The sequence below is a fragment of the Crenobacter caeni genome (assembly GCF_010435965.1).
GTDB classification, from domain to species: Bacteria; Pseudomonadota; Gammaproteobacteria; order Burkholderiales; family Chromobacteriaceae; genus Craterilacuibacter; species Craterilacuibacter caeni.
In genome coordinates this window covers 1-110,812 of record NZ_JAAGAA010000001.1, presented here as the reverse complement: position 1 = coordinate 110,812, position 110,812 = coordinate 1, and the positions used below count along the sequence as shown (strand labels likewise).

The 110,812-nt window shown below is 67.8% G+C and carries 107 protein-coding genes (1 of these 107 cut by a window edge); 46 read left to right on the top strand and 61 right to left on the bottom strand.

Going from position 1 to position 110,812, the window contains the following annotated elements:
• Together GZH52_RS00530 and GZH52_RS00525 are read left to right on the top strand one after the other, a co-directional pair.
• Positions 1-1,148, top strand: the 3' portion of a protein-coding gene (locus tag GZH52_RS00530; protein ID WP_163314603.1) for a sodium-dependent transporter. Its footprint begins 166 nt before the window's first position; 1,148 of the gene's 1,314 nt are visible here — the last part of the coding sequence; its start codon lies off the left edge, out of view; it ends in the stop codon at positions 1,146-1,148.
• A gap of 22 nt (positions 1,149-1,170) precedes the next feature.
• The gene (locus GZH52_RS00525; protein WP_163314602.1) at positions 1,171-1,581 is read left to right on the top strand and encodes a VOC family protein; all 411 of its coding nucleotides are present in this window, start codon (positions 1,171-1,173) and stop codon (positions 1,579-1,581) included.
• On the opposite strand, the gene GZH52_RS00520 is transcribed toward GZH52_RS00525, so the two are convergent.
• Genes GZH52_RS00520 through GZH52_RS00510 form a run of 3 tightly spaced genes read right to left on the bottom strand, consistent with a single transcriptional unit; the run spans position 1,569 to position 3,276 of the window.
• Complete coding sequence (locus tag GZH52_RS00520; RefSeq protein ID WP_163314601.1) at positions 1,569-1,883, bottom strand: AzlD domain-containing protein; 315 nt, start codon at positions 1,881-1,883, stop codon at positions 1,569-1,571. The genes GZH52_RS00525 and GZH52_RS00520 overlap by 13 nt on opposite strands.
• On the bottom strand, positions 1,880-2,575 hold the full coding sequence (locus GZH52_RS00515; protein WP_163314600.1) for an AzlC family ABC transporter permease: 696 nt from the start codon (positions 2,573-2,575) through the stop codon (positions 1,880-1,882). The genes GZH52_RS00520 and GZH52_RS00515 overlap by 4 nt, the downstream gene beginning before the upstream one ends.
• A 56-nt stretch (positions 2,576-2,631) precedes the next feature.
• Entirely contained in the window at positions 2,632-3,276 is a 645-nt protein-coding gene (locus GZH52_RS00510) for a MarC family NAAT transporter (protein ID WP_163314599.1), read from the bottom strand.
• Positions 3,277-3,458: 182 nt separating this feature from the next.
• Between GZH52_RS00510 and GZH52_RS00505 the strand changes: the two genes are divergently transcribed.
• Entirely contained in the window at positions 3,459-3,938 is a 480-nt protein-coding gene (locus tag GZH52_RS00505) for a copper chaperone PCu(A)C (protein WP_163314598.1), read from the top strand.
• Between the two features lie 13 nt (positions 3,939-3,951).
• On the opposite strand, the gene GZH52_RS00500 is transcribed toward GZH52_RS00505, so the two are convergent.
• On the bottom strand, positions 3,952-5,112 hold the full coding sequence (locus GZH52_RS00500; protein ID WP_163314597.1) for a glycerophosphodiester phosphodiesterase family protein: 1,161 nt from the start codon (positions 5,110-5,112) through the stop codon (positions 3,952-3,954).
• A gap of 364 nt (positions 5,113-5,476) precedes the next feature.
• On the opposite strand from GZH52_RS00500, the gene GZH52_RS00495 reads away from it, so the two are divergent.
• A complete protein-coding gene (locus tag GZH52_RS00495; protein WP_163314596.1) occupies positions 5,477-5,770 on the top strand; it encodes an Rdx family protein in 294 nt (97 codons plus the stop codon).
• 2 nt (positions 5,771-5,772) lie between these two features.
• The gene (gene dinB, locus GZH52_RS00490) at positions 5,773-6,834 is read left to right on the top strand and encodes a DNA polymerase IV (protein WP_349290618.1); all 1,062 of its coding nucleotides are present in this window, start codon (positions 5,773-5,775) and stop codon (positions 6,832-6,834) included.
• 12 nt (positions 6,835-6,846) lie between these two features.
• Here the strand turns inward: dinB and GZH52_RS00485 are convergent, their stop codons facing one another.
• From GZH52_RS00485 to bioH, 4 genes are all read right to left on the bottom strand, one after another.
• Positions 6,847-7,503 (bottom strand): glutathione S-transferase family protein, encoded by a 657-nt coding sequence (locus tag GZH52_RS00485; protein ID WP_163314594.1) that lies wholly within the window; start codon positions 7,501-7,503, stop codon positions 6,847-6,849.
• A 112-nt stretch (positions 7,504-7,615) separates the two neighbouring features.
• The gene (locus GZH52_RS00480) at positions 7,616-8,584 is read right to left on the bottom strand and encodes a patatin-like phospholipase family protein (protein WP_163314593.1); all 969 of its coding nucleotides are present in this window, start codon (positions 8,582-8,584) and stop codon (positions 7,616-7,618) included.
• Between the two features lie 51 nt (positions 8,585-8,635).
• Positions 8,636-9,538, bottom strand: coding sequence for a malonyl-ACP O-methyltransferase BioC (gene bioC, locus GZH52_RS00475; protein ID WP_163314592.1), 903 nt, complete (start codon positions 9,536-9,538; stop codon positions 8,636-8,638).
• Positions 9,535-10,299, bottom strand: coding sequence for a pimeloyl-ACP methyl ester esterase BioH (gene bioH / locus GZH52_RS00470; protein WP_163314591.1), 765 nt, complete (start codon positions 10,297-10,299; stop codon positions 9,535-9,537). The genes bioC and bioH overlap by 4 nt, the downstream gene beginning before the upstream one ends.
• A gap of 272 nt (positions 10,300-10,571) precedes the next feature.
• Between bioH and GZH52_RS00465 the strand changes: the two genes are divergently transcribed.
• The gene (locus GZH52_RS00465) at positions 10,572-12,098 is read left to right on the top strand and encodes a CHASE4 domain-containing protein (RefSeq protein WP_163314590.1); all 1,527 of its coding nucleotides are present in this window, start codon (positions 10,572-10,574) and stop codon (positions 12,096-12,098) included.
• A gap of 64 nt (positions 12,099-12,162) precedes the next feature.
• Here the strand turns inward: GZH52_RS00465 and GZH52_RS00460 are convergent, their stop codons facing one another.
• From GZH52_RS00460 to bioB, 3 genes are all read right to left on the bottom strand, one after another.
• Positions 12,163-14,856: an EAL domain-containing protein gene (locus GZH52_RS00460; RefSeq protein WP_163314589.1), complete on the bottom strand. Its 2,694-nt coding sequence runs from the start codon at positions 14,854-14,856 to the stop codon at positions 12,163-12,165.
• Positions 14,857-14,914: 58 nt separating this feature from the next.
• Positions 14,915-16,087: an 8-amino-7-oxononanoate synthase gene (gene bioF / locus GZH52_RS00455; RefSeq protein ID WP_163314588.1), complete on the bottom strand. Its 1,173-nt coding sequence runs from the start codon at positions 16,085-16,087 to the stop codon at positions 14,915-14,917.
• Between the two features lie 96 nt (positions 16,088-16,183).
• A complete protein-coding gene (bioB, locus tag GZH52_RS00450) occupies positions 16,184-17,167 on the bottom strand; it encodes a biotin synthase BioB (protein ID WP_163314587.1) in 984 nt (327 codons plus the stop codon).
• A 71-nt stretch (positions 17,168-17,238) separates the two neighbouring features.
• Between bioB and GZH52_RS00445 the strand changes: the two genes are divergently transcribed.
• Genes GZH52_RS00445 through GZH52_RS00435 form a run of 3 tightly spaced genes read left to right on the top strand, consistent with a single transcriptional unit; the run spans position 17,239 to position 19,329 of the window.
• Positions 17,239-17,934, top strand: coding sequence for a ComFC family protein (locus GZH52_RS00445; protein ID WP_432417422.1), 696 nt, complete (start codon positions 17,239-17,241; stop codon positions 17,932-17,934).
• Positions 17,935-17,973: 39 nt separating this feature from the next.
• Positions 17,974-18,438 (top strand): tRNA (cytidine(34)-2'-O)-methyltransferase, encoded by a 465-nt coding sequence (locus tag GZH52_RS00440; protein ID WP_163314585.1) that lies wholly within the window; start codon positions 17,974-17,976, stop codon positions 18,436-18,438.
• Positions 18,439-18,474: 36 nt separating this feature from the next.
• The gene (locus tag GZH52_RS00435) at positions 18,475-19,329 is read left to right on the top strand and encodes a septal ring lytic transglycosylase RlpA family protein (protein ID WP_163314584.1); all 855 of its coding nucleotides are present in this window, start codon (positions 18,475-18,477) and stop codon (positions 19,327-19,329) included.
• A 65-nt stretch (positions 19,330-19,394) separates the two neighbouring features.
• Here the strand turns inward: GZH52_RS00435 and GZH52_RS00430 are convergent, their stop codons facing one another.
• The 4 genes from GZH52_RS00430 to GZH52_RS00415 all read right to left on the bottom strand — a co-directional run bounded on the left by GZH52_RS00430 (position 19,395) and on the right by GZH52_RS00415 (position 23,661).
• Entirely contained in the window at positions 19,395-20,105 is a 711-nt protein-coding gene (locus tag GZH52_RS00430) for a pseudouridine synthase (protein ID WP_163314583.1), read from the bottom strand.
• A gap of 27 nt (positions 20,106-20,132) precedes the next feature.
• Entirely contained in the window at positions 20,133-21,248 is a 1,116-nt protein-coding gene (locus tag GZH52_RS00425) for a GGDEF domain-containing protein (RefSeq protein WP_163314582.1), read from the bottom strand.
• A 96-nt stretch (positions 21,249-21,344) separates the two neighbouring features.
• Entirely contained in the window at positions 21,345-22,721 is a 1,377-nt protein-coding gene (locus tag GZH52_RS00420) for a DEAD/DEAH box helicase (RefSeq protein ID WP_163314581.1), read from the bottom strand.
• Positions 22,722-22,863: 142 nt separating this feature from the next.
• Positions 22,864-23,661 carry a mechanosensitive ion channel family protein gene (locus GZH52_RS00415; RefSeq protein WP_163314580.1) on the bottom strand — a complete coding sequence of 266 codons (798 nt, stop codon included), beginning with the start codon at positions 23,659-23,661 and terminating at the stop codon, positions 22,864-22,866.
• A 162-nt stretch (positions 23,662-23,823) separates the two neighbouring features.
• On the opposite strand from GZH52_RS00415, the gene GZH52_RS00410 reads away from it, so the two are divergent.
• From GZH52_RS00410 to GZH52_RS00400, 3 genes are all read left to right on the top strand, one after another.
• Positions 23,824-25,704 carry a ribonuclease catalytic domain-containing protein gene (locus tag GZH52_RS00410; RefSeq protein ID WP_163314579.1) on the top strand — a complete coding sequence of 627 codons (1,881 nt, stop codon included), beginning with the start codon at positions 23,824-23,826 and terminating at the stop codon, positions 25,702-25,704.
• Between the two features lie 292 nt (positions 25,705-25,996).
• Complete coding sequence (ddaH, locus tag GZH52_RS00405) at positions 25,997-26,758, top strand: dimethylargininase (RefSeq protein ID WP_163314578.1); 762 nt, start codon at positions 25,997-25,999, stop codon at positions 26,756-26,758.
• Positions 26,759-26,850: 92 nt separating this feature from the next.
• The gene (locus GZH52_RS00400; protein WP_163314577.1) at positions 26,851-28,272 is read left to right on the top strand and encodes a basic amino acid/polyamine antiporter; all 1,422 of its coding nucleotides are present in this window, start codon (positions 26,851-26,853) and stop codon (positions 28,270-28,272) included.
• Between the two features lie 134 nt (positions 28,273-28,406).
• Here GZH52_RS00400 and GZH52_RS00395 read toward each other — a convergent pair whose 3' ends face one another.
• The 3 genes from GZH52_RS00395 to lptM are packed head-to-tail and all read right to left on the bottom strand — an operon-like array spanning position 28,407 to position 30,249.
• On the bottom strand, positions 28,407-28,886 hold the full coding sequence (locus GZH52_RS00395; protein ID WP_349290617.1) for a GNAT family N-acetyltransferase: 480 nt from the start codon (positions 28,884-28,886) through the stop codon (positions 28,407-28,409).
• Positions 28,883-30,103: a diaminopimelate decarboxylase gene (gene lysA, locus GZH52_RS00390; RefSeq protein WP_203525570.1), complete on the bottom strand. Its 1,221-nt coding sequence runs from the start codon at positions 30,101-30,103 to the stop codon at positions 28,883-28,885. The genes GZH52_RS00395 and lysA overlap by 4 nt, the downstream gene beginning before the upstream one ends.
• Positions 30,104-30,129: 26 nt before the next feature.
• Complete coding sequence (gene lptM, locus GZH52_RS00385) at positions 30,130-30,249, bottom strand: LPS translocon maturation chaperone LptM (protein ID WP_136551371.1); 120 nt, start codon at positions 30,247-30,249, stop codon at positions 30,130-30,132.
• A gap of 99 nt (positions 30,250-30,348) precedes the next feature.
• On the opposite strand from lptM, the gene cyaY reads away from it, so the two are divergent.
• From cyaY to GZH52_RS00340, 9 genes are all read left to right on the top strand, one after another.
• Entirely contained in the window at positions 30,349-30,666 is a 318-nt protein-coding gene (cyaY, locus tag GZH52_RS00380; RefSeq protein WP_163314575.1) for an iron donor protein CyaY, read from the top strand.
• 4 nt (positions 30,667-30,670) lie between these two features.
• The gene (locus GZH52_RS00375; RefSeq protein WP_163314574.1) at positions 30,671-31,087 is read left to right on the top strand and encodes a DedA family protein; all 417 of its coding nucleotides are present in this window, start codon (positions 30,671-30,673) and stop codon (positions 31,085-31,087) included.
• 115 nt (positions 31,088-31,202) lie between these two features.
• Positions 31,203-31,973: a 16S rRNA (adenine(1518)-N(6)/adenine(1519)-N(6))-dimethyltransferase RsmA gene (gene rsmA / locus GZH52_RS00370; protein ID WP_163314573.1), complete on the top strand. Its 771-nt coding sequence runs from the start codon at positions 31,203-31,205 to the stop codon at positions 31,971-31,973.
• Between the two features lie 182 nt (positions 31,974-32,155).
• Positions 32,156-32,884 carry an amino acid ABC transporter ATP-binding protein gene (locus tag GZH52_RS00365; protein WP_163314572.1) on the top strand — a complete coding sequence of 243 codons (729 nt, stop codon included), beginning with the start codon at positions 32,156-32,158 and terminating at the stop codon, positions 32,882-32,884.
• An 86-nt stretch (positions 32,885-32,970) separates the two neighbouring features.
• Positions 32,971-33,876 carry a glutamate/aspartate ABC transporter substrate-binding protein gene (locus tag GZH52_RS00360; RefSeq protein ID WP_163314571.1) on the top strand — a complete coding sequence of 302 codons (906 nt, stop codon included), beginning with the start codon at positions 32,971-32,973 and terminating at the stop codon, positions 33,874-33,876.
• Positions 33,877-34,137: 261 nt separating this feature from the next.
• Positions 34,138-35,040, top strand: coding sequence for a glutamate/aspartate ABC transporter substrate-binding protein (locus GZH52_RS00355; RefSeq protein WP_163314570.1), 903 nt, complete (start codon positions 34,138-34,140; stop codon positions 35,038-35,040).
• Positions 35,041-35,098: 58 nt separating this feature from the next.
• Positions 35,099-35,845 (top strand): amino acid ABC transporter permease, encoded by a 747-nt coding sequence (locus GZH52_RS00350; RefSeq protein WP_163314569.1) that lies wholly within the window; start codon positions 35,099-35,101, stop codon positions 35,843-35,845.
• The gene (locus GZH52_RS00345; RefSeq protein WP_203525531.1) at positions 35,845-36,510 is read left to right on the top strand and encodes an amino acid ABC transporter permease; all 666 of its coding nucleotides are present in this window, start codon (positions 35,845-35,847) and stop codon (positions 36,508-36,510) included. Before GZH52_RS00350 ends, GZH52_RS00345 begins: the two co-directional genes overlap by 1 nt.
• Before the next feature lie 5 nt (positions 36,511-36,515).
• A complete protein-coding gene (locus GZH52_RS00340; protein WP_163314830.1) occupies positions 36,516-37,244 on the top strand; it encodes an amino acid ABC transporter ATP-binding protein in 729 nt (242 codons plus the stop codon).
• 46 nt (positions 37,245-37,290) lie between these two features.
• Here the strand turns inward: GZH52_RS00340 and pgi are convergent, their stop codons facing one another.
• Both pgi and zwf read right to left on the bottom strand, forming a co-directional pair.
• A complete protein-coding gene (pgi, locus tag GZH52_RS00335; protein ID WP_163314567.1) occupies positions 37,291-38,946 on the bottom strand; it encodes a glucose-6-phosphate isomerase in 1,656 nt (551 codons plus the stop codon).
• A gap of 1 nt (position 38,947) precedes the next feature.
• A complete protein-coding gene (gene zwf, locus GZH52_RS00330; RefSeq protein ID WP_163314829.1) occupies positions 38,948-40,405 on the bottom strand; it encodes a glucose-6-phosphate dehydrogenase in 1,458 nt (485 codons plus the stop codon).
• Between the two features lie 136 nt (positions 40,406-40,541).
• Between zwf and edd the strand changes: the two genes are divergently transcribed.
• The 4 genes from edd (at position 40,542) to GZH52_RS00310 (ending at position 46,525) form a co-directional block, all read left to right on the top strand.
• On the top strand, positions 40,542-42,371 hold the full coding sequence (edd, locus tag GZH52_RS00325; protein WP_163314566.1) for a phosphogluconate dehydratase: 1,830 nt from the start codon (positions 40,542-40,544) through the stop codon (positions 42,369-42,371).
• A gap of 19 nt (positions 42,372-42,390) precedes the next feature.
• On the top strand, positions 42,391-43,020 hold the full coding sequence (gene eda, locus GZH52_RS00320) for a bifunctional 4-hydroxy-2-oxoglutarate aldolase/2-dehydro-3-deoxy-phosphogluconate aldolase (RefSeq protein ID WP_163314565.1): 630 nt from the start codon (positions 42,391-42,393) through the stop codon (positions 43,018-43,020).
• Positions 43,021-43,149: 129 nt separating this feature from the next.
• Positions 43,150-44,811 carry an AMP-binding protein gene (locus tag GZH52_RS00315; RefSeq protein ID WP_163314564.1) on the top strand — a complete coding sequence of 554 codons (1,662 nt, stop codon included), beginning with the start codon at positions 43,150-43,152 and terminating at the stop codon, positions 44,809-44,811.
• 28 nt (positions 44,812-44,839) lie between these two features.
• Positions 44,840-46,525, top strand: coding sequence for an AMP-binding protein (locus tag GZH52_RS00310; RefSeq protein ID WP_163314563.1), 1,686 nt, complete (start codon positions 44,840-44,842; stop codon positions 46,523-46,525).
• A gap of 5 nt (positions 46,526-46,530) precedes the next feature.
• Here GZH52_RS00310 and GZH52_RS00305 read toward each other — a convergent pair whose 3' ends face one another.
• Positions 46,531-47,121: a LysE family translocator gene (locus GZH52_RS00305; protein WP_163314562.1), complete on the bottom strand. Its 591-nt coding sequence runs from the start codon at positions 47,119-47,121 to the stop codon at positions 46,531-46,533.
• 150 nt (positions 47,122-47,271) lie between these two features.
• Between GZH52_RS00305 and GZH52_RS00300 the strand changes: the two genes are divergently transcribed.
• Complete coding sequence (locus tag GZH52_RS00300; protein WP_163314561.1) at positions 47,272-48,702, top strand: aminotransferase-like domain-containing protein; 1,431 nt, start codon at positions 47,272-47,274, stop codon at positions 48,700-48,702.
• On the opposite strand, the gene thpR is transcribed toward GZH52_RS00300, so the two are convergent.
• Genes thpR through GZH52_RS00285 form a run of 3 tightly spaced genes read right to left on the bottom strand, consistent with a single transcriptional unit; the run spans position 48,662 to position 51,418 of the window.
• Positions 48,662-49,219 (bottom strand): RNA 2',3'-cyclic phosphodiesterase, encoded by a 558-nt coding sequence (thpR, locus tag GZH52_RS00295; RefSeq protein WP_163314560.1) that lies wholly within the window; start codon positions 49,217-49,219, stop codon positions 48,662-48,664. The genes GZH52_RS00300 and thpR overlap by 41 nt on opposite strands.
• 8 nt (positions 49,220-49,227) lie before the next feature.
• Entirely contained in the window at positions 49,228-50,364 is a 1,137-nt protein-coding gene (locus GZH52_RS00290) for a PilT/PilU family type 4a pilus ATPase (RefSeq protein WP_163314559.1), read from the bottom strand.
• Between the two features lie 16 nt (positions 50,365-50,380).
• Positions 50,381-51,418: a type IV pilus twitching motility protein PilT gene (locus tag GZH52_RS00285; RefSeq protein ID WP_163314558.1), complete on the bottom strand. Its 1,038-nt coding sequence runs from the start codon at positions 51,416-51,418 to the stop codon at positions 50,381-50,383.
• Positions 51,419-51,571: 153 nt separating this feature from the next.
• On the opposite strand from GZH52_RS00285, the gene GZH52_RS00280 reads away from it, so the two are divergent.
• The 6 genes from GZH52_RS00280 to aroG all read left to right on the top strand — a co-directional run bounded on the left by GZH52_RS00280 (position 51,572) and on the right by aroG (position 55,926).
• Positions 51,572-52,297, top strand: coding sequence for a YggS family pyridoxal phosphate-dependent enzyme (locus GZH52_RS00280; RefSeq protein ID WP_163314557.1), 726 nt, complete (start codon positions 51,572-51,574; stop codon positions 52,295-52,297).
• On the top strand, positions 52,294-53,100 hold the full coding sequence (proC, locus tag GZH52_RS00275; protein ID WP_163314556.1) for a pyrroline-5-carboxylate reductase: 807 nt from the start codon (positions 52,294-52,296) through the stop codon (positions 53,098-53,100). The genes GZH52_RS00280 and proC overlap by 4 nt, the downstream gene beginning before the upstream one ends.
• 1 nt (position 53,101) lies before the next feature.
• Positions 53,102-53,683, top strand: coding sequence for a YggT family protein (locus tag GZH52_RS00270; RefSeq protein WP_163314555.1), 582 nt, complete (start codon positions 53,102-53,104; stop codon positions 53,681-53,683).
• 53 nt (positions 53,684-53,736) lie between these two features.
• Positions 53,737-54,042, top strand: a complete 306-nt coding sequence (locus tag GZH52_RS00265) for a c-type cytochrome (protein ID WP_163314554.1) — start codon at positions 53,737-53,739, stop codon at positions 54,040-54,042.
• A 158-nt stretch (positions 54,043-54,200) separates the two neighbouring features.
• Positions 54,201-54,611 (top strand): RNA polymerase-binding protein DksA, encoded by a 411-nt coding sequence (dksA, locus tag GZH52_RS00260; protein WP_163314553.1) that lies wholly within the window; start codon positions 54,201-54,203, stop codon positions 54,609-54,611.
• A 244-nt stretch (positions 54,612-54,855) separates the two neighbouring features.
• Positions 54,856-55,926 (top strand): 3-deoxy-7-phosphoheptulonate synthase AroG, encoded by a 1,071-nt coding sequence (aroG, locus tag GZH52_RS00255; protein WP_163314552.1) that lies wholly within the window; start codon positions 54,856-54,858, stop codon positions 55,924-55,926.
• A 61-nt stretch (positions 55,927-55,987) separates the two neighbouring features.
• On the opposite strand, the gene GZH52_RS00250 is transcribed toward aroG, so the two are convergent.
• The gene (locus GZH52_RS00250; protein WP_163314551.1) at positions 55,988-57,190 is read right to left on the bottom strand and encodes a heme biosynthesis HemY N-terminal domain-containing protein; all 1,203 of its coding nucleotides are present in this window, start codon (positions 57,188-57,190) and stop codon (positions 55,988-55,990) included.
• The gene (locus tag GZH52_RS00245; RefSeq protein WP_239057956.1) at positions 57,187-58,254 is read right to left on the bottom strand and encodes a uroporphyrinogen-III C-methyltransferase; all 1,068 of its coding nucleotides are present in this window, start codon (positions 58,252-58,254) and stop codon (positions 57,187-57,189) included. The genes GZH52_RS00250 and GZH52_RS00245 overlap by 4 nt, the downstream gene beginning before the upstream one ends.
• Before the next feature lie 11 nt (positions 58,255-58,265).
• On the opposite strand from GZH52_RS00245, the gene GZH52_RS00240 reads away from it, so the two are divergent.
• Entirely contained in the window at positions 58,266-58,475 is a 210-nt protein-coding gene (locus tag GZH52_RS00240; protein ID WP_163314550.1) for a hypothetical protein, read from the top strand.
• A gap of 88 nt (positions 58,476-58,563) precedes the next feature.
• Here the strand turns inward: GZH52_RS00240 and GZH52_RS00235 are convergent, their stop codons facing one another.
• On the bottom strand, positions 58,564-59,286 hold the full coding sequence (locus GZH52_RS00235; protein ID WP_163314549.1) for an SDR family oxidoreductase: 723 nt from the start codon (positions 59,284-59,286) through the stop codon (positions 58,564-58,566).
• A gap of 112 nt (positions 59,287-59,398) precedes the next feature.
• Here GZH52_RS00235 and GZH52_RS00230 point away from each other — a divergent pair, with 112 nt between their 5' ends.
• Positions 59,399-60,214, top strand: coding sequence for a LysR family transcriptional regulator (locus GZH52_RS00230; protein ID WP_163314548.1), 816 nt, complete (start codon positions 59,399-59,401; stop codon positions 60,212-60,214).
• Between the two features lie 57 nt (positions 60,215-60,271).
• On the opposite strand, the gene GZH52_RS00225 is transcribed toward GZH52_RS00230, so the two are convergent.
• Genes GZH52_RS00225 through GZH52_RS00215 form a run of 3 tightly spaced genes read right to left on the bottom strand, consistent with a single transcriptional unit; the run spans position 60,272 to position 62,820 of the window.
• On the bottom strand, positions 60,272-61,000 hold the full coding sequence (locus tag GZH52_RS00225) for a uroporphyrinogen-III synthase (protein WP_163314547.1): 729 nt from the start codon (positions 60,998-61,000) through the stop codon (positions 60,272-60,274).
• Complete coding sequence (gene hemC / locus GZH52_RS00220) at positions 60,997-61,923, bottom strand: hydroxymethylbilane synthase (protein ID WP_163314546.1); 927 nt, start codon at positions 61,921-61,923, stop codon at positions 60,997-60,999. The genes GZH52_RS00225 and hemC overlap by 4 nt, the downstream gene beginning before the upstream one ends.
• Positions 61,924-61,983: 60 nt before the next feature.
• On the bottom strand, positions 61,984-62,820 hold the full coding sequence (locus GZH52_RS00215) for an AEC family transporter (RefSeq protein ID WP_163314545.1): 837 nt from the start codon (positions 62,818-62,820) through the stop codon (positions 61,984-61,986).
• Between the two features lie 108 nt (positions 62,821-62,928).
• Here GZH52_RS00215 and ppc point away from each other — a divergent pair, with 108 nt between their 5' ends.
• Positions 62,929-65,634: a phosphoenolpyruvate carboxylase gene (gene ppc, locus GZH52_RS00210; protein WP_163314544.1), complete on the top strand. Its 2,706-nt coding sequence runs from the start codon at positions 62,929-62,931 to the stop codon at positions 65,632-65,634.
• A 19-nt stretch (positions 65,635-65,653) separates the two neighbouring features.
• On the opposite strand, the gene GZH52_RS00205 is transcribed toward ppc, so the two are convergent.
• On the bottom strand, positions 65,654-67,009 hold the full coding sequence (locus tag GZH52_RS00205; protein ID WP_163314543.1) for a sigma-54 dependent transcriptional regulator: 1,356 nt from the start codon (positions 67,007-67,009) through the stop codon (positions 65,654-65,656).
• 138 nt (positions 67,010-67,147) lie between these two features.
• On the opposite strand from GZH52_RS00205, the gene GZH52_RS00200 reads away from it, so the two are divergent.
• A complete protein-coding gene (locus tag GZH52_RS00200; protein WP_163314542.1) occupies positions 67,148-68,473 on the top strand; it encodes an acetate kinase in 1,326 nt (441 codons plus the stop codon).
• Between the two features lie 63 nt (positions 68,474-68,536).
• Here GZH52_RS00200 and GZH52_RS00195 read toward each other — a convergent pair whose 3' ends face one another.
• From GZH52_RS00195 to GZH52_RS00180, 4 genes are all read right to left on the bottom strand, one after another.
• Positions 68,537-69,022: a hypothetical protein gene (locus tag GZH52_RS00195; RefSeq protein ID WP_163314541.1), complete on the bottom strand. Its 486-nt coding sequence runs from the start codon at positions 69,020-69,022 to the stop codon at positions 68,537-68,539.
• A 96-nt stretch (positions 69,023-69,118) separates the two neighbouring features.
• A complete protein-coding gene (locus GZH52_RS00190; RefSeq protein WP_349290616.1) occupies positions 69,119-69,673 on the bottom strand; it encodes a C39 family peptidase in 555 nt (184 codons plus the stop codon).
• A gap of 138 nt (positions 69,674-69,811) precedes the next feature.
• Positions 69,812-70,162 (bottom strand): hypothetical protein, encoded by a 351-nt coding sequence (locus GZH52_RS00185; RefSeq protein WP_163314539.1) that lies wholly within the window; start codon positions 70,160-70,162, stop codon positions 69,812-69,814.
• Positions 70,163-70,224: 62 nt separating this feature from the next.
• A complete protein-coding gene (locus tag GZH52_RS00180; protein WP_163314538.1) occupies positions 70,225-71,238 on the bottom strand; it encodes a hypothetical protein in 1,014 nt (337 codons plus the stop codon).
• A gap of 330 nt (positions 71,239-71,568) precedes the next feature.
• On the opposite strand from GZH52_RS00180, the gene GZH52_RS00175 reads away from it, so the two are divergent.
• Positions 71,569-72,120, top strand: a complete 552-nt coding sequence (locus tag GZH52_RS00175; RefSeq protein ID WP_163314537.1) for a YaeQ family protein — start codon at positions 71,569-71,571, stop codon at positions 72,118-72,120.
• A 62-nt stretch (positions 72,121-72,182) separates the two neighbouring features.
• Here the strand turns inward: GZH52_RS00175 and GZH52_RS00170 are convergent, their stop codons facing one another.
• From GZH52_RS00170 to GZH52_RS00135, 9 genes are all read right to left on the bottom strand, one after another.
• Positions 72,183-73,421, bottom strand: a complete 1,239-nt coding sequence (locus GZH52_RS00170) for an L-lactate MFS transporter (protein WP_163314536.1) — start codon at positions 73,419-73,421, stop codon at positions 72,183-72,185.
• Between the two features lie 238 nt (positions 73,422-73,659).
• Positions 73,660-74,043, bottom strand: coding sequence for a DUF2061 domain-containing protein (locus tag GZH52_RS17090; protein WP_163314535.1), 384 nt, complete (start codon positions 74,041-74,043; stop codon positions 73,660-73,662).
• A 67-nt stretch (positions 74,044-74,110) separates the two neighbouring features.
• Entirely contained in the window at positions 74,111-74,896 is a 786-nt protein-coding gene (locus GZH52_RS00160; RefSeq protein WP_163314534.1) for a DUF3658 domain-containing protein, read from the bottom strand.
• Complete coding sequence (gene cysE, locus GZH52_RS00155) at positions 74,896-75,690, bottom strand: serine O-acetyltransferase (RefSeq protein ID WP_349290627.1); 795 nt, start codon at positions 75,688-75,690, stop codon at positions 74,896-74,898. Before cysE ends, GZH52_RS00160 begins: the two co-directional genes overlap by 1 nt.
• 71 nt (positions 75,691-75,761) lie before the next feature.
• Positions 75,762-77,258, bottom strand: coding sequence for a ribonuclease G (gene rng, locus GZH52_RS00150; RefSeq protein ID WP_163314532.1), 1,497 nt, complete (start codon positions 77,256-77,258; stop codon positions 75,762-75,764).
• 8 nt (positions 77,259-77,266) lie between these two features.
• A complete protein-coding gene (locus GZH52_RS00145) occupies positions 77,267-77,863 on the bottom strand; it encodes a Maf family protein (RefSeq protein WP_163314531.1) in 597 nt (198 codons plus the stop codon).
• A gap of 126 nt (positions 77,864-77,989) precedes the next feature.
• On the bottom strand, positions 77,990-80,698 hold the full coding sequence (secA, locus tag GZH52_RS00140; RefSeq protein ID WP_163314530.1) for a preprotein translocase subunit SecA: 2,709 nt from the start codon (positions 80,696-80,698) through the stop codon (positions 77,990-77,992).
• A 162-nt stretch (positions 80,699-80,860) separates the two neighbouring features.
• Positions 80,861-80,998: a hypothetical protein gene (locus GZH52_RS16625; RefSeq protein ID WP_203525587.1), complete on the bottom strand. Its 138-nt coding sequence runs from the start codon at positions 80,996-80,998 to the stop codon at positions 80,861-80,863.
• A gap of 85 nt (positions 80,999-81,083) precedes the next feature.
• Entirely contained in the window at positions 81,084-82,649 is a 1,566-nt protein-coding gene (locus tag GZH52_RS00135; RefSeq protein WP_163314529.1) for a 2Fe-2S iron-sulfur cluster-binding protein, read from the bottom strand.
• Positions 82,650-82,793: 144 nt separating this feature from the next.
• On the opposite strand from GZH52_RS00135, the gene GZH52_RS00130 reads away from it, so the two are divergent.
• Positions 82,794-83,201 (top strand): DUF1924 domain-containing protein, encoded by a 408-nt coding sequence (locus GZH52_RS00130; RefSeq protein ID WP_203525529.1) that lies wholly within the window; start codon positions 82,794-82,796, stop codon positions 83,199-83,201.
• An 11-nt stretch (positions 83,202-83,212) separates the two neighbouring features.
• Positions 83,213-83,722, top strand: coding sequence for a diheme cytochrome c (locus tag GZH52_RS00125; RefSeq protein ID WP_163314528.1), 510 nt, complete (start codon positions 83,213-83,215; stop codon positions 83,720-83,722).
• A 55-nt stretch (positions 83,723-83,777) separates the two neighbouring features.
• On the opposite strand, the gene fba is transcribed toward GZH52_RS00125, so the two are convergent.
• The 6 genes from fba to tkt all read right to left on the bottom strand — a co-directional run bounded on the left by fba (position 83,778) and on the right by tkt (position 91,122).
• Entirely contained in the window at positions 83,778-84,842 is a 1,065-nt protein-coding gene (gene fba, locus GZH52_RS00120) for a class II fructose-bisphosphate aldolase (protein WP_163314527.1), read from the bottom strand.
• A gap of 61 nt (positions 84,843-84,903) precedes the next feature.
• The gene (locus GZH52_RS00115) at positions 84,904-85,530 is read right to left on the bottom strand and encodes a LysE family translocator (protein WP_163314526.1); all 627 of its coding nucleotides are present in this window, start codon (positions 85,528-85,530) and stop codon (positions 84,904-84,906) included.
• A 204-nt stretch (positions 85,531-85,734) separates the two neighbouring features.
• Positions 85,735-86,907 carry a phosphoglycerate kinase gene (locus GZH52_RS00110; protein ID WP_163314525.1) on the bottom strand — a complete coding sequence of 391 codons (1,173 nt, stop codon included), beginning with the start codon at positions 86,905-86,907 and terminating at the stop codon, positions 85,735-85,737.
• Between the two features lie 459 nt (positions 86,908-87,366).
• Positions 87,367-87,897, bottom strand: coding sequence for an REP-associated tyrosine transposase (locus GZH52_RS00105; RefSeq protein WP_163314524.1), 531 nt, complete (start codon positions 87,895-87,897; stop codon positions 87,367-87,369).
• 135 nt (positions 87,898-88,032) lie between these two features.
• Positions 88,033-89,043: a type I glyceraldehyde-3-phosphate dehydrogenase gene (gene gap, locus GZH52_RS00100; protein ID WP_163314523.1), complete on the bottom strand. Its 1,011-nt coding sequence runs from the start codon at positions 89,041-89,043 to the stop codon at positions 88,033-88,035.
• Positions 89,044-89,133: 90 nt separating this feature from the next.
• On the bottom strand, positions 89,134-91,122 hold the full coding sequence (gene tkt, locus GZH52_RS00095) for a transketolase (protein WP_163314522.1): 1,989 nt from the start codon (positions 91,120-91,122) through the stop codon (positions 89,134-89,136).
• Between the two features lie 185 nt (positions 91,123-91,307).
• Here tkt and GZH52_RS00090 point away from each other — a divergent pair, with 185 nt between their 5' ends.
• A complete protein-coding gene (locus tag GZH52_RS00090) occupies positions 91,308-92,033 on the top strand; it encodes a BPSS1780 family membrane protein (RefSeq protein WP_163314521.1) in 726 nt (241 codons plus the stop codon).
• Positions 92,034-92,172: 139 nt separating this feature from the next.
• Here GZH52_RS00090 and GZH52_RS00085 read toward each other — a convergent pair whose 3' ends face one another.
• Both GZH52_RS00085 and GZH52_RS00080 read right to left on the bottom strand, forming a co-directional pair.
• Positions 92,173-93,771 (bottom strand): mechanosensitive ion channel family protein, encoded by a 1,599-nt coding sequence (locus GZH52_RS00085; RefSeq protein ID WP_203525527.1) that lies wholly within the window; start codon positions 93,769-93,771, stop codon positions 92,173-92,175.
• 62 nt (positions 93,772-93,833) lie between these two features.
• Positions 93,834-95,138, bottom strand: a complete 1,305-nt coding sequence (locus GZH52_RS00080) for a DUF3422 family protein (RefSeq protein ID WP_239057955.1) — start codon at positions 95,136-95,138, stop codon at positions 93,834-93,836.
• A 174-nt stretch (positions 95,139-95,312) separates the two neighbouring features.
• On the opposite strand from GZH52_RS00080, the gene GZH52_RS00075 reads away from it, so the two are divergent.
• From GZH52_RS00075 to GZH52_RS00060, 4 genes are read left to right on the top strand one after another with little or no spacing between them, the layout of a single operon-like run.
• A complete protein-coding gene (locus tag GZH52_RS00075) occupies positions 95,313-96,317 on the top strand; it encodes a sulfate ABC transporter substrate-binding protein (protein ID WP_163314519.1) in 1,005 nt (334 codons plus the stop codon).
• A 45-nt stretch (positions 96,318-96,362) separates the two neighbouring features.
• Positions 96,363-97,199, top strand: a complete 837-nt coding sequence (gene cysT, locus GZH52_RS00070; protein ID WP_203525520.1) for a sulfate ABC transporter permease subunit CysT — start codon at positions 96,363-96,365, stop codon at positions 97,197-97,199.
• A gap of 10 nt (positions 97,200-97,209) precedes the next feature.
• Positions 97,210-98,070, top strand: a complete 861-nt coding sequence (gene cysW, locus GZH52_RS00065; protein WP_163314517.1) for a sulfate ABC transporter permease subunit CysW — start codon at positions 97,210-97,212, stop codon at positions 98,068-98,070.
• Between the two features lie 17 nt (positions 98,071-98,087).
• Complete coding sequence (locus GZH52_RS00060) at positions 98,088-99,152, top strand: sulfate/molybdate ABC transporter ATP-binding protein (protein ID WP_163314516.1); 1,065 nt, start codon at positions 98,088-98,090, stop codon at positions 99,150-99,152.
• Between the two features lie 63 nt (positions 99,153-99,215).
• Here the strand turns inward: GZH52_RS00060 and GZH52_RS00055 are convergent, their stop codons facing one another.
• The 4 genes from GZH52_RS00055 to GZH52_RS00040 form a co-directional block, all read right to left on the bottom strand.
• On the bottom strand, positions 99,216-100,850 hold the full coding sequence (locus GZH52_RS00055; protein ID WP_163314515.1) for a methyl-accepting chemotaxis protein: 1,635 nt from the start codon (positions 100,848-100,850) through the stop codon (positions 99,216-99,218).
• Between the two features lie 98 nt (positions 100,851-100,948).
• Positions 100,949-101,371: a DciA family protein gene (locus tag GZH52_RS00050; protein ID WP_163314514.1), complete on the bottom strand. Its 423-nt coding sequence runs from the start codon at positions 101,369-101,371 to the stop codon at positions 100,949-100,951.
• A 103-nt stretch (positions 101,372-101,474) separates the two neighbouring features.
• Positions 101,475-101,690: an HP1242/YdcH family protein gene (locus GZH52_RS00045; RefSeq protein WP_163314513.1), complete on the bottom strand. Its 216-nt coding sequence runs from the start codon at positions 101,688-101,690 to the stop codon at positions 101,475-101,477.
• A 111-nt stretch (positions 101,691-101,801) separates the two neighbouring features.
• Positions 101,802-102,467 (bottom strand): HdeD family acid-resistance protein, encoded by a 666-nt coding sequence (locus tag GZH52_RS00040; RefSeq protein ID WP_163314512.1) that lies wholly within the window; start codon positions 102,465-102,467, stop codon positions 101,802-101,804.
• Between the two features lie 157 nt (positions 102,468-102,624).
• Between GZH52_RS00040 and GZH52_RS00035 the strand changes: the two genes are divergently transcribed.
• Positions 102,625-103,251: an exopolysaccharide biosynthesis protein gene (locus GZH52_RS00035; protein WP_163314511.1), complete on the top strand. Its 627-nt coding sequence runs from the start codon at positions 102,625-102,627 to the stop codon at positions 103,249-103,251.
• A gap of 4 nt (positions 103,252-103,255) precedes the next feature.
• Here the strand turns inward: GZH52_RS00035 and GZH52_RS00030 are convergent, their stop codons facing one another.
• From GZH52_RS00030 to metH, 3 genes are all read right to left on the bottom strand, one after another.
• Positions 103,256-103,882, bottom strand: a complete 627-nt coding sequence (locus GZH52_RS00030) for a LysE family translocator (RefSeq protein ID WP_163314510.1) — start codon at positions 103,880-103,882, stop codon at positions 103,256-103,258.
• A 124-nt stretch (positions 103,883-104,006) separates the two neighbouring features.
• Complete coding sequence (locus GZH52_RS00025; protein ID WP_163314509.1) at positions 104,007-104,879, bottom strand: DUF2971 domain-containing protein; 873 nt, start codon at positions 104,877-104,879, stop codon at positions 104,007-104,009.
• 29 nt (positions 104,880-104,908) lie between these two features.
• A complete protein-coding gene (gene metH / locus GZH52_RS00020) occupies positions 104,909-108,634 on the bottom strand; it encodes a methionine synthase (protein WP_163314508.1) in 3,726 nt (1,241 codons plus the stop codon).
• A 116-nt stretch (positions 108,635-108,750) separates the two neighbouring features.
• On the opposite strand from metH, the gene GZH52_RS00015 reads away from it, so the two are divergent.
• Positions 108,751-109,326 carry a YqiA/YcfP family alpha/beta fold hydrolase gene (locus tag GZH52_RS00015; RefSeq protein ID WP_163314507.1) on the top strand — a complete coding sequence of 192 codons (576 nt, stop codon included), beginning with the start codon at positions 108,751-108,753 and terminating at the stop codon, positions 109,324-109,326.
• A gap of 399 nt (positions 109,327-109,725) precedes the next feature.
• Here the strand turns inward: GZH52_RS00015 and GZH52_RS00010 are convergent, their stop codons facing one another.
• Together GZH52_RS00010 and GZH52_RS00005 are read right to left on the bottom strand one after the other, a co-directional pair.
• Positions 109,726-110,367 (bottom strand): META and DUF4377 domain-containing protein, encoded by a 642-nt coding sequence (locus tag GZH52_RS00010; RefSeq protein WP_163314506.1) that lies wholly within the window; start codon positions 110,365-110,367, stop codon positions 109,726-109,728.
• Between the two features lie 190 nt (positions 110,368-110,557).
• Positions 110,558-110,812 (bottom strand): NAD(P)(+) transhydrogenase (Re/Si-specific) subunit beta (locus GZH52_RS00005; protein WP_163314505.1); only part of this gene is annotated, 255 nt, incomplete at its 5' end.

The following is a 110,812-nucleotide window of genomic DNA, read 5'->3' as shown; positions in this document are numbered from 1 at the left end:
TGCTGCTCGCCGAGTTCGCGATCGGCCGCGCGGCGCGCGCCGGCGCGGTCAGCGCGTTCAAGCGGCTGGGCGGCGGCGCGTGGCCGCTGACCGGCTACGCCGGCGTGCTGGCGGGCTTTCTGGTGCTGAGCTTTTACAGCGTGGTCGGCGGCTGGACGCTGGGCTACCTCATGCGCGCCGCCGACGGCCGGGTGATGAGCGACGATCCGGCCGCCCTTGCCGCGCTGTTCGGCCAGTATGTCGGCAGCCCCATCGAGCCGCTGCTCACCCACGCGGTGTTCATGGCGCTGACGCTCGCGGTGGTGATCGCCGGGGTGAAGAACGGCATCGAGCGCGCCGGCAAGCTGCTGATGCCCGCCCTCTTCGTGCTGATGCTGGTGCTGATCGTGCGCTCGCTGACGCTGCCCGGCGCGGCCACCGGCGTCGCCGAGTTCCTCGCGCCGGACTTCTCCAAGGTGACGCCGGCGATGCTGGTCGACGCGCTGGGGCTGGCGTTTTTCTCACTGTCGGTCGGCGCCGGCTGCATGCTCGCCTACGGCTCCTACCTGGGCAGCGAGGTGAAGCTGGCCGGCTCGGCGCTGTGGGTCGCGTCGTTGACCACGCTGACGTCGGTGCTGGCCGGGCTGATGATCTTCCCGGCGGTGGCCGCCTTCGGCCTCGACCCGGCCGCCGGCCCCGGCCTCACCTATATGACGATGCCGGTGGTGTTCAACCACCTGCCGTTCGGGCAGCTGTTTGCGCTGGCCTTCTTCGCGCTATTGCTGTTCGCCGCGCTGACTTCGTCGGTGTCGCTGCTCGAACTGATCGTGGTGCTGCCGATCGACGAATGGGGCGTCAGCCGCCGCAAGGCGACGCTGGTCGCCGCGGCCCTGGTGTTCGCCGCCGGTGTCCCCGCTTCGCTGTCGTTCGGCCTGTTGGCCGACTACAAGCTGTTCGGCCGCAACGCCTTCGAGCTGATGGACTACACCGCAAGCAATATCCTGCTGCCCGTCGGCGGCATCGGCACCGCGCTGTTCGCCGGCTACAAGGCGTGGCCTGCCATCAGCGCCGAGCTGATGCTGCGCGCGCGCGCCGCCGCCGCGATGCGCGTGATGTGCCGCTACGTGGCGCCGGCGCTGACCGCGCTGATCCTGTTCTGGAACCTGTGAAGTCCGTTTGGAGATTTGAAAAATGAAACAACGTATCGCCCACTTCTCGCTGCTCGTCGACGAGTACGACCGCGCGCTCGCCTTCTACCGCGACACGCTGGGCTTTACGCTGCTGGAAGACACCGACCTGGGCGGCGGCAAGCGCTGGGTGCGGGTCGCGCCCCCCGGCGGCGAGACCGCGCTGCTCATCGCGCGTGCGGCCGACGAGGCGCAGCGCACCGCGATCGGCCGGCAAGGCGGCGGCCGGGTCTGGCTGTTCCTCTACACCAACGACTTCTGGCGCGACTACGCGCGCTACCGTTCGCTTGGCGTCGAATTCGAGGAGGCGCCGCGCGAGGAGGCCTACGGCACGGTCGCGGTGTTCCGCGACCCGTACGGCAACCGCTGGGACCTGCTCGAGCCGGGCTGCCCGCGCCAGACTCAGGCGAAATAACGCAGCGCGGCAAAGAGTACGAAACTCGCCAACAGCGCCGGCAGGGTACGTCCGCTATACCAGGCCAGCGCCCCCGCGCACACGGAACCGACCAGATAGGGGTTCTGCCACGACAGCGCGATGCTCCCGCCGGGCGCCAGCGCCATCGGCACCACCAGCGCCGACAGCACCGCAACCGGCACATAGTGCAAGGCACGCGCCAGCCACGACGGAAACACCCAGCGCCGGCCCAGCACCAGGAAGCTGGCTCGAATGGCCAGCGTCAGCAGCGCCATGCCGATGATGGCCAGCCACACGTTCATGCGGCCTCCTTGCGCTTGCCGTCCAGCAGCATGCCCGTGGCGATGCCCGCACACGAAGCCAGCATCAGGCCGCCCTGATACGGCAAGGCGCGCAGCCAAAGTGCCACCGCGCCAGCGACCAATGCAGCGGCCAGCGCAGGACGGGTCTTGAGCTGCGGCGCGACGATGGCGGTGAAGGTCGCCAGCATCGCGAAGTCCAGCCCCCAGCCGGCGATGCCGGGTATCCCCTGCCCGACCATGATGCCCAGCAGCGTCCACAGCAGCCAGTTGCCGTACATCGCCAGTGACGAGCCAAGCCAGTACGCCGCGCCGCCGGCGACCATGCCCGAACGCAGGCGGTGTTCCACGACGGCAAACGTCTCGTCGGTCAGCCAGAACGCCAGCGGCAATCGCCAGCGCAACGGCCAATCACGCGCGTACGGCAGCAAGGTGGCGCTATACAGCGCATGGCGCAGGTTGACCACCAGCGTGGTCAGCCATAGCACCGGCAGCGCGGTGCCGGCGGCAAACAGGCCGACCGCGATGAATTGCGACGAGCCGGCAAACACCAGCAGCGACATCGCCAGCGTCTGGGCAGGGGTCAAATGGGAAGAGGTGGCCAACGCGCCGAAGATCAGCCCGAACGGCGCGGCACCGACCAGCATCGGCACGGTATCACGCGCCCCGGCCAACCCCGGGGAAATAGACGACATGGCAAACCCTAAAGACAGCAACGCCCAACAATGCCATCAGGGTATCGCGTGGTCAATCAGGAGCCCGCCATGAAGGTGCGGATGCCCGAGCCGACGAACTGCACGCCAACGCAGATCAGCAAAAAGCCCATCAGCCGGCCGAGCACCTCGCGGCCGGCGCGGCCCAGCCGCTCGGCGATCACGTCGCTCGACTTGAGGGTCAGCCATACGCCGACGCTGACCAGCGCGATGGCGACAAAAGTCATGAAAAAGGCGGCGGCCTTGGCCGGCAGCGTGTCGAGCTCGGCGATCTCGGTGGAGAGGCCGATCACCACCGCGATGGTGCCGGGGCCGCTGATGCCGGGCATCGCCAGCGGGAAGAACGAGCAGTCCTCGCAGTTCGGGCGGTGGGTGGTCGAGTGGGGGTCCTGCGACAGGAACAGCATGCGGTAGCCGATGACGGCGACGACGAAGCCGCCGGCAATGCGCAAGGCGCCGTACGAGATGCCGAAGAACTCGAGCACCAGGTTGCCGGCGAGCAGCGACACCAGCATGATCGCCGCCGCGTACACGCAGGACATGCGCGCCTGCTCGGCACGCTTGGCGTCGTCCATGCCGTGGGTCAGGCTGATGAACAGCGGGATCTTGGAGAGCGGGTTGGTGATCACGATCAGGCTCACCAGCGCGCCGAACAGGTATTGCAGGTAGAAGTGTTCCAGCATGGCAGCGGGGACGTCGGGTCAGGCGGCCATTCTTCATGACAGCGGGGCGGCTGCACAGGGGCGGGTCGGAAACAGGCAAACCGCCGTCGCGCCTTGGCAAATCGGCTGCGACATTCGGTCGCACCCGATGCCGGATGGATTGTGGTAGCTTGCTGCGGTGATATGAACCGGACTTGCACGCCATGAAAAAACTGCTTCTTGCCGCCCTCGTCGCCACCCTGCCGCTGGCGGCTGCCGCCCACGAAACCCGGGCCGGCGCGCTGACCGTCCACCATGCGTGGAGCCGCCTGCTGCCGCCCTCCGCGCCCAACGGCGCCGCCTACTTCGAACTCGCCAACCGCGGGCAGGACGCCGACCGCCTGCTTGGCGCGGCCACGCCGCGCGCGGGCAAGGCCGAGCTGCACACCCACGTCAACGACAACGGCGTGATGCGCATGCGCGAGGTCGAAGGCGGCGTCGCGGTGCCCGCCGGGCAGACCGTGCGCTTCGCGCCGGGCGGCCTGCACGTGATGCTGATGGGGCTGAACGCGCCACTCGCCAAAGGCGAGCGTTTCCCGCTGACGCTGCGCTTCGAGAAGGCCGGCGAGGTGAAGGTCGAGGTGGTGGTCGAGGACGGCATGGCCGCCCCCGCCACCGCGCATTCGATGCCGGCGCACCACTGACGCCGGTACCGGCTCAGCGCCTGGCCATCGCCTGGCGTGCCGCGACGGCGGTGTCGGCGAAGTCGCTGAACACGCCGTCGACGCCGAGCCCGAAGTAGGTCTTGTACTCCTCGGCCGGGTCGCCCATGAAGTTGGCCGCCAGATGCTTGGGTTCGTTGCGGAAGGTGTACGCGTGGACGAACAGGCCGGCCTTATGTGCGTCGCGCACCAGGGTCGACGGCTCGATCAGCGTTCGGTCCTGCATGTCGACCGTCTTGTCGCCGTTCACGTCGGCAGCGGCGCCGGTCTTCTTGTCGGCCATCCCCTCGCTCGCGATCAGGTACGGCTTCCACGGGCCGATACCGTCGGCAAAGCGGCGAATCTCGCGCAGCGCGCCAGGCTTGGTCAGGTCGGCGTAGCTGCGCGCATCGCCGGCGACGACGAAGTCGTACGGCTGGCCGGTCACCAGCTTGCCGTCGACGGCCACGTCGTCGGCGTCCAGCAGGAACACCAGCTTCACCGGCGTCAGCTTGCGCAGCGCCTTCAGGTTGGCGGTCTCGAACGACTGCACGAACACCGGCGCGTCCTTGCGGTTGAGCCCCGCCTTTTTGAGGCTTGCGACCAGCGTGCGCTCCAGCGGCAGTTGCTGCGCCTGGTGCCAGGTCGGATGCTTGGTTTCCGGGTAGACGCCGATCTTGCGGCCGCTCTCCCTGGCCAGACGCGCACGCAGCGCGAGGACCTCGTCGAAGGTCGGGATAGCGAACTGGCCGTTGTACTGCTGCGGACGGTCGGCACGCGGCTGCACCGCGCGCAGCGTCTTGATCTCGGCCAGCGTGAAGTCGGACGCGAACCAGCCCTCCTCCTCCTTGCCGTCGACCTTCACCTTCTTCTTGCGGTCGGCAAACTCGGCCCGGCTGGCAACGTCGGTAGTGTCCTTCAGGTTCGGTTCGTGGCGCGCGATCAGCACCCCGTCCCTGGTCGACACCAGGTCCGGCTCGATATAGTCGGCGCCCAGTTCGACGGCGCGCGCGTACGCCTCCAGCGTGTGCTCGGGCAGGTAGCCGGACGCGCCGCGGTGCGCGATCACCAGCGGCGCCTTGCCGTCCAGGGTCGGCCAACCGGCAGCCTTCGCTGCGTAGGCATTCGGCAAGGCAAGGGCCGCCAGCGCGGCAGCACAAATCAGGGTTCGCTTCACGGGAATACTCCGCTGATGGATGACCCGCAGATTATTCCTTGCGCATATTTCTGCCGCGTGAAGTTTCGGTGACGGCACGATGACAGCCGCTGTTCGCGTCGCAGGTCCGCGATAGCGGATCTTTTTTGTCTGACAACATCCCGATTTGCTTTACACGAACCGCTTAGATATGCACAATGACTGAACTGGAGCGTTGGCCGCCTCCAGTGTGACGCCGTCCGGCCGCATCCCCTCGCCAGGCAACACCTGAAGAATAATGAGATGGAGGAGGGCTGCCCTCACGGGCAGACATGCAGTACCGGGGAGCCCGGACGGCGTCGGATAGGCTACCATCGGGTCTGCTGCCAACCCACGGACCACCACGATGGACCACGCCCCCCTTCCCCGCCTGGAAATCCGCTACTGCACCGGCTGCCGCTGGCTGCTGCGCGCCACCTGGCTCGCGCAGGAATTGCTGACCACCTTCGAGCAGGAACTAGGCGGTGTCACGCTCGCACCGGGCTCGGGCGGCGTGTTCACCGTCCACTGCGGCGACACCCTGCTATGGGACCGCAAGCGCGACGGCGGCTTCCCGGAGCTGCGCGAGATCAAGCAGCGCGTGCGCGACCTCGTCGCGCCGGACAAGCCGCTCGGCCACAGCGACGCTCGCCCCGCCTGAGCGTGCAGCGCAAGATCATCCACGTCGACTGCGACGCGTTCTACGCGTCGGTCGAGATGCGCGACCACCCCGAGTGGCGCGACATCCCGCTCGCCGTCGGCGGCAGCCCGCACACCCGCGGCGTGATCGCCACCTGCAACTACGTCGCGCGCCGCTACGGCATCCACTCGGCGATGGCGTCGGCGACCGCGCTTAGGCGCTGCCCGCAACTGCTGATCGTGCCGGGCGACATGGCGCGCTACCGCGAGGCGAGCCGCCAGGTGCACGCGATCTACCGCGCGTTCACCGAACGCATCGAACCCTTGTCGCTCGACGAGGCCTACCTCGACGTCAGCGGGGTGACGCTGTGCCGCGGCAGCGCGACGCTGATGGCCAAGGAGATCCGCCGCCGCATCCGCGAGGAAGTCGGCATCACCGCGTCGGCCGGCGTCGCCCCCAACAAGTTTCTCGCCAAGGTCGCGTCCGACTGGAACAAGCCGGACGGCCAGTACGTGGTACGCCCAGAGGACGCGGCGGCATTCGCCGCAGCGCTGCCGCTCGCGCGCTTCTGGGGGGTCGGCCGCGTCACCGCCGGCCGCCTCGAGGCGCTGGGCCTTCATACCGGCGCCGACCTGCTGACCGTCGATGCCGCACTCCTCGAGCGCGAGTTCGGCCGCTTCGGCGCGCGGCTGGTCGAACTGGCGCACGGCACCGACACCCGCGAAGTCGAGACCGAGCGGGTACGCAAGTCGGTCAGCGTCGAGGAGACCTACGCGCGTGACCTGCCCACGCTCGCCGCCTGCCGCGCCGAGACGCCCGAACTGTTCGCCCGCCTGAAGGCGAGGCTCAGCCGCGCCGGCGACCCGGCGATCCGCGCACTGGTGGTCAAGGTCAAGTTCGCCGACTTCAGCCAGACCACGGTCGAGCACACGGCGAGCCAGTTGTCGCTACCCGGCTTCGGGCGGCTGCTCGACACCGCGTACGCGCGCGGCGGCGGCCGCGCGGTGCGCCTGCTCGGCCTAGGTTGCCGGCTCGCCGGCGACGACGCCGGCCGCCAGCTCGAGTTCGAATGGGAAGAGGAATGAAGGGGAACCGCGTCAGGACGCGCCTCTCCTCGCCATGAAGGCGGAAAGCGCGGCGTCACGGTCGGCCCAGGTGCGCGCGACGCTCGGCCGCTGCCCCAGCCGCGCGAGGTAGTCGTCCAGTGCCGGCAGCGCGGCGAGCAGGTTTTCGCCCAGCACCTCTGCGGTCACCTGCGAGAGCTGCGGGAAGAAGCTTGCCGCGACGATGTCGGCGTAGCTGAAGTCCTCGCCGGCGAGCCAGGGGTTCGTGCGAACAATCCGGCTGACCGCGCCGACGCCCCGCCGGATCGCCTCGTCCGCCTGCGCGCGCTGCGCGTCGGCAAGCGGTGCGCCGAACACCCGGTGCGCAGTCAGCGGCTGCGCCGGCTGGGCAAGGTAGAGTTCGATCAGCTGCATCAGCTCGCGGGAACGCGCGCGCGCGTTCGGCGACGGCGGCAACAGCGCCGCGGTCGGGTAAGCGTCTTCCAGCCACTCGAGGATCGCGGTCGACTCGGCCAGCGCGTAGCCGTTGATCTCGACGTAGGGGATCTTGCCCATCGGGCTCTTGGCGAGGAAGGTCTCCTCGCGCGACGGCGGGGTGAACACTTCCTCGAAGTTCACGCCCTTTTCGATCAGGGCGATCTTGACCTTGTTGTAGTAGGGGGACAGCGCAACGCCGTGGAGGACGATCATCGGAGACAACTCCTGAGCAGGAACTAGCAACAGCATAGCCACTGCGTCGGCCGTGTCGGCAATCCATCCGCCTCTGCGTCGCGGCGCAGCGCGATCACCCCGAATTATGCCATTACTTTTGTAGCGCCTGCTCCTTTAGTTTTATGGCATGCCTGATTGCCGGCAGTCCCATCCGCGCGACCTTCTCGCCCTCGAGGATCGCGCGGTGGCGGCCGTCGAAGCCGGTCGCGCCGATCGCACCGACCTGCGGGCGCAGGGTGACGTCGGCGTCCTTCAGCTCGGCCCTGAGCGCGCTCTGGCTCATGATGTTCAGGCTCTGGTCGAGCAGGGACAAGAAGCCCGAGCTGCCGCCGGACGGCCGCGCCGAGATGTCGACCGCGATCACGATGTCGGCGCCCATCTCGCGCGCCGCGCTGACCGGTACCGGGCTGACCAGCCCGCCGTCCACGTAGCGCTTGCCGTGCATCTGCACCGGCAGGAACACGTTGGGGATGCTGGCCGACGCGCGCACCGCACTGCCGGTGTTGCCGGTGCGGAACACCACGCGGCGGCCGGTGTCGAGCTCGGTGGCGACTGCGCCGAAGGGCTTGGCAAGCTTCTCCAGCGGCCGACCCTTCACCTGGCGGTTCACGTATTCGGCGAGCTTCTCGCCCTTGATCACGCCGGACGTAGACAGCGTGTAGTCGGTCAGCGCGCTCTCGTCGAGCTTCATCGCACGCAACTGCAACTGGTACGGGGTCAGCCCCGACGCGTACAGCGCGCCGACCACCGCACCCGCGCTGGTGCCGGTGACGATGTCGGGCTTGATGCCGTTCGCCTCGAGCACCTTGATCACGCCGATATGCGCGAAGCCCTTGGCGGCGCCGCCGCCCAGCGCGAGAGCGACCTTGGGTTTGCGCGCCTTGTGCGCGGGGGCGGCGTGCGCCGGGGCAGACGGCTTGTCCGGCGCCTGCGCCTGCGACGGCTGCGCGGTACTGGCCGCCGGCGGGGTCGGGGTGGACGGGAGCTGTTCGGGACGGGTGCTCGCGCAACCGGCGAGCGTGGCGGCCAGCAAGGCGCCGGCCAGGGTATGCAACTTCATGGTTCCTCTACCTGCAAAATCGGCCGCGCCCGGCAGCCGGGCGCGGTAGGGTCAGGACGCCGCGCGGGCGGGCCTGACAAATTCGATCACCTGGCGGCCGTCGGCGAGGCGGCCGGCCGGCGGCGCGCCGCGCCAGGCGTGGCCGTAGACGACCTCGTAGGTCGCCGGCAGCACGCCGTCCTTGCGCTGCGCGTCGTAGGCGGCCTCGACCCGCCGCCAGAAATGCTTGCCGGTCAGCCCGGCGCTGCGCCCGGCGGTCGAGTTGTGCGCGCCGATCGCCTTGAGGTCGCGCAGCACGTCGCGCATCTGCGCGTAGGTGAGCACGATCTTTTCCATGTCCATCACCGGCTGCGCGAAACCGGCGCGCGACAGCGCGTCGCCCAGGTCGTGCATGTCGAGGAAGCGGTTGACGTGGGTGGCGGCGTCCTGCCCGGCAAACGCCGCGCGCAGTTCAAACAGCGTGTCCGGCCCCAGCGTCGAGAACATCAACAGTCCGTCCGGCTTCAGCACGCGGCGGAACTCGGCGAACACCTTGTCCGGCTCGTTCAGCCACTGGATCGCCAGGTTGGACCACACCATGTCGACGCTGGCGTCGGCCAGCGGCAGGGCCTCGACGTCGGCGCACACCTGCCACGGCCGCGCGCGCGAGAACAGCCGCCCGAGCATGCCGCGCGCAGCCGCCTGCTTGCCGCGCGACGCGGCAAGCATCGCGTGCGCGATGTCCAGCTCGATCACGCGCGCGTCCGGGTAGCGCGCGCGCAAGGCGGCTGCGCCATAACCGGTGCCGGAGCCGGCGTCGAGCACGGTCAAGGGGATCTGGCGGATCACGCCGAGGCGCTCGTCCATGCGGTCGGAGACCTCGCGCTGCAGCACGGCGGCGCCGTCGTAGCTGGCCGCGGCCTTCTCGAAGGACGCGCGTACCCGCGCCTTGTCGGTGTAAAACGCTTCGCTCATGCGTGGTGGTCCAGGTGTTGCCGCAGGCACTCTTCGAAGGCCGCGGCGTGGGAGACGAAAGGAAGGTGGGACGCCTGCGCGAACATTTCCAGTGTCGCGTGCGGCAGCTGGTGCGCCAGCCAGCGGCTGGCGCCGGGCGGCGTGATGCGGTCACGCTCGCCCCCCAACACCAGCGTCGGCGCGACGATGTCGCGGGCGAGCGGGCGCGCGTCGTCGGTGAGCAGGCAATCGAGCGCCGGCAGCAGCCCCTGCGGTCGGCCGTGCGCGAACAGCGATGCCGACAGCGCGCGCGCAAGCTCGCGCCCGTGCGGCGCGCCCAGTGTCTGCAAGGCGAGGAAGTTCTCCAGCGTGCGTTCGAACTGCCCGCCAAGCGCGTCGGCCACCGCGTGCAAGGCGGCGGCGTCCTGCGCGTGCGGCCAGTCGGGCCCGTTGACGAAGCGCGGGCTGGTCGACACCAGTGTCAGGCTCCGCACCCGGGCTGGGTGACGTGCCGCCCAGTGCTGGGCGATGAGGCCGCCGAGCGACCAGCCGAGCACATGCACCGGCAGCGGGAACTGCGCGGCGAGCAGGTCGGCAACCGCCGCCGCGTCGAACACGTCGACCGCGCCGGAGGCGCCGTGGCCGGGCAGGTCGACCGCGTGCACGCAGTAGTGATCGGCCAGACAGTCGGCCAGCGCGTCGAACACGCCGCCGTGCAAGCCCCAGCCGTGCAAGAGCACGAGGTCGGGGCCGCGGCCCCGCGTTTCGGCGTAACACTCCATCACTGGCACTGGCACTGGCACTGGCATCGCAGCTGGCAATCGCAAAGCGGGCATTCTCGCAAGAGTCTGCCGGAAAGGAAAGGCGGGCCGGCCGTTGGCGGCGCGCGACAGTCGGCGGCCGCAGCGGGCAGATCCTGCATGGCCACCCTAGACATGAAACCCCATCGTCATTATAAACTCAGGCTGGGGCATCCCTGCGGCATTGCCGCGCACACATAAAATCCGCACACCGGCCACCCAAAGAAAGGCCGGGGCACGAGGAGGAGATTACCTTGTCTTGGCTATCCACCCTGATGCCGGCCAGACTGGCACACCGCATCGCGCTGACGCTGGGGCTGCTGTCGCTGACGCTCGCCGCGGCGATCTGGCTGTACGGCCAGTACGCGCTGCGCCCGGCCATCGCGCAGAGCGAACAGCAGGCCGCCCGCGCGCAGGCCGAACACACCCGCGACCTGTTTGTCGAAGCCGCCGCCGCGCTTGAGCGCCAGGCCGACAGCCTGGCCAACTGGGACGACGCCTACCTGTACGCGACCGGCGCCGACCCGCAGCGGCTGAACGCCTTCCTCGACTCGCGCACGCACAACGCGCTCGGGCTCGACTTCCTCGCCGTCTTCGACCCGCGCGGCGACCTGATGACCACCGCCGAGTGGGGCGGCAAGGGCGTGTTCCGCGACGAGCTGATGCTCACCCGCGAGCTCGACCCGGCCACTTCGTTCGGCCGCATCTTCACGCAGGCGGTACGCCAGGGCAAGAAGGTCAGCGGCGGCGTCGTCCGCCTTGCGCGCGGCCCCTACTACGTGTCGATCGCGCAGATCCGCCCGGCCAGCCGCCAAGGTGGCCCGGCCGGCTACCTGGTGACCGGGGTGGCGGCCGACAAGCTGCTGCTGCAGACCAAGGGCGCGTACAGCGCGACGCTCGCGCGCGTGGTACCGATCACCGCCCGCGACCTGCCCGACCAGGTGCTGCACTGGGTCGGCAAGCGCGAACCGGCCAGCGACGAGCTGCTGATCTTCCGCGACGACGCCACCACCCAGACCTGGAACGCGATCCCCAGCCTGGACGGCAAGCCCGCGCTGCTGTTGGGCAGCAGCCAGCCGCGCGACATGTCGCGCCTCGCATCGGAAAAACTCGCGCAGATCGCGCTGATCGCCGTCGGCGGCACCCTGCTGCTCGGCCTCGTCGCCTGGGGGGTCGTCCACGCGCTGATCAGCCGCCGCCTGGGCGCGCTGCTGCAGTCGGTACACGGCCTGACCCGTCCCGGCCAGACCGCGCTGCTCGCGACCCACGGCAACGACGAGGTCGCCTTCCTGACCCGCGCGGTCAACCAGCTCGCGCACAGCAAGAACACCTCGATCGAGGCGCTGCGCCAGGTCGAACACCAGCTCGACCTGGTCTTCGCGCAATCGCCGTCGGCGATGTTGCTGGTCCGCGACGGACAACTCTCCGACGCCAACGTCGCGGCGACCGCGCTTTTGAAGGCACAACACTCGGCGACCCTGGTCGGCAAGCACCTGTCCGACATCGTCGAAAGTTCGGATGCGACCGCACGCCGCCTGCTGCTGCTGACCCAGTCCCGGCAGCTGGACGGTGAAATCCCGCCGCTGCTGTGCCGCGTGCATGCACTGGACGGCAGCCTGATCTCCTGCGACATCAAGGCGCTGCGCCTGCCGCTGCCGGGCAAGCCGACGCTCTACCTGTTCATCAGCCCGCTCGCCGGCGAACAGGCCGCCGCAGGCGGTGCCGAGCAAGGCGGCCGCCTGATCTCGATCAGCGACCGCCTCGCCCCGCGCCACGCCTGAACGGCAGGCGCCCAAACGGAATGGCCCGCGCTCAGCGGGCCGTTTTCTTTGCCGGGGCAGCCGTTCAGCCGGCCAGGACGCTCGCCTGCGCCCCCCAGTACACCTCGCCTGCCGGGCGCGGCGGCGAAAAGTAGTAGCCCTGCAGGCGCGGGCAGCCGAGCGCGCGCAGCGCGTCGACCTGCTCTGCGGTCTCCACCCCCTCGGCGACCACTTCCAGCTGCAGGGCCTGCGCCAGCGCGAGGATCGCGCGCACGATCGCGGTCGACTCGGCGTTCACGCCGACCTCGCGCACGAAGGCCTGGTCAATCTTCAGCAGGTCGAAACGGTAACGGTGCAGGTAGGACAGCGCAGAGTAGCCGGTGCCGAAGTCGTCGAGCGCGAGGCGCACGCCGACGTCGTGCAAGGCCTGCATCACCCGCTGCGCCTGTTCGGGCACGTCGATCAGCGCACTCTCGGTCACCTCGAGGTAGATGAGGTGCGGCGGCAGGCTGCAGCGTTGCAGCACGCCGGCAATCCAGACGGCGAGGTCGTCGTCGCGCAGGTTCTCCGACGACAGGTTGATGTGCAGCGCGCACAGCGCGTCCGCCCGCCCCTCGGCGCGCCAGCGCGCCAGTTGCTCGCACGCGCGCACGATCATGTAGCGGTCGAGGCGGCGGATCAACCCGGACTCCTGCGCCATCGGCAGGAACAGCGCCGGCGGGATCAGGCCGCGCTCGGGGTGGCGCCAGCGTACCAGCGTCTCGAAACCGGTCACCGCGCCGCTTGCGCTGTCGACGAAGGGCTGGAAGTACGGCACCAGCTCGTGTTCGCCCTCCAGCGCGTGGCGCAGCTCGGCCTCCAGCGCCAGCTGGTCGGCCTTGCCCTGGCGCAGCGCATGGTTGTAGACGGTGTAGCCGTCGCGGCCCTGCTGCTTGCTGTGGTACATCGCGAGGTCGGCGTCGCGCAGCATGTCCTGGCAGCCGGCGTGGTACTGGCCGTCGGACAGCACGACGCCGAGGCTCAGCGTGGTGAACAGCTCGCGCCCGTCGACGACCACCGGCGAGCGGAACGCGTCGACGATGCGGCGGGCGACCCGGCCGCAGCTCTTGTAGTTGACCGGCCCGGGCAGCAGCAGCGCGAACTCGTCGCCGCCCAGGCGGGCCAGGAAATCGTCCGGACGCAGGCAGCCGCGGATACGCTCGCCGACTTCGACCAGCAGGGCGTCGCCGGCGGCGTGACCCAGCGTGTCGTTGACCAGCTTGAAGCGGTCCATGTCGATCAGCATCAGCGCGAACGGGCAGCTCTCGTCGAGCGCATACTGCTGCCACAACTGCAGGATGCGCTGGCCGAAGTACGCGCGGTTGGGCAGCGCGGTCAGCGTGTCGTGCAGGCTCTCGTACTTGAGGCGCGCGTTGGCCTCGTCCAGCGCACGCGTGCGCTGCTGCACGCGCACCTCGAGCTGGCTGTTGACCTGGTACAGGGCCTGCGTCGCCTGCAGGCGGGCGACCGCCCCGCCCACATGGCCGGCGACGAACTCGACCGTTTCCTGCTCGCGCAGGCCAAAGCGCCGGCTCTCGGCGTGCGAGCCGATCGCGATCACGCCGAGCAGCCGCAGCTGGTCAAACAGGGGCACCCCCAGCCAGCTGCGCAGCGTCGCCCCGTCTTCCCCTGACAGTGCCGGACGGCCGCTCAGCAGCGGGCGGCCACTGTGCAGCACCTGCTCGAGCAGCGCGCGCTCGGCGGCAGCGGGCTGTTGCGCGGCACCCTCGCTGCAGTAGGGAAAGGCCAGCGTCCCGTCGTCGCCCGTGTAGAGCGCGACGGTCAGCGTATCGAATTCGACCAGCCTGCCCAGGGTACGGCGCACGCCGGCGAGCACCGCCGGCAACGGCAGCAGGCTGTTGGCGAGCGTATTGACCTCGCCCAGCGCTTGCACCAGTTGCTCGTTGCGCCGCCGTTCGGCCAGCTCGGCATTCAGCCGCGCAGCGTAGCCGTCGAGTTCGACGCGCACCCTGCGCAATTGGCCCAGCAATTGCAGGCGCCGCCCCAGCTGCCCAAGCTGGCTGCACAGGTGGCGGGCAAGCTGGCTGAGCCTGCGCCGCTCTACGCGGGCGTCGCCCGGATGGAGCGCGTCGACGCGTGCGCTGGCGATGGCGAGCAGCCGGCCACCCTCGTCCAGCAGGGGTACGGCGACCCACAGCAAGGGCAATTGTCCGGCAGGCACGCCCTGGCACAAGGCGGACAGGCGCCGCCGGCCGAGCACCCACAGGCGCTGGCGGCGGCCGGCCGCTGCCAGCAGGGCCGGCTCGGCGTGCACGAACGCATCCGCACCGGCCGGCCAGGCGTTGACGGGAAAACGCAGGCAACCGCCCTCGTCGTCGGTCAGGCCCAGCGTCAGCGCGCCGTCGGGCAGCAGGGGGGACAACACCGCGTACAGGCGGGAGAGGAAAGCCTCGAGCGAAGGGACCTCGTCGGCCAGTTGGCCGACCGTGACCATGATGTCGCGCAGCTGTCCGGCGAAGCGCTGCTCTTCGCGCAGCCACTCGGCCTCGACACGCGCGGCGAGCAGGCCGGAGAGCGCTGCCGACAGCGCGTCGCCGTCGTGCACCACCCGCAACAGCCGGATGGCGCCCGCGTAGGCGTCGCAGGACACCGCTTCGGCCGAGGCCGGCAAGGCCGGCACCGCCCCGCAGCAGCCCAGCGCGCGCCAACCGTCGGCGGTGGCCTGCCACACGGACAGCCCGCCGCCTTGCCTGGCCGCCTGCGCCAGGGCTTCGTCCACCGTCGCCTGCAGACAGGCGTCCCACCCTTGTACCGCAACTGTCATCGTCCGCCTCGGGCTATGCGCCTCTCTCATTCGGGTCCGCGCACGAGGCAAGCTGCCCCAGCGCCGCCAGCAGCCGCGCCACGTCCCCGACCTCATGCGCGGCGGACAAGGAAATGCGCAGCCTCGCCTGCCCGGCCGGAACCGTCGGCGGGCGGATCGGCGGCACCCAGATGCCCTGCTCGCGCAACGCCTGCGAAACGGCCAGCGTTTCGGCGTCGCCTCCAATGATAACGGGATGAATCGCCAGCCGCACCTGCGGCAGACGCCATGCAAGCCTTGCCGCCTGCACGGCACGCGCGTGCGCAAACACGCGCTCGCGCCGCCACGGCTCGTCGGCCATCACGGCCAGCGCGGCCACCGTCGCCGCAGCCAGCGCGGGCGGCAACGCGGTCGTGTAGATATAGCTGCGGCCGCGGTTGAGCAGCCATTCGATGAGCGTCTCGCTGCCGGCGACAAAGGCGCCGGCGACACCGGCCGCCTTGCCCAGCGTGCCCATATAAATGATGCGCTCGTCGGCGAGCGCGTATTCGGCGAGCGCGCCGCGCCCGCCACCGGTCAGGCCGAAGCCGTGCGCGTCGTCGACATACAGCCAGGCATCGTGGCGCCTGGCCAGGGCCAGCAGTGCGGGGAGCGGTGCCTCGTCGCCGTCCATGCTGTAAACGGCGTCGACGACGATCATCTTGCTGCGCGCGCGCGACGCACAGAGCTGCGCCTCGAGGCGGACGAGGTCGTTATGGGGAAAACGGGTGAAGCGGGCGCGGGAGAGCAGGCAGCCGTCGTTGAGCGAAGCGTGCACCAGCCGGTCGGCGAACACCTCGTCGTCGCGGCCAAGCAAGCTGGTGATCACCGCGAGGTTGGCCGCGTAGCCCGAACCGAACAGCAGCGCGCGCTCACAGCCCACCCACGCGGCGAGGCGCTGTTCGGCCTCCTCGTGCAGGGTGCTGTGCCCGCACACCAGGTGCGACGCGCCGGCGCCGACCCCGAAACGGTGGATCGCCGCCTGGGCAGCGTCGGCTAGCCGCGGATGGGCGGCGAGGCCCAGGTAGTCGTTGCTGGCGAAGGCCAGCAGGGGCTGCCCGTCAACGACGACACGAGCGCCCTGCGCGGATTCAAGGCAGGGACGCCGCCGACGCCGGTGTTCCGCTGTCAGCGCGCAGAGCGCCGGCGCCAGTTCGTCTGCCCGCATGCATGTCACCTGAAATTGCCGATAAATAATTATTAGGCAATTTATAAGTAAAAAGCATTCCCATTGCAAGCACTGCCGCGCCGCCGTCGGTACCGCTCAAAGCGCCTGCAAGTCGAGCTTCTCCATCAGCGCCCGGTCTGCGGCCACGTCGGGGTTGCCGGTGGTCAGCAGCTTGTCGCCGTAGAACACCGAGTTGGCGCCGGCGAGGAAGCACAGCGCCTGCATCGCCTCCGGCATCGCGCGGCGGCCAGCGGACAGGCGGATGTAGCTTTTCGGCATGGTCAGCCTGGCCACCGCGATCGCCCGCACGAACTCGGTCCAGTCGATCTCCTCGGCGTCGGCGAGCGGCGTGCCGTCGACCTTGACCAGGTTGTTGATCGGCACCGACTCCGGCTGCGGGTCGAGGTTCGCCAACTGGCAGATCAGCGCGGCGCGGTCGGGCCGCGTCTCGTCGAGGCCGACGATGCCGCCGCAACAGACGTTGAGGCCGGCCGCCCTCACCTTGCCCAGCGTGTCGAGGCGGTCCTCGTAGGCGCGGGTGCTGATGATGTCGCCGTACTTGTCCGGCGCGGTATCGAGGTTGTGGTTGTAGTAGTCGAGCCCGGCCGCTTTCAGGCGCTCGGCCTGCCCGTCGGCGAGCAGACCGAAGGTCGCGCAGGTCTCCAGCCCCAGGGCCTTGACGTCGGCGATCATGGCGAGCGTGCGCTCGAGGTCGGCGTCCTTCGGCCCGCGCCACGCGGCGCCCATGCAGAAGCGGCTGGCGCCGGCGGCCTTCGCCTCGCGCGCCCGGGCGACCACCTCGTCGCAGGACAGCATCGGCTCGTCGGCCACCGGCGTGTCATGGTGGACCGACTGCGGGCAGTAGCCGCAATCCTCGGAGCAACCGCCGGTCTTGATCGACAGCAAGGTGGAGAGCTGCACCTTGTTCGGGTCGAAGAACTGGCGGTGCACCTCGGCGGCACGGAACACCAGTTCCATGAACGGCAAGGCGAACAGCGCCTCGACGTCGGAGGCCTGCCACAGCCCGGTTTCGGGGTGCGGGGTCGGCGGGCGGGTGAAGTGTAGCTTCGTGGTCGTCATCGGCTTGGCTGAGAAACTATGGTAACAGGATGGAGAATCATCGATCCCGGCTCGCCGCCCTGTCAAACCAGGTGAGGCACTTGCTTGACAACTGTGCATTATTTGCACAGCCGTGTCTGCTGTGCGCCGGCGACGGTGGCCCGGACGGCATCTGCGCCGCGTGCCGCGCCGACCTCGCCACGCTGCCGGCCGCACACTGCCCCATCTGCGCCGACGCGGGCCCCACCGGCCTGCCCTGCCCGCACTGCCGGCGCCGCCGCCCCGCCTTCGACACGCTCAACGCGCCGTTCGTCTACGCGTGGCCGCTCAGCGCGCTGATCCACGCGTTCAAGTACGGGCATCGCCTCGACATGGCGCACGCGCTCCGTGCGCTGTTCGCCCGCCACGCGCCGGAAGGCCCCGCGCGGCCCGACCTGGTGGTGCCGGTGCCGCTGTTTGCGGCCCGCCTCGCCGAACGCGGCTTCAACCAGAGCCTGGAGCTCGCCCGCGCGTTCGCTGTTAGAATGGCGGCCCCGCTCGACGACACGCTGTGCGTGCGGGTTCGCAACACCCCGCCGCAGGCCCGCCTCGAACGCGCCGCAAGGACCCGCAACGTCGCCGATGTTTTTGTCGTAGAGCGAGCGGTGACGGGGCTTTCGGTTGCCATCGTCGACGACGTCGCCACCAGCGGCGCGACCCTCGACGCGCTCGCCGCAGCGCTCAAGAAACAGGGTGCACGCAGGGTCGACGCGTGGGTGCTGGCGAGGGTTTTTTACTCGAAAACTTGACCAAAGCATTGATTCCTTGGAACAATCCGAACCGCAACTATGTTGACAGTTGTACTTTTCCAGCCGGAAATACCGCCAAATACTGGCAACGTGATCCGTTTATGTGCCAATACCGGCTGTGAACTGCATCTGGTCAAACCGCTTGGCTTCCCCCTCGAGGACGCAAAACTCAGGCGCGCAGGGCTCGACTACCACGAGTACGCGCGCATGATCGTTCACGAGGATTGGGCAGCGTGCCAGGCGGCCTTGGCAGGTCGGCGTATCTTCGCCGCGACCACCAAGGGTGCCACGAGGCACGACCGGGTGAGCTTCCAGACAGACGATGTGCTGCTGTTCGGCCCCGAGTCGCGCGGGCTGCCGGAAGACCTGCTTGCAGGTTTTCCCGCCGAGCGACGGGTGCGATTGCCGATGCGGCCCGAATCCCGCAGCATGAATCTGTCCAACGCCGTCGCCGTCCTGGTTTTCGAGGCCTGGCGTCAGCTCGACTTCGTCGGGGGAAGCTGAGGTTCGCAGTCTGGCACTCCGCATAAAGGAGCTCCGATGCAACCTGTACTTCGACGGTTATGGCTAGCGGCTACCAGCCTGCTATTCATGGTCTTCTCCCTTCAACCCCTCCTGGCCCACGCACAAACCCAGTCCAGGAACGCCGCCAAGGGCGGCTACTTCCAGAACGACGGCCCGGCCCGTGTCACGCCGGCCAACCTCGACCTGGTCCCGCATGCGGTTCCGCAAGACGAACCGCTGATCCGCTCGGCCAACCGCCCGTACAAGGCGCTGGGCATGCGCTTCAGCCCCGACACCAGCTACGCGTCCTTCCAGGCGCGCGGCAAGGCGTCGTGGTACGGCAAGCAGTTCCACGGTCGCAAGACCAGTTCGGGCGAACGCTACGACATGTTCGCGATGACCGGCGCGCACCCGACGCTGCCGATCCCGTCCTACGCCAAGGTCACCAACCTGAAGAACGGCAAGATGGTGATCGTGCGCATCAACGACCGCGGGCCTTTCCACAAGGGCCGCATCATGGACCTGTCGTATGCCGCGGCGCACCAGCTGGGCTTCGTGAAGTCCGGCAGCGCCGACGTGCTGGTCGAGCGGGTGTTCCCGGTCGACGGCGGCGAGCAGATCGCGACCCGCCCGGAGAAGCTGCTCGTCAAGTCGGAAAAGCCGATCTACCTGCAACTGGGCTCGTACTCGTCGCTGTCCGGCGCGCAGGCGCGCGTGCGCAAGCTCAGCCGCAAGCTGCCCGACCACCACGACGACAAGCTCGACATCGTCAACCAGCTGGGCGCGTACCGCGTGCGCATGGGCCCGTTCCGCGACGCGACCGCCGCGCAAAACGCCGCGCGCGAGGCGGCCGAGCACCTGCCGTCGACGCCCAGCATCGTGATGAGCTGAGCCCTGCCGCCAGCCGTCAAAAAGCCGACCCGCGGGTCGGCTTTTTTGCGTCTGCAAGGAACGCGTCAGCAAAGGACGCCGAGTGCGGCGAGCTCTTCGCCCGTGAGGTGGCGCCACTGCCCCTCGGGCAGGTCGTCCAGTCGCAGCGCGCCCAGCGACACCCGGTGCAGGGCGGTCACCCGGTTGCCGGCGGCGGCGACCATGCGCTTGACCTGATGGTACTTGCCCTGGCTGATGGTCAGCCTGAGCGTGTGCGCGTCGTCCGCCACCGCTTCGTCGGCCACCACCCGCTCGTCGTCGTCCTTCAGGTAGACGCCCGCGCGCAAGGCATTCAGCTGCGCGTCGGTGAGCGGGTGCTTGACGGTGGCCAGGTAGCACTTGGGCACATGCCGTTTGGGGGAGGTCAGCGCGTGGACGAACTGGCCGTCCGAGGAGAACAGCAAGAGGCCGGTGGTGTCGACGTCGAGACGGCCGACCGCGCTGACGCCTCGGTTGACGAACTGCCACGGCAGCAGGCCGTACACGGTCGGGTTGTGCATCGGCTTGTGCGAGGTCTCGTAGCCGGCGGGCTTGTTGAGCAGCAGGTAGAGCGGGCCGGTCAGCGGCGTCCACGGCTCGCCGTCGACGACCAGGCCGGATAGCGCGGCAGGGTCGACGTCGAGGCGCCAGTCGTCACAAGCTGAGCCGGAGAGCTCGACCAGCCCGTACTCGACCAGCTGGCGGCATTCCTTGCGGCTGCCGAAGCCCTGTTGGTGCAAGAAGCGGTAGAGTTCCATGGCGCCGATGTTAGCACGCCGCCGGGCTTACGCCGGCAGCGCGGCGATGCACACGCGGTCGCGGCCGTCGGCCTTCGCGCGGTACAGCGCGGCGTCGGCGGCGTTCAGCAGCGCCTGGGCGTTCGTGCCGTGCAGCGGAAAGGCGGCGACGCCGACCGAGACGGTGAAGCGCAGCGGCCGCCCGTCTTCGGCCGCAAGCGCCTGTGCGGCAAGCTGGCGGCGCAGCCGCCCCGCGCGAAGCTCGGCGCTGGGCGCATCCGCGTCGTGCAGCACGACGACGAACTCCTCGCCGCCGTAACGGCAGACCACGTCCGAGTCGCGGAACATGGACGCCAGTTCGGCGCCGATCGCCTTGAGCACCCGGTCGCCGCTGGCGTGGCCGTAACCGTCGTTGATCTTCTTGAAGTGGTCGGCGTCGATCAGCAGTACGCTGAGCGCGCCGCCTTCGCGCTTGGCCAGCGCCAGCGCCCCGGGCAGGAAACCGTCGAGGTAGCGCCGGTTGAACACGCCGGTCAGCCCGTCGCGCACCGCCTGCTCGGAGAGCTGCACGCGCAGCCGCTCGACCTCGGCCAGTTCGCGGCGCAACGCCGTCTGCCCGGCCAGTACCCGCTCCTCCAGCCGCTTGCGGTCGCCGATGTCGAACAGGCCGGTCAGCACCCGCGGACCATGCGCGTCGCGCAACAGGCTGGTCGACACCAGCGCCGGGAAGCAGCGCCCCCCGGCGCCCACCAGCTCGCGTTCGCCGTCCTTGCCGGGCGAGGTCAGGCTGCCGACGCGCGCGCGCGTCCCCCTATCGACGAGCAGCGCGTGCAGCGGCTGGCCGTCGACGTCGCCGAGCAGCTGGCGCGCACGGGCATTGGCGTAGCGGATGGTGCCGTCGTCCAGCTGGCTGACCAGCAGCGGCAAGGGCGCGGCGTCGACCACCGCGCGCGTCCAGTCCTGCCCGGCCTGCCGGCGCTCCCGCTGCACGCTGGCGTGGTGTAACGCGCGCGCGAACGCACAGGCAGCGGCGGCACTGCCGGCCAGCAGCAACAGCAAGACGGGGTAAGGCAGCCGCCAGGTAGCGACAAACGCGCCGGGCAAGGCCGGCAGGACCGGCAGCCAACACAACAGCAGCGTGCGCCATAGGCGGGAAGGAGGCATGGCAGGGCTCCGGCAGGACGCCGCGGGGCGGAACGCCCGCGCGGCGATGCTTTACCCATTCATACTAGAAGCGGGGTTAATTAATTCCAGACAGGATTAGCGGCGGCCGTCCCGGCGCGTGTTGCCGCTGCCGCCGCTCCCTGCGTTGCCGCCGTTGCCACCACGCCCCTGCCCGCCGCGCGGCGCGCCCTGCGGCTTGCTCTGGTGCGCGTGTGCGGCACGCGGCTGCTTGCCGGCGTTGCCACCCTTGGGCGCATGTGCGCTGCGCGGCTGGCCGCCCTGCGGCGGGCGCTGGCCGCGCTGCTTCATGATCGGCTCGGGCTTCACCGACAGGTCGGCCTCGAAGCCGGGGATCACGAAACGCTCGATGTCCTTCTTGATCAGCTTCTCGATGTCCTTGAGCAGCTTGAATTCGTCGACGCACACCAGCGACACCGCTTCGCCGGAGCTGCCGGCGCGGCCGGTGCGGCCGATGCGATGCACGTAGTCTTCCGGCACGTTGGGCAGCTCGAAGTTGACCACCTGCGGCAGCTGGTCGATGTCGAGGCCGCGCGCGGCGATGTCGGTGGCGACCAGCGCCTGCAATTCGCCCGACTTGAAGCCGGCCAGCGCGGCGGTGCGCGCGTTCTGGCTCTTGTTGCCGTGGATCGCCGCGGCGCGGATGCCGGCCTTGTCCAGCTTCTCGGCCAGCCGGTTGGCGCCGTGCTTGGTGCGGGTGAACACCAGCACCTGCTGCCAGTTGCCATCCTTGGCCAGACGGATCAGCAGGTCGGTCTTCTTGTCGCGGTCGACCAGGTGCACGCGCTGGCCGACCAGCTCGCTGGCGGTGTTGCGGCGCGCCACTTCGACCATCTGCGGCTTGTCGAGCAGGCCGTCGGCCAGCGCCTTGATCTCGTCGGAGAAGGTCGCCGAGTAGAGCAGGTTCTGCCGCTTGGCCGGCAGCAGCGCGAGCACCTTGCGGATGTCGCGGATGAAGCCCATGTCGAGCATGCGGTCGGCCTCGTCGAGCACCAGGATCTCGACGCCGGACAAATCGACCGTCTTCTGCTGCGCGTGGTCGAGCAGGCGGCCCGGCGTCGCCACCAGGATGTCGAGGCGCTGGCCGAGCTGGCGGATCTGCGGGTTGATGTTGACGCCGCCGAACATCACCATCGACTTGAGCGGCAGGTACTTGCCGTAGGTGTCGACCGACTCGCCGACCTGCGCGGCCAGCTCGCGGGTCGGTGTCAGCACCAGCGCGCGCGGGCGGCCCGGCCGCGCGCTTGCCGGCGGCGTGGTGGCCAAGCGCTGCAGCAGCGGCAGCGTGAAGCCGGCGGTCTTGCCGGTGCCGGTCTGCGCGGCGGCCATCAGGTCGCCGCCCTTCAACACCTGCGGGATCGCCTGCAGCTGGATGGGGGTCGGGGTGGAATAACCGGCGTCGGCGACGGCGCGGGTCAGGGGTTCGATCAGGCCGAGTTCGGCGAAGGTGGTCATGCGGTTTCCTTGCGGCGGCGAGCCGCGAGGCGGCATCCATCCCGCGCCGACGTCAAAGCGGTGAATCGGAGAGGCGCGCCGGCGGATGGCAGCCGGCGCGAGCGGGCGAGTATACGCGAAAGCGCAGGGCGCGGTGCCGCGGCTAGCGCTGGTGGACGGCCATCGCCTGGTCCGGCCGCGGAAAACCGGCCAGCGCCTCGACGATCGCGCGGTTGCAGTCGAAGTAGACCTGCCAGTAGTGGTCGTTGTGGCAGTACGGACGCACCGCGAGCACCGGCCCCATCGGCGTGAACTCGAGGATCTCGACGTCCGGCGCCGGGTCGGGCAGCACGTTGTGGATTTCCTTCAGGCGTTCGGTGAGCAGGCGGCGCGCGGCGGGAACGTCGGCGCTGGCGGCCAGTTGCGCCTTCAGTTCGACCCGGCGGTACGGGTTGGCGCTGAAGTTCTGGATGTTGTCGGAGAAGATCTTGTTGTTGCCAACCTGGGTCAGCACGTTGTCCGGCGTGTCGATCGCGGTGACGAACAGGCCGATATGGCGCACCGTGCCGGTGACGCCGCCCGCGCAGATGAAGTCGCCGACCTTGAACGGCCTGAGCACCACCAGGAAGGCGCCGGCGGCAAAGTTGGACAACAGGCCGCTCCACGCCATGCCGATGGCGACGCCGGCGGCGGCGATCGCCGCGGCGAAGGTCGTCGTCTCGACGCCGAAATAGCCAAGGATGGCGACCACCAGCACGACGGTCAGCGAACCTGACAGGAAGGAATTGACGTAGCGCACGATGGTCGGGTCGACCTTGCGCCGGCTGAGCTGGTCGTCGACCAGCCGGCAGGCGAGGCGGATCAGCCAGCGCCCGACGAACCACAGGATGACGGCGGCGAGCAGGTTCAGGCCGATCGCGACGGCGATCTCGGTCCAGTTGCTCCAGTTGATTTGCGGCATGGGCACGCTCCCTTTAAAAGTTGGCAGGCAGGCCGGCGGCCGCCGGCTAAGCCAGCATAGGACGGGCGCGGGCAAAGCGCGGGCGCGAGCCTGCGAGGTGGGCTCTGCTATAATCGCGCCCTTGCCAACAGACCGGACGGGCGCGGGCCGCCTGCTTCAGCCATGAATGTTTTTTACGAAGAAAGCGGCAGCTTCAAGGTCGGCGCCGTCGTTTCCAAGAACGACGCCTCGCTGCAGGTCGACACCCAGCACGGCAAGCGCGCCAAGATCAAGCTCGCCAACGTCTTCCTCGAGTTTTCCTCGCCGCTCGCAACCTTCCTCGACGACGCTCAGGCGCTCGCCGCCGAGCTCGACCTCGACTTCCTGTGGGAAGTTGCCGGCAGCGACGAATTCGACTACGACGCGCTCGCCCGCGAATACTGGGGCGACAAGCCCACCGCGGCGCAGCTCGCCGCGACACTGATCCGTCTGGCCGGCGCGCCGATGTACTTCTACAAGAAGGGCAAGGGCCGCTTCAAGGCGGCGCCGGAGGACGCGCTGAAGGCCGCGCTCGCCGGCATCGAGAAGAAGAAGCGCGAGCAGGCGCAGGTCGACGCGTGGGCCGAAGAGCTGAAGGCGCACCGCCTGCCGGACGAGATCCGCGCGCAGCTGATGCAGCTTCTGTGGCGTCCTGACAAGAACACGCTCGAGTACAAGGCGCTCGACGCCGCGTGCCGCGCGCTGTCGACCTCGCCCCTGAAGCTTTTGCGCGACGCCGGCGGCCTGCCGTCGGTGCCCGACTACCTGATGGCCGGCTTCAGGCTCGAACACTTCCCGAACGGCACCGGCTTCGGCAAGTACGCGCCGGCCGAGGCGCACCCCGAGCTGCCGCTGGCCGAAGTGGCCGCCTTCTCCATTGACGACGCGGCGACCACCGAGATCGACGACGCGCTGTCGGTGACGGAGCTCGCTAACGGCAACCGCCGCGTCGGCATCCATATCGCCGCTCCGACGCTCGGCGTGCCGGTCGGCTCCGACATCGAGAAGCTGGTCTACCGCCGGCTGTCGACCGTCTACTTCCCCGGCGACAAGATCACCATGCTGCCGGATGACGTGGTGCAGATGTTCACGCTGGACGAGGGCAAGCCCTGCCCGTCGGTCAGCCTGTACGCCGAGGTAACGCCGGAATTCGAGATCGTCGGTTTCGAGAACCGCATCGAGAACGTCACCATCGCCGCCAACCTGCGCCACCACACGCTGGAGCCGCTGTTCAACGAGGCGACCATCGCCAATGACCCCGGCGTCGACTACCCGTTCAAGCGGGAACTGCTGTGGCTGCACGACTTCGCGATCGCCCGCGAGAAGGCGCGCGGCAAGTACGACCCGACCCGGCCGCAGGGCACCGACTTCAACTTCGCGATCGAGGACGGCCGCGTCATCATCAGCGAGCGCAAGCGCGGCTCGCCGATCGACAAGCTGGTCTCCGAGATGATGATCCTCGCCAACTGCGAGTGGGGCCGCCAGCTGGGTGAGGCCGGCATCCCCGCGCTCTACCGTGCGCAGAGCATGGGCAAGGTCAGGATGACCACCCGCCCCGAGCCGCACGTCGGCCTGGGCGTGCCGCAGTACGCGTGGGCGACCTCGCCGCTGCGCCGCGCGGCGGACTTCATCAACCAGCGCCAGCTCACCGCGCTGATCCGTGGCGACAAGCCCGAGTTCGCGCAGGGTGACGCCACGCTGTTCGCGCTGATGCGCGACTTCGACACCACCTACTCGGCCTATCTGGGCTTCCAGGACCGCATGGAATTCTTCTGGTGCCTGCGCTGGTTCAGCCAGGAAGGCGTCAGCGAGGTGACCGCGACCTATATCAAGGAAGACCTGGTCCGCCTCGACGCGCTGCCGGTGCGCACCCGCATCCCGGGCCTGCCGGAACTCGCCCGCGGCGACCGCGTGCGCCTGCAGGTGATCCGCATCGACGAGCTGCTGCTGGAAATCGAGTTCCGCTGCGTCGGCCAGATCGGCCACGTCGAGCTGGAGGGCAACGGCGAGGAAGAAGAAGGCTGAGCCCGGCCGCAGTCCAGCAAAGCCCGCCGCGTGCGGGCTTTTTTGCGCCCGTCTTCACGGCCGTATCGTCGAAAAACCGACAGCACGCGGCCGTACCCTGCCCCTGCCCCGACGAAAAACCGACACCCGTCGAAAAACCGACGATTCATGGCAAAAAACAGGCGGGCATCCGCAAAAAACCGCCACAAAACACCCGAAAAACGTCCGTAACGGACAAAACTGGCCAAAAAAGCTGGCACGCTTCTCGCTGTAGACAGGCTGTCACCGTATCCACCATGGAAAGGATCCAGCCATGTTCAAGCACATCATCGCCCGCACCCCCTGCCGCGCCCTGGTCGACGGCCTGTCCGCCTCCAACCTCGGCAAACCGATCTACGAGAAGGCGCTCGAGCAGCACAACACCTATATCCGCGCGCTGCAGACCTGCGGCGTCGACATCACCATCCTGCCGCCGGCCGAGGAGTTCCCGGACTCGGTGTTCGTCGAGGACCCGGCACTATGCACCCCGCATTGCGCGATCGTCACCCGCCCGGGTGCCGACAGCCGCCGCGGCGAGGCCGCGCTGATGGAACCGGTGCTGCACCGCTTCTACGAGCACGTCGAGCGCATCGAGGCCCCGGGCACGCTGGACGCCGGCGACGTGATGATGGTCGGCGACCACTACTACATCGGCCAGTCGGCGCGCACCAACGCCGAGGGCGCCCGCCAGCTGATCGCCATCCTCGAGAAGTACGGCATGACAGGCTCGGTGGTCGAGATGAAGGAAGTACTGCACCTGAAGACCGGCCTCGCCTACCTGGAGAACAACAACCTGATGTGCGCCGGCGAGTTCCTGACCAAGCCGGAATTCCAGAAGTACAACATTATCGAGTTGCCGGAAGACGAGATCTACGCGGCCAACTGCATCTGGGTCAACGGTAAGGTGATCATGCCCTCCGGCTACCCGAAGACCCGCGCCAAGATCGCCGCGCTCGGCTACGAGGTGATCGAGGTCGACACCTCCGAGTACCGCAAGGTCGACGGCGGGGTCAGCTGCATGTCGCTGCGCTTCTGATCCGGCGCCTTCTCCATCATCCGTGATTGACCGGGCGGCTCCCGGCCCCGAGGGGTCTGGGCCGCCCGCTTTTTGTCCAAGGGGGACCTGGCATGAGTACGACTCAGGAGAAAAAATTGGGCACGGTGGCGATGACCGCGCTGGTGGTCGGCGCGATTGTCGGCAGCGGCATCTTCAGCCTGCCGCAGAACATGGCGGAGGGCGCCGGCGCCGGCGCCATCCTGATCGCGTGGGCGGTCACCTTCGTCGGCATGCTGGCGCTGACCCGCATCTTCCAGTGGTTGTCGGTGAACCGGCCGGACATCGGCGACGGCGTGTACGGCTACGCGCGCTCGGGCTTCGGCGACTACATGGGCTTCAACGCCGCGTGGGGTTACTGGATGTCGGTGTGGATCGGCAACGTCGGCTACCTGGTGGTGATGTTCAGCGCCTTGGGCTCTTTCCAGGCGCTGGACTTCTTCGGCGAGGGCAGCACGCTACCCGCGCTCGCGTGCGGGCTGGCCGTGCTGGCGGTGCTGCACGGCTTCGTGCTGCGCGGCGTGCAGTCGGCGGCCTTCCTCAACCTGGTGGTCACCGTCGCCAAGATCGTCCCGCTCGGCCTCTTTATCCTGTGCGTGCTGCTGGCGTTCAAGGTCGAGACCTTCGAGATCGACTTCTGGGGCAGCGCCGAGCTGGGCAGCGTCGCCGACCAGGTGAAGAACACCATGCTGTACACGGTGTGGGTATTCCTCGGCATCGAGTGCGCGACGGTGTACGCCAGCCGCGCGCGCGACATGGCCACCGTCAGCCGCGCGACCATCCTGGGCTTTTTGATCACCGTGCTGCTGCTGATCTGCGTGTCGGTGCTGTCGCTGGGCGTGGTGCCGCAGGCGGAACTCGCGCAGATGAAGAATCCGTCGATGGCGGCGGTGATGGCGCGCGCGGTCGGCCCGTGGGGCGGCGTGCTGATCAATATCGGGCTGATCCTGTCTGTCGGCGGCGCGCTGTTGGCGTGGACGCTGATCTCCAGCGAGATGCTGTACCTGGCTGCCCGCGGCGAACACAACACCGCGCCGCGCTGCTTCGGCCGCCTCAACGCGCACGGCACGCCGGCCAACGCGCTGTGGCTGACCAACGGCCTAATCGCGCTGGTGCTGGTGATCAACCATTTCAACGAAGCCGGCTACAACATCCTGATCCAGCTGGCGTCATCGATGGCGCTGATCCCCTACCTGCTGTGCGCGGCGTTCGGACTCAAGCTCGCGCTCGCGGCGCGGGTGCGCTCGGGCACACTGGTCGGCCTGACCGCACTGGGCACCGTGTACGGGCTGTGGCTGATCTACGCGGGCGGGCTGTCCTACCTGCTGCTGTCGATGATCCTCTACGCGCCGGGCATCGCGTTCTACGCGAAGGCGCGGCACGAGCGCGGCCTGCCGGTATTCAGCAGCCACGGCGAGCGCGTGTGCGCGGCGCTGGTGGTCGGCCTCGCGCTGGCCGCGCTGTACCTGGTCGCAAGCGGCAGCTTCAGTCTGTAAGAGGCCATTCTCAGCCTGCTGCACGTAGGTGACACGGCGTAAAAAAACGGCTTCGAAACGCGCATGTACACCCTGTACATGCCGCTTTCCCAGCCGTTTTTTCTTGTCTTGCCTTGCGAGAGCGTGGGTGCGCGCTACAGGGACTTTTCCATCATCAGGTAGGCCTGGCCGCCGAGCGCGGCCGGCTCGAAACCGGCCGACGCGTACAGCGCGCGGCCGGTCGCGTTGTCGGGCCGCACTTCTAGCGTCACCCGGCACAGCCCGCGCCGGCTGGCCTCGGCCTCGACCGCAGCGAGCAGCCTGCGGCCGACGCCCTGCCCGCGCGCGCGCGGCACGACCGACAGATCGTGCAGGTTGCAGGTGCCGGCCGCCTTGAAGCTGGAGAAGCCCTCCACGCACAGCGCGTGGCCGATGGCCTGCCCGTCCTCCTCGGCGATCAGCGCGAACAGCCGGTTCTCGTGCTTGAACAGCGCGTCGGCGAGCCGCGCGCGGATGTCCGCGGGCAGCGGCACGCCGCCGCCCATGGGGTCGCGCGCGTACACGTCAGTCAGCCCGACCAGCAATTCGCGCTCGGCGGCCGAAGCGAGGTCGGCCAGGCGGACGGCCGCGCTCACGCCAGCAACTCCCGCTCGTTGGCGAGCAGCTCGTCCAGCGTCTCGCGGCGGCGGATCAGGCGGGCGTCGGCGCCGTCGACCAGCACCTCGGCCGCGCGCGGACGCGTGTTGTAGTTGCTCGACATCGTCGAGCCGTACGCGCCGCTGGAGAACACGGCGAGCAGGCCGCCCTCGGCAACCGCGAGTTCGCGGTCCTTGCCGAGGAAGTCGCTCGACTCGCAGATCGGTCCGACCACGTCGCAGGTGAGCGCGGGCAGCCCCGCCACGCGCGTCACCGGCATGATCGCGTGGTAGGCGGAGTACAGCGACGGGCGCAGCAGGTCGTTCATCGCCGCGTCGACCACCGCGAAGTTCTTGTCCTCGCCCAGCTTCATGTACTCGACGCGGGTCAACAGCACGCCGGCGTTGCCGACCAGCGAGCGGCCCGGCTCCATCACCAGGCGCAGGCCGCGCCCGGCGAGCCGCTCGGCGACCGCGCGCGCGTAGGCGGGCAGGTCGGGCGGCGTCTCGTCGTGATAGCGGATGCCGAGGCCGCCGCCGATGTCGACATGCTCGAGCGCGATGCCGGCCGCCTGCAGGCGGTCGATCAGCAAGAGCAGGCGGTCAAGCGCCTCGATCAGCGGCGCCGCGTCGGTCAGTTGCGAGCCGATGTGGCAGTCGATGCCGGTCACCTTGAGGTTGGGCAGCGCCGCCGCCTCGCGGTAGACGTCGTAGGCGATGTCGTAGGCGATGCCGAACTTGTTGCCCTTGAGGCCGGTCGAGATATACGGATGGGTCTGCGCGTCGACGTCCGGGTTCACGCGCAGGCTGACCGGCGCGCGCTTGCCCAGCCGGCCGGCGACCGCGTTCAGGCGGACGAGCTCGTTGACCGACTCGACGTTGAAGCAGTGGATGCCCGCCTGCAGCGCCATCTCCATCTCGGCCTCGGACTTGCCGACGCCGGAGAACACCACCTTGCCCGCGTCGGCGCCCGCGGCGAGCACGCGCGCGAGTTCGCCGCCGGAGACGATGTCGAAACCGGCGCCAAGCTTGGCGAACAGTTGCAGGATGGACAGGTTGGCGTTGGCCTTGACCGCGTAGCAGATCAGCGGGTTCAGGGCGGCAAAGGCGTCGCGGTAGGCGGCGAACGCCTCGCTCAGCGCCGTGCGCGAATACACATAGCAGGGCGTGCCGAAGCGCTCGGCGACCTCGGTCAGCGGCAGGTCTTCCACCTGCAGCTGGTCGTTACGGAAGGGAAAATGGTTCACGGCTGGCGGCTTTCCTGGCTGGGCGCGGCACCGTCCTTCGGCAGGTAGAGGCCGCCCTTATAGCCGCAGGCGCTGACGGACAGCGCGAGCACCATCAGGCAGATCACGGTTCGCATATCGTTGGGTCCGGATGTGGCAAAATCGTCATACTAGCAAACCCGTCCGCGCGCGCCCATCGCGCCCGGCTGGGGATAACTCTTTGTGGAAAAAACGACATGAACGAGAGCGAATTCCTGGCGCTGACCGACGCGCTGTTCGAACGGATCGAAGCGGCCATCGACGCGGCCGGCGTCGACGCCGACACCCTGCGCGCGGGCAACGTGCTGGAGATCGAATTCGATAGCGGCGACAAGATCGTCGTCAACCGCCACGCCGCCAACCAGGAGGTGTGGATCGCCGCGCGCAGCGGCGGCTACCACTTCGCGCGCAAGGGCCAGCAGTGGATCGCCGCGCGCGATGGCGCCGAGTTCGGCGCGACGCTGACCGCGGCGGTGCGCGCTGCCGGTGGCGACGGTTTCGCCTTCGACGCCTGAAACCGTGGACGAGGCCGCCGCGCTCGCGGCGCTCGCGCTGTCGGCCTTCCTGTCGGCGACCGTGCTGCCGGGCAACTCCGAGCTCGCACTGGGCGCTCTACTGTTGAAATGGCCGGCGCTCGCGCTGCCCGCCTGGCTGACCGCCAGCCTCGCCAACAGCGCGGGCAGTGCGACCAGCCTGTGGCTGGGCCGGCGCGCGCCGCGCAAGGAGCTGCCCGCGCGCGCCGCACGCTGGTTCGCTCGCTTCGGGCCGGCCGCGCTGGTGCTCGCGTGGGTGCCCTTGGTCGGCGATGCGCTGCCGCTGGCGGCCGGCTGGCTGCGCCTGCCTTGGCTAAAATGCCTGGCATGGATCGTGCTCGGCAAGTCGCTGCGTTACGCGCTATTGGTCGGGGGGCTGGCGCTGGCGGGCGGAACCGGGTAAAAATGCGCGCGGCATCGGGGATCGCAGCAATTTTTGCCTATTTTTCGGCAGCAAGGGTTGGCATCCTGCTTGTCGGGCAGTTTACAATCGACAATCGTAAGCACCGTACGACAACATGAGCCAACACATCCCACGCAAGCGCTTCGGTCAGAACTTCCTGCAGGACACGAAGGTGATCGAAGACATCGTCGACGCGATCCGGCCGCTGCCGGGCGAGACCATCGTCGAAATCGGCCCGGGCCTGGGCGCCTTGACGCGCCCGCTGCTCGAGCGCGCAGGCCACTTGCACGTGGTCGAGATCGACCGCGACATCATCGCGCGGCTGAAGTCGACGTTCGCGCCGGGGCAGTTGACGATCCACGAGGGCGATGCGCTAGCGTACGACTTCTCGGAACTGGGCAAGCGCTTCAAGGTGGCCGGCAACCTGCCGTACAACATCTCGACGCCGCTGCTGTTCCACCTGGCGACGTACGCCGAGCGGGTGGTCGACATGCACTTCATGCTGCAGAAGGAAGTGGTCGAACGGATGGTCGCCGAACCGGGCACAGCCGACTACGGCCGCCTGAGCGTGATGCTGCAGTACCGCTTCGAGATGGAGCAGGTGCTCGCAGTACCGCCCGGCGCGTTCTGGCCGCCGCCCAAGGTCGACTCGGCCGTGGTGCGCATGATCCCGGCGCCGGGCCGTTGCGGCATCGCCCGTGACGAGGTGCTGTTCGCGGACGTGGTGCTCAAGGCGTTCGCGCAAAGGCGCAAGACCCTGCGCAACAACCTCAAGGGCGTGCTGGACGACGCGGCCTTCGCCGCGCTCGGCATCGACCCCGGCCTTCGGGCCGAAAACCTGACGGTGGCCCAGTACGTCGCCGTCGCCAACCACCTGGCTAGCTGACGCCAGGGCGCCGAGGCGCCAAAGGCCCGCACAAATCAAGACCGCGACCACGCGGCGGATAACGAGAGAACGAACAAAGAGCGGCCCGCGGCGTGCGGGCAGGGGAGTGTGGCCGTGCGTCGGCTGCGCGCCGCTGCCTGCCGGGGGCTGGAGAAACAACTGCCTAGCAGGGGAAGCGCGGCATGATCAGGCTCACCAACGTCCACAAGTGGTTCAAGGACCTGCACGTCCTCAACGGGGTCAACCTCAACGTCCACCAGGGCGAAGTCGTCGTCGTGTGCGGCCCGTCCGGGTCGGGCAAGTCGACGCTGATCCGCACGATCAACCAGCTGGAAACCATCAGCGAAGGCGAAATCTGGGTCGACGGTAAGAACGTCACCGACCCCAAGACCGACCTCAACGCGCTGCGCGCCGAAGTCGGCTTCGTGTTCCAGCACTTCAACCTCTACCCCCACCTTTCGGTCCTCGACAACATCACGCTGTCGCCGATCCGCGTCAAGAAAATGGGCAAGGCCGCCGCCGAACAGCTGGCGGTCGAACTGCTCGACCGCGTCGGGCTCGCCCACAAGAAGGACGCGTTCCCGGCACAACTGTCCGGCGGCCAGCAGCAGCGCGTCGCCATCGCCCGCGGGCTCGCCATGCAGCCCAAGGTGATGCTGTTCGACGAGCCGACCTCGGCGCTCGACCCGGAAATGATCGGCGAAGTGCTGCAGGTGATGCGCGACCTTGCCAAGTCCGGCATGACCATGATGTGCGTGACGCACGAGATGGGCTTCGCGCGCGAAGTCGCCGACTACGTGGTCTTCGTCGACCAGGGCCAGGTCGTCGAGCAGGCGAAACCGGAAGAATTCTTCAGCAACCCGCAGCACGAACGCGCCAAGCAGTTCCTGCGCCAGCTGCGCTCGCACTAAATACAACAAAACCCAGACCGGACGCGTAGCGAGCGGGGGCTCGGCGTGCGTCCACCTTGCAAACCCGAAGACAGGAGAAACACTCCATGCGCCTTGCTGTACGTGCTCTGAACCTGGCCGTTGCCGCGTCGTTCGTCGCTGCACCCGCCGTCGCCGCCGAACTGACCGGTACCCTGAAGAAGATCAAGGACTCGGGCGTGGTCGTGCTCGGCCACCGCGACAACTCCATCCCCTTCTCCTACCTCGCCGGCGGCGCCACGCCGATGGGCTACTCGCACGACCTGCAGATGAAGGTCGTCGAGAAGCTGAAGAAGGACCTGAACATGCCGAACCTGCAGGTGCGCTACAACCTGGTGACCTCGCAGACCCGTATCCCGCTGGTGCAGAACGGCACCGTCGACCTCGAGTGCGGCTCGACCACCAACAACCCGGAACGCCAGCGCCAGGTCGACTTCTCGGTCGGCATCTTCGAGATCGGCACCCGCCTGTTGACCGCTAAGACCTCGGGCGTGAAGGACTTCGCCGACCTCAAGGGCAAGAACGTGGTGACCACCGCCGGCACGACCTCCGAGCGCCTGCTCAAGGCGATGAACGCGTCCAAGAGCCTGGGCATGAACATCATCTCCGCCAAGGACCACGGCGAATCGTTCCTGATGCTCGAGTCCGGCCGCGCTGCCGCGTTCATGATGGACGACGCGCTGTTGTTCGGCGAAATGGCCAAGGCCAAGAACCCGGGCAACTGGGTGGTGGTCGGTACCCCGCAATCGTACGAGGTGTACGGCTGCATGGTGCGCAAGGGGGATACCGCGTTCAAGAAGACCGTCGACGACGCGATCAAGGCCACCTACGCCTCCGGCGAGATCAACAAGATCTACGACAAGTGGTTCATGAAGCCGGTCCCGCCGAAGAACCTGAACCTGGGCTTCCCGATGTCCGGCGCGGTCAAGGGCCTGATCAAGCGCCCGACCGACAAGGCCGCCGAGCAACTGTAAGCCTCCCGGAAACGGGGATCACGGACCGCGCCGGCGCGCGGTCCGTTCAGGGAATTTGAGCCAGATCAAAGGCCATGTGCCCGGATTTGTCGGAAACTAGGCGAACGTGATGACGCTTTAGTATTTGCTAATATTTTAGCCGGATGCACTGCGCATCGCCGTAGACAAAGCCCTGCCGGCAGGCACCGCACAGAACGGTACCGCCACGCAGGCAGGCCATACCGGCCGTTTCCATCCATCCAGATCTGGAGAAATAGAGTCATGACCCGCTTCACACGCCTGCTGCCCGCAGCCATCGCTTGCGCCCTCGTCGCCGGCCATGCCGTCGCCGCCGAACCGACCGGAACCCTGAAGAAGATCAAGGATTCCGGCGTGATCGTGCTCGGCCACCGCGACTCTGCGATCCCGTTTGCCTACCTGGCAGGCGGCCGCGAGCCGGTCGGCTACTCGATCGACCTCGCGCAGAACATCGTCGCCGCGGTCAAGAAAGAGCTGAACATGCCGAACCTGCAGGTGCGCTACAACATGGTCACCGGCCAGACGCGCATCCCGCTGCTGCAGAACGGCACGATCGACATCGAGTGCGGCGCGACGACCAACAACGTCGAGCGCCAGCGCCAGGTCGACTTCTCGGTCGGCATCTTCGAGATCGGCACCCGCCTGATGGTGAAGAAGGACTCCGGCATCAAGGACTTCGCCGACCTCAAGGGCAAGAACGTGGTCGTGTCCGCCGGCACCACCGGCGAACGCCTGATGCGCGCAATGAACGCCCGCGACAAGCTGGGCATGAACATCGTCGCCGCCAAGGACAACGGCGAGTCGTTCCTGATGCTCGAGTCCGGCCGCGCCGCCGCGTTCATGACCGACGACGCCATGCTGTACGGCGAACGCGCCAAGGCGCGCAAGCCGGCAGACTGGGTGGTAGTCGGCAAGCCGCAGTCGGCCGAGGTGTACGGGTGCATGGTGCGCAAGGGTGACGCGCCGTTCAAGCAGGTGGTCGACCAGGCGATCGTCGCGACCTACAAGTCGGGCCAGATCAACAAGATCTACGACAAGTGGTTCATGAAGCCGGTGCCGCCGAAGAACCTCAACCTCAATTTCCCGATGTCGCCGGAGGTGAAGGCCTTGATCGCCAAGCCTACCGACAAGCCGGCGGCAAGCTGACCCCCATCGCCAGGCTAACGAAGGGGGCATCTCGCCCCCTTTCTTTGATGGAGCAAACATGAATTACAACTGGGACTGGAATATTTTCTTCAAGTCCACCGGGATCGGCGACGAGATCTACCTCGACTGGTTCATCAGCGGTCTGGGCTGGACCATCGCGCTGGCGCTGGCGGCGTGGGCGATCGCCCTCGTCATCGGCGGCCTGCTCGGCGTGATGCGCACGCTTCCCAATAAGTGGCTGTCGGGCCTCGCGACCGCGTACGTCGAACTGTTCCGCAACGTGCCGCTGCTCGTCCAGCTGTTCATCTGGTACTTCGTGGTGCCGGACTACCTGCCGGAACAGACCCAGGTCTGGTTCAAGCAGGAGCTGAACCCGATGGTGTCCGCGTATATCTCGGTCACCCTGTGCCTGGGCCTCTTCACCGCCGCGCGCGTGTGCGAACAGGTGCGTACCGGCATCCAGGCGCTGCCCAAGGGACAGGCCAACGCCGCGATGGCGGTCGGCTTCACGCTGCCCCAGGTGTACCGCCACGTGCTGCTGCCGCAGGCGTTCCGCGTGGTGATCCCGCCGCTCACCTCCGAGTTCCTCAACGTGTTCAAGAACTCGTCGGTCGCCTCGCTGATCGGCCTGATGGAACTGCTGGCGCAGGCCAAGCAGACCGCGGAATTCTCGGCGAACATATTCGAGGCATTCACGCTGGCGACGCTGATCTATTTCACGCTCAACATGAGCATCATGAAGTTCATGGGCTGGGTCGAGAAGCGCGTGCGCATCCCCGGCCTGATGGTCGAGGGAGGTAAGTGATGGACTTTTCGCAGATCGTTCCTGCCCTGCCCGACCTGTGGGAGGGCATGAAGCTCACCCTCGAGCTGCTGGTGATGGCCGTGGTCGGCGGCATCGCGCTGGGTACCGTGCTCGCGCTGCTTCGCCTGTCGAGCAACCCGCTCCTGTCCGGCTTCGCCAAGGGCTACGTCAACATCTTCCGCTCGGTCCCGCTGCTGCTCGTCATCATCTGGTTCTACCTGGCGGTGCCGATGCTGCTGAACTGGATCACCGGCGACTTCGTGCCGGTCGGCGCGTTCGCCTCTTGCCTGGTCGCCTTCATGATGTTCGAGGCCGCGTACTACTGCGAAATCGTGCGCGCCGGCATCCAGTCGATCTCGCGCGGCCAGGTCAACGCCGCGTACGCGCTGGGGATGACCTACGGCCAGGCGATGCGCCTGGTGATCCTGCCGCAGGCATTCCGCAAGATGATGCCGCTGCTGTTGCAGCAGTCGATCATCCTGTTCCAGGATACCTCGCTGGTCTACGCGGTCGGCCTGATGGACTTCCTGAGCAGCGCCCGTTCGCGCGGCGACATCCTCGGCCTGCCGCACGAGTTCCTGCTGTTCGCGGGCGCGGTCTATTTCATGGTGAGTTTCTTCGCTTCGCAGATGGTGAAGCGTTTGCAGAAAAGGTTGGCAGTATGAGCGAGATGATTTCCATCCAGAACGTCAGCAAGTGGTACGGCGAGTTCCAGGTGCTGACCGATTGCACCACCAGCGTCGCCAAGGGTGAGGTGGTGGTGGTGTGCGGCCCGTCCGGTTCGGGCAAGTCGACGCTGATCAAGTGCGTGAACGCGCTCGAGCCGTTCCAGAAGGGCGAGATCATCGTCAACGGCACCTCGGTCGGCAACCCGAAGACCAACCTGCCCAAGCTGCGCAGCCAGGTCGGCATGGTGTTCCAGCACTTCGAGCTGTTCCCGCACCTGACCATCACCGAGAACCTGGCGATCGCGCAGATCAAGGTGCTCGGCCGCGGCCGCGACGAAGCCGAAGCCAAGGGCCTCGCGCTGCTCGAGCGCGTCGGCCTGAAGGCGCACGCGCACAAGCACCCGGGCCAGCTCTCCGGCGGCCAGCAGCAGCGCGTCGCCATCGCCCGCGCGCTGGCGATGGACCCGATCTGCATGCTGTTCGACGAGCCGACCTCGGCGCTCGACCCGGAGATGATCAACGAAGTGCTCGACGTGATGACCGAGCTCGCTCAGGAAGGCATGACCATGATGTGCGTGACCCACGAGATGGGCTTCGCCCGCCGCGTGGCCGACCGCGTGATCTTTATGGATCGCGGCCACATCGTCGAGGACTGCCACAAGGATGCGTTCTTCGGCAGCCCGCGCTCCGAGCGTGCGCAGCAGTTCCTCTCCAAGATCCTGCAGCACTGAGCGGCGGGTACCGGCAAAACCAAGCGGGGCGAAAGCCCCGCTTTTTTCATGTGCCGGCGCCGCCCCGCACCCGGCGGATCAGCCGGATCAGACGCGCGGTCGAGCTGTCGTGCGTCCCCGGCGGGGCCTCGCCGCGCAACTCGGCGAGGATGCCGCGCGCCAGTTGCTTGCCCAGTTCGACCCCCCACTGGTCGAAGCTGTTCACCCCCCACACCACGCCCTGCACGAAGATCTTGTGCTCGTAGAGCGCGACGAGGCTGCCCAGGTTGTGCGGCGTCAGCGCGTCGAGCAGCAACAGGTTGGACGGCCGGTTGCCGCCGAACACCTTGTGCGGCAGCAACGCCGCCACCCGCGCCTCGTCCAGCCCCTGCGCCACCAGTTCGGCGCGCGCCTCGGCCTCGGTCTTGCCGCGCATGAAGGCCTCGGCCTGCGCGAGCAGGTTGGCCAGCAGGATGTCGTGGTGGCCGGCAAGGCCGGAGCGGGTGCGCAGCGACGCGATCAGGTCGATCGGCGAGATGTGCGTGCCCTGGTGCAACAGCTGGAAAAACGCGTGCTGGCCGTTGATGCCGGTCTCGCCCCAGATGATGGGCGCGGTCTCGACGCCGACCGGCGCGCCGTCGGCGGTCACGCTCTTGCCGTTGCTCTCCATGTCGAGCTGCTGGATGAACGCCGGGAAGCGCTCGAGCAGCTGGTCGTAGGGCGCGATCACGTGGCTGCCGCCGCCGTAGCAGTTGATGTACCAGACCCCGAGCATGGCGAGGATCACCGGCATGTTCGCCTCAAGCGGCGCGTGGCGGAAATGCTCGTCCATGCGGTGCGCGCCTTCGAGCAGCGCGAGAAAGTGCGCCTCGCCCAGGTACAGCATGATGGGCAGGCCGATCGCCGACCACAGCGAGAAGCGGCCGCCGACCCAGTCCCAGAACTCGAACATGTTATCCGGGTCAATGCCGAATTCGGCGACCGCCTGCCGGTTGGTCGACACCGCGACGAAGTGGCGGGCGACGGCGGCGGGCTCGCCGCTGCGCTCGACGAACCACGCGCGCGCGGTCAGCGCGTTGGTCAGCGTCTCCTGCGTGGTGAAGGTCTTCGACTCGACGACGAACAGCGTGCTTTGCGGGTGCACGCGGTCCAGCGCCTGCCGAAGCTGCTCGCCGTCGACGTTGGAGACGAAGTGCATGCGCAGGCGCGGGTGGCCGAACGGTGCCAGCGCCTTGCACACCATCTGTGGGCCGAGGTCCGAGCCGCCGATGCCGATATTGACGATGTCGGTGATCGGCTGCCCGGTGTAGCCCAGCCAGTCGCCGTAGCGCACCGCGTGCGAGAAGCGCGCCATCCGCCCAAGCACCGCGTTGACGGCCGGCATCACGTCGACGCCATCCAGCAGCACCGGCGTGTTCGCGCGGTTCCTCAGCGCGACGTGCAGCGCGGCACGGCCCTCGGTACGGTTGATGCGCTCGCCCGCGAACATCGCGGCGATGCGCGCCGGCACGCCGGCTTCATCCGCCAACGCGAACAGGCGGCGCAACGTCTCGTCGTCGACGCGGTTCTTCGAGTAGTCGAGCAACAGCCCGCCGACCGACAGCGAGTAACGTTCGGCGCGCGACGGGTCCTGTTCGAACAGCTCGCGCATCTGCCGGTCGCGCACCGCGTCAAAGTGCGCGTGCAGCGCGTGCCAGGCGGGCAGGGTCGTCAGGTGCGCCATCTCAGCATTCCTCCGGCCAGCTCAGGCCATCGCGCGCGATGAGCGTGCTCGCCGCCGCCGGCCCCCAGCTGCCGGCCATATACGGGCGCGGGCCGGCCGTATCGGCCGCCCAAGCCGCAAGCAGCGGCTCGACCCAGCGCCAGGCGGCGGCCTGCTCGTCGCGCCGCATGAAGAGCGCGAGACGGCCGCGGATCACGTCGAGCAGCAGGCGCTCGTACGCGTCGACCCGGCGCACGCGGAAGGTCTCGTGAAAGTCGAGGTTGAGGGAGACCGGCTGCAGGTCCATGCCGTCGCCCGGCGTCTTCGCGCGGAACCACAGGCGGATGCTCTCCTCCGGTTGCAGCTCGATCACCAGCCGGTTGGCGTTGCGGCACATCGGCGGCACGTCGAACAGCTTGTGCGGCACGTCGCGGAAGGTGATCACGATCTCGGCCTGGCGCCGAGCGAGCCGCTTGCCGGTGCGCAGATAGAACGGCACGCCGGCCCAGCGCCAGTTGCCGATCGACGTCTTCAGCGCGACGTAGGTCTCGGTGCGGCTGTCCGCGGCGACGCCCTCCTCCGCGCGGTAGCCTTCGACCGCGACCCCGCCGCTGGCGCCCGCCTGGTACTGGCCGCGCACCGTGTCGCGCGCCACCGACGCCGCGTCGAACGGCGCGAGCGCCTTCAAAACCTTGAGCTTCTCGTCGCGCACCGCGTCGGCGTCGAGCGAGGCCGGCGGCTCCATCGCGACGATGCACAACAGCTGCAGCAGATGGTTCTGCACCATGTCCCTGAGCGCGCCAGTGCGCTCGTAGAATTCGCCGCGGCCGGCGACGCCGATCTCCTCGGCCAGCGTGATCTGCACGCTCTCGACCCACTCGCGCCGCCACAGCGGCTCGAACAGGGTGTTGCCGAAGCGCAGCGCCAGCAGGTTCTGCACCGACTCCTTGCCGAGGTAATGGTCGATCCGGTACAGCTGGTCCTCGGCAAAGTGCCGCGACACCGCGTCGTTGATGGCGTCGGCCGACGCGAGGTCGTGCCCCAGCGGCTTCTCCAGCACCAGCCGGGTGCGCGCGTCGGCAAGGCCAGCCGCTGCCAGGTGTTCGCAGATCGGCACGAACAGGCCGGGCGCAGTGGCCAGGTAGACCACGCGCACGCGGCCGTCGTCGCCGGACAGCCGCTCGGCCAGTGCGGCAAAGTCGGCCGCGCGCGTCGCGTCGACCTGCAGGTAGTCGATGCGCGCGCAAAACGCCGCCCAGCGCGCATCGTCGGCGCCGTCGCAGTGCGCGCGCGCGTCGCGCGAGGCAAGCGCCAGGTAGTCGTCGCGCGACAAGGGCTGGCGGCCGAGCGCGTAGATGCGCCCTAGCGGGTGCAGCAGGCCTGCCGCGTGCGCGCCGAACAGCGCCGGCAACAGTTTGCGCATCACCAGGTCGCCGGTGCCGCCGAACAGCAGCATGTCGAAAGCGGGGGTCGGGTTCATCATTCGGACTCCGTAAGACTCGCGCTTCATCTTAACACCGGCATCGCACCGCCGCCGGATACGCGAGCGGACACTACCCTTGCTGGAAAGCGCCGCCGCATCTAGCATGACCGGGTATCCCGCACGTCTACCGACCATGCCCCTGCACCCTGTCGTCAGCGCCGTCACCGCGCGCATCACCGAACGCAGCGCACCGACGCGCGCGCGCTACCTCGAACAGGTCCGCGCGGCGGCCGCCCGCGGCCGCGTCGCGCGCGCCGAACTCGCCTGCACCAACCTCGCGCACGGCTTTGCCGCCAGCGAGCCATCGTCCAAGCTGCGCCTGAAGCTGTTGGAAGCGCCCAACCTCGCGATCGTCTCGGCGTACAACGACATGCTGTCCGCCCACCAGCCGCTCGCCGGCTACCCGCGCTGGATCAAGGAAGCCGCGCAGGCCGCAGGCGCCAGCGCGCAGTTCGCCGGCGGCGTGCCGGCGATGTGCGACGGCGTGACCCAGGGCCGGCCCGGCATGGAGCTGTCGCTGTTCTCGCGCGACGTGATCGCGCAGGCGAGCGCCGTCGCGCTGTCGCACGCGATGTTCGACGCCGCGCTCTACCTGGGCGTGTGCGACAAGATCGTGCCGGGCCTGTTGATGGGCGCGCTCGCCTTCGGCCACCTGCCCGCGGTGTTCGTGCCGGCCGGGCCGATGCCGTCGGGCCTCTCCAACGACGAGAAGGCCGAGGTGCGCAAGCTCTACGCACAGGGCCTGGTCGGCCGCGACGTGCTGCTCGAATCCGAGGCGCAGAGCTACCACGCGCCGGGCACCTGTACCTTCTACGGCACCGCCAACTCCAACCAGCTGATGATGGAGGCGATGGGCCTGCACCTGCCCGGCGCCGCCTTCGTGCCGCCGGGCACGCCGCTGCGCGAGGCGCTAACCCGCGAGGCGGCGCGCGTGGCGGTCGAGATCTCGGCGCAGGGGCCGCGCTTCACGCCGGTCGGCGAACTCGTCGACGAGCGCGCGATCGTCAACGCGGTGGTCGTGCTGCTCGCCAGCGGCGGCTCGACCAACCACACGCTGCACCTGCCGGCGATCGCCCGCATGGCCGGCATCGCGCTGGACTGGGACGACTTCGCCGAGCTGTCGGCCGTCGTCCCCTCGCTGATGCGCGTCTACCCGAACGGCAAGGCCGACGTGAACCACTTCCACGCCGCCGGCGGCTGCGGCTTCCTGCTGCGTGAACTGATGGACGCCGGCCTGCTCCACCCCGACGTCGCGACCGTGTTCGGCCATGGCCTCGCGCGCCAGTGCCGCTCGCCCGCGCTCGACGCCGACGGCCGCCTTGCCTGGCACGACGCGATCGCCGACAGTGCCGACAGCGCGGTGTTGCGCGGTTCGGCTGCGCCGTTCACCCCCGACGGCGGCCTCAGGGTCGTCACCGGCAAGCTCGGCCGCGCGGTGGTCAAGGTGTCGGCGGTGCCGCCCGAGCGGCGCCGCGTTACCGCGCCGGCGCGGGTGTTCGACTCGCAGGACGCGCTGCTCGCGGCGTTCAGGGACGGCACGCTGGATGGCAACATGGTCGCCGTGGTGCGCGGACAGGGGCCACGCGCCAACGGCATGCCCGAGCTGCACCAGCTGACGCCGACCCTGTCGGTGCTGCAGGACCGGGGCCACGCGGTCGCGCTGGTCAGCGACGGACGGATGTCGGGCGCGTCGGGCAAGGTACTCGCCGCCATCCACGTCTGCCCTGAGGCCGCCGACGGCGGCGCGCTCTCGCGGGTACGCGACGGCGACCTGATTACCGTCGACGCCGACGCCGGCGTGCTCGACGTCGACGTCGCGCCCGACGAATGGGCGGCGCGTGCGCCGGCGCCGGTTGCACCGAGCGACTTTGGCTGCGGCCGCGAGCTGTTCGCCGGCGCAAGACAGAACGCCGGGCGCGCCGATACGGGCGCGCTGTCCTTCCCGCACCCGCTTTGGAATTAAGACTGTTGGAGCTTTGCTAATGGACGAACTGACCCTGCTCAGACAAGGCCCGGTAGTGCCGGTGATCGAACTGGACGACGCCGCGCTGGCGGTTGACCTTGCGCACGCGCTGATGGCCGGCGGCGTGCGCGTGCTCGAGGTGACGCTGCGCACCAAGGCCGCGCTGGCGGCGATCCGCCTGATCCGCGAACAGGTCGCCGGCGTGATCGTCGGCGCGGGCACGCTGCGCAACCGCGCGCAGGTCGAGGCGGCCGCCGACGCCGGCGCGATGTTCGGCGTCAGCCCCGGGCTGACCTCCGAGATCGCCGCCGCCGTGCGCGCCACCGAACTGCCGTTCATCCCCGGCATCGCCACGCCGTCGGAGGCGATGCACGCGCAGGACGAAGGCTTCCTGATCCAGAAGCTGTTCCCGGCCGAGGCGGTCGGCGGCACCCGCCTGTTGCGCGCGCTGGCGGGCCCCTTGCCGGCGCTGCGCTTCTGCCCGACCGGCGGCATCAACGCCGGCAACGCGCCGGACTACCTCTCGCTGCCCAACGTGCTGGCGGTCGGCGGTTCATGGCTGACCCCGCGCGACGCGATCGCCGCGCGCGACTGGGACCGCATCACGCAACTGGCCAACGCGACACGGGCACTGGCGATCTTCAAATAGCGGCAAGGTGTTGTAGCCCCGTCACACGGAAGCTAATACGGCTAATAGTGCTTTACTTGTTATTTGTTGTGCATAGAATCTTCGGCAGAGCCCTGCAGGGCCGGAAAAAAACACGAGGAGCACAACAAGATGACGAGCAGTGCGCACGAGACGGCCCCCGCGGCCGAGATCGACCGTTTCCCTTCGCTCGGCGCGATGTTCGCCGACAGCGTCCGCCTCTACCCGCAGCGCGACGCCTTCTGCAATATGGGCACCGCGCTCAGCTACCGCGAACTCGACCGCCTGTCCGCGGCGTTTGCCGCCTACCTGACCGGCACCTTGCAACTCAGCCGCGGCGACCGCGTCGCGCTGATGATGCCCAACCTGCTGCAGTACCCGGTCGCACTGTACGGCGTGCTGCGCGCGGGTCTCGTCGTCGTCAACGTCAACCCGCTGTATACCGCGCGCGAACTTGAGCACCAGCTGAAGGACTCGGGTGCGCGCGCCATCGTCATCGTCGAGAATTTCGCGGCGACGCTCGACGAGGTGCGTGCGCGCACCCCGCTCGAGCATGTGGTCGTCACCGCGGTCGGCGACCTGCTGGGCACGCTCAAGGGTGCGCTGGTCAACCTGGTGCTGCGCCACGTGAAAAAGATGGTGCCGCCGTGGTCGCTACCCGGCGCCGTGCGCTTCAACGACGCGCTCGCCAAGGGTTTTGCCAGGCGCTGGCAGGACCCGGCGGTGCGCCCTGGCGAGATCGCCTTCCTGCAATACACCGGCGGCACCACCGGCCTGTCCAAGGGTGCGGTACTCACTCACGGCAACGTGCTCGCCAATATCGAACAGACCCTCGCGCTGGTGCGACCGGTATTCGGCGAAAACGACCAGGTGGTGATGGCGACGCCCTTGCCGCTCTACCATATCCTCGCGCTGACCATCAATTGCCTGCTGGTCAACCGCGCCGGCGGCACCTCGGTGCTGATGAGCAACCCGCGCGACCTGCCGGCGGTGATCAAGGACCTCGGCCGCTACCCGATCACTTGCATGACCGGCGTCAACACGCTGTTCAACGCACTGGCCGACCACCCCGACTTCATCCGCCTCGACTTCTCGCGCTGGCGGCTGACCGTCGGCGGCGGCGCGGCGATCCAGCAGGCGGTCGCCGAGAAGTGGCGCAAGGTCACCGGCTTGCCGCTGATCGAAGGCTACGGGCTGACTGAAACTTCGCCGCTGGTCAGCGCGAGCCCGGTCACGCTGGATTGCTACACCGGCACCATCGGCCTGCCGGTCGCCGCGACCGAGATCTCGCTGCGCGACGACGCCGGCCGCATCGTCGCCGACGGCGAGCCGGGCGAATTGTGCGTGCGTGGCCCGCAGGTGATGCAGGGCTACTGGCAGCGCCCTGACGAGACGGCCAAGGTGTTCCACGCCGACGGTTTCCTCGCCACCGGCGACATCGCGCTGCGCACAGCGGAGGGCTTCTACAAGCTGGTCGACCGCAAGAAGGACATGATCATCGTCTCCGGCTTCAACGTGTACCCGAACGAGATCGAGGACGTGATCGCGCTGCACCCCGGCGTGGTCGAATCCGCCTGCGTCGGCGTGCCCGACGCGCGCACCGGCGAAGCGGTCAAGGTGTTCGTCGTGCGCCGCGACCCGAAACTCGACGAGGCCGCGCTGCTCGCGCACTGCCGCGACCGCCTGACCGCGTACAAGGTGCCGCGCCAGGTCGAGTTCCGCGACGCGCTGCCCAAGTCCAACGTCGGCAAGATCCTGCGCCGAGACCTCAGAAACGAAGCGCGCGCGGCCTGATCCGCCTAGCCGCCAGGGAGAACAGATCATGCAAGAGACCCAGCACAACAGCCGCGCCCGCGCCCTGCGCCCGCTCGAACACGCCTCGCTCGGCGCGATGATGACCGACGCCGCCCGCCGCCATCCCGAGCGCGCCGCCTTCGTCAACATGGGCGTCAAGCTCAGCTACCGCGAGCTCGACCGCCAGTCCGCAGCGTTCGCCGCCTACCTGACCGGCGCGCTGCGCATGAAGAAGGGCGACCGCATCGCGCTGATGATGCCCAACCTGCTGCAATACCCGGTCGCACTGTACGGCGCGCTGCGCGCGGGGCTGATCGTCGTCAACATCAACCCGCTCTACACGCCGCGCGAGCTCGAACACCAGTTGCAGGACTCCGGCGCGTCGACCATCGTCATCCTCGAGAACTTCGTCGGCGTGCTGCAGGAAGTGCTCGGCAACGTCCCGGTGCAGAACGTGCTGGTCACCTCGGTCGGCGACCTGTTGGGGCTGGTCAAGGGCACGCTGGTCAACGCGGTGCTGCGCCACTTCAAGAAGCTGGTGCCGCCGTGGTGGCTGCCCGGCTCGATCACGCTGAAGGCCGCGCTGAAGGAAGGCGGCGCGCTGCCGTGGCGCGACCCGGCGCTGCGCCTGGAAGACATCGCGCTGCTGCAGTACACCGGCGGCACCACCGGCCTGTCCAAGGGCGCGGTGCTCACCCACGGCAACGTGCTGTCCAACCTCGAGCAGACCCATATGACCATCGAGCCGGTGCTCGAGGACATCGACCCGGTGGTGATGGCCTCGCCGCTGCCGCTCTACCACATCCTCGCGCTGACGATGAGCTGCCTGCTGATCACCCGCATGGGCGGCACCGCGCTCTTGATCACCAACCCGCGCGACCTGCCCACGCTGATCAAGGACCTCGCGCGCACCCCGGTCAACTGCATGATCGGCGTCAACACGCTGTTCAACGCGCTGGCCAACAACCCCGACTTCGCCAAACTCGACTTCTCGCGCTGGCGGCTGACCGTCGGCGGCGGCACCGCGATCCTGCAGGCGGTCGCCGAAAAGTGGCTGCAGGTGACCGGGCTGCCGCTGATCGAAGGCTACGGGCTGACCGAGACCTCGCCGCTGGTCTGCGTGAACCCGATCGACAGCCGCGCGTATACCGGCACCATCGGCCTGCCGGTGCCGGGCACCGAAGTCGAACTGCGCGGGGCGGACGGCCTGCCTGTCGCCGACGGCGAGCCGGGCGAACTGTGCGTGCGCGGCCCGCAGGTGATGAAGTGCTACTGGAAACGCCCGCAGGAGACGGCCCGCGTCGTGCAGGCCGACGGTTTCCTCGCCACCGGCGACATCGCGTACCGCACGCCGGAGGGCTACTTCAAGCTGGTCGACCGCAAGAAGGACATGATCATCGTCTCCGGCTTCAACGTGTTCCCCAGCGAGATCGAGGACGTGGTCGCACTGCACCCGGACGTGATCGAGGTCGCCTGCGTCGGCGTCCCCGACCCGCGCACCGGCGAAGCGGTCAAGCTGTTCGTGGTCCGCCGCGACGGCGCGCTCGACGCCGACGCGCTGCTCGCTTACTGCCGCGGGAGACTCACCGCGTACAAGGTGCCGCGCGAGATCGAGTTCCGCGAGGACCTGCCGCGCTCGAACGTCGGCAAGATCCTGCGCCGCGAGCTGCGCGGCGAAACCCAGGTCCAGGAAGACGACGCGGTCGCCGCCTGAGCCGTTCAGCCGGCCGCATCGGCGAGCAACCACAACGCGGTGAGGGCGAGCAGCAACGCCATCGCCGCGTTGAATAAACGCAACCAGCGCGCGTCCTGCAGGGCCGTGCGCAAGCGGTCGCCGAACAGCGCCCACACCGCGATGCACGGCAGGTTGACCGCAGCGGCCAGCAGCGCCATCGCCAGCGTCCCCGCCCCGTCGCCCGGCGCGAACACCAGCGCCGCGTTGACCGTCATCAGCCAGGCCTTCGGGTTCACCCACTGGAACAGCACGGCGCCGACAAAACCCAGCGGCCGACCGGCCTCGCGCGCGCCCGGCGCCGCCGAACGCCACAACTGCCACGACAGCCACATCAGATAAGCGCAGCCGGCGAAGGCCAGCGGCAACCGCCACTGCTCAAGCCCGCGCGTCAGCCACGCCCAGCCGGCGACGGTCAGCACCAGCTGCAGCGCGCAGCCCGCGCTGATGCCGAGCATGTGCGGCAGCGTGCGCCGGAAACCGTGGTTCACACCCGAGGTCGCCAGCATCAGGTTGTTGGGGCCGGGGGTGACCGACATCACCCCCATATAGGTGGCAAAGGCCAGCGCGTCGAACATGCACGTCTCCTGATCGATGAAAGTCAGGCCTCCATGCTAGGACGGACACCAGGACAGTGACAGATGCAGGAATATTGATTTGCACGGGTGACAGATGCGATATTCTGCCAACTGTCACCCTCCATCCGCCCCGCGACTGCACCCCTTGCCATGACCTCCCTGCCCCGCTACCAGCAACTGGCCGCCCAGCTGGCCGCCGCCATCGAAGGTGGCGCCCTCGGCGCCGGCAGCCGCCTGCCGTCGGTGCGCGCCTGTGCCAGCCGCCACGCGCTGAGCCTCAATACGGTGACCGCCGCCTACCGCCTGCTCGAGGACCAGGGGCTGGTCGAAGCGCGGCCGCAATCCGGCTATTACGTGAGAAGCGCGCTGGCTGCCCCGCCCGGGCCGCTGAACACCCGCCCCGTCGAGCGGGACGTGCCGCCGGCCTCGCAGCAGACGCTGGTCGACGGCGTCCTCGCCGCGCAAGGACGAGACGACCACCTCGACCTCGCGCTGGCCTGCCCGCACGGCGCGCCGTTCTACCCAGTCGAGCGGCTGGCGCGGCTGACCGGTACGCTGCTGCGCAAAACGCCCGGCCTGATCGGCCGCTACGCGCTGCCGCCGGGCTCGCCGCGGCTGCGCGCGCAGATCGCCCGCCGCGCGCTTGACCTGGGCATGCGGCTGTCGCCGGACGACATCGTACTCACCCACGGCACCATGGAAGCGCTGCAGCTCGCGCTCAGGGCAGTCACCCGGCCGGGCGACACCGTCGGCGTCGAGTCGCCGACCTACTTCAACCTCTACCCGCTGCTGGAGAGCCTGGGGCTGAAGGTGCTCGAGCTGCCGACCGACCCGCAGCAGGGGCTGTCGCTCGACGCGCTGGAGATGCTGCTCTCGGAGGGGCGCCTCGCGGCGCTGGTGGCGATGCCGACCGTGCACAACCCGCTGGGCTGCACCATGCCGCTGATGGCCAAGCAGCGGCTGGCGCGGCTGGTCAACCAGTACCGGGTGCCGCTGATCGAGGACGCGCTGTACGCCGAGCTACAGTTCGCCGACGTGCCCTCGCCGGCGGTCAAGGCCTTCGACGAGGCAGGCTGGGTAATGGTGTGCGCGAGCTACAGCAAGACGCTGGCGCCGGACTACCGGATCGGCTACCTAGAGGCGGGGCGCTTCGGCGACGCGGTGCGCCAGCTGAAATTCGCCAGCAGCATCGCCGAGCCGATGTTGCTGGGCGAGGTGGTCGGGGAGTTTCTGGAGAATGGCGGCTACGACCGCCACCTGCGCGCGCTGCGCAGGCTGTACGCGCAACAGCTGGACACCGTGCGCGGGCTGGTTGCCCGCCACTTCCCGGCGGGCACCACGGCGACGCGGCCGACCGGCGGCTTCCTGCTCTGGCTGCAGCTGCCGCCTTCGGTCGACACCGCGCGGCTCGCCGAAGCCGCGCTCGCCGAGCGCATCGTGGTGATGCCGGGCACGCTCTATTCGGCCGGCAGCCGCTACCGGCACTGCCTCAGGCTGTCCTGCTGCCGCGTGCTCGACGAGCGCTTTGTCGCTTCGCTGGTCAGGCTGGGGGCGTTGGCGCAGGCAGCGGCCAGCGCCTGAGTTCCTGGTAGATCGGCCCAGAACGGGTCAGCCGCGACACCACCAGCGACAGGTGGTCGACGGCGAACAGCGCTGGCGCGTCCGGATGCGGCACGCCGGCCTCGCCCGCTTGCGCCTTGCGCAGCAGGGTCAGGTGGGGCTTGAACGCGCGCGCCTCGTGCGGCAGGCCGGCGTCGGCGAGCGCGCCGTTGAGCGCGCGCGCCAGACGCGCGAGCCGGCCCGGCACCCGTGCCGGCAGCGCGCAGCCGATGCCGTTCGGCCAGACCGCGAGCCGGGCGAGCCTGAGCCGGCAAGCCTCGGCCTCGGCCGCGACCCGCTCGCCGACCGCGTACACGTCGCAGAGGCGCGCCGGGTCGACCTCGCCGACGAAGGCCAGCGTCAGGTGCAGCTGGCGCGGCGGCACCTGCCGGCCGTGGCAGGCGTCGTGCAGGCGCTCGACCTGCTGGTCGAGCCAGTGCCGGCAGGCGTCGTCGGGCCACGCGGCGAAGAACAGGCGGTAGGGGGGAACGGCTGACATGCGCCGGATTATACGATATCGAGGTGGTCGATCCCCGACAGCGGGTCGTGCTGCTTGCCGCCCTCGCCGTACAGCTTGATCTTCAGCCTGAGGTCGTTGACTGAGTCGGCGTTCTTCAGCGCCTCCTCGTAGCTGATCTTGCCGGCCTCGTACAGGTCGAACAGCGCCTGGTCGAAGGTCTGCATGCCCTGCTCGCGCGAGCGCGCCATCACCTCCTTGATACCCGCCACCTCGCCCTTGAACACCATGTCCGAGATCAGCGGCGTGTTGAGCAGGATCTCGACCGCCGCGACGCGGCCCTGGCCGGACGCGTGCGGGATCAGCCGCTGCGAGACGATGGCCTTCATGTTCAGCGACAAGTCCATCAGCACCTGCTGGTGGCGCTCCTCGGGGAAGAAGTTGAGGATGCGGTCGAGCGCCTGGTTGGCGTTGTTGGCGTGCAGGGTGGCCAGACACAGGTGGCCGGTCTCGGCGAACTGCAGGCCGTAGCCCATGGTGTCGCGGTCGCGGATCTCGCCCATCAGGATCACGTCCGGCGCCTGGCGCAGGGTGTTCTTCAGCGCGACGTCCCAGCTCTCGGTGTCGGTGCCGACCTCGCGCTGGGTGACGATGGACTTCTTGTGCGGGTGCACGTACTCGACCGGGTCCTCGATGGTGATGATGTGGTCGGCCGCGTGCGTGTTGCGCCAGTCGACCAGCGCCGCCAGCGAGGTCGACTTGCCCGAGCCGGTCCCGCCGACGAAGATCACCAGCCCGCGCTTGATCATCGAGATGTCGGCGAGCACCGGCGGCAGGTCGAGCTTCTGGAACGACGGGATCTCGGTGTTGATCTTGCGCAGCACCATGCCGGCCTGGCCTTGCTGGATGAAGGCGCTGACGCGGAAGCGGCCGACGCCCGGCGGGCTGATCGCGAAGTTGGCCTCGTTGCTAGACTCGAACTCCTCGGTCTGCCGGTCGTTCATCACCGCGCGCACCAGCTCGCGGGTGTGCTGCGCGGTCAGCGGCTGCGGCGACACCGGCGTGATCTTGCCGTCGACCTTCATCGCCGGCGGGAAGTCGGCGCTGATGAAGATGTCCGACGCGTTGCGCGCGATCGCGTGCGCGAGCAGTTCGTTGATGAACTTGGACGCCTGGTCTTTTTGCATCGTCAGTCTCCCGGTCTCAGAACAGGTCTTTCTGCGCCGCCTTGGCGCGCGCCTCGGCGCTGGTCACCAGCCCGCGGCGCACCAGCTCCTGCAGGCACTGGTCCAGCGTCTGCATGCCGTGCTGCTGGCCGGTCTGGATCATCGAATTGATCTGCGCGATCTTGTTCTCGCGGATCAGGTTGCGGATCGCCGGCGTGCCCAGCATGATCTCGTGCGCGGCGACGCGGCCGTTGCCCTCGCGCGTCTTCAGCAGCGTCTGCGAGATCACCGCGCGGACCGACTCGGACAGCATCGAGCGCACCATTTCCTTCTCGCCGGCCGGGAACACGTCGACGATACGGTCGATGGTCTTGGCCGCCGAGCTGGTATGCAGCGTGCCGAACACCAGGTGGCCGGTCTCCGCCGCGGTCAGCGCGAGGCGGATCGTCTCCAGGTCGCGCATCTCGCCGACCAGCACCACGTCCGGGTCCTCGCGCAGCGCGCTCTTGAGCGCGTTGGCGAAGCTGTGCGTCTGCAGGCCGAGTTCGCGCTGGTTGACCAGGCTCTTCTTGCTCTCGTGGACGAATTCGATCGGGTCCTCGACGGTGAGGATGTGCGAGTAGTGGTTGTCGTTGACGTAGTCGACCATCGCCGCCAGCGTGGTCGACTTGCCCGAGCCGGTCGGCCCGGTCACCAGCACCAGGCCCCGCGGGAACTCGGCGATGTCGCGGAAGATCTTCGGCGCGTTCAATTCCTCGAGCGTCAGCACCTTGGACGGGATCACCCGGAACACCGCGGCGATGCCGCGGTGCTGCAGGAAGGCGTTGACACGGAAACGCGCGACGCCCGGCAGCTCGAACGAGAAGTCGCACTCGTAGTTCTCCTCGAACGCCTTGCGCTGGTAATCGTTCATGATGTCGTACACCATGTCGTGCACGTCGGCGTGCGCCATCGGCGGCAGGTTGATCCTACGCACGTCGCCGTGCACGCGGATCATCGGCGACAGGCCGGCGGACAGGTGAAGGTCGGACGCCTTGTTCTTCACCGTGAATGCCAGAAGCTCGGATATTTGCATTTATAATCCCCTAAGTTTTGCCGCCCGCATGGCGCCCCCGCGCCGGACTCGGAACGATTGTAAGGGTTGCCACCGGCGTTGGATACGCCGGCGCCCCGCACCGACGCCCGCGTGCGACCAAAGATGCCACGCCCCAACCCGAGGACCCGCCACATGCCACAGACCATCGCCGACGCCATCGCCCAGGTTCGCGCACGGATCGACAGCGCCTGCCGCGAGGCCGGCCGGCCGGAAGGTGCGGTCATGCTGCTCGCGGTCAGCAAGACCCAGCCGGCGGATGCCGTCGCCGCGGCCACCGACGCCGGATTGCGCGCGTTCGGCGAGAACTACGTGCAGGAGATGGCCGACAAGGCGCGCGCGCTCGCTGGCCGCGGCCTCGAATGGCACTTCATCGGCCCGCTGCAATCGAACAAGACGCGGCCGGTCGCCGAGAACGCCGACTGGGTGCACTCGGTCGAACGGCTGAAGATCGCCGAGCGCCTGTCGGCGCAGCGGCCGGCCGGACGGCCGCCGCTCAACGTGCTGGTGCAGGTCAACGTCTCGGGCGAGGCAAGCAAGAGCGGCTGCGCGCCGCAAGACGCGCTCGAACTCGCGCGTGCGGTCGCCCGCCTGCCCGGCCTGTGCCTGCGCGGGCTGATGTGCATCCCCGAGCCGAGCGACGACGCGGCGGTGCTCGCCGCGCGCTTCGGCACGCTCACGCGCCTGCAGGCCGCCTTGCAGGCGGAAGGATACGCCGTCGACACGCTGTCGATGGGCATGTCGGCCGACCTCGAAGCCGCGGTCGCCGCCGGCAGTACCATGGTAAGGATAGGTACCGCCGTCTTCGGCGCGCGCGCCTACCCGCAAACTGAAGCCCCCCAGGAAGGAAGCACCCCATGAACATCACCTTTATCGGCGGCGGCAATATGGCCGCGGCCATCGTCGCCGGCCTCGCCCGCGAGGGCGGCCACCGCATCCTCGTCGTCGAGCCGGACGCCGCCAAGGGCGCGCAACTGGCCGCCGATTACGGCGTGACCGCGCTGGAAAGCGCCCCGGCAGCGTTCGGCCGGGACGAAGTGGTCGTGCTGGCGGTCAAGCCGCAGGTGCTGCGCGAGGTCTGCACCCATCTGGCAGGCAAGCTGGACGGCGCGCTGGTGGTGTCGATCGCCGCCGGCATCCGTGCCGACGCGCTATCGCGCTGGCTGTCCGGCCACGCCCGCATCGTGCGCGTGATGCCGAACACGCCGGCGATGGTCGGCAAGGGCATGTCCGGCCTGTTCGCCGCGCCGGGCGTCGACGAGGCGGACCGCGCTGCGGCCGAGACGGTGATGCGCGCGGTCGGCGAGACGCTGTGGCTCGATGACGAAACCGGCATCGACGACATCACCTGCATCAGCGGCAGCGGCCCGGCCTACGTGTTCTACTTCATGGAGAGCATGATGGAAGCGGCCACCGACGCCGGTTTCGACGAGGCCGAGGCGCGCCGCCTGGTGCTCGCCACCTTCGACGGCGCGGTCGAACTGGCCCGCAACAGCCTGCTGCCGGTGGCCACGCTGCGCCAGAACGTGATGTCCAAGGGCGGCACCACCGAGCGTGCGATCGCGCGCTTCGACGCCGAGGGCGTGAAGGCTGCGATCAAGGCCGGCGCCGAGGACTGCCGGCTGCGCTCGATCGAGATGGGCAACGAACTGGGGCAGGACTGACATGCTGGTGCAGACGCTACAGTTCCTGATCCGCACCATTTCCGACCTGTTCGTGCTGGTGCTGCTGCTGCGCTTTTACCTGCAGGTGGCGCGCATCCCGTTCCGCCACCCGCTCGCGCAGTTCGTGATGGCCTGTACCAACTGGCTGGTGCTGCCGGCCCGCCGCGTGTTGCCCAGCGTGCGCGGCTACGACAGCGCGACGCTGGCTTGCGCATGGCTGACCAGCCTGCTGGCCATCGTCGCCATCCTGCTGCTGGGGCCGATGCCGTACAGCTTCGCGTCGCCGCACAACTGGCTGATGCTGACGCTGCTCGCCGTGCTCGCGCTGTTCTCGCAGTCGCTCTATCTATTGATGGGTGCGGTGCTGGTGCAAGCGATCATGAGCTGGGTCAACCCGTACAACGGGCTCGCGCCCATCCTGTCGGCGCTCACCCGCCCCTTCCTCGCGCCGTTCGCCCGCGCGCGCGTCGGCGGCGTCGACCTGTCGCCGCTGGTGCTGCTGCTCATCGTGCAGGTGATCCTGATGCTGCCGGTGCGCCTGCTGGAGGGCACCTTCCTCTCCCAGCTGCAACTGGCGCTGTGAGCGGGAACATTGCACAATCGGCCGACCGGCCCAAATCAGGACAAAGGCATTAAATGAAAAACCCCCTGTTGCTCAGCCTGCTGCTGGCCACGGCCAGCAGTCCGGCCTTGGCGAGCGTCGCGCTCGCGCAGAAATACACCTGCACCGCCTGCCACGCGACCGACCGCAAGGTGGTCGGCCCGTCCTACCAGGACGTCGCCCGCCGCTACGCGGCCGACAAGGGCGCCGAGGCCAAGCTGGCCGCCCGCATCAAGTCCGGCGGTGCCGGCAACTGGGGCCCGGTACCGATGCCGCCGAATCCGGCGATCCCGGACGCCGACCTCAAGGCGCTCGCCAAGTGGATTCTCGGGCAGAAATAAGCGGCGCGGCGGAATCTTGCCCGCTTCCGCCTTGCTGGCTATAACTTCGGGCAGGATTTGCACCGGCGGCAGGCAGGCTCGCCAAAGAGTTGCCTTTTGACCATGCCGTCGGTAATCTTCCACGCCTATCGCCCACACTCAGCTGGAAGAACCCCAATATGGCCAAACTGACCGAACAGGATATCCTCAACTGGAACGGCGACGACTACATGAACGCCGACCAGCTCGAGTTCTTCAAGGAGTTGCTGCTGCAAATGCAGCAGGAGTTGGTCAACAACGCCAACGCGACCGCCAGCCACCTGCAGGAGCAGGAGTCGACGCCGGACCCGGCCGACCGCGCGACGCTGGAAGAAGAGTACGCGCTGGAGCTGCGCACCCGCGACCGCGAGCGCAAGCTGCTGCAGAAGATCCAGGCTTCGCTGCGCCAGATCGACGACGGTTCCTACGGCTACTGCGAGGATACCGGCGAGCCGATCGGCCTCAAGCGCCTGATGGCGCGGCCGACCGCGACGCTGTCGGTCGAAGCGCAGGAGCGCCGCGAACGCATGAAGCGCCAGTACGCAGACTGAGCCGCGCTTGCGCATCCGGCAAAGGGCACCCCGCGGGGTGCCCTTTGCTTTGGCGGTGCGCCGCGACACGCAGCCACCGATCAATACGTACGCCGCGCAACTTAATGCCAATTTGAAATCTTAATGCCCAGCATGCGGCATTTATATTGCGCAACATCTTCATGACGTTGGCGAACGGGGCTTGGCGCACGGCGTCATAGCGGGTATTGTCTGTGCAAAGGAACGCAAACCAGAGAGCCCGCCCATGCAAAGACAGACCGACGACGTCCGGATCCGCCAGATCAAGGAACTGCTGCCCCCGATCGCCCATATGTACGAGCTGCCGTTGAACGAGCCGGCGTCGGAGGTGGTGTACAACACCCGCCGCGACATCGCCGCCGCGCTGCACGGCGAGGACGACCGCCTGCTGGTGGTGGTCGGCCCCTGCTCGATCCACGACATCGGCGCGGCCAAGGAATACGCCAGCCGCCTGATGAAGCTGCGCGAACAGTACGCCGATTCGCTGATCGTCGTGATGCGCGTCTACTTCGAGAAGCCGCGCACCACGGTCGGCTGGAAGGGCCTGATCAACGACCCGCACCTCGACGAGTCGTACGACATCAACGCCGGCCTGCGCATCGCGCGCCGCCTGCTGCTCGACCTCAACAACATGGGGATGCCGGCGGCGACCGAATTCCTCGACATGATCACCCCCCAGTACGTCGCCGACCTGATCAGCTGGGGCGCGATCGGCGCGCGCACCACCGAGAGCCAGGTACACCGCGAGCTCGCGTCCGGCCTGTCCTGCCCGGTCGGCTTCAAGAACGGCACCGACGGCAACCTGAAGATCGCGATCGACGCGATCCGCTCCGCCAGCGTGCCGCACCACTTCCTGTCGGTGACCAAGGCCGGCCACTCGGCGATCGTCGAGACCGGCGGCAATCCTGACTGCCACGTGATCCTGCGCGGCGGCAAGGAACCGAACTACGACGCAGCGCACGTGCGTGCCGCCGCCGCCGAACTCGCCACGGTCGGCCTCGCGCCGCGTCTGATGGTCGACTTCAGCCACGCCAACAGCCGCAAGGACTACCGCCGCCAGATGGAAGTCGGCCAGGATGTCTGCACCCAGCTCGCCGGCGGCGAAGAGCATGTCTACGGCGTGATGGTCGAAAGCCACCTGGTCGAAGGCCGCCAGGACCTGAAGCCCGGCTGCACGCTTGCCTACGGCCAGAGCATCACCGACGCCTGCATCGGCTGGAACGACACCGAGCAGCTGCTCGCGATGCTCTCCGAAGCGGTGCTCGCCCGCCGCGCGCGCCGAAAGCAGGCTAACTGAGCGCACCGCGCACGAAAAAGCCCACCCGGACGTCGGGTGGGCTTTTTTACGCCGGGACGGCTCAGGATTCGGCGGCCAGCGCCATTTGCAGCGCCTGCTGACGGTAGCGCTCGGCGGCCTCCGGCTTGTCGAGCGACTCGAGCAGCGCGGCCAGCGCGGCTGTCGCCTGCAACGACGGCTCCACCGACAGGCTCGCCTCGTAGTAGCTCTGCGCCTTGCCCCACAACTGCTGGGTCTGCGCGAGGCTGCCCAGCGCGAACAGCAGGGCCGCGTCGCGCGGGCGCCCGCGCAGCCAGGCTTCGGCGTCGCGCAACAGGCCTTTGCGCCGCTCGTCGGAGAGCACGGGCGCGAGTCTCGCCAGCGCCTGCACCAGCGTAGCGTCTTCGCAGTCGGGGATCCGTTCGGCGAGCAGGCTGGCGGCGCGGTCGGCCTCGCCCAGCGCGGACAGCCGCTCGGCGACTTCGAGCAGGAGCTCGTCGTTGCCGCGCTCGACCTGCGGCACCTTGCCCCACCAGCGCAGCAGCGATTCGCCGTCGGCCAGCGCGGCCAGTTGCTGGCGGTATGCGGCGACCCGGTAGCGGCGCGCCTGCGCCGCGTCCAGCGCGTCGGCCTTGAGCAGCTTCTCGGTCAGTTGCAGCACCGCCTCCGGCTGGCCCAGCTGCAGACGGATCTTCAGTTCGAGGCGCAAGGCGGAGGTCAGGTTGGGCGACAGCGAACGCGCGCGCTCGACGGCAGACAGCGCGGCAAGGGTGTCGCGGTCTTCGTAGCGCAGCTCGGCTTCCAGCATGTGGCGCGCCAGTTGCAGGCGTTCCGGCAACTCGCCGAGGCGCTCGAGGCAGGCGTCACGCCGGGCCTTGTCCTGCGTCTGCGCGGCGGAACGCGCCGAGATCAACAGCGCGAGCGCACGGTTCTCGACGGCGAATTCGTCCTCCATCGCGCGCGCGGCTTCACGCTCGGCCTTCTGGTAGCGCCCCTCGAAGAAGGCCAGCGCCGCCTCGCGCAGCGCGTGGCGCGACGCCTTCAGCTTCTTCTGGCGCTGGAACTGGCGCACTTCCTCGGGCAGGCGAACCGCCAAAGACAGCAGGCGCAACAGCGCGTGCGCGACGACGATCAGCACGATCACCGAGATGATCATCAGGTTGAACGACACCTCCAGCCGGTAGGGCGGGAAGAACAGGATGGCGTAGCCGTTGTTGACGGTCGCGGCGAGGCCGAGCAGCACGGCCAGCGCGAACAGGCCGACGATCCACAGGACGAATTTCACGGTTTCACCTCCGTCGGCCCCTGCAGGTCATGCACGGCCTTCAGGCTGCCGGTCAGCTCGGGCAGTTCGACGTCGAGCGGCACGTCCTTGAGGGTGGCGAGCGTGGCCAGCCACTGGCGGGTTGCCGGCGCGTCGCGGTCGAAGTAACGCGCGACATAGCTCTCGGCGGCGGCGATGTCGGTGGAGAAGGTCGAGCCCTGGCGCGCCATCAGCGCGATGCGCGCGTCTAGGAGGCGCATCTTCAGGTTCTCGCGCAGGAAGAACGCCTGCTCGGGCGACAGCAGCAGCGCCTCGGGCTTGTCCATACGGCGGATGTTGACCAGCTCGCCGATGCTGTGCGTGAAGTCGGACAGCGCCCGCTCCCACCACGGCGCAGTATTCGGCAGCGCGGCGCGCTGCGCGACCTTGGCCGGACCCAGCTTGTGGTGGTCGACCGCCAGCGGCAGCGCGTCGACGGCCAGCATCAACTGGTCGAGCTTGAGGGTGACGCCGACGCTGTCGACGTAGGGCAGCGCCTTGAGCGTGGCGAGGTCCTTGCTGACCGCGCGCTTGAGTGCAATCAGCTGCGGGTTGTCGAAGCGGGCCAGCCGTGCCTCGACCATTTCCAGCGCCGACACCGCGGCGCCGACGTTGCCGGCCAGCAACAGCTGTTGGCTGGCAATGGTCAGCGAATGCTCGACCTCGGCCTGCAACCAGTCGCTGCGGTTATTGGTCAGCGACTGGTACATGCCCTCGAGCGTCGCGTACTGGCCGGCGGACTCGTTGACGCGCGCCTCGATCTGGACGAGGCGGGTCTCGGTGTCGCGCAGTGCCTTGGCAGTCGCCTCGGCCTGCACCTTGAGCGCGCGCTCGCCGACGCCGCTACTGGCGAGCGCGCGGGCGAGTTCGAGCCGGGTCTCGGCCAGCTGGGTCTGGGTCTGGTAGAACTGCCAGCCGGAAACCCCCAGCGCGGCCAGCGCGAGCAGCAGCGCGATGTTGAGCGGGCTATGGCGCTGCGCGGCAGGTGCCGGCGGGGCACTCTGGCCGGCGGAAGGGGTGGGGTCGGTCATCGGAGTGTCGCTCATGCTACGGGCCCATGCTGAAGTTCGACATCGCGGCGCAGGCGTCCGCGCGGTTATGTCATTGTAACTTCAAGGCCGCGCCAGCGGCCAGCACGGGCACGACCGCCGGGCGCTCAGCCTTGCGCGCGCAACACCTTGACCAGTGCCGAGACCTCCTGTGCGCCGTCACCGGCGGCGACCCCATGGCCCCGAGGCCGATGACCGAAACTTCATTCATTGCCTGACTCCTGCGCCCTTGGGCGCTGCAAAAAAAACGGGCGGAACGCTCCGCCCGGGTAGCAAGGGGCAGCTTGCCTGCCCACATGCCCTGCCTTACGGTTCCTGCCGCGTCGCCGCCAGCACGATCTCGCGGATGCACAGGTGCTGCGGCTGCTCGTACGCGTAGCGCACCGCCTCGGCGATGTCGCCCGCCGAGATCACGCCGCCCATCTGTTCCTTCCACGCGTCGTAGCCCTGCTTGATCGACTCGTCGGTGGTGTGGCTCAACAGTTCGGTCTCGGCGGCGCCCGGCGCGATGGTGATCACGCGCACGTCCTGCATCGCCACCTCCTCGCGCAGGTTCTCCGAGATCGCGTGCACGGCGAACTTGGTCCCGCAGTACGCGGCGTGGTTGGGGAAGGTCTTGCGCCCGGCGATCGAGCTGATGTTGACGATGGTGCCGTGGCGGCGCGCGAGCATGCCCGGCAGCACCGTGTGGATGCCGTTGAGCACGCCCAGCACGTTGACGTCGAGCATGCGCTCCCACTCGGACGGATCCTGCCCGGCGAGCTTGCCCAGCAGCATCTGCCCGGCGTTGTTGACCAGCAGGTCGGCCGGGCCGAACAGCGCCTCGGCCTCAAGCAGCGCGCCGGCGAGTGCGGCGCGGTCGGTCACGTCGACACGGCGGCACAGCGTATTGGGCAGGCCGAGCGCCTCGAGGCGTTCGAGACGGCGCGCCAGCAGCAGCAGCGGGTAGCCGCGCGACGAGAACAGGCGGGCACAGGCCTCGCCGAAACCGGAGCTGGCACCGGTGATCACGACCAGAGGTTTATCCATCATTGTCTCCTGAAATAGAAATCCGGGATGGCAAGCGCCACGCGCTGCACTATAGTCAGCGCTTGCCTCGGCGAAAAATCGTTTGTTTCGCTGTCTGCCATCGGATTTTTCTATGGATATTCGCGCCCTGCGCGCCTTCGTCGCCGTGTTCGACGCGCGCAACATCACCCAGGCCGCGCAGCTGCTGCACCTGACGCAGCCGACGCTGTCGGCGTCGCTGCGCGCGCTGGAGGAAGAGCTGGGGGTCAGCCTGTTCGTCCGCCAGCCGCGCGGCGTCGCGCCGACCGACGCCGCCGGCCGCCTCTACCCGCAGGCCAAACGGCTGATCGCCGACGCCGACGCACTCGCCCGCCGCTTCCGCGAGGACGACGCTTGCCTCGCGCTGACGCTCGGCGTCGAGGCCGACCTCGACCCGCGCCGGGTCGGTGCGCTCGCCCGCGTCGCGGCGGCCGACCCCGCGTTGCTGCTGACGCTGGCCGACGGCTGCATCGGCGACGCGCGCGTCGGCTGCGAGAACCTGCGCTGCGAGGACGAGCTGTTCGAAGTGCTGTGGGAAGAGGAATTCGTGCTGGCGCTGCCGCCGGGCCACCGGCTGTCCGGCCGCGTGCTCACGGCCGCTGCGCTTGCCGGTGAGGAGTGGGTGATGTGCCCGTCACACGCGTCGCAGCAGAAGCTGCTCGCGCACCTGGGTGCCTACGCGCCGGCGCACCCGCAGCGCGCGGGCTCGCTTGCGCTCGCCGCCGCGATGGCCGGCGCCGGCGTCGGCGTCGCATGGCTGCCCGAGGGGCTGTTGCCGGCCGGCTGCGGCAGCGCGCTCTTTGACGCGCCGCCGCTGACGCGCCGCGTTGGCCTGTGTTTCGCGCCGGACGCGCTGGCACAGCCGGCGCTCGCCGCGCTGCTGGCGAGGCTGTCGGCCCTGCGCGCCTGAAGCACGCCTGGCGTGCGGGGCAACCCGTATCGCCGGCGCGTGGCGCTTGCCGCACAATCAAACGCGGGACAAGGCGTCGACCAGCGCCGCGTCGTCGGCACGGGTCGCGACACTCACCCTGTGTGCGCCGAGCGCGTAGAGGCACTCGGCGACACGCGGGTGCAGCGCGACGAAACGCTGGCGGGTAAGCCAGTCACGGCGCGCCGGCGGCGCCGACGCGAACAGCGCGGTCGCGATCTCGCTGGCGGTCACCACCAGCGCAGAAACGGCCTGGTCGGGGCCGAGCGCCGCCCAGCCCGGGTCGACCGGCACGCGCCGGTACAGCGCGGCAAACGCCACTTGGGCGCCGCGCGCGGCCAGCGTGTCGGCCATCAGCGCGCGGCCGGTGTCGCCGCGCACGATCAGCACGCGCTCTCCAGCCAGCGCCTGCAACTCGGGTAGCGCGAGCAGCGCCTCGCTGTCGCTGCCGGTAGCCGGGTGCAGCACTGGCCGGCCGGCAAGCGTTGCCAGCCGCGCGGCGCTGCCGCGGCCGACGCAGGCGAGCCTGAGTGTCGCGGGCAGTGTCAGGTCGGGGACGGAAAACAGGATGTCGACGGCACCCGGGCTGACCGGGATCAGCCAGTCGGCATCGGCAAGCTGCCCGGGCAGGCGCGCGAGCGCCGCCGGGTCGGGGGCCAGTGCCAGCGGCGCGAACGGCCGCGGCGTGTAGCCGGCGGCCGCCACCCGAGCCGCCAGCGCCGCGCACTGCGCGGCCGGACGGGTCAACAGGACGAGCGGGCCGCTCATGCCCCGGCGAGGACGGCGTCGACCAGTTGCTGCGCGCCGTCGTCGACCAGCCGCTTGGCGACTGCGCGGCCGAGTGCGTCGGCGTAGTCGCGCGGCGCGCTGGCGGTCGCGGTCAGCATCACCGAGCCGTCGGGGTGGGCGACGAAGCCGCCGAGTGTAAGCACACCGTCGCTGAGCGTCGCGAAGCCGCCCAGCGGCACCTGGCAGCTGCCGCCCAGTTGGCGGGACAGCGCGCGCTCGGCGGTCACGCAGTCGCGGGTGTCGGGGTGGTTGAGCGGTGCAAGCAGTTCGGCGAGGTCGGCGCGGTCGGCACGGATCTCGATGCCCAGCGCGCCCTGCCCCGGCGAGGGCAGGCTCTCCGACGGCGCAAGCTCGGTGCGGATGCGCTCGGCGAGCCCCAGCCGCTTGAGGCCGGAGGCGGCGAGGATGATCGCGTCGAATTCGCCGGCGTCAAGCTTGCCCAAACGGGTCTGCACGTTGCCGCGCAGCGGCTTCACGACCAAGTGCGGGTAGCGCGCGCGGATCTGCGATTCGCGCCTGAGGCTGGCGGTGCCGACCACGGCGCCGACGGGCAGCTCGGCGAGGCTTGCGTAGCGGTTGGAGACGAAGGCGTCGCGCGGGTCTTCGCGTTCGCAGATGGCGGCGAGCGCGAAGCCTTCGGGCAGCTGCATCGGCACGTCCTTCATCGAATGGACGGCCAGGTCGGCGCGGCCCTCGAGCATCGCCACCTCGAGTTCCTTGACGAACAGGCCCTTGCCGCCGATCTTCGACAGCGTGACGTCGAGGATCTGGTCGCCGCGGGTGGTCATGCCGAGGATCTCGACCACAAGCTCCGGGTGAAGCGCCTCTAGCCTGGCCTTGATATGCTCGGCCTGCCACATGGCCAGCCGGCTCTCGCGGCTGGCGATCACGATCTTTTTCATCGCCGTTCCTGAAGGTATGGATTCGGCGATGATTCTAGCATGGCAGGGGCCGGCCCCTGCCTACAGCAGGGTCGCGATCACCAGCGGCAGGGTCAGCATCGCCGACAGCGTGGAGACGGTGACCAACAGCGCGGCGAGCGGGCCGTCGCCGCCCATGCGCACGGCGAGGATGTAGGTCGACGTCGCGGTCGGCAGCGCGGCCATCACGATCAGCGCGCTACGGTAGACGCCGCCGATGCCAAACCACGCGGCCAGCGCGTACGCCAGCAGCGGCAGCAAGGCGAGCTTGACCGCCGTCCAGTAGACGACCGGCGCCAGATGGCGGCGCGCGCCGGCAAAGCGCAAGCCGGCGCCGATCGCGATCAGCCCCAGCGGCAGCGCGGCGTCGGCGAGCAGGCGCGCCGCGTCGAATAGCGGGTCGGGCACGGCGACGCCCGCCAGGTTGACCGCGAGCCCGGCCGCGATGCCCCAGATCAGCGGGTTACGCGCCAGTTCCGCCAGCAGCCGGCCCTCGCCTGCGCGGGCGAGCTGCCAGACCGCCATCAGGTTGACCAGCGGGATCAGCGCGCCGAACAACAGCGCGATGGTCGCGATGCCGGCGTCGCCGGCGAGCGTGCTGATCACCGCGAAGCCGACGTAGGAATTGAAGCGGTACGCCGCCTGCTGGCCGGCGGCAAACGCCGGCGGCGGCAGGGCAAACAGCCGGCCAGCCGGCATCGCCAGCACGAAGCCGGCGACGGTGAACAGCACGCCGGCGGCCAGCATCGGCACGCTGGAGGCGACGTCGAGCTCGGCGCGCGCGAGCGCGCAGAACAGCAGCGGCGGAAACAGCACGAAGTAAACGAATTTTTCCAGTTCGGGCCAGAAAGCACCGCCGACCACTTGGGCGCGGCGCAACAGGAACCCGGACACAATCAGGGCAAAATCGGGTAACAGGACATGGGCAGCATTCATCCATATATCATGTCCCGACCCCGCAAGCCGACTCAAGGGTGGAAAACGCCAATGACACAAGAACTGGACAAGGATTTACCGCTGCGCGAAGACCTCGCGCGGCTCGACCGACTGCTGGGCGAGGTGTTGCGCGAGCAGGCCGGCGACGACACTTACCACGAGGTGCGCGCGATCCCGCTCGAGGTGCACGCCAATACCGGCGCGCTGCCCATGCTCGAGCGCCTGTCGCCGGCAGCGACCACCGCGCTGGTGCGCGCGTGCAGCCTGTACGCGCAGCTCTACAACATCGCCGAAGACCTGCACCATACCCGCCGCCGCCGCGCGCACCGCCAAGCCGGCTCCGCCCCGCAGCAGGGCAGCTTGAGCCGCGCGCTCTCGGCGCTGCACGGCGCGGGCCTGCCGCTTGCGCGGCTGACCGCGATGCTGGCAGACGCCAACGTCACCGCCGTCCTCACCGCGCACCCGACCGAGGTGCAGCGCCAGAGCGTGCTCGACGCACACCGCGCGGTACGCCGCTTCCTCTCCCGGCTGCACTACCCGGACGTGACGCCGGACGACGAGGCCGACCTCGAGCTGCGCCTGAAGCGCGCCATCCTCGCACTGTGGCAGACCTCCGAGATCCGCCACTTCCGGATGTCGGTCGCAGACGAAATCGAGAACGGCGTCGCCTACCACCCGCTGTCGTTCTTCACCGCGCTGCCGCGCATCTACGACGCGCTCGGCCGCGGCATCGCCGAGCGCTGGGGCGAGCGCCCGCGCCTGCCATCCTTCCTGCGCGTCGGCAGCTGGATCGGCGGCGACCGCGACGGCAACCCCAACGTCGACGCGTCGGTGCTGCGCCTGGCGAGCGACCGCCAGGCCGAGACCGCGTTCGCCCACTATTTCTACGAACTCTCCGGCCTCTACCGCGAATTGTCGCTATCCAGCCGCATGGTCAGCGTGTCGGCCTCGGTCGACGCACTGTCGGCGGTGTCGCCCGACGACGCCGAGAGCCGCCGCGAAGAGCCGTACCGCCGCGCGCTGGCGACCATCGAAGGGCGCCTGAGCTCGACCGCGCGGGCGTTGCACCTGCCGGTGGGCGGGCGCTGGTGCGCGGGCGAACCCTACGCCGACGCGCAGGCGGTGATCGCCGACCTCGCGCTGATCGCCGACTCGCTGGAGGCGCACGGCAGCGCCATCCTCGCCGGCGGCCGCCTGCTCAGGCTGCGCCGCGCGCTCGACGTGTTCGGCTTCTACCTGATGCCGCTCGACCTCAGGCAGCACGCCGACATCCACGCGTCGACCGTCGCCGAACTGTTCGCGCAGGCCGGGCTCGAGGAGTACCTCGCACTCGACGAAGCGGCGCGCGTGCGCGTATTGAGGCGCGAGCTGGCGACGCCGCGCCTGCTGTACTCGCCCTTCCTCGACTACAGCGCGCCGGTGCAGAAAGAGCTGGCGATCTTCCGCGAGGCCGCACGCATCAAGGCCCAACTGGGTGACGGCGCGATCACGCAGAGCATCATCTCCAACTGCGCGGCGGTCAGCGACCTGTTGGCGCTGGCGCTGCTGATGAAGGAAACCGGCCTGTTGCGCATCGTCGACGGCAGCCCGGTCGGCAGCGTCAACATCGTGCCGCTGTTCGAGACCATCGGCGACTTGCGCGCCGGCGCCGCCATCATGCGCGAGCTGTTCGCGCTGCCGTGGTACCGCCAGCTGCTGCAAAGCCGCGGCATGCTGCAGGAAGTGATGCTCGGCTACTCGGACAGCAACAAGGACGGCGGCTACCTGACCAGCCAGTGGGAGCTCTACCGCGCCGAGCAGCAACTGGTCGAAGTGTTCGCCGACGCCGGCGTGCGCCTGCAGCTCTTTCACGGCCGCGGCGGCTCGGTCGGCCGCGGCGGTGGCCCGAGCTACGAGGCGATCATCGCGCAGCCGGCCGGCTCGGTCGCCGGGCGCATCCGCATCACCGAACAGGGCGAGGTGATCACCGCCAAGTTCTCCGACCCGGACATCGCGGCGCGCAACCTGGAGGCGCTGGTCGCAGCGACCCTGGAGGCGACGCTCGCCGCAGACCGCCACGACCGCACCGACACCGCGCTGTTGTCCGAACTGTCGGCCGACGCGTACGCCGCGTACCGCGCGCTGGTCGAGATGCCGGGCTTCATGCAGTACTTCCTCGAGGCGACGCCGGTGACGGCGATTGCCAAGCTGAACATCGGCAGCCGTCCCGCCTCGCGCAAGAGCCTGACCTCGATCCGCGACCTGCGCGCCATCCCCTGGGTGTTCTCGTGGTCACAATCGCGGCTGATGCTGCCGGGCTGGTACGGCGTCGGCTCGGCGGTCGAGGCCTACCTTGCGCGCCACGGCGACGCCGGGGTCGACGCGCTGCGCGGGCTGTACCGCGACTCGCCATTCTTCCGCGTGGTGCTCTCCAACATGGAACAGGTGCTGGCCAAGGCCGACCTCGACCTCGCCCGCCGCTACGCGTCGCTGGTCGCCGACCAGGCGCTGTCGGATGCGGTGTTCTCGACCATCGAAGCCGAATGGCAGCGCACGCTGGCCGCGTTCTTCACGATCACCGGGCAAAGCCGCCTGCTCGAGCACAACCCGACGCTGGCGCGCAGCCTGGACACCCGGCTGCCCTACCTCGACGCGATGGGCGTGCTGCAGGTTGAACTCCTGCGCCGGCTGCGCGAGGACAGCGACGACGCCGAGGCGCTGTACGCAATCCACCTGACCATCAACGGCGTCGCCGCCGGGCTGCGCAACAGCGGCTGAAGCGCCGGCCTGCGGTGGCTCAGGACAGGTCCTTGCGGAACTGCCGCGGGGAAATTCCGTGCTTGGCCAGCAGCCGGTAAAACGTCGCCCGCGAGACGCCAATCTCGTGGGCGGCCAGCGCGCAGTCGCCTCCGTTGATGGACAGGGACTGCTGCAGGCTTGTCTTTTCGCCTGCTCCCCGTTGCACCCGCAGCAGGTCAGGACTCTCTGCCGGCCCTTCAAAACCCATGTCCGCCGGAGTCAGCACCCTGCCCCTGGCCATGATCAGCCCCTGGCAAATCCTGTTTTCCAGCTCGCGAACATTGCCCGGCCACGGGTAGGCCTGCATCAGGGCGAGCGCCTCGCCGGACAAGTGGCGCTCGGGCAGGCCGAACTTGTCCGCGTATTTGCGGATGAAATGCGCGGACAGCAACGGCAGGTCGCTCAGCCGCTCGCGCAACGGCGGGATGCTGATCTGGCAGACCCGCAGGCGGTGGTAGAGGTCCTCGCGGAAAGTCCGCTCCCTGATTGACTGTACAAGGTCGACGTGGGTCGCCGCGACGATTCTGGCGTCGACCTTCAGGTGTTTGCTGCCGCCAAGCCGGATGATCGTTCCCTCCTGCAGGAACCTGAGCATCGACACCTGGGCCTCGGCCGGCATGTCGCCGATCTCGTCGAGAAACAGCGTTCCGCCATCGGTCGCTTCGATATAACCGACCCGCCTCTCGTGCGCACCGGTAAACGCGCCCTTCTCGTTGCCAAACAGTTCGGACTGAACCAGGTTAGGTGCGAGGCTCCCGCAATTGACCGAAAAGAACGGACTTTTCGCCCTAGCCGAGCAATCGTGGATAAAGCGAGCGGCGAGTTCCTTGCCTGTCCCGGTCTCCCCGTGCAGCAACACGGTCACGTCCATCGCGCCGACCCTCGACAGGTCCTCCAGAAATCCAAGGAAAGCCGGATGCTCGCCGACGAAGCCGGCAACAGGTAGAGGCCGCAGTACCGGTACCCGCAAACCTGCCATGCCATAAGCGTGTCCGGCGATCGACAACAAGCGCAACAACGGTACCGGCACGGTGCAGAAATCGAAACAGAAATCGTCGACCAAGGCACGAACCCGTAAATCCTCACGCTCTTCGGGGTCGAGCAGGGCAATCCAGCGAATATGCGACGTCGAACCTTGCATCAACAGCCGTCTGCACTCGCCGACCGTAAGCCGCGTAATCCGCAGCAGCCCGACGGAAGCTTGCTGCCAGGGTGCGAATGCAATCACATCGCAGCTTGTCTGCAGCACATGCCAGCCAGCCTGCTCCAAACCTTCAGCCAGACCGAGTATGGGCACCCCGACGATCACCATACATCTGGCAGCACCAACCCGGCTGCATTCCTGTCTCGACATTTTCATGTCCTGTCCTGTCAACCCTCGCAGCATAGACGCTACCCATCCGGAGTCGAGTTATCCCATTTGATTTCCCATTAGGCGTCACGCATACCTAAAGGGTTGAGCAATTGATTAACGCAAGATGGGGAACTGCCCATGCATGAGCAAACGGGTACCTTGGCACTGCTCGCCGGCAGCATGCTGGGGCTGGCAGCCGGCCACTCACACGCCGCGCCGACACTGGCCGAGCAGGTCAGACTAATGCGGGAACAGATGCAGGCATGGGACAAGGAACGAGCCGCCAACAACGCCCAATTGAAAGCCCAGCAACAACGGATCCAGCAACTCGAGCAGCAGTTGGGCATCCGGCAGACGCCGGCAGCAGGTCAGACCACACCCGCAGCATCCCTGCAAGCGCGAACGGCCCCCGCCACGGCAGAAGAAGGCGCTCCCCATCAGGGCAATACCCCTGCAGTCAGCCAGACACCACGTGACAGCAACCCGGCGTCGCAGGCGAGGGTCGAGCAGATCGCGCAAACCTTCGACGTGCCAGGCGTGCTGACGCCCAAAGGCCAATGGACCCTGGAGCCCGCACTGCAATACAGCTACAGCTCATCGAACCGGGTTGCCCTGCTCGGCTACACCATCATCCCGGCGATCACCGTCGGACTGATCGACGTGCGGCGGGTCAACCGCGACAGCTGGATTGCCAGCGTCACCGGCCGCTACGGACTGAGCAACCGGCTCGAACTGGAAGGCCGCCTGCCCTATGTCTACCAGTCAGAAGATTCGATTCAACGCCCTCTGGGGACTGGCAGCTCACGGGATGAGGTATTCAATACGCGCGGCCACGGCATCGGCGACGCTGAGCTCGGCCTGCGCTACCAGTTCAACCAGCCGGTCGACGGTGGCCCCTATTTCATCGGCAGCCTGCGCGTGAAATCCGATACCGGCAAGGGGCCATTCGACGTCGACTACGTCTCCGATATTGACCGCGGCATCGACTACCTGAAGGAACAGCCGACCGGTAGCGGCTTCTGGGGCTACCAACTGGGCGTCTCGGCCATCCTGCCGTCCGATCCGGCGGTGCTGTTCGGCTCGCTGAACTACACATGGAACCAGAAATACGATGTCAACCAGACGCGCTGCGCACGCGGCGGCACTCAGGGGGATACCTGCAAGCCCGTTGTAATCGGGGAGGTCGACCCGGGCGACGTAATGGGATTCAGTGTCGGCGCAGGCATCGCGATCAACGAAAAATCGTCGATCAGCTTTTCCTACGAGCACAACGTGGTCGGCAAGACCAAGTTCAACGGCCAGACGCCGCCTGACGCCTACCGCGCACAGGTCGGCATGTTCCAGATCGGCTACGCGTACCGGCTGAACGAGCTCAGCACACTGAACCTGAACATCGGCATCGGTGCCACCGAAGACTCTCCGGACGCCCAGATCGCGTTGCGCATGCCTTACAACATCCTGTGAAACAGGAAGCAAGACGGCACAGACCTAAGGCCTGCGCCGCCTTGCTTTCGGCCTCACTGGTCATCAGTGCTGCAGGGTCTGGAGGACAGCCTTATTGACCTGCTCGAACATCAGCGAGCCTTGCATGGCATTCAGCAAGGGTGCAGCCACGTCTATCTGGGTGGACACCTGGATCACGCGTGCGTCGGCCGAGTTCTGCACGATCTGCTGCGGCAGCACCGTGTTCAGCAACACGCGCGTCGCACCGGGCCCCATACCGGCTACGACGGCCGGCAACTGCCCGCCGCTTCCGAGCAGCACGCCGGCAGGCAGACCGCCCCCCCCGGCCTGTTGGGTCGTCACCGTAACCTCGCCGCCACGCTTGCCCGCCATAGCGGCATCCATCAGCTTCCCGATATCGGGAATGTCCATCCGCTGCAAGGCCACCATCGCACCATCGATGGCGACCATACGCTGGATGCCGAAAGAAAAGACATTGCCGTTCGGCGAGTCGTAACGTCCGAACTGCTGCGCCAGCGCCTCGCCGGACTCTGCCCGCAACGACGACATGTCAAGCCGGTCGTCTCCCGCGGCGGCCCCGGCGCTGGCAGCACACAAGCACAACGCGGGCAAAAGGAATCTGCAATTCATTGCCGGAATTCCCGCTCAGAAGTCGCCGCTGCGCGGCAGCAGTACATAGAGGTCGGCTATCGGTGACGAACGCGCCACCGCCAGGGGCGCCGGCTCGCGCAAATGCCACTCGGCAGGCTGGTTAAAGCTCGCCTGCCCCTGCTGCTTGCGGTTGAGGATCACGAACAACACGCCGCTCCACATCTTTTCGAACTCCTTGCGCGGCAAGGCGCGTGTTCCCAACGCAGGGTCACCGACCAGCACCCGGTCGGTACTCATGCCCTTCACGACGACAAAGTGCCGGTAGCCTTGGTGGTTGAGCAGGACGATGGCCGGCACGCCCAATTCGGCCAGCTTGTAGAAAGGTACACGGTAACCGTTTGCCTCAAACCCCCGGCTCGACAGATAGCGCTTCATGTCGGCCATCGAGAAGCCGACCTGCATGATCCGCTCCTGGTCCCCGTCGGCGAACATCGCCTTGAATGTCTGTTCTTCCGTGGTCGGCTCGGCGTAATGGTAGGTGAGCAAGGTAGCCAGCGCAGCGGAGCCGCAACTGAAGTCGTAGCGCTGGCGCACAGTGTTCCTGAACACACGCTCCTTGATGCTCTGGACACCCACCCCCACCGCGCCGACTCCCGGCAGAGTCGCGACCAACGATCCGGACCACGCAGGCACAGCGCAGCACATCGAACACAGCAATAGGCTGCCTTGCAAAATGGCGCGCATGGCTCAGTACAGGCTGACGTTTAGGATGGTTGAGTTCTGGATCACGACCTGATTACCGCTGTTTTGCACCACGGTGCCGATCCCACTCATCCCCGAGAATGCATTACTCGAAATGGTGTTGGCACCCGTCACTACCGACGAGAAACTGCCGTCCCCGACCTCGGCCTCCAGGTTGGCCCGGTTCGAGATGAAGCGCAGCCTTTCCACCCGCTCACCGGCGGACTGCCCGTACTCCTGCCCCAAGTCGGTTGCCACCGGTAACTGGCTGACGTCAAGGCGCTCAATAGCAGGCTCGCCAGCGATGGCCGGCACACTGGTCAGGCAAGCGAACAACAAAGCACAGACTTGTCTCATCACGACTCCTCCAGCCCATTCCCGTCCCGGCCTACGGCCGGGACGGGTCAGGGAAAAGCCGGTTATTTGACGCTTAGATTGGACTGAACGTTGACAGACTGCTGGACCATACCGCTCAGACCGGTGTTTTGCGACACCTGGGTGATGCCGGCCGAGTTGGCCAGCGAACCACCGTCGACCGTGTTGTTACCGGTCTGCACCAGTGGCTGGGCGCTACCGCCCCAGTACGCACCCAGTCCACCCAAGGAAACCGACGCGACGCTGCCCTGCAGGTCGGCGCTGATCCAGGTGTTGATCGTCGAGGTCGTGTCGTTGTTCTGCGAATTGTCGGTCAACGTAGTCGTCGTGGTATTGAAGGAGTTGGACGCCTGCTGCGAGTTATCAGTCCGGTTCTTGGTAGTGGTCGTCGTCGTATTGTCGTTGTCCTGGTTGAAGGAGTTGGATGCCTGCTGCGAGTTGTCGGTCCGGTTCTTGGTGGTGGTGGTGGTGGTGGTGGTGGTCGTCGTCGTGTTGTCGTTGTCCTGGTTAAAGGAATTGGACGCTTGCTGCGAGCTATCCGAACTGGTCTTGGTCGACGTCGTCGTGCTGGTGTTCGTGCTTGTCGTGTTGTCGTTGTCCTGGTTGAAGGAGTTGGACGCGTGCTGCGAGCTGTCCGAACTGGACTTGGTCGACGTGCTCGTATTGGTTGCAGTGTTCGTCGCGGTGTTAGTGCTGGTGCTTGTATTCGTCGCCGTATCGTTGTCCTGGTTGAAAGAGTTGGCTGCGTGCTGCGAGCTGTCCGAGCTGGACTTGGTCGACGTATTTGTGTTGGTTGCAGTATTTGTAGCGGTATTGGTGCTGCTCTTGTTAGTCGTCGTGGTATTGAAGGAACCGGTCGCCGTATTCGAATTATCGGTCGGCGTGGATGTAGTCGTATTAGTCGCGGTGCTGGTGGTGGTATTGGTCTTGGTGACGCTGGACGTGGAGCCTTCGTTGGCGGCCGCGCCACCGTTGTCCGCGCCGACCAGATCCAAGGCAAACGCGGAAGACGTTGCAAAAGCCAGGCTCAGCGCGGAGATCATCGCAAGTTTTTTCATGACACACCTCACAGATTAGGGGGAATCAAGCATGCAAACTGCCATTGCTCCACGCCGCAACCGACCTTCGAAACGAATCCAAACCACCGTCCCTCGGCGCAGAGTCCGCGCTGTATAGCAACCCTCGTGCCAGTATGGGGAAAATAGCGTCAAGCCTCGTCCCGCTTGGCTTGTACAAGCTGGATACCCTCCTGCCACAGGGAGTTTTTCTCAAGAATGAGAAAAAACTGTCTCAATCGAGACAACCTCACGCTGTGAAAGTCTGACGCAACCACTTGCCGGCCCGAGGCCGCGAGTTGCGGTACACTGCGTGCTTTTACGGACGCGCCCATGGCACTCAAAGCCACCATCTACAAGGCCGATATCGACATCTCCGATATGGACCGCGGCTACTACGCCAGCCACAACCTGACCCTGGCCTGCCATCCCTCGGAGACCGTCGAGCGCATGATGCTGCGCATGGTCGCCTTCATCTTCAACGCGAGCGAGACGCTGGCCTTCACCAAGGACATCTGCGCCGACGACGAGCCCGCGCTGTGGCAGAAGAACTATTCGGACGAGATCGAACTGTGGATAGATCTGGGCGAGCCGGACGAGAAGCGTATCAAGAAGGCGTGCTCGCGCGCAGAACAGGTGATCGTGTACAGCCACGGCGGCCGCGCGTCCGACGTGTGGTGGCAGGCTATGGAGAGCAAGGTTGGCCGGTTCGACAACCTTTCGGTGATCGGCATCGGCCCCGAGACGCTGTCCGAGCTATCGGCGATGGCCGAGCGCAGCATGCAGCTCTGCGCCACCTTGCAGGACGGCCAGCTGTGGCTGTCCGACGGCACGCACAACGTGCTGGTCGAGGGCGTGCGCCTGAAGTCGGCTGCCCACGCGTAAGCCTTCCGCCAGACGAAAAAAAGCCGACCCGCGGGTCGGCTTTTTCATGGCTGCGCCTTGAATCAGGCGTTGGCAGCGGCGGTTTCTTCCGCCTTGGCCAGCTTCAGCGGCTTGGTCATGAAGCCCAGCACGATGGCGACAGCCAGCAGGCCTGCCGAGATCGTGAACGCCAGGCTGTAGGTGCCGGTGGTGTCCACCGCCCAGCCAGCCAGCATCGGGCCGACGAAGCCGGACACGCCCCATGCGGTGTACAGCACGCCGTAGTTGGCGCCGTAGTTCTTCAGGCCGTAGAAGTCGGCGGTGGTCGACGGGAACACCGACATCAGCGAACCGTAGGCCATGCCGGCGACGACGGTGCCGACCAGGATCATGGTGGCGTCGGTGTAGGTCGCGAACAGCATCATATTGGCGGCCTGCACGGCGAAGGCCAGCAGCATGGTGTTGGTACGGCCGATCTTGTCGGACAGCATGCCGCCACCGACGCGGCCGGAAGCGTTGGCGATCGCCAGGATCGACACCAGGTAAGCCGGGTTCAGCACGCCGGCCTGGTCGGTCGCGATCGACGCCAGGTTACCGATGATCATCACGCCGGCGGACGACGAAAACACGAACATGATCCACAGGAAGTAGAACTGACGGGTCTTCATCATTTCTTTCCAGGTCAGCTCGTGGCCCGAGGTCTTCGGTGCGGTCGGCGACAGGTTGGCCGGTGCGGCCGGGGTGTAGTCAGCCGGCGGGTTGGAGATCACGCGGGTCAGCGGCAGGCCGATCAACAGTACGGCGGCGCCCAGAATCATGAACGACTGGGAGATGCCGAAGTGTTCGATCAGGCTGGTGCACAGCGGCGCGAGGTAGACCGCGGCGAGACCGAAGCCGCCGACGGTGATGCCGGAGACCATGCCCTTCTTGGACGAGTGGAACCACTTCATCGCGGCCGGGGTCACGCAGGCGTAGGCGAAGCCGATGCCGGTGCCGACGATGCCGCCGAAGGCGATGGTCAGGCCCATCACCGAATCCTGCGGGATGAAGCTGGAGAGGATCATGCCGGCGCCGACCAGGGTCACGCCCAGGGTGATCACTTTCTTCGGACCGATACGGTCCTGCATGGCGCCTGCGGCCAGCAGCGCGATCGCCCACACCACGATGGCGACGTTGTACGGCATCGACGCGTCGGTGTTGGTCCAGCCCCAGTCGGCGACCAGCGCCTTCTTGATCACGCTCCACGCGTACAGCACGCCGATCGTGAGGTTGATACAGGTGCCGGCGACGAGGACGCCGGTAGCCTTGCTCATTTTGCTCATTTCAATGTTCCAGGTTGACAGCCCGCGGCACGCAGGGCGCGCCGCATCATGCGGATGCCACAAAAAGTGGCCCGTAAAGATCCGGCAGCGACTGACGGGCCGGATCCCGAAAGCGCGCCATTCTAATCAGGCTTCTGGATTTGAGCAACGTAATATTATTGTTTTCTAACAGGCTATTATGCCGCGATGAAAATAATTCCCCGCAAGCCCGATTTGCATCCCTCTGATGCCATATGGGTCAGGCGGGCAAGGCGCCGCCGCGGCCGCCGCGACGGGCCCACAGCTTCTCGTGCATGAAGTAGGCGAAAGTGTTGGCCAGGGGCTCGACCAGCGCGAGCAGGCCAGCCAGCGCGACGCTGCCGGTCAGCAGCCAACCCAGGCCGAAAGCGACCGTGAAATGGCACAGCGCAAAGGTCGCCGTCTTGGCCAGTTCGACGTGGCGCAGCGGCGTACGCGCGAGCAGGCGAGCCCACGCCTTGTCGTGGAAGTGGTAGGTGACGGTGTTGGTCAGCGGCTCGGCCAGCGCCATCGCGCCGGAGATGGCGAAGCTGCCGGTCAGCAGGTAGGCGACGCCGAAGGCGACCGTGAAGTGGGTCGCGGCAAAGGTGAGGGTCTTGGTCATGGCGTCGTCTCCGGTAATCTTTCCGTAGATGATAACCATTCTCATCTTTATCGCCAATTGAATGTCGCTAAGGGCGGATAGCCTCCACCCGGCGCGCGTGCCCTGCCCCGTCCAGCCGTAGCTCGCCGCGCGCGGCCAGCACCTGCAGCCGCCAGAACAGGAAGAGGTCGCCGACGAAGGCGTGGTCGATGCCGCCCATCGCCTCGCCGACCAGCCGCGCCGCGCTGACGCTGCCATGCCGGGCCAGCATCTCCAGCAGCACGCTGTCGTAGCACGACAGCGGACGGCCCTGCAGCACGCCGTCCACCACTTCGCGCACGCCGTCCCCGCTGTCCTGCCAGTGCGCCCACTCCGCCGCTAGCGCCTGGCGCTCACCGGCGCCAAGCAGGCGGGCGCAGCCACTCAGCGCGGCCAGCTCAGCCGGACTGAACAAGCCGACCGCCCACAAGCCGGGGCGAGGCGTGTCCAGATGCAGGCTGACGTCGACCACCCGCAGTTCACACTGCGCCGGGCATTGCGCGGCGAGCAGGCGCAACAGCAGCGCGTCGCCGGCATGGTTGCCCACCCACACCGTCAGCGGCGTGCCCTGCTCCCACGCCTGCAGCAAGGCCCGGCAGGCGGCGGCACGCTCGCGCTGCCACGCCTCGTCCCAGTCCGGCCCTGCGTGCGGGTAGGCCTGCAACAGGCGCAGCCAGTGCGCGGTGCGCAGTTGCGGGTCGACCTGGTCGGCGTCGGCCAGCGGCCCGTTGCCGAGGTCGTCCGGCCAGCCCAGCACCGTGCCGGCAAGCCGGCCGCCGGCGCACAACGTCTCGAGCGTATCGGCGGCGGCGCCGCCACTGGTCACGTGCAGCATCAGACCTTCTGGTCCATTTCGAGCGCCGGGGTGCCGGCCGCCTGCGCGACAATGCGCGCGGGCACGCCGGCGACCGTGGTATTGGCCGGCACGTCGTCGAGCACCACGCTGCCGGCGCCGACCTTGGCGCAATCCCCGACACGGATATTGCCGAGGATGGCAGCGCCCGCGCCTATCATCACGCCGTCGCCGATCTTGGGGTGGCGGTCGCCGCGCTGCTTGCCCGAGCCGCCCAGCGTCACGCCGTGCAGCAAGGACACGTTGTTGCCGATCACCGCGGTCTCGCCGACCACCACGCCTGTGCCGTGGTCGAGCATCACGCCGTAGCCGATGCGTGCGGCCGGGTGGATGTCGGCGCCCATCACCTCGGAGATGCGGTTCTGCAGGAAGTAGGCGAGCGTGCGCCGCCCCTGCTGCCACAACCAGTGGGTGACGCGCTGGCTCTGGATCGCGTGGAAGCCCTTGAAGTAGAGCAGTGGCGCCGAGTAGCTGTCGCACGCCGGATCGCGCTCGAAGCAGGCGTGGATGTCGGCGCGCACCGCGCCGATGATGGTGTCGTCGGCGGCGAGCGCCTCGTGGAACAGCTCCATCAGCGCGCGCGCGTCCATCACCGGGCTGGCGAGCTTGCTGGACAGGTGGAACGCCAGCACGTCCTCCAGCGAGGCGTGCCTGAGTACGGTCATGTGCAGGAAGCTGGCGAGCAGCGGCTCCTCGCGTGCCGCCTGTGCGGTTTCGGACAGGATGGCGCGCCACAGCGCGTCATCGCGGATTTCGTTCATGCCTTGCCTTTCAATGCCGTGGGCGGGCCAGATGGCCCACGCAAAAAGCCACGGATACACCCAAAACGCGCGGCGGGCAAGCCGCGCTACAGCAGGACGACGTCGAACTGCTCCTGCGTGTACGTCGTCTCGACCGACAGCGACACCGGCTTGCCGATGAAGTCGACCAGCATCGCCAGGCTCTGCGACTCCTCGTCGAGGAACATGTCGATCACCGGCTGCGCGGCGAGGATGCGGAAGCCCTTGGCGTCGAACTTGCGCGCCTCGCGCACGATCTCGCGCTGGATCTCGTAGCAGACGGTTTGCGCGGTCTTGATCTGGCCGCGCCCCTGGCAGGTCGGGCACGGCTCGCACAGCACGTGGGCGAGGCTCTCGCGGGTGCGCTTGCGGGTGATCTCGACGAGGCCCAGGCTGGTGAAACCGTTGAGGGTGACCCGGGTGCGGTCGCGCGCCAGCGCCTTGGCCAGTTCACCCAGCACCGCCTGGCGGTGCTCCTCGCTGTCCATGTCGATGAAGTCGACGATGATGATGCCGCCCATATTGCGCAGGCGCAGCTGGCGGGCGATCGCGTACGTCGCCTCCATATTGGTCTTGAAGATGGTCTCGTCGAAGTTGCGGGTGCCGACGAAGCCGCCGGTGTTCAGGTCTATGGTGGTCATCGCCTCGGTCTGGTCGATGATCAGGTAGCCGCCGAACTTCAGGTTGACCCGGCGCGAGAGCGCCTTCTCGATCTCCGCCTCGATGCCGTGCAGCTCGAACAGCGGGCGGTTGCCGCTGTAGCGCTCGATCTTGCCGGCGGCCGACTGCACGTACTGCTCGGCGAACTCGACCATGCGCTCGTAGTTCTCCGTCGAGTCGACGATGATGCTGCCGGTGTGGTCGCTGACCATGTCGCGCAGCACGCGCACCGCCAACGGCAGGTCCTCGTACAGCATCGACTGCGCGGGCAGCGTCTGCGACTTGGCACGGATGTCGGCCCACAGCCGCGACAGGTAGTCGATGTCGGCGGCTAGTTCGCGGTTGCTCGCCGTCTCGGCGCTGGTGCGCACGATATAGCCGCGCGGCGAACCCTCCGGCAGCAGGTTCTCCATGCGCGCCTTCAGGCTCTGCCGCTCCGAGTCGCTCTCGATCTTCTGCGACACGCCGATATGCTCGTCCTGCGGCAGGTGGACGAGGAAACGCCCGGCCAGCGAGATCTGCGTCGACAGGCGGGCGCCCTTGGTGCCGATCGGGTCCTTGATCACCTGCACCAGCACGGTCTGCCCCTCGAACAGCATGCGCTCGATGCGCTGCGGCTCGGTCGGGTGCTGGCGCTGCTCGAGCACGTCGGCGATGTGCAGGAAGGCCGCGCGCTCGAGGCCGATCTCGACGAAGGCGCTCTGCATGCCCGGCAGCACCCGCTTGACCTGGCCCAGGTAGATGTTGCCGACGATGCCGCGGCTGGCCGCGCGTTCGATGTGCAGTTCCTGCACCACCGAGTCCTCGAGCACGGCGACCCGCGTCTCCTGCGGAGTAATGTTGACGAGGATCTGCTCCTGGGGCCGCTGGATATCGCGCGGCAGGGGGATGGTCTGGTGCAGCATGGCGCGCCTCACGGGAAAGTCAGGCCGAAGGCCGTCAGCAGGCCGGCCGTCTCAAAGAGCGGCAAGCCCATCACGCCGGTGAAGCTGCCGTCGATGCGGCGCACGAACACCGCCGCCCGCCCCTGGATGCCGTAGGCGCCGGCCTTGTCGAACGGCTCGCCGCTGCCGATGTAGCGGGCGATGTCGTCGTCGGAGAGTTCGCGGAACCACACCTCGGTCACGCTGGTGGCCAGCTCCAGCCGGCCGTCCTGGCGGATGGCGACGCTGGTCACCACCTGGTGGCTGCGCCCGGAGAACGCGCGCAGCATGCGTGCGGCGTCAGCGGCGTCGGCAGGCTTGCCGAAGATCTCGCCGTCCTGCACCACCGTGGTGTCGGCCGACAGCAGCGGGCGCGACGGCAGGCCGCAGCGCTCCGCCACCGCCCAGCCTGCGTCGGCCTTGGCGCGCGCCAGCCGCTCGGTGTACGCGACGGCGTCCTCGCCCGGCAGCACCGACTCGTCGATGTCGGCGTGGATGCGCTCAAAGTTGACGCCGAGCTGCTCGAGCAGCTCGCGCCGGCGCGGGCTGGCCGACGCCAGATAGATCCGCGAGTCCGATAAAGTCATGGTTGCCCATCCCGAAATATTGAATCGTCACAAGGTTACCAGAGCAGGGACAGGGGCGGATAGCGACGCTGCCGCGCCACAAAAGAAAACGGCCGCACGAGGCGGCCGTTATTGCTGGCGATACGGTCAGGCCAGGCGGCCGTGACACTGCTTGTACTTCTGCCCCGAGCCGCACGGGCAAGGGTCGTTGCGGCCGATGCGGATGCCCTGCGCGGCCAGCGCGTCGGGCGACAGCGGGTTCTCTTCGCCGCCCTCGAGCGCGGAGCCCGGCTCGGCGTGCAGCGCGGTGCCGTGCACCTCGTGCGGCGCGACCGCCTCGGCGTCCGCCTCGGTGCGCACCTGCACCGTCATCAGCACGTTGGTCACGCTCTTCTTGATCCGCTCGAGCATGCCGGCGAACAGCTCGAACGCCTCGCGCTTGTACTCCTGCTTCGGGTTCTTCTGCGCGTAGCCGCGCAGGTGGATGCCCTGGCGCAGGTGGTCCATCGCCGCCAGGTGCTCGCGCCAGTGGTTGTCGAGCATCTGCAGCACCAGCGAGCGCTCGAACTGGCGCATCGCCGCGTCGCCGGCCAGCTCGACCTTGGCCTGGTAGGCGTCGGCGGCAAGCTTCAGGATGCGCTCCTTGATCACCGGGATGTCGATCGCCTGCTCGTTGGCGATCCAGCCGGCGATGTCGGCCTTCAGCAGGTACTCGCCTTCCAGCGCGGCCTCGAGGCCGGCGACGTCCCACTGCTCTTCCATCGACTCCGGCGGCAGGTAGAGGTCGACCAGGTCGGCGAGCACGCCCTCGCGCATATTGGTGACGATCTCGCTGACGTCCTCGTCCTCGAGGATCTCGGCGCGCTGGCCGTAGATCACCTTGCGCTGGTCGTTGGCGACGTCGTCGTACTCGAGCAGCTGCTTGCGGATGTCGAAGTTGCGGCCTTCGACCTTGCGCTGCGCGTTCTCGATCGAACGGCTCACCCACGGGTGCTCGATCGCCTCGCCTTCCGGCATCTTCAGCTTTTCCATGATCGCGCCGACGCGGTCGGACGCGAAGATGCGCAGCAGCGGGTCTTCCAGCGACAGGTAGAAGCGGCTGGAGCCCGGGTCGCCCTGGCGGCCGGAACGGCCGCGCAGCTGGTTGTCGATGCGGCGCGACTCGTGGCGTTCGGTGCCGACGATGTGCAGGCCGCCGGCGGCGAGCACCGCGTCGTGGCGCTGCTTCCACTCGGCGCGGATCGCCGCGACCTTCGCCGCCTTGTCCTCGTCGGACAGCGAGGCATCCGTCTCGACCGCCTTGATTTCCGGCTCCGGGTTGCCGCCGAGCACGATGTCGGTGCCGCGGCCGGCCATATTGGTGGCGACGGTGACCATCCCCGCGCGGCCCGCCTGCACGACGATGTCGGCCTCGCGCGCGTGCTCCTTGGCGTTGAGCACGTTATGCGGGATCTTGGCGCGGGTCAGTTCGCCCGAGATCAGCTCGGAGTTCTCGATGCTGGTGGTGCCGACCAGCACCGGCTGGCCGCGCGACACGCAGTCGCGGATGTCGGCGATGATCGCGTCGTACTTTTCCTTGGCGGTGCGGTACACCTTGTCGTGGGTATCCTTGCGCACCATCGGCTTGTTGGTCGGGATCACCACGGTTTCCAGGCCGTAGATCTGCTGGAACTCGTACGCCTCGGTGTCGGCGGTACCGGTCATGCCGGAGAGCTTGCGGTACAGGCGGAAGTAGTTCTGGAAGGTGATCGACGCCAGCGTCTGGTTCTCGCGGTTGATCTGCACGCCTTCCTTCGCCTCGACGGCCTGGTGCAGGCCCTCGCTCCAGCGGCGGCCCGCCATCAGGCGGCCGGTGAACTCGTCGACGATCACGATCTCGCCGTCCTGCACCACGTAGTGCTGGTCCTTATGGAACAGCGCGAACGCCTTGAGCGCGGCCATCAGATGGTGCATCAGCGTGATGTTGGCGGCCGAGTACAGGCTGTCACCCTCCTTGAGCAGGCCCAGCTGCTCGAGGATCTCCTCGCAGTGCTCGTGGCCGGCCTCGGACAGCATCACCGAATGCGCCTTCTCGTCGACCCAGTAGTCGCCCTCGCCGTCCTCGGTTTGCTGGCGCTTGAGCAGCGGCGGCACCGCGTTCATCTTCTGGTACATCGCGACGTTGTCTTCGGCCGGGCCGGAGATGATCAGCGGCGTGCGCGCCTCGTCGATCAGGATGGAGTCGACCTCGTCGACCACCGCGAAGGCGAGCTTGCGCTGCACCTTCTCGCTGGTGGCGAACACCATGTTGTCGCGCAGGTAGTCGAAACCGAATTCGTTGTTGGTGCCGTAGGTGATGTCGGCGGCGTAGGCGGCCTGCTTGACGTCGTGCGGCATCTGGCTGAGGTTCACGCCGACGCTCAGGCCGAGGAAGTTGTACAGCTTGCCCATGATCGCGGCGTCGCGGCTGGCCAGGTAGTCGTTGACGGTGATCACGTGCACGCCTTCACCGGTCAGCGCGTTCAGGTAGGCCGCCAGCGTCGCCACCAGCGTCTTGCCCTCGCCGGTGCGCATCTCGGCGATCTTGCCGTCGTTGAGCACCATGCCGCCGATCAGCTGCACGTCGAAGTGGCGCATGCCCAGCACGCGGCGGCTCGCCTCGCGGCACACCGCGAAGGCCTCGGGCAGGAGCGCCTGCACCGACTCGCCCTTGGCGATCCGCTCACGGAATTCCGGCGTCTTGCCGGCGAGCGCCTCGTCCGACAAGGCGCGCATACCGTCTTCCAGGGCGTTGATGCGCGCCACCGTCTGCCGGTATTGCTTGATCAGCCGGTCGTTGCGGCTGCCGAAAACCTTCTTGAGTAGCGTCGAAATCATTGAGGGATCCACAAGGGCCCGCGGGCCAGAAAAATGGGGTGAATTTTAGCACAAGCCGAACATGGGTTATGGGGGCAGGCTTGCGTTGCATCAAGATGGCTTGCGCAAATGGCAAGCAAAACCCCGCCGCGCGGGCCAAACAAACAGGATAGACGGCAGCGCTCAGCGCGGCGGCGTCCCGTCCTTGTCCTTGCCGTGGCCGATGAGCATCACCCACAGGTGGAAGGCGAGGCCGGCGAGCGGCACCACCGCCAGCAGGATGACGAAGAACCATTCGAAGGGGGTCATAAGGTCGGTCACGGCATGGCCCTGCATGATGCGGAAATAGCCATGCTACACGGATAAATCGGCGCGACCAATCGGTCGCGCCGGCAGCCGTAAAGGTTTAGAAACGCAACTCGACCCGCTCCGTCTCCGGCTCGGCCTGGCAGGCCAGCGTCCAGCCCTCGGCCAGATCGGCGTCGGTCAGCACCTGGTTCTCGCGCAGCTTCACCCTGCCCTCGGTCACCTTGCACTTGCACGCGCCGCAAGCGCCGGCACGGCAGGCGGACGGCGGCGTGAGCCCGGCGCGCTCCATGCTTGCGAGCAGCACTTCGCCTGGCCGGGCCTCGACGCTTTGCGTCTGCCCGCCCAACGCCACCTGCAGCGTCGCCGCGCGGCCCGCGCCCGCCGGCGCCCGTACCTGCCCGAAACGCTCGACATGGACGCGCGCAGCGTCGACCCCCAGGTTGGCCAGCGCCGCCTCGGCCGCCTGCATGAACGGCACCGGCCCGCACACGAAGGCCTGCGCGTGCGTCCAGCCCTGCAGCAGGGTCGCGAGGGAGGCCGCGTCCAGCACGCCGGACACGGCGTCGAAGTGGTGGTGCACCGACAGCCGCTCGGGATGCTGGGCGCGCAGGCGTTCGAGCTCGGCAGCGAAGATGACCGACGCCGCGTCGCGGTTGGCGTAGACCAGGTGCACCCGCGCGTCGCCGTGGGAGAGCGCGTCCTGCAGCAAGGACAACACCGGCGTGATGCCGCTGCCGGCGGCGATGAGCAGCCGGTCGTCCGCGTAACCGTCGGCGACGAAATTGCCCGCCGGCGGCAGCACCTCCAGCGAGTCGCCGGCCTTCAGTTCGCTGTTGAGCCAGTTCGACACCCGGCCGCCGGCCACCCGTTTGACGGTGACGCGCGGTTGCAGCGCGCCCGGTGCGCTGGAAAACGAATAGCAGCGCCACTGCTTGCCTTCAGCCATGGGCGCGGCCAGCGTCAGGAACTGGCCGGCGCGGTAGGCAAACCGCTCGCGCAGCGCGGCCGGCACGTCGAACAGGATGCTGACGGCGTCGGCGCTCTCGCGGCGGACATCGGCCACGCGCAGCGCCAGCGTGCCGCTGTTGGCTACCCCGCCGTCCGACGGGCCGGCCGGCGGCTGCGGGGCCGGGCCTGCCGGCGGAGTCGGGCTGCCACCGAGCATCGCCCACGCCTGACGGCGGCGGTAGAGGAGCAGCCAGCCCAGGTGCAGGCCGACCAAGGTGAGCGTCACGTTGGCCAGCCACTCGTGCACCTCGTCGGCGTCCTTCAGCAAACCACCGCCACCCTCGTCGTAATCGCCGTCGTCGTCGGCCTGCGCCGCCGGGATCACCGTCGACAGCCCTTCGGACAGCGCCGCGCGGTTGTCGATCATCGTCACGCCTATGGTCAGGGTGGAGACAAAGCCCAGCACCAGCCCCACCGTCAGCAGCTTGCCGGCGAGCGCGTTACCCGGCTTCTTCCATTGCGCGGCAGGCGGCAGCAGTGCAGGAAAGCCGCGGCTGCGGGCGATGGCCAGCACGAGGCGCACGGCCAGCAGCGCGATCAGGCCGTAGCCCAACCACACATGCGCAAGTTCGGCGTCGTCACCGGTCAGGTAGGCCGCGCCAAAGGCGATGGCCAGCAGCCAGTGGTAGAGGCGGAAACGTGAGAACGGCTTCATCGGTGGGCTCCTGTCGTCTTGTGGATGCCCCGAGTGTGCCGGCGCTGCCTTAAGCCACGATTAAGTACGATACCAAATGCATTTTAAGCTGGCGTTAAGGTCGGCCAAGCATCCTGATGGCATTGAACGACCAGGAGCCCGATCATGATGCGTCACCTCACCCTCTGTCTTGCCGTATTCGCCAGCACCAGCACGCTGGCCGCCACGCCCGCCGAACTGCTCAAGGCTTACGAGCAGCAGGCGCGCAGCGAAAACCCGGCCTTCGCCGGCTTTTCCGCCAGCCGCGGCAAGGCGTTGTACTACAGCCAGTCGCAGGCCAGTGGCAAGACCATGAGTTGCACCACCTGCCACAGCGCCGACCCGAAAAAGGCAGGCAAGACGCCGGCCTTCCGCACACTGGCACCGCTCGCGCCAGCGGCCGAACCCACCCGCTTCACCGACGCCAAGAAGGTCGAGAAATGGTTCCGCCGCAACTGCGACGACGTGTTCAAGCGCGCGTGCACGACGCAGGAGAAGGGCGACTTCGTCAGCTGGATCGTCAGCGTCCGCTAAAGGAGAACCGCATGCGCATCCCCATTCTCACCCTCTGTGCACTGTCGCTCGCCGGCGGCTTCGCGCTGGCCGACGACGACCACCACGGCGGCAAGAAATACAAGCGGCCCAAGCAGCTCGCCGTGCCCTTGTCTGCCCCCAAGGTGTGGACCGCCGAGTGCGGCAGCTGCCATATCGCCTACCCGCCGGGGCTGCTGCCGCCGGCGGCGTGGAAGCAGCAGATGGACACGCTGAAGCACCACTACGGCAGCAACGCGACGCTGGACAAGGCCGACGAACAGGCAATCCGCGACTTCCTCGCCTTTGCGTCGCAGGCGAACCGGCTACCGCTCGAGCCCTCACCCAAGGCCGGCGAGCCGCCGCGCATCACCACCACGCGCTGGTTTATCCGCAAGCACGACGAAGTCACCGCCGAGCAGTGGCGGCGCAAGTCGGTGGGAAGCAAAGCCAACTGCCAGGCCTGCCACGCCGGTGCAGAGAAGGGCGATTTCGACGACGACCGCGTGCAGATCCCCCGTTAGCGCGCACAAGCAAAAAGCCGCCAGCAGGCGGCTTTTGCGAAAAGGCGCGGTACGCTTAGCGCACGATCTGCGCGAGCTCGCCCTTCATGTAGCGGTTGGCCATGGTGTCGAGGTTGACCGCCTTGATCTTGCTTGCCATGCCGCAGGCGCCGAACGCCTCGTAGCGGGCGATGCAGATGTCGCGCATCGCGTTGGTCGAGGCGATCAGGAACTTGCGCGGGTCGAATTCCTTCGGGTTCTGCGCGAGGAAGCGGCGTACCGCGCCGGTGGACGCCAGGCGCAGGTCGGTGTCGATGTTCACCTTGCGCACGCCGTGCTTGATGCCTTCGACGATTTCCTCGACCGGCACGCCGTAGGTCTCGCCCAGATCGCCGCCGAACTCGTTGATGATCTTGAGCCACTCCTGCGGCACGCTGGAGCTGCCGTGCATCACCAGGTGGGTATTCGGGATGCGCGCGTGGATTTCCTTGATGCGGTCGATGCGCAGCACGTCGCCGGTCGGCTTCTTGCTGAACTTGTACGCGCCGTGGCTGGTGCCGATGGCGATCGCCAACGCATCCACGCCGGTGTCCTTGACGAAGCGGGCGGCTTCTTCCGGGTCGGTCAAGAGCTGGCTGTGGTCGAGCACGCCCTCGGCGCCGACGCCGTCTTCCTCGCCGGCCATGCCGGTTTCCAGACTGCCCAGGCAACCGATTTCACCTTCCACCGACACGCCGCAGGCGTGGGCGAAATTCACCACGGTGCGGGTGACGTCGACGTTGTAGCCGTAGTCGGCCGGGGTCTTGCCGTCGCTCTTGAGCGAGCCGTCCATCATCACCGACGAGAAGCCCAGCTGGATCGAGCGCTGGCACACGTCCGGGCTGGTGCCGTGGTCCTGGTGCATCACCACCGGGATATGCGGGAATTCCTCGATCGCGGCCAGGATCATGTGGCGCAGGAACGGCGCGCCGGCGTATTTGCGCGCGCCGGCCGAAGCCTGCACGATCACCGGCGCGTCGCACTTGTCGGCCGCTTCCATGATGGCGCGCATCTGCTCGAGGTTGTTTACGTTGAACGCCGGCAGGCCGTAGGAAAATTCGGCCGCGTGGTCCAGCAGCTGTCGCATCGAAACGAGTGCCATGTCTATCAGACTCCAACTGGGGTAGCGAATGGCGGGCGCGTGCCCGCCGTCTGTTCAAATTCTAGTGCCGCGAGACCGCAGTCAGCGCGACGCCTGCCGCGCCGAAGGCGGTGCCGGCCGCGCGGTTCATCCACTTGAGCCGCGCCGGGCTGGCGAGCCAGTGGCGCAAACGCGCGCCGCCGCCGGCGTAGGCAAACTGCCACGCGGTCTCGATCACGTAAAAGGTCACCGCCAGCACCGCCAGTTGCGGCGCCTGCGGCAGCCGCGCGTCCATGAACTGCGGGAACAGCGCGGCGAAAAACACGAAAGCCTTGGGATTGCTCATCGCCACCAGAAAACCGGTCGCGAAGCGGCGCCACGCCGGCCCCTCGGGCGCGCTGTCGTCACCAGCGTTCAGCGGCGTCGGCGGCGCACGCCAGGTCTTGATGCCCAGATAGATCAGGTAGGCGGCACCGGCGTACTTCACCACCGAGAACGCCAGCTCCGACGCGGCGAGCAACGCGCCCAAGCCCGCCGCCGACGCGGCCATGATCAGGCCAAGCGCCGACAGCAGGCCGAGCAGGGTCGGCACCGTGTGGCGTACCCCGTAGCGGATGCCGTGGTTCAGCGCGAGCAGCATGTTCGGCCCCGGCGTCGCCGAGACGAAAAATACCGTCACTACATATAACAGCCAGGTATCCAGTGGCATCGCTACGCCCAAGGTATGGTTTGATCCGGCAGTTTATGCGATGTGCGCGAGCAAGGCCATGCGGCCCTCACCCCCAGCCCCTCTCCCGCAAGCGGGCGAGGGGAGAGGCTGCCGCAAAACAGTCTTCGTTTGCAGCTAGCAAACAAACCTACCCAATCCCTCTCCCGCCCGCGGGAGAGGGTGGCCCGAAGGGCCGGGTGAGGGTCAGGCGCGCGCGGCCAGGATCGCCACCGCCGGCAGCTCCTTGCCCTCGAGGAACTCAAGGAAGGCGCCGCCGCCGGTCGAGATGTAGCTGATCTTGTCGGTCACGCCGAACTTGGCAATCGCTGACAGGGTGTCGCCACCACCGGCGATGGAGAACGCCTTGGAGTCGGCAATCGCCTCGGCCAGCGCGCGGGTGCCGTGGCTGAACTGTTCGAATTCAAACACGCCAACCGGGCCATTCCATACCACGGTGCCGGCCTTGGCTACGATCTCGGCCAGCTCTTTGGCTGAATCCGGGCCGATGTCGAGGATCATGTCGTCGCGGGTGACGTCGGCCACGTTTTTCAGCGTGTCTTCGGCGTTCTCGGAGAACGCCGGCGCGACCACCACGTCGGTCGGCAGCGGCACGTCGCCGCCGCGCGCGCGGATCTTCTCGATCACCTTCTTCGCCTCGCCGACCAAGTCGGCCTCGGCCAGCGACTTGCCGATGTTCTTGCCTTCGGCCAGCAGGAAGGTGTTGGCGATGCCACCGCCGACGATCAGCTGGTCGACCTTGTCGGCCAGCGTCTCGAGGATGGTCAGCTTGGTCGATACCTTGGAGCCGGCGACAATCGCCACCAGCGGGCGCGCCGGCGCCTGCAGCGCGCGGCCCAGCGCCTCCAGTTCGGCGGACAGCAGCACGCCCGCGCAGGCGGCCGGCGCGAACTTGGCGACCGCGTGGGTGGACGCCTCGGCGCGGTGCGCGGTGCCGAAGGCGTCGTTGACGAACAGGTCGCACAGGCTGGCGTAAGCCTTGCCCAGATCCTCGTTGTTCTTCTTTTCACCCTTGTTCAGGCGCACGTTCTCCAGCATCACCACGTCGCCGGCCTTAAGTTCGATACCGTTCTGCCAGTCGGCGACCACCTTGACCTGCTGCGCCAACAGTTCGGACAGGCGCGCGGCGACCGGCGCGAGGCTGTCTTCCGGCTTCGGCTCGCCCTCGGTCGGACGGCCGAGGTGGGTCATCAGGATCACCGCAGCACCGGCCTTCAGGCAGTGCAGGATGGACGGCAGCGACGCGCGGATACGGGTGTCGTCACCGATCACGCCGTTCTTTACCGGTACGTTCATGTCGACGCGGATCAGCACGCGCTTGCCGGCCAGCGCCTGTTCGGTCAGCTTCTTGAATTGCATGTTCGCTCCATCAGCAAGGGAGAGTCGGAAATGAGGAACAGGTTTCTGGAAAACCGTTTCCCGATGGCCGCTCGTGCCTCGGTATGTGTGGCATTTGTGGGGTGGCTTGGCACGTAGGGTGGGTTAGGCCGCAGGCCGTAACCCACCAAATACCCACCAACGCCACCACATGGTGGGTTACGCCGCCGCAGGCGGCTAACCCACCCTACAAAATCGTCAACCCATCCCGCCAATATCTTCGTCCGGGGCACCGCATGTGGCACGTAGCACGTAGCACGTAGGGTGGGTTAGGCCGCAAGCCGTAACCCACCAAATACCCATCAATCACCCACCAACGCCACCACCACATGGTGGGTTACGGCGGCGTTGCCGCCTAACCCACACTACTCGCGGACCGAGCGCGGCAAGCGAAGCGGCGCGAGGGAATAGGCGGCGTAACCCACAAGATTCATCCAGTAATCAATCCGGCCCGCCAATATCGTCGTCCGGGGCGTTGCCCCAATCGGCCGGATAAAACCCTTGTGCAACTTGGCGGTGGAAGGTCGAATACGGCCAGTCGGCCACCCGCTCCACCCAGCCGTGTTTCACCGGGTTGTAATGCACATAATCCACATGCCGCGCGAAGTCGTTTTCGTCGCGGATCAGGTGTTCCCAATAACGTCGTTGCCAGATGCCGCGCTCGCCGTGCTTCAGACGCGAGGCCGAGCAGGCTTCGCTGGCAGGCAAGGCCCGACTGAAGCCGGACTTGATCAGCCGCCAGCGGGCGGAGAAGTCGGCGTCGCCCTCGGGCAGTTCGATCACGCAGTGCAAGTGTTCGGGCAACACCACCCACGCGTGGATGGTGAACGGGTAGTCCCGTCTGACCTTGCCGACCGCTGCGCGCAGCAGGTCGATGTGTTCGACCAATAGTCGGTTTCCGTGCCGCTCAAGCAGCGTCACGGTGAAGAAATACGTTCCACCGGGCCGCCACAGGCGGCGGTAGTCGGACATGGTGTTTTCGCTTGTGCCGGGTAGCCGGGTAGGGTGGGTTAGGCGGCAAGGCCGCCGTAACCCACCGACCGGATGGAGGAGTGGTGGGTTACGGCCTGCGGCCTAACCCACCCTACCCCACACCCGCTATTCAACTCAGCAGTTGAACATCGCCTTGGCGGTGCGCAGCATCTGCTGGCAGAAGCCCCACTCGTTGTCGTACCACGCCAGTACCTTGACCATATTGCCGTTGGAGACCTTGGTCAGGGTCGCGTCGAAGGTCGACGCTTCGGTGCTGTGGTTGAAGTCGCCGGAGACCAGCGGCAGCGTGTTGTAGCCGAGTACACCCTTCATCTTGCCTTCGGCGGCTTCCTTGACGATGGCGTTCACTTCGTCGACCGAGGTGTCGCGGCCGGCTTCGAAGGTCAGGTCGACCAGCGACACGTTGATGGTCGGCACGCGCACGGCGAAGCCGTCGAGCTTGCCCTTCAGTTCCGGCAGCACGAGACCAACGGCCTTGGCGGCGCCGGTCTTGGTCGGGATCATGTTCTGGGTGGCGGAACGGGCTCGGCGCAGGTCCTTGTGGCGCACGTCGGTCAGCACCTGGTCGTTGGTGAACGCGTGGATGGTGGTCATCAGGCCCTTTTTGAGGCCGATGGTGTCGTTCAGCGCCTTGGCGACCGGGGCCAGGCAGTTGGTGGTGCACGAAGCGTTGGAGACGACGGTCATGTCGGCACGCAGCACGTCGTGGTTCACGCCGAACACGACGGTGGCGTCGACGTCATCCCCGCCCGGGGCGGAGATCAGCACCTTCTTGGCGCCGGCGTCGATGTGCGCCTGGCACTTCTCCTTGCTGGTGAACGCGCCGGTGCACTCGAGCACCAGGTCGACGTTCAGCGCCTTCCACGGCAGTTCGGCCGGGTTGCGGGTGGAGAAGAACGGGATGCGGTCGCCGTCGACGATCAGGTGGCCGTCGTCGTGCGAAACCGGGGTGGCGAAGCGGCCGTGCACCGAGTCGAACGCGGTCAGGTGCGCGTTGGTCGCCAGGTCGCCCGAGGCGTTGACGGCAACGATCTCGAAGTCGCCACGCATGTTGTATTCGTAGATGGAGCGCAGGGCCTGACGGCCGATGCGGCCGTAACCGTTGATCGCGACGCGGATGGTCATCTTGTAGAGTCTCCGAAAGTTGAGAAGCCACGCTGGGGGTGGCGGATCGAAACCAGAAAAAAGGCCGCCCCTGCCGGGGCGGCCTGTTCGTCAAGCAATGACGCTGCGGGTCTTGGCGACCACGTTGTCGACGGTGAAGCCGAATTCCTTGAAGAGCTGCGGCGCGGGCGCCGACTCGCCGAAGGTGTCCATACCGACCACGTCGCCTTCCAGGCCGACGTACTTGCGCCAGAAGTCGGAGATGCCCGCTTCGATGGCGACGCGCGGCACGCCCGGCAGCAGGACGCTGGCCTGGTAGGCCTTGTCCTGGCGATCGAACACGTTGGTCGACGGCATCGACACCACGCGCACGGCGACGCCTTCGGCAGCCAGCGCTTCCTGCGCCTTCAGCGCCAGTTCGACTTCGGAGCCGGTGGCGATCAGCACGGCCTTCGGCGACTCGGCGTCGCGCAGCACGTAGCCGCCGCGGGCGATCGCTTCGATCTGCGCCGCGTCGCGCGGCACGAACGGCAGGTTCTGGCGGCTGAGGATCAGGTTGCTCGGACGCTTGCCCTGCTCGATCGCGTGCGCCCACGCCACCGCGGTTTCCATGGTGTCGCACGGACGCCAGGTGTCCATGTTCGGGATGTAGCGCAGCGTCGCGGTCTGCTCGACCGGCTGGTGGGTCGGGCCGTCTTCGCCCAGGCCGATCGAGTCGTGGGTGAACACGAAGATCGGGTTGATCTTCATCAGCGCGGCCATGCGCAAGGCATTGCGCGCGTACTCGCTGAACATCAGGAAGGTGCCGCCGTACGGGCGCAGGCCGCCGTGCAGCGTCATGCCGTTCATGATGGCGGCCATGCCGAATTCGCGCACGCCGTAGCTGATGTAGTTGCCGTTACCGTCGGCGTCGATCCATTCGGAGCCCGACCAGTTGGTCAGGTTGGAGCCGGTCAGGTCGGCCGAACCGCCGACGAACTCGGGGAACAGCGGCGAGAACGCCTCGATGGCGATCTGGCTGGCCTTGCGGGTGGCGACGGTCTGTGCGGCTTCGTTGATGCGCGAGAGCGCAGCGGCCTTGTGTTCGGCCCAGCGTGCCGGCAGCTCGCCCGCCATGCGGCGCTTGAACTCTGCGGCCAGTTCCGGGTAGGCACGCGCGTACTCGGCGAAACGCTCGTCCCACGCGGCTTCCTGCTTGGCGCCGGCGTCGCGCGCGTTCCACGCGGCGTAGATGTCGGCCGGGATCTCGAACGGCGCGTGCGGCCACTGCAGGTGTTCGCGCGCGGCGGCGATTTCGGCCGCGCCCAGCGGCGCGCCGTGCACGTCATGGCCGCCCTGCTTGTTCGGCGCGCCGAAACCGATCTTGGTGCGGCAGCAGATCAGCGTCGGGCGGGTGGTCTCGGCCTTGGCGGTGGCGATCGCGGTGGCGATCTCCTCGCTGTCGTGGCCGTCGACGCCGCGGATCACCTGCCAGCCGTACGCTTCGAAGCGCGCCGGGGTGTCGTCGGTGAACCAGCCCTCGACGTCGCCGTCGATCGAGATGCCGTTGTCGTCCCAGAACGCGATCAGCTTGCCGAGGCCCCAGGTACCGGCCAGGCTACAGGCCTCGTGGCTGATGCCTTCCATCAGGCAGCCGTCGCCGAGGAAGGTCCAGGTGTGGTGGTCGACCACGGTGTGGCCGTCGCGGTTGAATTCGGCGGCGAGCATCTTCTCGGCGAGCGCCATGCCCACCGCGTTGGTGATGCCCTGGCCCAGCGGGCCGGTGGTGGTCTCTACGCCCGGCGCGTAGCCGTATTCCGGGTGGCCCGGCGTCTTGCTGTGCAGCTGGCGGAAGTTTTTCAGGTCGTCGATCGACAGCGCGTAGCCGGTCAGGTGCAGCAGGCTGTAGATCAGCATCGAGCCGTGGCCGTTGGACAGCACGAAGCGGTCGCGGTCGGCCCAGTGCGGATTGGCCGGGTTGTGCTTCAGGTGGTCGCGCCACAGGACTTCGGCAATGTCTGCCATGCCCATCGGTGCGCCGGGGTGACCGGATTTGGCCTTCTCGACAGCGTCCATGGCCAGGAAACGGATGGCGTTGGCGAGCTCGGTACGGGTGACCATGCGAAAAACCTCGAATATGTGGACGGCGGGGGTGTCCCGGCGCGCGGTACGTGCCGGAAAAACCTGCGAATTATCGCTGAAATTGCCGCGCTGCGGCAACCGAAGCGGCCGCCTATGATTGACGTAAGCATGGTTTGCGCAGACCCTTTAACTATCAGTAATCGAATTAGCAAGGAGCCTCCCGAATGCAGCCCGACACGTCCGTCTCCCGCGCCCCGCTGCCCGGCCGTCAGCCCGCCGGTGCCGGCTGGCACTGGATCACCGCCGCGTTCCGCCTGGTACGCGAGCAGCCGCTGACCTGGATCCTGCTGTCGGTGGTCTACCTGGTCATCCATGTCGGCACCAGCCTGCTGCCGCTGATCGGCAACTTCCTGCCGCTGTTGCTCGCACCCATCTTCGCCGGCAGCTTCGTGCTCGCCGCCCGCAAGGCAGAGGGCGGCGGCGAACTGGAACTGGCCGACCTGTTCGCCGGCTTTCGCGACTACGGCAAGCCGCTGTTCGGCGTCGCGCTGGTTTACCTCGCGCTGTGCATGATCGCGCTGATGGTGGTCGTCGCGCTGGTCGCGCTCTTGGGTTCGCTCGGCTGGGTACACATGCAGGAAGGCGATGAGATGGGCATGGGCACCATGCTGCTCGTCATGCTGGTGGTCGGCGTGCCGGTCTATCTGGTCAGCCTCGCCTACTGGTTCGCGCCGGCGCTGGTGGTGTTCGACGGCTACGCGCCGATCGCGGCCTGCCGCGCGAGCTTCGCCGCCGGCCTCGCCAACTGGCCGGCGATGCTGGTCTGCGCGCTGATGCTCGCGCTGCTGATGTTCCTCGCGATGGTCCCCTTCTTCCTCGGCCTCTTGCTGTGGTTCCCGGTGATGTACGTCACCAGCTACACCAGCTACCGCGCGGTGTTCGCGCGCTAAGAGCCTGTTCACGATCTGCTGCGCATCAGCGATACGGCGCCCTCAACGGCTTCGAAATGCTCATGTACAAGCTGTACATTCCGCTTTCTCAGCCGTTTTCGCCTTGTCTCGCTCTCGCTCGCGAGATCGTGAACACGCTCTAAGCCTTGCCGGCGGACGGCTCGGCCGGCGCCGCGTACCAGTTGTCCTTGCCGACCAGCACCGCGCCGTCGGGCTGGCTCTCGAAGTTGGGCGACATGATCTGTACGCCGAACTCGTTGAACGCGTCGAGGATCTCGGCGTGCAGCGCGGTCTTCATCGCCGGCGGCGACGCGGTCAGCGGCATCCTCACTTCCAGTTCGTACTCGACGTAGAAGTCCTGCAAGGAGAGCTGGCGCACGATGGGCGCGCTGTCGGTGCGTAAGCCTTCGGTGCGCCGCGCGGCCAGTTCGAGCAGCGCGTGCACCTGCCGCCACGGCGTGTCGTAACCGATGGTGATCTTGGTGGTCAGCGGCAGGCCGGCCTCGCCCGCCTGCCGCGTGTAGTTGACCACCTTGCCGCCGACCACCACCGAGTTGGGCAGCGTCACCTCGTTGCCGTGGCGGGTGCGGATCTTGGTCGACAACGCGCCCAGCTCGGTGACGAAGCCCTCGGTGTCGCCGACCTGCACCAGGTCCCCCGGCTTGAGCGCGCGCGCGTACACCAGCACGAGGCCACTCATCGCGTGGTTCATGATGCCGGTCGAGCCCAGCGTCACCATCAGGCCGAAGAACACGCTGACGCCCTTGAACGCGTCCGAGCTGGAGCCGGGCAAATAGGGGTAGGCGACCGTCAGCGCAAACAGCCACAACACCAGCGAGGTCAGCCGGCGCGTCGCGCCGACCGTCTCCTTGTAGAGGCCGGGCAGGGTCAGCCGGCCGTCCTCGACCGCGTCGAATACCCAACCGAGCGTGCGTACGGCCAGCCGGGTCAGCACCAGGATCAGCGCGACCTTGGCCAGGCCCGGCACCGCACCGACCAGCCCCTCGCCCAGCGACGCGAGCAAATCGAACAGGGACGCCGCCAGCCGCTCGCCCCACGGCCGGGTGTACGGGAAGCGGGTCAGGATGAAGCTCAGCCACAGGTGCAGCGCGAGCAGCGCACCGACCAGCGCGGTCAAGTCGAGCATGTGCTGCTCGAGCTTCTGCATCACGCGGCCCAGGTCGTCGCGCCCGCCGAACCAGCGCTTGGGCAGCAGCGGTTTTTGCAGCAGCTGCGCGCGGGCACGGCCGCGCGCGCGCGAGATCAGCGCCAGGGCAAACGCGAGCAGCAGCGTGGCGCCGACGGCTTGGCCGATCGCCCACGCCTGCGCGCGCGGCGACGCCTGCTCGACGCGCACCGCGCGCAGCGCTTCCAGTCGGCCGCGCACCTCGCCTGCGACCTGCAGCAGGTTGCGGCTGTCGCCGGCATCGAGGTCGCCGTCGGTCAGCGCGAACAAGGGCTTGTTGTTGAGGTAGAAGCGCAGGCCGCTCACCCCGTCGCGGGTGAACGGCGCCATCAGCACCGGCTGCGCGAGATCCGCCTCGCTCAAGGCGCGCACGCGCGACTCGGCGCGCGCCACCCGCTGTTCGGGCGCGAGGCCGCCGACGGTCGCGTGCAGGGTGACGATGTCGCGCCCGGCGAGCGTCAGCGTCGCCTCGGGTGGCGGCGCGACGTCCTCGGCGAGCACGAAGCCGGCGAAGAGCAGGCAGGCAAACAGGCTGAACAGGCGGTGCAGCATGGCGGCGTCCTTGCGGTGTTTCTCTCCAGCATGGCACGCAAGTGTCCTTTATGCCGTATCGCTCAAGCGTGGCCGAGCCGGCGCCGTACCTGCCGCATCCCCCACCATACGGCGAACGCGACCGGCGCGATCGCGGCGCCGGTGATGAGTTCGGCGTTCAGGTGCAGCCCGGCCGCCTTCGCCGCCTTCGCCGCGTAGCCGACCAGCCCGACCGCGTAATAGGTCAGCACCCCGACCGACAGCCCCTCGACCGTCTCCTGCAGCCGCAACTGCAAGCCGGCGCGGCGGTCCATGCTCGCCAGCAGCGCACGGTTCTGCACCTCGCCCTCGACCTCGACGCGGGTGCGCAACAGCGCGGTCGCGCGCTGCAGGCGGGCGGTCAGCCTGTCCTGGCGGCGGGTGACGGTGAGGCAAGTATCCATCGCCGGCGCCAGCCTGTGCTCGACGAACTCGCAGAACGGCTGCAGGCCGCCGATGCGCCGCTCGCGCAGCTCGCCGATGCGCCGCTCGATCAGCTGGTAGTAGGCGTGCGACGCCGAGAAGCGGTACTGCGTCTGCGCGACCAAATTTTCAAGCTCCGCCGACAGTGCGGAAAATTCTGCGAGCAGCGTGTCGTCGCGGCTGTCCGCCGCGTTCAGCCTGGCGGTAACGGCCTTCAGCGCGATGCCCAGCTCGTCAAGCCGCGCCATCTGCTGCTTGGCCAGCGGCAAGGCGAGCAGCGCGAGCATGCGGTAGGTCTCGATCTCGAACAGCCGCTGCAGCATGCGCCCGCTCTGGCGCGGCCCCATCCTGCGGTCGACCAGCACGAAGCGCGAGAAGCCGACCGCCAGCCGCGCGTCCGGGTGCAGCCGCAAGTCGGTGTACGCGACGCCGTTGCCGTCGCCCAGTTCGGCGCCGATCAGCTCGTGCCCGGCGAACCAGCGCGCGGCAATCGCCCGCGGCGCGGCCGGCAGCGCGTCGTCGTCGGCCAGCAGCAGGGCGTGGGCGGCGACCAGTACGTCGCCGAGCAGGGCGCTGAGCAAAGCGGCCGGCACCGCGTCGAGCGCGGTGTCGTCGAAGCCGCCGCTGCCGGCACCGGGCACGATCACCGTCAGCCGCACGAACTCGGTATGCAGCGACCAGCGCAGCGTGAGCGTGCCGTTGCTGCCCTGGTAGTGGCCGGCGTTGGCCTCCGGCGCCGGCAGGCCCAGTTCGGCGGCGAGGCGCGCAAGCGCCTCGCGCTGGCCGGGCGCGCCGGGCTCGCACAACAGCGCAAGGGTGGACAGGCGTGCCGGCGACGGGATCGCCGCCGGCGGGCGGGCGTGCGCCTCGTCGTTGAGGCTCGAGCGTAGCGGGTGGGACTGCAGCAGCGGGGTCGGCGCGGACAAGGTCGTCCTCCTCGGTAGTTCCGTGTCATGGCAGAGCATGCAACGCTGCGCCGCAACAAGGCAAGCCGGCCCGTCAAAATATAACGGGGAGCGATAAATGTATTTCTGCTAAGTATTTCCCGGAATAAAGACGTCTGGGTATTCTCGCTCCATGCCCCGAACGAGGATTCCGCGATGAAAAAGCTTGCCGTACGCACCCTGGCCGCCGTGCTGCTGTCCGTCCCCGCGCTGCCCGCGCTGGCCGACGTCACCTTGCTCAACGTCTCGTACGACGTGATGCGCGACTTCTACAAGGACTACAACCCGGCGTTCCAGAAGCACTGGAAGGGCAAGACCGGCGAGGCGGTCACCATCCAGCAGTCGCACGGCGGCTCGTCCAAGCAGGCGATGAGCGTGGTCGGCGGTCTGCAGGGCGACGTGATCACCATGAACCAGGCGCCGGACATCAACATCCTCGCCGAGCGCGGCGCGCTGGTGCCCAAGGACTGGTCCAAGCGGCTGGCCAACGACAGCGTGCCGTTCACCTCGTCCACCGTGTTCCTGGTCAGGAAGGGCAACCCGAAAGGCATCCGCGACTGGAAGGATCTCGCCAAACCGGGCGTGCAGGTGATCGTCCCCAACCCGAAGACCTCGGGCAACGGCCGCTACAGCTACCTCGCCGCCTACGGCTGGGCGCTCAAGCAGCCCGGCGGCAACGACGCCAGCGCGCGCGCCTTCGTCGGCAAGCTGTTCGGCAACGCGCCGGTGCTCGATACCGGCGGCCGCGCGGCGACCACCACCTTCATGCAGCGCCAGATCGGCGACGTGCTGATCACCTTCGAGAACGAGGCCGAGATGGTCGCCCGCGAGTTCGGACGCGGCACCTTTGAGGTGGTCTACCCGAGCCTGACCGTCTCCGCCGAGAACCCGGTGGCGGTGGTCGACAAGGTGGTCGACAAGAAGGGCACCCGCAAACAGGCCGAAGCCTACCTCGCCTACCTGTGGAGCCCTGAAGGCCAGACCATCGCCGCGCAGAACTACCTGCGCCCGCAAGACAAGCAGGTCGCCGCCAAGTTCTCCGCCCAGTTCCCGCCGATCAAGGCGTTCCGCGTGGTCGACGTGTTCGGCAGCTGGGACAAGGTGATGAAGACGCACTTCGCCGACGGCGGCGTGTTCGACCAGATCTACCTGAAGAAATAAGCGCCGCGCGGGGGCCTGCGCCCCCGCCCGCCCGGGATGCCCACCATGAACCTGATTGCCAAACGCTACAGCGTGCTGCCGGGCTTCGGCCTGTCGCTCGGCTACGCGCTGTTCTGGCTCGGCCTGATCGTGCTGCTGCCGTTCGCCGCGCTCGCGCTTACCGCGTCAACGCTCGGCTGGACCGCCTTTATCGAGCAGGTCAGCGCGCCGCGCGTGCTCGCCTCGCTGCAACTGTCGTTCGGCGCCGCGCTCATCGCCGCCGCCGTCAACGCGCTGATGGGCTTCCTGGTGGCGTGGGTGCTGGTGCGCTACACCTTCCCGGGCAAGCGTTTCGTCGACGCGCTGATCGACCTGCCCTTCGCGCTGCCGACCGCGGTGGCCGGCATCGCGCTGACCACCATTTACGCGCCGAACGGCTGGCTCGGCCGCTACCTCGAGCCCCTGGGCGTCAAGGTCGCGTTCACGCCACTGGGCATCGTCGTCGCGCTGATCTTCGTCAGCCTGCCCTTCGTCGTGCGCACGGTGCAGCCGGTGCTCGAGGACCTGGAAAAGGAACTGGAAGAAGCCGCCACCTGCCTGGGCGCCGACCGCTGGCAGATCTTCCGCCGCGTGATCTTCCCGGCGGTGCTGCCGGCCTTGTTGACCGGCAGCGCAATGGCATTCGCCCGCGCCACCGGCGAGTTCGGTTCGGTGATCTTCATCGCCGGCAACATCCCGCTGGTCTCGGAGATCGCGCCGCTCATCATCATCTCCAAGCTCGAGCAGTTCGACGTCGCCGGCGCGACGGCGGTGGCGGTGGTGATGCTCGCGCTGTCGTTCTTCGTGCTGTTCCTGATCAACCTGCTACAGTGGTGGACCGCGCGCCGCCACGGCATGAAGTAAGGAGGCTGCGATGCAGACGACCGAATCGCGCCCGGTGCGCTTCGCGCTGACCGCGCTGACGCTGGCCTTCCTCGGCGTCTTCCTGGTGGTGCCGCTCGCGGCGGTGTTCTGGGAGGCGCTCTCCAAGGGCTGGGACCTGTACGCGGCGGCGCTCGTCGAGTACGAGGCGTGGCAGGCGATCAAGCTGACGCTGATCGCGGCCGCCATCGCGGTGCCCCTGAACCTGGTGTTCGGCGTGGCCGCCGCGTGGGCGATCGCCCGCTTCGACTTCCGCGGCAAGAGCCTGCTCACCACGCTGATCGACCTGCCATTCTCGGTGTCGCCGGTGGTCGCCGGCCTGATGTACGTGCTGCTGTTCGGCGTCAACAGCGCGATCGGCGGCTGGTTGGCTGCGCACGACATCCAGATCATCTTCGCCGTGCCCGGCATCGTGCTCGCCACCGTGTTCGTCACCTTCCCCTTCGTCGCCCGCGAGCTGATCCCGCTGATGCAGGCGCAGGGGCAGGAGGAAGAACAGGCGGCGCTGGTGCTCGGCGCGTCCGGCTGGCAGACCTTCTGGCGGGTCACCCTGCCCAACGTCAAGTGGGGCCTGTTGTACGGCGTGATCCTGACCAACGCCCGCGCGATGGGCGAGTTCGGCGCAGTCAGCGTGGTGTCCGGCCATATCCGCGGCGAAACCAACACCATCCCGCTGCACGTCGAGATCCTTTACAACGAGTACAACTTCGTCGGCGCCTTCGCCTGCGCGTCCATCCTCGCGCTGCTCGCGCTGGTGACGCTGGCGGTGAAGACCTACGTCGAATGGCGGATCGAGCGCCAGCACACCGCGTCGCTGATCCGAACCCAACAGGCCCGCGAGGCGCTGGCCTGAGCCCGAGGACAAACACGATGAGCATCGAAATCCGCAATATCGAAAAGCGCTTCGGCAACTTCACCGCGCTGGACAAGGTCAGCCTGACCGTCGAATCGGGCGAGTTGCTCGCCCTGCTCGGCCCCTCCGGCTGCGGCAAGACCACCTTGCTGCGCATCATCGCCGGGCTCGAGCAGCCGGACGCAGGCCAGGTGCTGTTCGAGGGCCGCGACGCGACCCACCAGCATGTGGCCGAGCGCCAGGTCGGCTTCGTGTTCCAGCACTACGCGCTGTTCCGCCACATGACGGTGTTCGACAACGTCGCCTTCGGCCTGACGGTGCGCCCGCGCAAGGTTCGCCCGGAAGCCGCCGAGATCCGCGAGCGCGTGATGCAGCTCCTGAAGATGGTCCAGCTCGACTGGCTGGCCGACGCCTACCCCGCGCAGCTCTCAGGCGGCCAGCGCCAGCGCATCGCGCTCGCGCGTTCGCTGGCGGTCGAGCCGCGCGTGCTGCTGCTGGACGAGCCGTTTGGCGCGCTGGACGCCAAGGTGCGCAAGGATCTGCGCCGCTGGCTGCGCAAGCTGCACGACGACATGCACATCACCAGCGTGTTCGTCACCCACGACCAGGAAGAGGCGCTCGAAGTCTCCGACCGCGTGGTGGTGATGGACCACGGCCATATCGAACAGGTCGGCCGCCCCGACGACATCTACGAGCAGCCGGCGACGCCCTTCGTCACCCGCTTCCTCGGCGACGTCAACCTGTTCCACGGCCGCGTCGAGGACGGCCGCTTCACCCACGGCGACTTCGCGCACGCGCTGGACGACAGGGCCGGCGCCGGCACCGATACGGCCGTCGCCTACGTGCGCCCGCACGACCTCGACCTCGCCCGCGCGCGGGACGGCGCGCTCGCCTGCGGCACCGTCGAGCACATCCACGCGGTCGGCCCGCTGGTGCGCGTCGAGGTGGTGCCGGCGGGCGGCGACGCGATCGAGGTGGTGCTCGGCAAGGAACGCTTCCGCGAACTCGCGCTGGTCCCGGGCGAACAGGTGTACGTGACCGCGCGCAAGCTCGCGGTGTTCAGCGGCGACTACGCGATCTGAGCGGCGGCCGCCGCCATGCAAAAAGGGGCCCGAGGGCCCCTTTTTTTGTGGATGCGCTGCGGATCAGCCCAGCCGGAACACCGACACTTCCTTGTTCAGCCCCTGCGCGCTCTGCGCGATATTGCTGGCGTTGGCGCTGATCTGCAGCATGGCGGCGGCGGTTTCCTCGCTCATCTGCGCGACCTGCTCCATATTGCGCGCGACCTCGCTGCTGGCGGTGCGCTGTTCGTCGACCGAGCTGGCGATATGTTCGACGTCGCTGTTCGCCTGCTGCAGCACGCGGTCGCTCTCGTGGAACAGTTCGGCGACGCGGCTGCTGCATGCGCGGCTCGCCTGCAGCGTGTCGACGCCCTGCTGGACGATGCCGGCCAGCGACGCGGACTTCTCGCCGAGCTTGGCGTTGAAGCGGTCGATCTCGGCGGCCGAACTCGACGACTTCTCGGCAAGCTTCCTCACCTCGTCGGCGACCACCGCGAAACCGCGGCCCTGCTCGCCGGCGCGTGCCGCCTCGATCGCGGCGTTCAGCGCCAGCAGGTTGGTCTGGTCGGCGATGTCGCGCACTTCCTGCGTCATCTTGGTGATCGCCTGCGTGTTCTCGATGAAGTCCTGCGCCGAGCTCGACAACTGCTCGATCACCTGCTGCATCGACCCCATGTCGCGCTCGAGCGTATCCATCTCGGAGAGGCCCTGGCGGCTGAGCGACAAGTTCTCGCGCGCCTTCTGGCGCAGGTCGTCCGCCGCCTCGGCCACCGTCGCGATGCTGACGGTCAGCTGTTCGACCGCGCTCGCGCTGGCGCTGGCCGCCTCCGACTGGCGGTTGCTGGCGACCTGCACCTGGCCGGCGGCGCCGGCCAGCTCCTCGACCATGCCGACCGTGCCGTTGCTGGCGCCCTGCACCGAACGCAGCGTCGCGGCGAGTTTGCCGACGCTGTCCCTGAGCGCGGCGAGCATCTGCCCCAGCTCGTCGTCACGGCCGATCGCGATCGGCCGCGCGAGGTTGCCCTCGGCCAGCGCGTCGGCGGTGGCGACCGCCTCGTCCAGCGGCCGCATGATGGCGCGCACCAGCAAGACGCCGACGATGATGCTCAGCACGACTGCCAGCGCACAGCTGCCGGCGAGCACCAAGAGTGCGGTGTCGATCTGTTCGACGCCGCGTTCGGTGTCTTCGTCGGTCGTCTGCACGGCGACAGTAGCCAGCTCCTGCAAGGCCTTCTGCCACTCGGTGTTGACCTTGGTGAGGTCTATCCTGACCAGCGCCTCCGCCTCGGCGTAATTGCCGACCTGCACCGCCTCGCGCATGCGCGCGGTCAACTGGTCGGACTTCGCGCGCAGCGCGCTAGCGGCGGCCGTCAACTCGCGTTCGCGCGGCAACACCTTGGGGTTGTCGTGCACGGCCGTCAGCTGCTGCTCAAGCTTGCCGTACGCCTGCTCCAGCTGCAGTACCTCCTGCTCGAGCGCCTGCGTCTGCGGCCCGGCCGGCGCGGTCAGCAGCATGCGCAGGGCCAGGCGCTGCTCGAGCTGGTTGACCTGCATCCGGTTGGCCAGCTCGAGGGTAGGCTGGTTGAGGTCGCGGATGTCCAACAACTGGGTGCGTACGACGGACAATGCACTGTAGGTGGCCAGGCCTGCGCCGAGCAGCAGTGCAACCACCAGCGCGAAGCTGCCGTACAGGCGGTGGGAGATCTTGAGGGAGGGCATCGGCTTGGACCATCGAGCTATATGTAAATGCTCGCTATCATAACAGACGCTAGACTTGTTCTCATTTGTTGAAGGTCAAACGCAAACCGCCCCCCCCTTCAGCGCCGGTGGTGCGCGGCCATCCGCGAGAGCGCGCGGGCGAGCGCCGCGTCGTCGACCTGCTCGGCCGCCGCCTGCAAGGCGGCGACACCGGCTGCCCCGACCGCGATGGTCTTCTCGCGTATGGGCGGCCGCACGCGCGGCGCCACCCTCACCCGCACGCGGCTCGCGGCGAAACCGCGTGCGGCGAGCGCAGCGAGCAGGCCGTCGCCCAGCATGCGCAGCCGCGCGGCGGCGACGCCGTGGTCGGCAAACACGACCAGTTCCCCGTCGCGTATCCGTACCGCGTGGCACTGGCCGGCGAGCGCCGCCGGCAGTTGCTGCTGGAAGGCGTCGTCGAGCGCGCGCGCCTCGCCGGCGAGCGCGGCAAGGCGGGCAAGCGGCCCCTGGCGGACCAGGGCGTTGAGCGGGCGGTATTCCATGGCAGGATCCGGATTCTGGCAGACCCGCGCATTGTAACGCGCCGCCCGCAAACAAAAACCCGGCGTCAGGCGCCGGGTCCGGGGAAAGCTGTGTAGCCAACGATCAGGCTTCGGCCTTCTTCAGGATCGCGTACAGCTCGTCCTTCAGGTGCAGCTTCTGCTTCTTCAGCACCTCGACCGCTTCGCCGGTCGCGGGCGTGATGCCCTCTTCCATGTTCTTGATCTGCTGGTCGAGCGCGTTGTGCTCGTCGAACAGGCGGGCAAAGTGTGCGTCTTCGGTCTTCAGCTTGGAAATCAGTTCGCGGTATTCGGGAAACATGGGTTCTCTCCTGCGTGGATAAGGCGGGCAGTCGGGCTGCCCTTGGTATGACCAAATCATACCACCGGCACGCCGGCGGCCCGCAATGCCTGCAATGACGTTTGATTTACATCAAGCACCGCTGGCCGTACCGCCGTCCGCCTTGCCGCCGGCGGTCGGCGCACTGCCGTCGGCCTGCGCTTGGCTGTCGGCTTGTTTTTCGGCGCGTTCGATCCCGAGGTGCACGCGGCGGGCGGCCAGCGCGATGAACACCGCGCTCCAGCCGTCGAAGATCAGCTCGAAGCTGACCGCGAGGCCGATCAGCCACAGGCCGGACAGCGGCCAGGTCACCAGGATGTAAAGGCCGAACAGGATGGACAGCACGCCGCCGGCGACCACCCAGCCCCAGCCGGGTTCCGGGCGGTGCTGGGTACCGGCGATCGCGCGCATGAAGCCGACCGCGATCAGGAAGCCGCCGATCATCAGCGTCAGCCACTCGGCCGAAAAGAGCGGCTGCAGCACCATCAGGATGCCGGCTGCCGCGTACATCAGCGCGATCAGCACCGCGACGCCGCGGCTCTTCCACCCTTCGCCGTGGAACACCGCGCTATAGAGCTTGAGCGCCGCGCCGGCCAGCAGCAGGGCGCCGACGGCGAGCACCGCGCCGACCGTGTACGCGACGCTGGCGAACACGCCGATCGAGCCACCGATCAGGTAGAGGATGCCGATCGCGAGCAGGCCCGCCCAGTAGCGGGTCAGCTTGCCGAACAACTGCACAGAATATGGTAAACGGGACATTTCGCGCTCCTAAGCCAGAACGATTGAGTATCGACCGTTCCGTTATAGGGCGCGCCGCGGCGCTTTGCCGCCGGTGCCTGCCACAACGATGCACCTAGCAGGAACTTCTACCCCTGCGTCATCTCTATGCCTGCTACAGACCCTGACCGTGACGACCATGCCGCGTACCCGACCTTCCGCCCTGTGGCGCCGCCTGCACGCGGCGCCACCCGCCGACGCCCGCGTCGCCGACGCCGTCGGCCGCCACCCGCGCCACCAGCTCGACCGCGTCGCGTTGCTCGCGCTGCCCATGCTGCTGCCGGCGGCGCTGCCCGGCATGTCGACCACGCTGGGCGTGCTGACCGTGCTGCTGGCACTCGCCTACCTGCGCGGGCAGGCCATGGTGCTGCCCGCCTGGCTCGCCGAGCGGCGGCTGCCGGCAGTGTTGCCCGCGCTGATCGTACGGTTGCAGAAGAAGGTGTTCGGGCTGCTCGAGCGCGTCGCCCGCCCGCGCTGGCGGCGACTGAGCGGTGCGCCGATGCGCGCGGCCAACGCCGGCATGCTCGCGCTGGCCGGTCTGGCGCTGCTGACGCCGGTGCCGCTGGTGAGTTTCGACAACGTGGTGCCGGCCGCCGCCATCGTGCTGCTGGCGCTGGGGCTGCGCCTGCGCGACGGCGCGCTGGTGCTCGCCGGCTACGCGGCGACTATCGCCGGTGCGGCGAGCACCGCGCTGCTGTGGTGGGGGCTGTCCGTCGCCGGCGAGGCCGGGGTGAGCGGCGCCGCAGACTGGCTGCAGCGCCTGTAAAACCTTACTTGTTGCTCAGCGTGGCGACCGACAGGCCGGCGGCGACGAAGGCGCTGCCGGCGCCGATATTGAGGCCGGCGACCACCCGCGGCCGTGCCTGCAACAGGCCGGCCAGCCGCGACGCGAACGCGCCCATCAGCGCGAACACCACGCTGGTGAGCACGGCAAACCACGCACCGTAGATCAGCATCTGCACGCTGGCGTCGCCGCGCATCGGGCTGACGAACTGCGGGATGAAGGCCAGCACGAACAGGCCGGGCTTGGGATTGAGCACGGCCGAGAGCAGGCCGGACAGGAAGATCGCCCGCATCGGCTGGCGCGCGGCCGGCTCGAAGCTGATCAAGGACCGCGTGCGCAACGCTTTGATGCCCAGCCACACGAGGTAGCCGGCGCCGAGGCCCTTGACGATCCAGAACACCAGCATCGACGTCTTCATCAGCAGCGTCAGCCCGCAAGTCGCCAGCAGCACGTGGAACAGGATGCCGGCGCCGGACGCGAGCGACGACACCAGCGCCGCCCGCCAGCCCTGGCTCAGGCCGCGCCCGATCGCCAGCAGGTTGTCCGGCCCCGGCGAGACGATCAGCAATACACAGGCCGCGGTGTACGCGAGCCACACTTCAAACGGAAACATCGCTCTCTCCCCTTCTCTTGCGCGGGTCTGCGCCCGCGTTTTTTATCGTGAAAATCATGGTTTGCACCCGCCAGCAGTCGAAGCTGCGACCGGTTGGCGGAAACAGATCCAGCGGCGCTGCAGATCAGGTGGAGCCTGCTTTCTCAAACGACTCCAGCTTCTCTTTGCCGTGCTCGTCCACAATTTTTAACGCGGGCACCTTGAGCCGGCTTGCGGTTTGCCGCAGATGTGCCTGCAACGCGACAGGCATTTTGCGCCCGGCGATCAAGGCCGAAATCTGCATGCCTTTCGGCATGGGCGCGCACTCGCCCTGATACTCGAAGCTCACCAGCCGCCATTCCTTCTCGTACGCCCAGTCGACATGCTTGGTGGCCAGATAGCGGCCGACAGCCTGATGCGGAGTAAACAGCAGTTCGGACAGGCACAGCTCCGGTACTTCGGACATGTATTGCACTTGATACGGCTGGAACGGACTGTCGTCATCAACAGCTATTTTTTTCTTGTCGACCGCGTATTCGATGCAGAAGCCTTGATGACTGTCCGCGTAATGCGCCCACATCAACCGGTTCTGCCAATCCGATGTAAAACAGGCAACACCAAACTGCTTCATCCGATCCTGGAATGCCTGAATCAGCTGATTTTCTTCATAGCCAGGCTTCCGCTCGACGTACTCTGGGGCGACCCAGTTTTCTAGCACACCCAATAGATCGTCGCTATAAAAACGCCCAGCTTGGACTCGACCAGCCTTGGAAAAACTAGGATTGCCGTCCCACAAGGCGTAGAAGACCGACTTCAGCCGGTCTGGGCCGGCATCGGCATACGGCCCCCACCCTGTCCGATCCTTGATCGACAGATTCAAATCCCACAAATCATTGAACCTGGCCGGATCTGACAGCCACAGTCTGCCCTGTTCAAGCTCTGAAAGCCGAATACACTCATCTGGCTGAAACCGGTAAACGGGAATGCTGTTTTCTAACAGCTTTTCCCGCTCTGCCATCAAGTCCTTCTCCAACTGTGCAGACACACTCACGCGATATAGCCGAGGTTGGGCGCCAGGTCGCGCTCGGCCTGCTCGACGCTGACCCCGCGGCGCTGCGCGTAGTCGGCGACCTGGTCGCGCGAGAGCTTGCCGACGCCGAAGTAGCGGCTGTCAGGGTGGCTGAAGTAGAAGCCGGACACCGCCGCCGCCGGCAGCATCGCGTAGCCCTCGGTCAGCTGCATGCCGATGCCCGGCGCGTCCAACAGTTCGAACAGCCCCGCCTTCACCGTGTGGTCTGGGCACGCCGGGTAGCCCGGCGCCGGGCGGATGCCGCGGTAGCGCTCGTCGATCAGCGCCTCGTTGTCGAGGTCCTCGCCCTCGGCGTAGCCCCAGAACTCGGTGCGCACCCGCGCGTGCATGCGCTCGGCGAAGGCTTCGGCCAGGCGGTCGGCCAGGGCTTTCAGCAGGATGGCAGAGTAGTCGTCGCCAGCCGACTCGAAGCGCGCGACATGTGCGTCGATGCCGATGCCGGCGGTCACCGCGAACGCGCCCAGGTAGTCGGCAACCCCCGAACCCTTGGGTGCGACGAAGTCGGCCAGCGCCCAGTCGGGCTGGCCGCCGCCGTCCTTGGCGGTCTTGACGAGCTGCTGGCGCAGGCCGACCCAGCGCAGGCGTACGTCGCCGCCGTCCGGGTCATACAGTTCGATATCGTCGTCGTCGACGCTGGCCGCCGGGAACAGGCCGACCACCGCGCGCGCCGTGAGCCACCGCCCCTCGACGATCTGCTTAAGCATGGCCTGCGCGTCGGCGTACAGGCTGCGCGCCGACTCGCCAACGGTCGCGTCGTCCAGAATCGCCGGGAAGCGCCCGGCGAGCTCCCAGCTCTGGAAGAACGGCGTCCAGTCGATGTATGGCAAGAGCTCAGAAAGCGGGTAGTCGTCGAAGCGTCGCACGCCGAGCCAGCGCGGTTTGGGCGGCGTGTACGCGGCCCAGTCGGCGCGGTACTTGTGTGCGCGTGCCTCGTCGATAGGCAGCAGCTTCGCCTCGCCGCGGCCTTCGAACTGCGCGCGCGCCGCCGCGTAGTCGGCGGCGACTTCGGCGACGAAGCCGTCGCGCAGGGTGTCGGACAGCAGGTTCGAGCAGACGCCGACCGCGCGGCTGGCGTCGGCCACGTAGATCACCGGCCCGGCGTAGTGCGGGGCGATCTTCACCGCGGTGTGCACGCGGCTGGTGGTGGCGCCGCCGATCAACAGCGGGATGGTGAAGCCCTGGCGCTGCATCTCCTTGGCGATATGGCTCATCTCCTCGAGCGACGGCGTGATCAGCCCGGACAGGCCGATGATGTCGGCGCCGACCTCGCGCGCGGTGTCGAGGATCTTCTGCGCCGGCACCATCACGCCCAGGTCGATCACCAGGTAGTTGTTGCAGCGCAGGACGACGCCGACGATGTTCTTGCCGATGTCGTGCACGTCGCCCTTCACCGTCGCCATCACGATCACGCCCTTGGCCGGCGCGTCGGCGAGACCCAGACGGATCTTCTCTTCCTCGATAAAGGGTTCGAGGTGGGCGACCGCCGCCTTCATCACCCGCGCCGACTTCACCACCTGCGGCAGGAACATCTTGCCGGCGCCAAACAGGTCGCCGACCACGTTCATGCCGTCCATCAGCGGGCCTTCGATCACATGGATCGGCCGCTCGCTCTGAAGACGCACTTCCTCGGTGTCCTCGACGATATAGGTGGTGATGCCCTTGACCAGCGCGTGCTCGAGGCGCTTCTTCACCGGCCACGCGCGCCACGCCAGGTCCTCGGCCTTGCCGGCGCTGGCGTCGCCCTTGAAGCGTTCGGCCAGCGCGATCAGGTGTTCGGTTGCGTCCCCCCCGTCGGCGGGCACGCGCATCAACACCACGTCCTCGATGCGGCTGCGCAGTTCCGGGTCGACCTCGTCGTACACCTCGAGCGCGCCTGCGTTGACGATGCCCATGGTCATGCCACGCTTGATCGCGTGGTAGAGGAACACCGCGTGGATCGCTTCGCGCACCTTGTTGTTGCCGCGGAAGCTGAAGCTGACGTTGGAGACGCCGCCGGAAACCTTGGCGTGCGGCAGGTGGTGGCGGATCCAGCCGGTCGCCTCGATGAAGTCGAGGCCGTAGCGCGCGTGCTCGTCGATGCCGGTGGCGACCGCGAAGATGTTGGGGTCGAAGATGATGTCCTGCGGCGGGAAGCCGACCTCGTCGACCAGGATGCGGTAGCTCTTCTCGCAGATCTCGACCTTGCGCGCGAAGCTGTCGGCCTGGCCCGCCTCGTCGAAGGCCATCACGATCACCGCCGCGCCGTAGCGGCGCAGCAGGCGCGCCTGCTCGATAAACTTGTCGCGGCCCTCCTTCAGCGAGATCGAGTTGACCACGCCCTTGCCCTGCACGCACTTGAGGCCGGCCTCGATCACGTCCCACTTCGACGAGTCGATCATCACCGGCACCCGCGCGATGTCCGGCTCGGCGGCGAGCAGGTTGAGGAAGCGCACCATCGCCGCCTTCGCGTCGAGCATGCCCTCGTCCATGTTGATGTCGATGATCTGCGCGCCGTTCTCCACCTGCTGGCGGGCCACCTCCAGCGCGGTCGCGTAGTCGCCGGCGAGGATCAGCTTGGCAAACGCGCGGCTGCCGGTGACGTTGGTGCGCTCGCCGACGTTCACGAACAGGTCGTGGTCGCCGATATTGAAGGGTTCGAGGCCGGACAGCCGGCACTTGGGTTCGATGTCCGGCAGCGCGCGCGGCGCCACCCCCGCCACCGCGTCGGCGATCGCCGCGATATGCTCGGGCGTGGTGCCGCAGCAGCCGCCGACGATGTTGATCAGCCCCGACTCGGCCCATTCGCGCACGTGTACGCCCATCTCGGCCGGCGTCAAATCGTAGCCGCCGAAGGCGTTGGGCAGGCCGGCGTTGGCGTGTACCGACACGTAGGTCGACGACACCCGCGCCATCTCGGCCACGTAGGGGCGCAGCAGGTCCGGCCCCAGCGCACAGTTGAGGCCGAACGACAGCGCGTCGGCGTGCTCGAGGCTGTTGTAGAACGCCTCGGTGGTCTGCCCGGTCAGCGTACGGCCGGACTGGTCGGTGATCGTCCCCGACACCATCACCGGCAGCGGCGCGAGCTCGGGGCGTTCGTCGAAGTAGCGGCGGATCGCGAACACCGCCGCCTTGGCGTTCAGCGTGTCGAAGACGGTCTCGACCAGCAACAGGTCGGCGCCCCCCTCAACTAGGCCGTCGACCGCCTCGGTGTACGCGTCGACCAACGTGTCGAAGTCGACGTTGCGGTAGCCCGGGTCGTTCACGTCCGGGCTGATGCTGGCGGTGCGGTTGGTCGGCCCGAGCACGCCGGCGCAGTAGCGCGGCTTGGTCGGGTTCTTCGCGGTCTGGGCCACACACAGGTCCTTCACCAGCCGTGCCGCCGCCACGTTCATCTCGTGCACCAGCGCTTCCATGCCGTAGTCGGCCATCGCGACGGAGGTCGCGTTGAAGGTATTGGTCTCGATGATGTCGGCGCCGGCGTCAAGGTAGGCCTGGTGGATGCCGGCGATCACGTCCGGGCGGGTCAACACCAAGAGGTCGTTGTTGCCCTTGAGGTCGTGCGGCCAGTCGGCGAAACGCTCGCCGCGGTAATCGGCTTCCTGCAACTGGTGGCGCTGGATCATCGTGCCCATGCCGCCGTCGAGGACAAGGATGCGCGAGGCAAGCGCTGCGGCGATGGGGTGCTGTGGACGGTGGCTAGGCATGGACAGACGCTGGGTGGTTTTTATCACCGGCTATCTTATCATCATGATTGTTCGTTTCAGCGCCCGCTTTAGAACATTTGATTATCAGGACGAAACCACCGTCCGGAAAGGCTGCCATGGCCCACTGGCTCTACCTGCACGGCTTCAAGTCCGGCCCCGGCTCGCTGAAAGTCGCCGAGACGCGCAGCTTCCTCGCGCGGCACGCCCCCGGCACCGGGCTGCTCTGCCCGCCGCTGTCGCCGCACCCGCAAGCAGCGCTCGCGCAGGCCGAACGCGTGCTCGCCGAGCTTGCCGAACCGCCGCTGTTGATCGGCAGCAGCCTGGGCGGCTTCTACGCGACGGCGCTTGCCGAGCGGTACGGCCTGCCGGCAGTGCTGATCAACCCCGCGGTGCGCCCGTTCGAGCGCTTCGACGCCTTTTACGGCGAGCACGAAAACCCGTACAGCGGCGAGCGTTTCACGCTGGACGAGGCCGACCGCGCCGCGCTCGAGGCCATGTACGTGGCGCGCCCGACCCCCGCGCATTACTGGCTGGTGCTCGGCAGCGCCGACGAGGTGCTCGACTGGCGGCTCGCCGCGCGCCACTTCGCCGGCGTCCGGCAGACGGTGCTCAACCACGACGACCACCGCCTCGCGCGCTGGCCGCAACTGCTGCCCGAGGTCGCCCGCTTCGCCGCCGAGCATCAGGCATGAAAAAGCCGATGTCCCCAGTTGTAAGTTGGTGAGCTTTCGCCCGGGTTTTGTGTCCGCTACGCGGACGTATTTGAGTGCCGCTTCCGCGCGGCCAACGGGCAAGGGGCTTGTGGCGGCAAGCCCCTTGCATCCCAAACGCCCCCGAAGGCTCGCGACTTCCCCGTCAACAAAGACGCTGGCAAGGCGCTGGCCAACTCGCGATTCGCTACCGTCGAATCGCTCGAACAAGGGCCAGCTTAAGACCTCGCCAGCGCCTTTGTTGACGGCGCGAGCCTACGCGGAAGGGAAGCTGGCGCAAAAACACCGTGCAATGCCAGCAACCATGCCAACCTTTTAAGTACGGCATCGCCATGAAAAAAGCGCGGCTCGCGCCGCGCTTCTTGTTGTGCCAAGCGAGCCTTACGGCTTGACCACCTCGGACTCGACCACCATGTCGAGCACCCAGCGCTTGGACGGCGCGTCGGCCGGCGGGTTGGCGACGTCGAACTCCTTGATGCGCAGGCGGTAGTTCAACCCTGCCTCGGGGGTGAAGCCCTCGATCTGCCCGTAGTGGTGCTGCCACGGCGCGTTCTTGTCCTCGCGCACCTGCAGGCACTGCGTCGGCGCGACGCCGACGCAAGGCGCGGTCTTGCCCTGCACGTAGATGAAGCGGGTCTTGCCGCCGTCGAGCGAGGGCATCGCGTTCAGTGCCAGCGTGCGGCCGTCGCCCTTGAGCAGCAGGCGGCCATCCTTCTGTTCGATCTGCGGACGGCTGGCGAGCAGCTTCTTCAGCGCGTCTTCCGCCGCCATCTCTTCCGGTGCGCACATCATCATGGTGCCGGCCAGATTGCCGACCACCAGACGACCACCCTCGACGGTCGCCGGCCCGAACAGGCGGTTGCAGCCGGCGCTCGCGCTCAGCTTGCCGTCTTTCAGTTGCAGCTGGACCTTGCTGTCGGCGCCTTGCCAGCGGCCGGACAGCGGCGCCTGGCTCTGGGTGGACGCGCAGGCGGTCGCCAGCAGCGAGGCGGTGAGCATCGCGGAGTAACGGGAAAGGCTCATGCGGGAAGTCTCCATTCTTGTTGCGGCGGATCCGGCCGCCGGGTGCGCGTCGTCGATCAGACGATGCTGATGGACGCATTGTAAGCGCGAACCGCCTGCCGGCCAAAAACCGTCTGTTAAGGAATATGGCCGCGGCAAACGAAAAAAGCCGCAGCGCGGACGCTGCGGCTTGTGCGGATGGGTAGCCGGCTTAGTGCTCGGCGCCCTTCACCAGGTCCTCGACCACCTTCTTCGCGTCGCCGAACACCATCATGGTCTTGTCCATGTAGAAGAGCTCGTTGTCGAGGCCGGCGTAACCGACGCTCATCGAACGCTTGACCACGATCACGGTGCGCGCCTTGTACGCTTCGAGGATCGGCATGCCGTAGATCGGGCTCGCCTTGTCCTTCTGCGCGGCCGGGTTCACCACGTCGTTGGCGCCGATCACCAGCACCACGTCGGTGTT

What these genes read in the sequence shown, in the direction of transcription:
- GZH52_RS00485 (WP_163314594.1), bottom strand. Translation starts at nt 7,503, where the DNA reads ATGATCGTCCTCCACGGCGTTGCGCTGTCCCCCTACTACAACAAGGTC.
- GZH52_RS00525 (WP_163314602.1), top strand. Translation starts at nt 1,171, where the DNA reads ATGAAACAACGTATCGCCCACTTCTCGCTGCTCGTCGACGAGTACGAC.
- GZH52_RS00520 (WP_163314601.1), bottom strand. Translation starts at nt 1,883, where the DNA reads ATGAACGTGTGGCTGGCCATCATCGGCATGGCGCTGCTGACGCTGGCC.
- GZH52_RS00135 (WP_163314529.1), bottom strand. Translation starts at nt 82,649, where the DNA reads ATGAAGCCGTTCTCACGTTTCCGCCTCTACCACTGGCTGCTGGCCATC.
- GZH52_RS00035 (WP_163314511.1), top strand. Translation starts at nt 102,625, where the DNA reads ATGCCGCGTACCCGACCTTCCGCCCTGTGGCGCCGCCTGCACGCGGCG.
- GZH52_RS00185 (WP_163314539.1), bottom strand. Translation starts at nt 70,162, where the DNA reads ATGAGACAAGTCTGTGCTTTGTTGTTCGCTTGCCTGACCAGTGTGCCG.
- GZH52_RS00170 (WP_163314536.1), bottom strand. Translation starts at nt 73,421, where the DNA reads ATGAGCAAAATGAGCAAGGCTACCGGCGTCCTCGTCGCCGGCACCTGT.
- GZH52_RS17090 (WP_163314535.1), bottom strand. Translation starts at nt 74,043, where the DNA reads ATGACCAAGACCCTCACCTTTGCCGCGACCCACTTCACGGTCGCCTTC.
- GZH52_RS00355 (WP_163314570.1), top strand. Translation starts at nt 34,138, where the DNA reads ATGACCCGCTTCACACGCCTGCTGCCCGCAGCCATCGCTTGCGCCCTC.
- gap (WP_163314523.1), bottom strand. Translation starts at nt 89,043, where the DNA reads ATGACCATCCGCGTCGCGATCAACGGTTACGGCCGCATCGGCCGTCAG.
- tkt (WP_163314522.1), bottom strand. Translation starts at nt 91,122, where the DNA reads ATGGTCACCCGTACCGAGCTCGCCAACGCCATCCGTTTCCTGGCCATG.
- eda (WP_163314565.1), top strand. Translation starts at nt 42,391, where the DNA reads ATGGACGAACTGACCCTGCTCAGACAAGGCCCGGTAGTGCCGGTGATC.
- GZH52_RS00505 (WP_163314598.1), top strand. Translation starts at nt 3,459, where the DNA reads ATGAAAAAACTGCTTCTTGCCGCCCTCGTCGCCACCCTGCCGCTGGCG.
- GZH52_RS00045 (WP_163314513.1), bottom strand. Translation starts at nt 101,690, where the DNA reads ATGTTTCCCGAATACCGCGAACTGATTTCCAAGCTGAAGACCGAAGAC.
- GZH52_RS00200 (WP_163314542.1), top strand. Translation starts at nt 67,148, where the DNA reads ATGCATGAGCAAACGGGTACCTTGGCACTGCTCGCCGGCAGCATGCTG.
- GZH52_RS00495 (WP_163314596.1), top strand. Translation starts at nt 5,477, where the DNA reads ATGGACCACGCCCCCCTTCCCCGCCTGGAAATCCGCTACTGCACCGGC.
- GZH52_RS00415 (WP_163314580.1), bottom strand. Translation starts at nt 23,661, where the DNA reads ATGCCGCAAATCAACTGGAGCAACTGGACCGAGATCGCCGTCGCGATC.
- cysT (WP_203525520.1), top strand. Translation starts at nt 96,363, where the DNA reads ATGAACCTGATTGCCAAACGCTACAGCGTGCTGCCGGGCTTCGGCCTG.
- GZH52_RS00230 (WP_163314548.1), top strand. Translation starts at nt 59,399, where the DNA reads ATGGATATTCGCGCCCTGCGCGCCTTCGTCGCCGTGTTCGACGCGCGC.
- proC (WP_163314556.1), top strand. Translation starts at nt 52,294, where the DNA reads ATGAACATCACCTTTATCGGCGGCGGCAATATGGCCGCGGCCATCGTC.
- secA (WP_163314530.1), bottom strand. Translation starts at nt 80,698, where the DNA reads ATGATTTCGACGCTACTCAAGAAGGTTTTCGGCAGCCGCAACGACCGG.
- edd (WP_163314566.1), top strand. Translation starts at nt 40,542, where the DNA reads ATGCCCCTGCACCCTGTCGTCAGCGCCGTCACCGCGCGCATCACCGAA.
- GZH52_RS00115 (WP_163314526.1), bottom strand. Translation starts at nt 85,530, where the DNA reads ATGCCACTGGATACCTGGCTGTTATATGTAGTGACGGTATTTTTCGTC.
- GZH52_RS00010 (WP_163314506.1), bottom strand. Translation starts at nt 110,367, where the DNA reads ATGAGCCTTTCCCGTTACTCCGCGATGCTCACCGCCTCGCTGCTGGCG.
- fba (WP_163314527.1), bottom strand. Translation starts at nt 84,842, where the DNA reads ATGGCACTCGTTTCGATGCGACAGCTGCTGGACCACGCGGCCGAATTT.
- lptM (WP_136551371.1), bottom strand. Translation starts at nt 30,249, where the DNA reads ATGCGAACCGTGATCTGCCTGATGGTGCTCGCGCTGTCCGTCAGCGCC.
- cysW (WP_163314517.1), top strand. Translation starts at nt 97,210, where the DNA reads ATGCAGACGACCGAATCGCGCCCGGTGCGCTTCGCGCTGACCGCGCTG.
- GZH52_RS00030 (WP_163314510.1), bottom strand. Translation starts at nt 103,882, where the DNA reads ATGTTTCCGTTTGAAGTGTGGCTCGCGTACACCGCGGCCTGTGTATTG.
- cyaY (WP_163314575.1), top strand. Translation starts at nt 30,349, where the DNA reads ATGAACGAGAGCGAATTCCTGGCGCTGACCGACGCGCTGTTCGAACGG.
- bioH (WP_163314591.1), bottom strand. Translation starts at nt 10,299, where the DNA reads ATGGAGTGTTACGCCGAAACGCGGGGCCGCGGCCCCGACCTCGTGCTC.
- GZH52_RS00075 (WP_163314519.1), top strand. Translation starts at nt 95,313, where the DNA reads ATGAAAAAGCTTGCCGTACGCACCCTGGCCGCCGTGCTGCTGTCCGTC.
- GZH52_RS00430 (WP_163314583.1), bottom strand. Translation starts at nt 20,105, where the DNA reads ATGGAACTCTACCGCTTCTTGCACCAACAGGGCTTCGGCAGCCGCAAG.
- GZH52_RS00060 (WP_163314516.1), top strand. Translation starts at nt 98,088, where the DNA reads ATGAGCATCGAAATCCGCAATATCGAAAAGCGCTTCGGCAACTTCACC.
- GZH52_RS00420 (WP_163314581.1), bottom strand. Translation starts at nt 22,721, where the DNA reads ATGACCACCTTCGCCGAACTCGGCCTGATCGAACCCCTGACCCGCGCC.
- GZH52_RS00340 (WP_163314830.1), top strand. Translation starts at nt 36,516, where the DNA reads ATGATTTCCATCCAGAACGTCAGCAAGTGGTACGGCGAGTTCCAGGTG.
- GZH52_RS00440 (WP_163314585.1), top strand. Translation starts at nt 17,974, where the DNA reads ATGTTGACAGTTGTACTTTTCCAGCCGGAAATACCGCCAAATACTGGC.
- dksA (WP_163314553.1), top strand. Translation starts at nt 54,201, where the DNA reads ATGGCCAAACTGACCGAACAGGATATCCTCAACTGGAACGGCGACGAC.
- metH (WP_163314508.1), bottom strand. Translation starts at nt 108,634, where the DNA reads ATGCCTAGCCACCGTCCACAGCACCCCATCGCCGCAGCGCTTGCCTCG.
- GZH52_RS00425 (WP_163314582.1), bottom strand. Translation starts at nt 21,248, where the DNA reads ATGCCTCCTTCCCGCCTATGGCGCACGCTGCTGTTGTGTTGGCTGCCG.
- GZH52_RS00205 (WP_163314543.1), bottom strand. Translation starts at nt 67,009, where the DNA reads ATGTCGAGACAGGAATGCAGCCGGGTTGGTGCTGCCAGATGTATGGTG.
- ppc (WP_163314544.1), top strand. Translation starts at nt 62,929, where the DNA reads ATGACACAAGAACTGGACAAGGATTTACCGCTGCGCGAAGACCTCGCG.
- GZH52_RS00015 (WP_163314507.1), top strand. Translation starts at nt 108,751, where the DNA reads ATGGCCCACTGGCTCTACCTGCACGGCTTCAAGTCCGGCCCCGGCTCG.
- GZH52_RS00225 (WP_163314547.1), bottom strand. Translation starts at nt 61,000, where the DNA reads ATGAGCGGCCCGCTCGTCCTGTTGACCCGTCCGGCCGCGCAGTGCGCG.
- zwf (WP_163314829.1), bottom strand. Translation starts at nt 40,405, where the DNA reads ATGAACCCGACCCCCGCTTTCGACATGCTGCTGTTCGGCGGCACCGGC.
- GZH52_RS00410 (WP_163314579.1), top strand. Translation starts at nt 23,824, where the DNA reads ATGAATGTTTTTTACGAAGAAAGCGGCAGCTTCAAGGTCGGCGCCGTC.
- GZH52_RS00180 (WP_163314538.1), bottom strand. Translation starts at nt 71,238, where the DNA reads ATGAAAAAACTTGCGATGATCTCCGCGCTGAGCCTGGCTTTTGCAACG.
- GZH52_RS00195 (WP_163314541.1), bottom strand. Translation starts at nt 69,022, where the DNA reads ATGTCGTCGTTGCGGGCAGAGTCCGGCGAGGCGCTGGCGCAGCAGTTC.
- GZH52_RS00040 (WP_163314512.1), bottom strand. Translation starts at nt 102,467, where the DNA reads ATGTCCCGTTTACCATATTCTGTGCAGTTGTTCGGCAAGCTGACCCGC.
- ddaH (WP_163314578.1), top strand. Translation starts at nt 25,997, where the DNA reads ATGTTCAAGCACATCATCGCCCGCACCCCCTGCCGCGCCCTGGTCGAC.
- thpR (WP_163314560.1), bottom strand. Translation starts at nt 49,219, where the DNA reads ATGTCAGCCGTTCCCCCCTACCGCCTGTTCTTCGCCGCGTGGCCCGAC.
- GZH52_RS00280 (WP_163314557.1), top strand. Translation starts at nt 51,572, where the DNA reads ATGCCACAGACCATCGCCGACGCCATCGCCCAGGTTCGCGCACGGATC.
- bioC (WP_163314592.1), bottom strand. Translation starts at nt 9,538, where the DNA reads ATGAGCGAAGCGTTTTACACCGACAAGGCGCGGGTACGCGCGTCCTTC.
- GZH52_RS00160 (WP_163314534.1), bottom strand. Translation starts at nt 74,896, where the DNA reads ATGCTGCACGTGACCAGTGGCGGCGCCGCCGCCGATACGCTCGAGACG.
- rsmA (WP_163314573.1), top strand. Translation starts at nt 31,203, where the DNA reads ATGAGCCAACACATCCCACGCAAGCGCTTCGGTCAGAACTTCCTGCAG.
- GZH52_RS00310 (WP_163314563.1), top strand. Translation starts at nt 44,840, where the DNA reads ATGCAAGAGACCCAGCACAACAGCCGCGCCCGCGCCCTGCGCCCGCTC.
- GZH52_RS00345 (WP_203525531.1), top strand. Translation starts at nt 35,845, where the DNA reads ATGGACTTTTCGCAGATCGTTCCTGCCCTGCCCGACCTGTGGGAGGGC.
- pgi (WP_163314567.1), bottom strand. Translation starts at nt 38,946, where the DNA reads ATGGCGCACCTGACGACCCTGCCCGCCTGGCACGCGCTGCACGCGCAC.
- GZH52_RS00290 (WP_163314559.1), bottom strand. Translation starts at nt 50,364, where the DNA reads ATGCAAAAAGACCAGGCGTCCAAGTTCATCAACGAACTGCTCGCGCAC.
- GZH52_RS00270 (WP_163314555.1), top strand. Translation starts at nt 53,102, where the DNA reads ATGCTGGTGCAGACGCTACAGTTCCTGATCCGCACCATTTCCGACCTG.
- hemC (WP_163314546.1), bottom strand. Translation starts at nt 61,923, where the DNA reads ATGAAAAAGATCGTGATCGCCAGCCGCGAGAGCCGGCTGGCCATGTGG.
- GZH52_RS00175 (WP_163314537.1), top strand. Translation starts at nt 71,569, where the DNA reads ATGGCACTCAAAGCCACCATCTACAAGGCCGATATCGACATCTCCGAT.
- GZH52_RS00245 (WP_239057956.1), bottom strand. Translation starts at nt 58,254, where the DNA reads ATGAGCGACACTCCGATGACCGACCCCACCCCTTCCGCCGGCCAGAGT.
- GZH52_RS00365 (WP_163314572.1), top strand. Translation starts at nt 32,156, where the DNA reads ATGATCAGGCTCACCAACGTCCACAAGTGGTTCAAGGACCTGCACGTC.
- GZH52_RS00130 (WP_203525529.1), top strand. Translation starts at nt 82,794, where the DNA reads ATGATGCGTCACCTCACCCTCTGTCTTGCCGTATTCGCCAGCACCAGC.
- GZH52_RS00105 (WP_163314524.1), bottom strand. Translation starts at nt 87,897, where the DNA reads ATGTCCGACTACCGCCGCCTGTGGCGGCCCGGTGGAACGTATTTCTTC.
- bioB (WP_163314587.1), bottom strand. Translation starts at nt 17,167, where the DNA reads ATGACGACCACGAAGCTACACTTCACCCGCCCGCCGACCCCGCACCCC.
- GZH52_RS00305 (WP_163314562.1), bottom strand. Translation starts at nt 47,121, where the DNA reads ATGTTCGACGCGCTGGCCTTTGCCACCTATATGGGGGTGATGTCGGTC.
- GZH52_RS00090 (WP_163314521.1), top strand. Translation starts at nt 91,308, where the DNA reads ATGCAGCCCGACACGTCCGTCTCCCGCGCCCCGCTGCCCGGCCGTCAG.
- GZH52_RS00285 (WP_163314558.1), bottom strand. Translation starts at nt 51,418, where the DNA reads ATGCAAATATCCGAGCTTCTGGCATTCACGGTGAAGAACAAGGCGTCC.
- GZH52_RS00125 (WP_163314528.1), top strand. Translation starts at nt 83,213, where the DNA reads ATGCGCATCCCCATTCTCACCCTCTGTGCACTGTCGCTCGCCGGCGGC.
- GZH52_RS00315 (WP_163314564.1), top strand. Translation starts at nt 43,150, where the DNA reads ATGACGAGCAGTGCGCACGAGACGGCCCCCGCGGCCGAGATCGACCGT.
- GZH52_RS00360 (WP_163314571.1), top strand. Translation starts at nt 32,971, where the DNA reads ATGCGCCTTGCTGTACGTGCTCTGAACCTGGCCGTTGCCGCGTCGTTC.
- GZH52_RS00300 (WP_163314561.1), top strand. Translation starts at nt 47,272, where the DNA reads ATGACCTCCCTGCCCCGCTACCAGCAACTGGCCGCCCAGCTGGCCGCC.
- GZH52_RS00145 (WP_163314531.1), bottom strand. Translation starts at nt 77,863, where the DNA reads ATGACTTTATCGGACTCGCGGATCTATCTGGCGTCGGCCAGCCCGCGC.
- GZH52_RS00265 (WP_163314554.1), top strand. Translation starts at nt 53,737, where the DNA reads ATGAAAAACCCCCTGTTGCTCAGCCTGCTGCTGGCCACGGCCAGCAGT.
- rng (WP_163314532.1), bottom strand. Translation starts at nt 77,258, where the DNA reads ATGCTGCACCAGACCATCCCCCTGCCGCGCGATATCCAGCGGCCCCAG.
- GZH52_RS00515 (WP_163314600.1), bottom strand. Translation starts at nt 2,575, where the DNA reads ATGTCGTCTATTTCCCCGGGGTTGGCCGGGGCGCGTGATACCGTGCCG.
- GZH52_RS00055 (WP_163314515.1), bottom strand. Translation starts at nt 100,850, where the DNA reads ATGCCCTCCCTCAAGATCTCCCACCGCCTGTACGGCAGCTTCGCGCTG.
- GZH52_RS00110 (WP_163314525.1), bottom strand. Translation starts at nt 86,907, where the DNA reads ATGCAATTCAAGAAGCTGACCGAACAGGCGCTGGCCGGCAAGCGCGTG.
- bioF (WP_163314588.1), bottom strand. Translation starts at nt 16,087, where the DNA reads ATGCGGGCAGACGAACTGGCGCCGGCGCTCTGCGCGCTGACAGCGGAA.
- GZH52_RS00480 (WP_163314593.1), bottom strand. Translation starts at nt 8,584, where the DNA reads ATGAAGTTGCATACCCTGGCCGGCGCCTTGCTGGCCGCCACGCTCGCC.
- aroG (WP_163314552.1), top strand. Translation starts at nt 54,856, where the DNA reads ATGCAAAGACAGACCGACGACGTCCGGATCCGCCAGATCAAGGAACTG.
- GZH52_RS00085 (WP_203525527.1), bottom strand. Translation starts at nt 93,771, where the DNA reads ATGCTGCACCGCCTGTTCAGCCTGTTTGCCTGCCTGCTCTTCGCCGGC.
- GZH52_RS00350 (WP_163314569.1), top strand. Translation starts at nt 35,099, where the DNA reads ATGAATTACAACTGGGACTGGAATATTTTCTTCAAGTCCACCGGGATC.
- GZH52_RS00240 (WP_163314550.1), top strand. Translation starts at nt 58,266, where the DNA reads ATGCTGAAGTTCGACATCGCGGCGCAGGCGTCCGCGCGGTTATGTCAT.
- GZH52_RS00050 (WP_163314514.1), bottom strand. Translation starts at nt 101,371, where the DNA reads ATGGAATACCGCCCGCTCAACGCCCTGGTCCGCCAGGGGCCGCTTGCC.
- GZH52_RS00435 (WP_163314584.1), top strand. Translation starts at nt 18,475, where the DNA reads ATGCAACCTGTACTTCGACGGTTATGGCTAGCGGCTACCAGCCTGCTA.
- GZH52_RS00510 (WP_163314599.1), bottom strand. Translation starts at nt 3,276, where the DNA reads ATGCTGGAACACTTCTACCTGCAATACCTGTTCGGCGCGCTGGTGAGC.
- GZH52_RS00235 (WP_163314549.1), bottom strand. Translation starts at nt 59,286, where the DNA reads ATGGATAAACCTCTGGTCGTGATCACCGGTGCCAGCTCCGGTTTCGGC.
- GZH52_RS00025 (WP_163314509.1), bottom strand. Translation starts at nt 104,879, where the DNA reads ATGGCAGAGCGGGAAAAGCTGTTAGAAAACAGCATTCCCGTTTACCGG.
- GZH52_RS00400 (WP_163314577.1), top strand. Translation starts at nt 26,851, where the DNA reads ATGAGTACGACTCAGGAGAAAAAATTGGGCACGGTGGCGATGACCGCG.